Genomic DNA, 115,343 nt, shown 5'->3' on the forward strand with positions numbered 1-115,343 from the left:
GCCTCCTTTCCTCGTTAATGTCGCTTCATCCATTGTGGCGGGCTTTGATATACTTCAATGATAGGTTTGAAAAAACTTACAAACAATCCTGCGTCATTTACATTTAAGGCTGCTTCATTATCTGTTTTATGAAAATACTATCATTTCAAAATTTTTCGGAATTACGAAATTGACTCAAACGGCATGCAATTTAGGCAGCTTCATTTCCACTATTGTTCCAACCTCCAGCTTGCTGCGCACGGTCAGCCCATACGGCTCGCCAAATGCCAGACGGATGCGCTGATTGACGTTTCGAAGTCCAATATGCTCATTTTCTTGCAAATGCTCGCGATCAAAGCTGTCATTTAGTGCTTGTACTACCGAACGGGGGATGCCGATCCCATTATCCCGAACACGCACAATAATATGATCTTTATGAGAAAACACGCGTATCGTTATAAGGCCATGATGCGTGCTCTGCTTAATTCCGTAATAAATTGCATTTTCTACAAGCGGCTGGAGAACAAGCTTAACAATTTTGCAATCCATTAGACGCTCTTCCACGTTATATTCAAAGCTGAATTTATCCTTGTAGCGAAGCTTCTGCAGCTCGACATAGAGACTGACATGCTCCAGCTCCTTCCGTATCGGAACAAGATCATCCTTTGTCTCCAGTGTGAGACGAAGCAATGTCGATAGCGATAAAATCATTTGAGTCGCTTCATTTTTACCGCTCGACAGCCGCATAACCTTCCAATTGATAGATTCCAGCGTATTGTATAAAAAATGGGGATTAATTTGCGCTTGCAAGGCAATGGCCTGAGCTTTGCGCAGCAGCTCATATTTCTCCTTCAGCTGCGCCTCGGCATTTTGCTTTTGATGATAGGAGGCCGTCAAATTGCGCAGTATAAACTCTGTCTCATTCCTTTTCTTATCTTCAAGCTTGCCTAACAGCATAAACGGATTTTCTTTGTTTTCAATCAAGGATAAGATTTGACGAATAGGACTATAGCTTCTTACAGCTATGATGAAGGCAAGTACAATGGAAGCCAGCACGCTTACAATAAGCAAAATAATAGTCAAATCTATTACTCTGGCCTGTTCGGAATGGTATCTTTCCAAGGAATTTACCGAAACATATTTCCAATTGCCAATCGTTTGGGATGGCAGCTGGGCGATAACCTGGCTGTAGCCGTCCTGCTTGATCATATAAGTTTCCAAATCTTGCTGCAGCAGCTCATGAAGCATCGGGTCTGCTTCCAGCAGCGATTGGTTCAGCAGCCCAGAGTCAGGGCTGTAAACGAGACGCTCCTCCTGGTTCAATAAATAAATACTGCGCTTCTCCGCACTGCTTAACAGTGCGTTTAAGCTATCCAGATTCATATTGATAGATACACTGCCGCTATTTTCCGAACGGTTGCGAAAAGCCGAAGCATCGTTAATAAAGCTTAGAAGCGAGCTCTGGCCATCCTCCGTCGCCGCTGCAAGCCAATAGTGGGAAGAAGCAGAGCTTCCGCCTTGCATATTGGGCTGCCAATTATAATAAGCATCGGTCTGGGCTGTGCCGGAGCTGGCCATTAGCAAATAATCATTCAGCTCTGAATAAATAAATATAGAGTCAATATAGGAGCTGGTCAGCTTCACGGTTTGCAGCATTTGCTGAATGCGCAAAATCGTTTGCGCATCGTTGTAGCTAAGCGGGGAAGACAATTTTTTACTCAAAAAAAGCAGAACATCAGGGTCTGCTTTCATTCGAACAGACAGCTGCTCAGCATCAGACAAAATCAGATCCATAGATGCGCGAATACCGGCCAGCTCATTTTGCGCGGAGCGCTCGATTTCTGCGCGCATATCGGCATCGTTATGTGAATAGACAAAAACGCTGATTCCCACCATTGGGACGTTAATCAGCGTCATAATAAGTATAAAATTGCGCAGCAATATACTGTTGAATTTGTAATGACGAATGTAGCGCCAAACATTAATAGGTATCGTTTTCATAGCTGATTCCTGTATTCAGAAGGAGTTAGCCCTGTCTGCCGCTTAAATAATTTATGGAAATACTTTGTATTTCTATACCCTACCAAAAATCCGATTTCGTAAATTTTGTATTTGGGATCCTTCAAATAGTCCATCGCCTTTCTCATGCGAATATCTGTGCAATAATCAGAGTAAGTTTGTCCCGTCTCTTGTTTAAACAGCCTGCTGAAATAAACCGGATTCAGTCCTACATGGTTTGCTACCTCGCCTAACGAATGATCCGTTTCGAAATGCTCATCAATAAACTGCTTTGCCTGCCGAATAATGATGCGATCATCCGTATAGGTTTTGACCCCTTCCTCTTCGGCATCCTTTTCTGCTTCGCTCAGCTCAGAGATACGATTGCAGGCTTCAATAAGCTCCAGCATAGTGGCATATAATTCGAATTGCTCGAGCCGGGCTGACAAGCTCAGCAATGCGGACAAAGAGTTTTGTATTTGTAAAAAATACTGCTCCGCCTTTTTTTGAAACTGTTCATTTGTCATTTCGCACAGCGCAATTCCAATGATAAAAAATTGCCTCTCCGCTGCATGTACGCAAATATAGGAAATTTGCTCGCGCTCTTTCGTAATGGCGAGTGTAATAGATTGATAAATATCTGATTTTATTTTAACTGGACCGCTGGACATATCTGACCATTCTGCTTGCATCAAGCAGCATCTGCTGTTTACAGAGTCGACTAACAAGCCAGTTTGCTTCAATTTGCTATGCAATTCCTCTGTATTTCTTATTTTAGATCCGTTTTGCAGCAGATTGGAAAAAAACTGCTCCATGAGCAGTGGTCTAAGCGTTTTGACATGTTGGTTTTGTTGGTATTGCTGTTCGCGTTCCCTTTTTTCTTGATCTAATTCCTCACCAATTTTATTAAATACAAGCGCTACCTCTTCCAAATCCGTAGGCTTAAGCAAATAGTGGGAAACATTATAGCGAATAGCTGCCCTGGCAAGATCAAATTCTTGAAAACCGCTTAAAATAACGACCTTTGTATTCAGCTTTTGGTTATAGACGTATTGAGCCAAATCTATGCCGCTGACATAAGTCATCTTAATATCCGTTAAAATAACGTCTACCTGATGGTCCTTTAAATAACGGATCGCATCTTGCCCGTCCTGAAGCTTCTCGATTACCATAAAACCAAGACTTGACCAGTCTACTAAATCAGATAAGCCTTCTCTTATTTCTTCCTCATCATCTACGATCATCAGCCTATACATGTTTAATCCCCCCAAGCAGTAATTGCTGGCGCCGTTTGAAAACGTTGTCAAATTACATTTTATTATAATTGTGCCACGCCTACGGCAACAATCCAACTATTTTTACATTTAGGGCGGTAAATTTTACTTTTGATTGTCATTTTTAAAAACAAAAGGACAAGCACTGCTGATTGCAGATACTTGTCCTTTTATCTATATGGCTTTACGACGTCTATTCAACAACAGTCCATGCTCCCGCCAGTTGCGGTAAGATCGTTAACATTATTTTATAATCCGCTGCACTGAAAGGCTGGCGCGGCACTTGGGAGGTAGCAGGAATAATGAATGTCACGCCGCCATTATTTGGCCGAAGCTCTGCATTTTTAATAAAGCTGTCCAGCTGCAGTACCGTACCGTCACTTTTCTTTTTAATTTCTCCCGAAACTCGAAAACCATTTAATGCCCCTTTGCTTATTTCATCCAACGTATATGGCGAATTGATTTGAGGAATGACGAAGCGCAAGCCATCGGATCCTGTGCCGCCATAGGAAACAGTTTGATCCAGCGGTGAACTGAAAGAAAGCTCGTTCCAATAACGCGGATAGTGGACAAATAGATCAAAATCATACGTATCCCGTTTATATTCCGCTAAAGGAACGTCCTGCATAGGCTCTATTACGATTGTAATCGTATCGCTGTTTCGATCCTCATTATTTAAAATGAGTGTGTCCAATGGAAGCACGGACTGATTCTTTTTATTTATAATGCTGCCGCTAATTCGCATCCCTCTTAACATCCCCTCCGTTACAGCTCGCGGAAATTCCGAACGAGGAACGACTAGACGGATTTCATTATTCAAAGCGTTCATCCCGGCAAAGTTGACAGCTACAGGATTAGGCACATTCTCTATTACATACGATGCAGGTACTGAAACGGACAATTGTATCGAATAATCTGCGTACTCAGCCAAAGGCACCGTTAATGTAGGCTTAATGTGGAAAGTCAACAGGCCTTCCATGCTTCCCGCACCTGCTTGAACCTCAACAATTTCACTGCGCAGCTGTTTTACAGTCCCGTCTATTTCGCTTGTTAATGAGCCAGACACCTTTTTTCCTTCAAATGCTTCATTCCATTGACTCGATTGTGGAGTAATCGGAAAGAAGTCCTCTACTGGAACCGTGAACTTAAGCAGGCCATTGCTAATACCGCTCTGTTGTACCCAAGAATTCATCTCCACTGTCGCTTCCGGCTGTACAGTCCCATTTTCGATTACAATTCCCGGATTTGTAAAAGCGGACGGCTTTAATTGTCCTCCGCCCAGCCCTTCAAGGCTGCCGTTTTTAGTTGCAGTCAGTTCATATTCAAATGGTGTAGCAGGATTATCCACCTTAATAAGAAACTCATAAGGATACTCAGTTTTTTCTTGTATAAATGTCTGCTCGCCAAGCTTGTAATGAATCGTCAACTTACTTGTAGAAGTGCTCAGATCGGATACATACACATACGCATAATAATGATCAGGAGCAACCTGGATAACATGCCCTTTTCCTCTGTCGTGCTGGGCGGTTGTCTCTTCCAAATCATTGGATATAGCATAGCTGCCGTTTGCAAAAATCGGCGCCTGCACATTAGCAATTTGATGCAGCAAAAGCGATTTGATGCCCTTAGCTGGAATTTCTATCGTAAATTCACCATTCACGATATTTATAGTGCTCATGCTGCCATCCGCATCATATAAGTCAGCTGTACCGGTATAATTAGGGACAGTTTTCTCACCGAGCTTAATGGTCGTGTTAATTGCTGCGTTTCCTTCATTCATAAACGCAAGACCCAGCACACCGTCTTTTCTGGCCGCAATATAGTCAATTCCCGGAGAATCAGGCATAACAATCCCCCGATCCAGCCATAGCCACATATCATTTTCATTATAGAAGGTGCCCGGCGCGAATCCGTACTGATTACTTGTAAAATAAGCATATCCAGATTGATACAATGATGGAAAAGAAATATGCTGCTCTGATTTCACCCATGCGCTATTGATTAAGAAATCTTCCAGCATACTTATAAAAACAGGCAAATGGTGCCAATAAATTGAAGTGTAATCAGGACCCGTATAAGGATAATTCTCTTTCATCTGATGAAATATAATACGATCCTGATAGTAGCCTGCATAATTGCCGAAACGGCCAATCATCGCATTTCGAGCCATCGTATAGAAGAAAGGATCATCCGCATACACAGAAAGCTTCGACAGCATGCCAGCCCAATTGTTCATCGTGACAACATTGCCATGGCCTGGCGTTACCGTATGCTCCGTTCCCATGCCAACCCTGCCGCCCAGCCAGCCTGGCGCTGTTTCAGTAACGAGCGGAACGCCCAGCTCCTGAGGGGACTTTGCTTCCCCGTCAATATTGCCAAGCCGCCATTGCTGATCCCCATGCCACCAGAATGTAGAGTTTTCTGCCCGCAAAAGACGCGGTCCTGTCTTTTCTTGCGTTACGGTATAATCCGTTTCTGCATAATTACTATGATAGCCTGTCATCCAAAGCCCGGTAAGCAGCAGCTGGGCATTTTGCTGCGCACCCGCCAAATACTTTTCTTCTCCCGTTGCCTCATAGGCTGCCATCAGGGTCGCGACCATAGGTATATAGTCGCCGTAAACAAAATTGCTAATAAATCTTTTTTCGCGATTGCTGCCTGTATTCGGGTTGTTCGATAAATATTGATCAGCCAACACCAGCAATTTATCCATATACTGTTCATCGGCTGTATACTTGTACATCATAGCCTGATCGGCAATACCTGAAAAGTTAGCTTTGGCCGATGCATGATGCAGTGCATAATCAAGCAGAAATGGCATGCGGCCTTGCGTCATTTCGTATAGTCCTCCATACACATGCGCCGGATATTTTTCGATTGGACCGCCTATAGGTGTAGGCAATACATCTGAATAGGACGCCCCTCCTTTGCTATCAGTTTTTTTGAAATGATAGTTTTGTCTGCTCAGCATAAAAGCAAGCGTCGGAATAGCACGTTTATCCAATATCTCCTCGTCCTCTGTCAACAAATAACGCTGCAGCGCTGACATGCTGTTGGACAATGTGGTCATATCGCGCTCTTCCATATTGTAGTGGGCCATGCTGTCAGAATCCCAACCGCCGTAATCATCATCCATCATCAAATCAGTTGCATTATAAATAGCTTCATTTAAGGAATGAAAATAGTTGGTGCGCAAATCTTTTACTTGATACAAGTCCTCGCTAATATGTCGGAAGGTATTATACCACGAGTCTCGCTCATGAATAATCCGGTAAGAAACTGAATAATCGTCCCCCGCTTCAAACAAGCTGTGCTCCGTGCCGAACATAGGCGCTGTGAACTGCGGCCTTACTTCGCCGTTAGGTCCGCGCAGCACCAGTCCAAAGGTTGACGTATCCGGATAGGCAAAGTCCTGGGGAACGGAAGACGGGTCCATCACAATGCCTGCCGTCATTTCATTTCCTTGAAAACGTTCATTGCCAGCAGCGAAATGCAGCGTCGCCATTGGCGTCAACAAATAAGCTTCCGGAATAGTAGAAGCCTGGTCAGGAACTGTCTTTTTCACATACAGCAAAGGAGCTGTGACCGTTTCATAATCCTCATACGCTGTCTCGTTACCGTTATAGAACATAAACGAGTAAGCCCCATTTTCCGTAAAATGAGCATCCAAGGTTACTTTAGGCTCATAGCTGAGATCGTCAAAAGCAAATTGAACGGACAGCTCTGCTTCCGTATTGGAAAAGCTAAGATTGATTTGATTATCGCTTACTTTTTCAAATCCGCTAGGAATAAACCATACGGGATAGCCCGAGCGGAAGAAATCGTTCACTACAGAATGAATTGTAGTTCCATTGACATTCAGCGACTGCTTGAACTGTGCAAATTCTCCCAGCTGCCCTGCCAATTCACTGTGAGCGGCCGACATCATTAAAAAGCCAAGCTCCTCTGTTTTAGCTTTTACTAATTGCCATTGCCCCTCAGCTTTAATGTAAATTTCGTTTTGCACCAAATCGCCATGCTCGCCTTCTCCGCGGAAAAACACGATTTTAACCTTTTCATTTTCAATGGAGGCCGATTCTAATGCTTGTACCTCTTCCTTAGCCCAGTCAGGAAAAGCAGCGCTTGGCAGAAAGGCAAACGGATCCTCCGGCTCTGCAAGCTGTTTAAGCTCTTCCAGATCTTCCGGCGGAACCAGATTCAAATCCTTAGTCAAGAAAAAGCCTTCGCAGCGGGCAAAATATGCCGATGTATCATGCAGCGTCAATTCATGCATTCCGCTGCCAAGATTGAAGGTTCCGGCTTCTGTCCAGCGGAACCCTTCTTGGCCATGGGTGCCGAATGTCTTATTAACAAGATCACCATCCACCCCTACATGAAACGTGCGAGTACCTGGCTGATTCGTCGCATAATCACGATCCCGAACCCATAGCTTATAGTTGCCTGCGGATTGTATATTAACTACAGCAACGGCTGGTTCTCCGCCGCTTCCTTCAGACTCGCCAGGTGCCGAGCTTGAGCGCCCAGTCAAATGCTCGCCAGTCAATGTCCAAGAGCCAAAAGACGTAAAATTTCTAGGAATCAAATAATAGTGCTGCTTCTCAGCCTCGCCACCATTGGAGTTTGCCGCAACCCATATTTCTCCCCTCTGAAGCAATAACGGAGATAAAAACAAGACTGCAGCTAACAAAAGCACTACACTTTTTTTCACAATTGATCTCCCCTGTCAAAGATTAAGTCAGGCTTTTTGAAGACCTTGAAACCGCTTGCAAGTTACAAGACGCGTTGCTGTTCTAAATGGCTTACACTGCTGTGTTAAAAATTTGATGGTTTTTTGTGTCGGTCTCTAAAAGCCTGCATTATTATCCTAGTGATGATTCAGTTTTCATACAACCCTGCTATGTTTACTTTTAGGGTGCCTTAGTTAGCTTATACAAGGATAAACGGCTTCGTATGGCACAACACCCCCTATAATCAACTGCCATAATTGCCTAACGGTTGCCAGAGAGGCTATTTCGATTATTTCAGCTCATTTGAGATTTTAACGGTTGTCACGAGCGCTATTGTACCCTTTCCCGAGCAAAATCAGTGCTTTTTCGAGAATTAAGCGCAACAGCAACCGTTAGAAAATTTAAAATGCCATTTTTTCACGATTAGCGTTTGTGGCAACCCTTAGAAGTTCATCAATAAAAAAAACATTGTGCTAGCCGCAGATCATCTCGATCTTGGCAGCCAGCACAATGCTCTTCATTACATTAAGTATTGGATTGGCGCTTTTCCTTCAGCCACTTGGGAGCGCCTTTATTTTTGCCTTCCTTCTTTTTCTTCTCCTTCTGCTGCGCTTTCGTCAGCGGCTTGGGAGCCGATTGCGAGCTAGTCTTATAGCTGCTGTCTGCCCTCTTATCGCCTTTGCTGCTCTTGCTAGATGAAACCGCGGCTTTCCCGGCTCCACTTTTAGCGCCTGCCCGTTTGCTGCTTGCCTCATAATCCGCTGCTGCAGTGCTTCTGCCGTCACGGTTGGAGGCTTGCTCAGCCGGCCTGCTTCTGGCAATTCCGCTACTTTTCTCTGCTGCTTGCGAAGCAGCAGCTTTGCTGGTTCTGTTAGGTGCAGCCGGCTTTCTCATTTCCTCTTGCATTTGCTCCGGTGTAATCAGCCTGCCTTTATACATCACGTATTCCTTCAGATCTATTCCGAGCTGATTGCGGAATTTCTTCATAATAAACAGCTCTTGAGGCATAACAATCGAAATAACTGTTCCCAGGCGGCCCATTCTGCCTGTCCGGCCTGCACGATGCACATAGTGATCAGCGTCGATTGCCGGTTCAAGCTGCAAGACGAGCGGCAAGCTTTCAATATCGAGGCCTCTTGCAGCTACATCTGTCGCCAGCAAGAGATGGCAGCGCCCTTCCCTGAATCTGGCCAAGGTAGCAGAACGCCTTTGTTTATCAGCATCTCCGTACAGCGACTCAACCAAAAAACCCTCGTAACGCAGCTTAGATTCCCAATTTGCAACCTGATCCGTATCATTTAAAAACAAAAGTGCCTGTTTAGGCTTCAGCAAGCGAAGCAGCCTTCTGGCTGTATCTGTTTTATCACGGCGCTCGCTGACGATATAAATATTGTCTATCGTTTCTGAAACCCGATGCTCAGGCGCAACGATAATACGCTCCGGCTCTCTCATCCAGCGCTGCTCAAACCTCGCCATCTGATCCGGATAAGTAGCTGAGAAAAAGGCGATTTGACGCTCGCGCCCCATATTGAACAGTACTTCCTCTAAATCCTTCGTAGATCCCAGCTGAAAGACCTGGTCAGCTTCGTCGATAACTACGCTTTTCACCTCGCTGAGCTTAAGCTTACGGGCTTTGACCAGCTCGGCAATCCGGCCAGGTGTACCGATAATAAGCTGCGGGCGCAGCTTAAGCTTCTCAATTTGGCGCTTAAGCGCAGCTCCGCCGATTAGCTGCTGCACTTTAATGCCGAGCGGCTCGCCATATGCTTCTGCCACTCTCACAAGCTGCATCGCCAGCTCTTGCGTCGGCGCTAGTATGACGCCTTGAATCGCGCTTGAAGCAGGGTCAATCGCTTGCAGCAGCGGAAGCAGAAAAGCGATTGTTTTACCTGTTCCCGTTTGCGAGCGGGCTGAAACATCCTTGCCGGCAAGCAATACGGGTATCGTAAGCTCCTGCACTTTGGTCGGCGTCACGATTTCAGCTTGCAGCAGGGCATGATTAAGCGGATCGCTTATGCCTAATTGCAGCCAAGTTTTTTCATTGCTAATGCTCATCTTATATTCCTCACTTAATCATCGCTATTTTTGATTGAACAAGCGGCCTGCAAGACGGTCGGCAAGCCTCGGGAATAATCCGTAGATTTTAATTCCAATTGCTGCAAGCAGCGGAAGATCAAGCTCAGCTCTGCCGCTGTTCATAACGGAAACGACGCGGCTTGCCACTTTATCTGTTTTCATCATAAACCATTGTACATTTTTTACATAACTGCCCTCAGGATCCGCCAGTTCAAAAAATTGTGTATCGATCGGGCCGGGATTAATAGCGGATACTTTTATGCCGCCTCCCTTCAGCTCCATGCGCAGCGCATTAGTAAAACCAAGGACAGCATGCTTGGAGGCCGAATACGCCGTTGATTTGGCGGAACCGATCTTGCCCGCCATCGACGCGATATTAATAATATGGCCGCTTCCTTGCAAGCGCATGTAGGGAACTATTATTTTGGTGCATCTGACAATTCCCAAATAATTTGTATCCATCATCTGAGCAAAGCCTTCTACAGGCATGTCCTCAAGTGATAAAAATTGACCATAGCCCGCATTGTTAAGTAATATATCAATTCGGCCATATCTTAGTATAACCGCAGTTACCACCTGCTCAATCTGCTGCATATCCGTTACATCCAGCTGAAAGATAGCATATTCGCCGTCAAGTAAAGCTGCAGCGCGCTCCAGCCGCTCACTGTGACGCCCTGTCAGAATAACGATGGCGCCTTGCCGGGAAGCTTGCAAAGCAACTGCTGCTCCTAATCCGCTGGATGCGCCTGTAATAAATACGACCTTATCCTTTAGCATCTATAATCACCCAAATTACAGTTTACTTGATTATCGCGCAAGATGAAACTACTTCATTGTGTTTTTGCACGGGCTTTCTAAGTTTATCAAAAAAAAACAGACTCCAGCGGAGTCCAGGGGAATCTGTTTTTTATGAAGCTATAACGACTTGAATATCAAGGCTGCCGATGCCATCAATAATGAGCGGTATTGTTAAAGCTTTCTTCGCATGAATGCCTGCGCTTAATGCTGATTGCATGACGGTAGGCGGCGTAATATCTACTTGCACACCTTTGTTGTATAGCAGCGTGCTCGCATTTCCGCTAATCATATTCCCTAATTCGGAAATAGCGCTCCTAACCATCTCGTCAATTTCTGAAAGTGCATAACCGCCCATCATGACAGAAACAAGCTGGAGAGCTACCTTATCGCTTAGCCCAAATACAATATCTCCTTGCATCTGTCCATTCAAACCAATTTGAATCCAGGTATAGTTCTCTACAAATTTAATATCCTTTATTGCTAAAGGACCTGCAGATGGCTTTACCTGAACAACCTGTTCAATAACATCCGTAGCAGCCTCAAGAAATGGGTTAATATATTCTGCCTTCATAAAAGAAGTTTCGCTCCTTTTCGACAAAATTCGCCGCGATTCAGTTCTAGTTCTATTATACTTTATACCTTGGTCCTAGTATACTACTTTGTTCATATATATGTTTATTTACTAGTTCTTTACTCACGGGCGAATCCGTCTAAAGCAGCTAGGATATTTTACTTACTGTCTCGCTTCTTCTATATCGCAGCCTTAAAAACCGGATAGCTTCATAGATTTTCTCTTTATTCGTTTGATCAAGCTCGCTCTCTTTCCCGCCATATACCTGCTGCAGCACAGGCTTTAAATATCTGTCCCCTACAGAGGCGATCGCTTCAATAATTGCCTCCTGCTCCTCCTTAGGCACAGTATGCAGCTCCTGCTCGATAAGCGGCTCGACGCTGTAGCCTTCCTCCTCGATTTGCTCAAGACGCACTACAATTTCCCTGCGTGACAAAGACAGCTGCTGCTCCAGCTCATTCATTTTTCCACCGGCATGGATGATTTCCAATATCATTCGTTTCTGCTGCTGTTTGATCAGCTCGGACTTGTATTTTTGCTCCTTCTGCTTGAACTGCCAGCGCTCCAGCTCGCCATAATCAAGCTGCTGCTCCACCCAGTCCAAAGGGAAGCTTAACTGGCGCTCAACCTCTCGCGTAATCGCCAGTATCTCCTCGCCGTAGGCTGTTTGTTTTCCGCGTCCCCAGCCGGGCAGCTGCAGCATTTCCTCCTCAGTATGCGGAACGAAGCAGCTGATCAGGCGGAGCATTCGGTTGTTTGCGATTAAATAAGCTGACTTGCGGTCGGTTACAGCGCGTTTTCGGCGCCAATCCCTGAGCTCTCCGTAGAGCTTCTCATCACTGTGCTGCTCTGCGTAATACTGCAGCATATCATTTGTTTTGCTAGCCGATGGCCGTGCTGCATCCTCCAGCTGGCCTTTAATAACCGGCATATAGCCATCTGCCATTCGGCTTGCTGCGCCGTGACGCAAAGCTGCCAGCATCTCATCCCAGAATACGCCTGCGTACCAGCTTTCAGGCACGGCTTCCGGTTCCCCCAATTCTAGCCACTGTACATGCCAGGTTCCATCCTGCTCGCCGATCGAAAGCTGTGCGCTGCGAAGCAGCTCGCTGCCTTTCTGTTCAAATGTGTTCAAAAAAACAATTCTCATCCTAATCTCTCCTTTGTCGTTCATAATTGTTGCCTGTCATAAAATACGGCCCCAAGCGAGCTTGACGCTGCAAACAAAACTAACAGAAGCGGTCCGTTATTACAGGTGTTTTCAAGGCAGCATCCAACAACAAAAAAAAGCACCTCCACTGCAGTTATGCAGTGGAGGTGCTTCCCCCGTATCACTTCTATTAGCTTTGTTGTACTAATCATATCATAGCTTAAGCAGGATCACAAGTATATGACCAGCACTCATTCATGTATAATAAAGTAAAATAGATTGGAGGTTAACCTATGCTTTTATCCGATTATGACTTTATGTCAGATACTACTGAGCAGACTACTACACGTTTTGTAACGTTTATTACCCCTGCGTTAAACCGGTTCGACCTTGCTATTATGACAACAGAACGCTTTTATGGCAAGAAGCTGATTACTAACCTGCAATCTGGCATTACTGCTATTATTGGGCCGGATGATTTGGCTGAGGAAGGTTATTTGGAGCGCGCCTATAAGCTGAATGAGGAAGAAGCAGCTGAACTTAGCCAATTTCTGTACTTAGTAGTAGGTACTGTGAATTTTACAGAGTAAGCTGGGTACACTATAGTTGAAATTTACTAAATAGTGTAGGAGGGGTTTGCTATAGACCGCAACAAAGAAACTGATCGCGATCCTGTCGAAATCGAGAACAGTGTTGAGTCGCAGCTTAGCTCTTATATACCCGAGGAGTTTCCAGAAGGGTCCTATAGCTCAAGCGCTGAGAGCAGCAAGCATTACGCAATGAATAAGCAGCTGCGCAAAGCATTTCCTGAAGTGCAGGACGAGCCTTAATTCATAAACAATTTTGACAAAAGCAGCCCCCTACCGCAATTTTAAATGGCAGGGGGCTGCTTATACTATACGGCAGCTGGATTTAAATCAAGCTCATCCTCTTCATCTTTATTAAACGATTCGCGATCGAACTCTCCTTCGGAATTTGCAACGAGCAGCGCAGTAACCGTTGTTCCTGTTGCATTCACAGCAGTACGGCCCATATCAATTAACGCTTCCACTGCGACAACGAGCGCAATACCTTCAAGCGGCAAGCCGACAGCTGTCAATACAACCGTTGTTGAAATGGAAGCTGGTCCAGGCACGCCAGCCACTCCGATAGAAGAAATCATGCTTACAAGCACAATAATAATGTAATCCGTAACGCTAAGAGTAACACCATATACCTGAGCAACGAACACGGCTACAATAGCAGGCCATATACCGCCGCAGCCATTAAAGTTCATCGTAGCACCTAGCGGGGCGACGAAGCTTGCAATCTTCGGTGAAACACGCAAGCGCTTCGTAATGACTTCAAGATTAATCGGTAAAGTTGCAAAACTGCTGCGCGTTGTGAACGCAACTGCAATTGTAGGATAAGCCTTGCGGAAAAATTTAAATGGATTTACTTTAGCAACAAACGTTACGAGTCCGCCAAATACGATTATAAAATGAACGATAAGTGCAATATAAGTTACAGCAATCAGCATCGCAAGCGGCTCCATCGTCTCCCAGCCATATCTGGCTGCCATAACTGCAATAAGCGCATATACACCGTACGGAGTAAAGCGAAGTACGAATTTAACAACCTGATGCAAAATATCAGTAGCTGATTGAATGAATGCCTTGAAAGGCTGAACAGCTTCCGGCTTTTTCGCTCCGACCTTGACCGTCGCAACCGCTATAAACAAGGCGAAAATAAGAATGGGAACAACCTTGCCTTGAGCAGCATCATTAATCGGATTTGATGGCACCTGATCTAGAATTACTTTGAAGAAGCTCGGTATTTCTCTAGCTGTAAATTCGCCAGTTGTTGAAACCTCAAAGCCTGCAGACGGGCTAATTATTGCTGCCACTATTAAACCGATAATCGCAGCAACTGCAGTCGTACCAAGAAACCATCCGATCGTTTTAACACTTAACTTTCTTAAAAACGAAATATTCGTAATCGAGATGACACTGTTAATGACTAGAACAAATACTAATGGAATAACAATCATTCGAATCAGATTAATATAAATGGAGCCAATTGTCCCTACACCTTCCGTGTCGAGCTTGAAAATGTTAAATAAAATACCTGCTCCTAATCCAAACCCTAAAGCAAGCAACACGCGCGTGCCGAAGCCCACCCTTTTCTTTGCCATGAAATGCAATACGCCAATGAGCACTAATGTGACGAGCAAAGAAATCCAATTTGATTCTAACGCTGATAACAGGTTATTATCCATCGTGTCTCAAACCCTCCATTAATTATAATATAAAAACAATAATTCACATCTTTTTACTTGGATATAAAAATAATAACGACTTCAGACCTAATTGTCAATCGTTATTTTTATTATCGTTATATGCTTGTTTTGTTTTAAATATGCCAATTTTACAAATAGTGCAATGTTATTTCGCTGCGAACGCCGACTCTTGCATTTATTCCTGCTTGTCCAAGCCCTTTGGATATATAGTAGGCCCCCTGCTTCGAACGGTGCAAACCTTTGTAAATACCTGACGCTGCCAATTTCCCTTTAGGTTTAATCGAAAAGAGAAACGGAATATTAAATTGTTTGCCGTGAAAATGGCCTGCCATCAAATATTGATACGGGCGATCGATTGCAAGCACGGCATTAGGATCATGCGTCATTACAACAATCGGCTTTTCCTGTAGCGGCACTTCAGCAAATGCAGCAGGGATATCGCTGTGCTTGGAGCAGTAGTCATCAATGCCTACCAAATAGAATGAGCCCAGATCGACAGATTGATTGCGCAGCACATGTATGTGGTGAAGCGATAGTATAGTTAAAAGCGGCTGCAGGTCGGGCAGACGATAATCGTGATTGCCAAGCACAGCATAGGCCGGAACTTGACATGCTGCAATTTCTTCCAAATATTGATCAAGCAGCGGCAAGGATCGAACATCGCTGGTAAAATCCCCTGTCAGCAAAATATAGTCCGGTTTGCTTGAGGCAATAATCGCCTTCAATTGGGCTGCAGGTATACGGAGCTTATCAACATGGACATCGCTTATTTGCATAATCATGCTGTTAAGCCCAATCCGATTTTCAATTTTCTCTACTTTAAGCCACTTTGTAGGCAAAATAAATAGGACATATATAAAAACCGCCAAGAAGGCGGCTGCAATAAGAAATATATACAAAGCTGGTCCTTCCCCCTCGCAAATACGAATAAGTCAAGAGTATCACAACTAATAGTACGTAAACAATTGATACAGTATAAGTTTTTCACGTGACAAAAACATAATAAAGTTTATAACGATCAGCTCACAAGCCGCTCGCTCCCAATCATATCTTTGGCATAATTGTTCTATTAATTGCCCAATCGCTACTGGCTTGTCAATCGCCTGCCAAATCCGGCTTCCAATTATGCTGAAGCTGTAGCTCCGCTGGTTGTCTACATCAACCAACACGATAAACTCACCTTTAGTATTAGTAATTAAATTATCCTTAACAGAAATAATGAGCTGCATTGGTAAAAGGTCCGGCAAAGGGATATGCTTATCTAATCGTTCTGCATGCGCTGGCGTTATTTGCGTTCTCATAAGCCCTCCACCTTCATTCTTCGCTCATCATCATCTATAATTCTACATGATTTACTTCATCTCGTGCCATATCATCGTATATTTGCAAAAACGGTCTTAATTGTCGAATCGTTGCAAACTGTTATTTTTTTTGCCTGCAACTGCTTGTCCGGTAAAAAAGTTTGTATATATTTGAAAATAAAACGATTCGAGACGGGCTTGACTCATTCAATATTTGCTCGGTAGAAGGCTGTAAAAAGCTCAATAAACCATAGCATTTATGTCGAAAAGTAAGAACGGATTGAATACGGCTGTTTGGGGACTGATGCGTAGTATCTAGTGTAAGCTGGTTAAGCATGTCATGCGCAAGCCAGTTTGCTTTGCTAGAATGTATAATAAGTTTAATATCTTCATGAGGCGGGATAGAAATAAGCTGCGCCAAAAAAATGATGGTGGCTCCTCCGGCATTGCAAAGCCTGTATTTGCGCAGCAATTCAATAAGCAAAGGCCAATTAATAGATTGGTGCAGCAGTTTTTTCATATCGACAAGCATGCTGGCAATCGTCCAGTTATGTATAATGCCATTAAGCATAATATAAATGAATAAATCTTCGCGGCTCAAGGCTGCAGAAAACCAGCCCTCGCTTCCCCCGCTCCTTCTGCGCTGCCACAGCTGCTCAAAGCCGTATTCACGAATCGGCAAAGGACTCAATCTCCATTGAATAATAACAATCTGCTGCAGCTGCGGGTGAAAATAAGCGAGTCTGTACGACCTGAGCTGGCGGGAGCTCGCTGTTTTGGGCAGCTCAAGCTGTTCGTATCCGAGCTGCATTAATATGTTATTTACTTGAAGCAGATGCTCCTTTTCCACTAAATAGACGAGCTGGCTGGAGGTTTGAAAAAAAATATCAGATTGCCAGTCCTTAACGACAACCGGACCTTGCAAATAGACGCTCCTTATTTGCAGCTTTGCGAAGCCAGCGTTTATTCTGGCCTGCTCCTTTTTGCGCATACTGGCAGCTGCTAAAAACTGCTTATATTTCTGCTCAATTAATGCGAACAAAGCATCAGACACTAACTTAGGCTTCATCGAGTTCATAATATGATACAAATAAGGAACCAAATCATGCTGCTCTACAAGCTCCGCCAATGAGCTGTAATCTACCTGCTGCAGCAATTCATAATATTCGCAATCAAACTCCGAGTGAATGCTAGTTTCAATCCAGGCAAGCAGCAGTTGCATTTCGGCAGACATATGTTTTTTCGTTAATGTAATAATATTGTTCATATAACTCCCCTCGCTTCAGCTAGCAAATAACGAACCAGAATGAATCGACTTCGCTTTCCTTATTCGGAACAAGGCTTCATTAAGCTTCTAGGAGTATGGCATGCAGCTTTTTGTCGTTCTATATAAAGAACACATCATCAGATTATCAAAACCGCTATAATATGTCAATTAACAGATCAGCTATGTTAATATAGCTGTAGAATACTATAATTAGCAGCGCATTGAAAGGAGCTTTTTATGCAGAGTATTGTCATTATTGGAGCTGGCGGCCATGCTAAAGCTGTTATTCATACGATAGAAAGAGAAGGCAAGTATCATATAGCAGGCTTGCTAGATGCTAATAAGGAGCCCGGCTCGCTCGTGTATGGCTATGCCATATTAGGAGATGACACCTGGCTTGAGCAAAATGCTATTCGTGCCGGAATAATCGCTATCGGAGATAATGCTGTACGGGCTGCAGTAAGCGCAGACCTTAAATCCGATTACCCCGATTTCCAATTCATTACGGCGATCGACCCTGCCGCAATTATAGCAAGAGGCGCCGAAATCGGCGCAGGAACTGTCGTCATGGCAGGCGCCATCATCGGAAGCGATGCTGTCGTCGGGGAGCATTGTATCTTTTATGGCCATACGTGCGTAGAGCATGATTCCGTATTGGAATCTTTCGTCAGTCTCGCTCCAAAAGCCACGGCAGGTGGACAGGTACGTATAGGCGCTTGTACCGCAATTGGAATAGGCGCAACCATTATACATATGGCTACGATCGGAGAGCACACGGTTATTGGCGCCGGCGCAACTGTCGTCCGCTCCATTCCAGCATTATGTGTAGCCTATGGCACACCGGCAAGCGCCAAGCGAAGCCGGAGTGCAGGCGATAAATATTTATAGCTTACAAGCGCGCAGCCTCTTTCTCTACTATTTGCTGCAAATATGCGAGCAGCTCGGATCGAAGCTCAGGACGCTGCATTGCAAAATCAATTGTCGTTCGAATAAAGCCCAGCTTTTCTCCAACGTCATAGCGCTGGCCCTCGAACTCATATGCGAATACCGATTCTGTCGCATTTAGTGCTGCTATAGCATCCGTAAGCTGAATTTCACCGCCTGAGCCAGGCGGTTGATTTTCCAATATAGCGAATATTTCTGGCGTAAGAATATAACGACCCATTATCGCAATTTGTGAAGGAGCGGCTTCATAGCTCGGCTTCTCCACTAAATGGTGGACAAGATGAATGCGATTGTCCAGCATGGAGCCATCAATGATGCCATATCGCGATACTTCATGAGGCGCAACCTGCTGCACGCCAATGATAGATGAGTGCCGCATTTCAAATTGCTCGATCATTTGCCTTAAGCAAGGCTTTTCAGCAGCTATAATATCATCGCCCAGCAGTACTGCAAAGGGCTCATTGCCAATAAATTTGCGGGCGCACCAAATAGCGTGACCGAGTCCGCGCGGCTCCTTTTGGCGGATATAATGAATATCAACCATCTCTGAGGATTTGCGCACCTCCTGCAATAGCTCAAACTTATTGGCTTGCTCCAGCTTATTTTCCAGTTCCCAATAGTTGTCAAAATGGTCCTCAATTGCCCGTTTGCCTTTGCCAGTCACAATAATAATATCTTCAATTCCTGATTCAATCGCCTCTTCTACAATGTATTGAATGGTTGGCTTATCAACGATAGGCAGCATTTCCTTAGGCATTGCTTTTGTTGCAGGCAAAAACCTTGTGCCTAAGCCTGCAGCAGGAATAATGGCCTTTCTTACCTTCATTCTTCTTTCACTCTCCCTTTTCAATACAGGTGCGATGACAGCATTATAACTAATATTGGATTGTATTACCATGATATATTTTTAATACTTCTCCGCTTTAAATGATAAGTAAAAGTGACTAATCCAATACTATTGACGGCTTGGTCGCCAATGCCTCCTTCCTTGCGCTTCTCCAGGAGCGTTTTGCTCCGCTGCAATCTATTCATATGCTGCAACAGCTCGTCAAAGAATCTAACAGGCTCTGCATTGCTGTTGCAGAATAGAAGAAGATCGCCGACCGCCTTCATATGAATACGCAGGCAGGAGAGACGATCTTCTTTCACTTTTACCCTATCAGCTTCAATAAGCTGTTAAATTCAAGCTCTTCAAATTTACTTTCCACATTCGCGCGATTATAGGACCAAACGCATTCCTCCAGCTGAATGGCAACCGGCACCTCGCAGCAAATCGTTGCCAGTTCTCTGGAAAGATGCAGCATGTCTAAATCAGCTTCTATCTTCTTGCGGACCGAAGCTGACAGCTGCTCCAAATTAACAAGCAGCTGGTCGATAGAGCCATGCTCCTGCACAAGCTTGATAGCTGTTTTTTCGCCAATACCGCGAACACCAGGGTAATTATCGCTTGAATCACCCATCAAGCCCTTTACGTCTATAATTTGCGCGGCTGACAGCTGTCTTTCCTCCAATAAGGATTGAGGTGTATAAACCTGATAATTGCCAATGCCCTTCTTCATAATAGCGATTGAAACATGATCGTCCACCAGCTGCAGCAAGTCGTGATCGCCTGTAACGGCGATTACTTCAGCATGCCCTTTAAATGCCGCCGCAAGCGTGCCGATGCAATCGTCGGCCTCATAATTGTCTACGCCTATATTAGGCACATTGAAGCTGGAAACCACTTCTTTAACGAGATCAAATTGCGGTATCAAATCCTCTGGTGCGGAGGGACGGTTAGCTTTATAGCCGTCAAATTGCGTCGTTCGAAACGTCGTGCTTCCCATATCCCAGCAGCATACAACATGGGTAGGCTGAAACGTTTCTACAGCATTAATAAAATACCGGACAAAGCCATGTACCGCGTTAACGGGCACACCGGCACTCGTCCTGCGAATATGTCCTGTAAAGGATGTTGCAAAATAAGCACGGAACAATATGGCCATTCCATCAATTAACAGTAGTCTATCCTTTTTCTCCAATTCTGGCTCATCTCCCTTACAATCATTATAACGTAAAATATGCTTTGCAGGGCTAGCAGCTTTCTCCCCGAATAAACTTGCCGATTCGGCTTGCAGCTTCCAGCAGCTTTTCTTCACTTTCGACGAGCGCTATACGAACATAGCCTTCGCCTGCAGATCCAAAAGCCGCTCCAGGAATAACCACAACACCCGTTCGCTTAATCATTTCCTGCGTAATAGTTCTTGAGTCCCAGTCGCCTTCAATTTCCCATTGCATTTCAGGCAGCGGCGCCCATACAAACATCGTTGCTTTCGGCTTCTCCATATACCAGCCTTCAGCACGAAGCGCTTCAATAAAAATATCACGCCTTCTCTCATACAGCAAACCGGCCTTCTGCCAGTTTTCATCTGCCATCGCTTCCTGCAGCGCTGCAACAGCCGCCTCCTGAACAGGATCAAATACGCCGTAATCAATATTCGCTTTAAGCTCTCGCAAAGCGCTTACTGCCTCTGTGTTGCCAGCTAAAAAGCCGATTCGGCAGCCAGCCATATTGAAGCTTTTGGACATGGAATGGAATTCAACCGCCTGCTCGCATGCTCCTTCCACCTGCAAAATGCTGGGCGGATTATAACCGTCAAAGCCCATTTCAGAATAGGCAAGATCATGTACTACAAGAACGTTATACTGCTTCGCTTTTTGCAGCAGCCGCTCAAAAAAAGCAAGATTAGCTACAGCAGATAACGGGTTATTCGGATAATTTAGCAAAATAAATTTAGCCCGTTTCCAATCCTGCTCAGGTATGCTATCCAAATCCGGCAAATAATCGTTTTCCTTGCGCAAGGGCATTAGTATGGCCTCTACCCCAGCCAATGCGAGCGAGGCCGCATAAATCGGATAGCCGGGATCAGGCAGCAGCGCAGCATCTCCGGAATCGCATATAGCCATCGCCAAATGTGCAAGTCCATCCTGCGAGCCCAGTAAAGTAACGAGCTCCTGCTCTGGATCTATCGTCACATCAAAGCGGTGCTTCATCCAATCCGCCGCAGCTTGACGGAAAGGCATGCCGCTTTTTATAACAGGATAGGCGTAGCTGTCCTCTCTCAGTGCAGCGTTGCTCAGTACTTGGCGCACATGGCTCGTTGGCGGCTGGTCAGGACTGCCTATGCCCAAATCTATCATGTCCTTGCCATTTGCTGCAGCTGCACGCTTCCAGTCTGCAACTTCAGCAAAAATAGATGAGCCTAGCTGTGAAAGCCGATTCGATCTCCAGCTTTTTTCCTTCCCCCATTGTTTGCTCATTTCGCTCCCCAAACCTGTTCATAATTTTCTTCTTTATAGCCGACTGTAACTTTAGTCCCATCCGTCACAATCGGTCTCTTAAGCAGCATGCCGTGCTGTGAAAGCAGCTCCAGCTTCTCCTCCTCGCTCATTAACGGCAGCTTGTCCTTTAAACCAAGCTCCCGATACACCTCGCCGGATGTATTAAACCACTTTTTCATATCAAGACCGCTTAACGCAATAAGCTCCTTTAGCTCTGAAGCTGTAGGCGTCTGTTCCACAATATGGCGGAAAGCAACCTCATTTCCTTTGGCCTCCAGCGATTTCACAGCAGCACGGCATGTGCTGCACTTTGGATACTGTATAATGGTTACTTTACCAGACATGAATAGCTCCACTCCATTTCTTAACTTGCATTTCTATATCAACGTATTCTATTCGTTACATTAAGTAGCTTTTCAAGCTGTGCCAGCTCTGTCGGCAATGGCGCTGTCCACTCCATATACTGCTTCGTAATCGGATGAGTAAAGCCCAGCTGCTCAGCATGCAGCGATTGCCTCCCCGCCGTTTCCTCCCATAGCCGATTGCCGGCCTCCATGAGACCGTACAGCTTATCGCCGATTAATGGACAGCCAATATGCTTCATATGCACACGAATTTGATGAGTTCGGCCTGTTTCCAGCTTTAGGCGGACAGAGGAGGCTAGGGAACACCCGTCAGTGTATACAGCCGACACCTGATAATGAGTAACTGACGGATAGCCTTTCCCTGGCGGCGTTACGACGCGAAGATGCGGGTTGATCTCATCTCGGTCAATTGGCGCCTCGATTGTGCCAAGCCTGCTGGCCGGCTCGCCATATACAAAGGCCCGATATTGCTTATTCACCAATCCTGCTTGCAATTGTTCAGAAAGCTGCTGATGAACGTATGAGGTTTTCGCGATTGCAACCACTCCCGACGTTTCCTCATCAAGCCGATGGATCGGACGAAAACGCACCTTTTCCCCTCTCTGCTGCCAATGATAGACGACCCCATTGGCAAGTGTTCCGGTATAATGACCATGGGTAGGATGGACAATAATACCTGCGGGCTTGTTAATAATAAGCAAATCGTCATCCTCGAATAATATTTCCAAAGACATTGGCTGCGGGAGTATGTCATCCGACTCTTCCCTCAGCATTCTTAACTTGATAATGTCCCCTTCCGCAACTAGCGCTGTCGTATATACACGCTGTTCGTTAACGGTTAGTCCATGCTCGGTGAGCTTTACCTGTGATAATAGCTTTCGCGAAACGCCCAGCCTGCGCTCCAATACCGTTCGTACCTGCTTGCCTGCATCTTCCTTGCCGACTTCTGCAACTAAAGGCTTGTAATAAAACTGATCTATCATTTATTCTTCTTCAGCCTGAACACATCGGCGCTCCGTTCATACGCGATATCCTCTTCACCAAGCCTTGCATTGGCAATTCTCGCTGCTGCAAAGAAAAAATCAGATAGACGGTTTAAATATTTGATAACGTCTGCGGACACCCCATGCTCGGCGGCAGCCGTTACGGCGCGGCGCTCTGCCCTGCGGCACACTGTTCTGCAAATATGAAGCTGGGAGGATGGCACACTTCCTCCAGGCAAAATAAATTTTGTAATCTCTGAAGCTTCATCAGTAAGCTGATCTATCCATAGCTCCAATCTGTCAACCGATTCAGCTGCTAGCTTGGAAGGAGCGCCTTCTACTGCATAGGCAAGATCTGTTCCGCAATCAAACAGCTCGTGCTGAACGACATGCAGCATACCTGCAAGATCCTGCAAAGAGTCATGCTGCTTCAGCAGTGCATGGGCTTGTCCTGTAAAGCTGTTCAGCTCATCAATTGTGCCATATGCCTCGACTCTGCTGTCATCCTTGCGGGTTCTGCCGCCAATTAATGAGGTTTGCCCTTTGTCTCCGCCTTTCGTATAAAGCTTCATGGATGTCCTTCCTTCCTGAAAACTTATTCATTTCCTATGTTAAATGAGTCAAGATTGACTTCAAGCACGAACAATTGCTGTTAAACAAACAGCAGGCCGGATGTATAGTCCGAACCTGCTGCTTCGACTTGAACTAGCCTTGCTTTAATTTATGCACAAATGAACCGATACGATCCAACGCCTCTACCAGCTGATTGACAGAGGTTGCATATGAGCAGCGTAAATGCCCTTCGCCGCCTAGGCCAAAAACATTGCCCGGTACTGTAGCTACGTTGGCATCCTCTAGCAGACGCTGAGCAAATTGCTCGCTATCGAGTCCGGTTGAAGCGATAGAAGGAAAAGCATAGAAGGCTCCTTCCGGCTCATGGCACTCAAGACCGATTTCACGGAAGCCGTTAACGACCAGCCTTCTTCTTTGATTATAGGACTCCATCATGCGGTCCTTTTCTTCCATTCCGTTTCTTAGTGCTTCAAGCGCAGCATACTGCCCAATAATCGGGGCGCACATTACGGTATATTGGTGAATTTTGAGCATCGCTGCAATAATATCCGGATGACCGCAAGTATATCCCATGCGCCAGCCTGTCATAGCAAAAGCTTTTGAAAATCCGCTGACTAGTATTGTACGATCCTTCATGCCAGGCATTGCAGCAAAGCTTACATGCTTTATGCCATAAGTCAGCTCTGCATAAATTTCATCGGAAATAACGATTAGGTCGTTCTCTTCGACAATTTTAGCAATCGGCAACCAATCCTCATATGTCATAATGCCGCCTGTCGGATTGCTAGGATAACTTAATATAAGTATTTTGGAGCGAGGTGTGATCGCAGCCTGCAGCTGTTCTGCCTTCAGCTTGAAATTGTCTTCTGCAAATGTCTCAATACCGACAGCTTTGCCACCGCTTAGAGAAGTAATCGGTGAGTATGAAATATAGCTGGGCTCAGGAATAAGAATTTCATCCCCCGGCTGAATCAGCGCGCGCAGTGCGAGATCAATCGCCTCGCTTCCGCCGATTGTAACGATCATCTCGTTGGCAGGATTGTATTCCAATTGAAAAGCATCGTTCAAATATTGGCCGATCTGCTCTCTTAGCTCCGGCATGCCCGCATTGGATGTATATTGCGTTTTTCCCTTTTCCAGCGCATAAACAGCTGCCTCGCGCACATTCCAGGGCGTTACGAAATCAGGCTCTCCAACGCCTAGCGTAATGACATCCTTACGTGTGCTCACCAAATCGAAAAAGCGCCGAATGCCGGATGGCTTCATATCTCTTACCAGCGGAGACAAATAGTCAGCCATCGAATTACGCTGTCTCGTTGAGAGCAATTGTTGCGTCTCATTGTTCATCTTCACCATCATCCTTTATTTTACGGCGATACCATTAAGCGCTGGTCACCTTCACGCTCTTCGAAAATGATGCCGTCCTGTTTATATTTTTTTAATATGAAAAATGTTTTGGTCGATAATACTGCTTCAAGCGGCGAAAGCTTATTGGATACGAAAGAAGCTACTTCTTTCAAGCTTTTTCCTTCTACTTCGACAAGCAGATCATAGGCCCCCGACATTAAATAAACGGATTTCACTTCAGGATATAAATAAATGCGTTCCGCAATGCCTTCAAAGCCGCGGCCGCGCTCAGGCGTAATTTGCACTTCGATTAGAGCAGTAACCTTATCATCATCAACCTTGCTCCAATTTACAACTGTCGCATATTTCACAATAATATGATCGCTTTCCAAGGCGGCTATCGCTTCCTTCACGGCTTCGGCCGTCTCGCCTAACATCGTCGCTATAAGCTCAGCGTCCCTACGGGCATCTTCTTTCAACAGCTCTAATACTTTTAACTGTAATTCGTTCATTCTAAAACTCCTTCCAGCTCGCCAATGGTTATAAAGGATATTTTACAATGAATCTGTATTTCCTGCAAAGATTATTACTGAATCATTCCAATTAGCGATTAATTATTTTGGCATTTGCTCGTAATATATGCAGGATTGAGCTAAATGCCTCCTAAATGCTTCATTTTTCATTAAAAAAAGCTATCCGGTGGCGGATAGCCTTTTTCATCATTCCTTGCTTTTTTTATTGCATGTAATTCGTTTGTGTTTGAGCTCCATTATTTTGCATCATAGCTCCGCTTGCTTGGTTCAAATGCTGCGTAATCCAATTATTCGTATTTTGCTGCGTTGTCTTGTAGGATTGAATTTGCTTATCCACCTCTTGCTTAAGAGCAGATGCGGGAGCAGCATACATATTCAGATTGGACATCGTTGTGTACAACTGGCCTTGCATCGTTAATGTGCTGTTAAGCATATCCGTAAACAATTGACGAATTACAGGACAATTCGATTCTGTTGCTGCGGTAGCATATTCACGCACTACCCGTTTCAAATCGGATAATACCGCTGATGCCAAGTCTTCCTCAGAAAGTATAGATACTGAACCCTGGTTCATTTATTTTATCCTCCTTGTTATTGTGGTTGGGCAGGCGCCATTTGCTGATGCTGCTCCAGGCACTGCAGCAGCTTGCTGTAATGATCCTGATGAGTTTGCACCATTTGCTGGCATAAGCTTTTAAGCTCTTGTTGAGTTGTGGCATTTACAATGCTTGTGCATTGCTTCATTAATAAATCTTCATTACTCATGCAATCGATAACATATTCCAATTCTTTTGATGTGATCGCGTTCACAGTCATTTCCTCCTCAGCTTTATTGAAAACATACGGAACTACCTTTGTATTATGTTCTATGCCGTTTTATTTATGTGGAATTAATCCATCCAATTCAAAACACTTGATGTTCACTTATACTTTCTTATATTTAAAAAAATATCGCATTATCCACCAGCTAATTATAGGAACAGCGCCAACTGCGAACAACAGCCACGTAATCGCTGTTGCTGAATCATTAATTGCCATTACTGCGAAATAAGCTGCCAGGCCAGTAACTCTTCCAATCATAAGCGCTGCTTCGCGGAGTACGACATATTCTTCCCTTTCCTGTACACTTTTTTCATTTTGCCCAATCATATCAAATACTTTAGACGTCATCGGGATGGAATACAATGGCATGAACAGCGATACTCCGATGCCAAATATAAGCAAGCGATTAAATGAAAGCTCCCAAAACAACGGAATAATAACGACAGTAGTCATTACTGCGCCAATAAACATTGCAGTACTGCGATACTTCTCCTTCATCCATCTGCCTGCTGCCCAAAAGCTGATAAAAGCGACAAATGAGGTAACGAGCGCATAAAAACCGACCTTGCTTTCATCAGATGTTGCCGTATACACCGTCAAGCCTACCAGAAACATGAATACACCTTCGCGGACGCCTTGAGCAGCAATAGCCGGAAACAATCTTCTCCAGTCATTTCCTTTTTGCTTTAGCTGCTGCCACCCATGCGTCCAATTATAAACACCTTTAGGCGGTCTTTTTTCGAGCCAAAAGCTCAAAATTGCACCTGCAATAAAAATAATAAGTGATACCGTAAATATAAATCGGTACCCCGCTTCTCCCTTTAGCGTCGTAATCAAAAAACCGGACAGCCAGGGAGCGATGATGCCAGCGCCTGATCCTAATAGTCCAGCCCAGCCATTATAACGATCCCGGTTTTCCGGTGATGTAATTTCAAAATATATAACATTAAATGCAAGCCAAAAAAAACCTAGCGCGATACCCTGCAAAGTGCCCAGCACAAAAATATAGTGCACAGCTTGATCGCCAAGCCACAATACGACACAATAAAATACACCGCATAACGCCATGCCAAGCCGCAGCACATTCATTTTGTTTTTTTGCTTCACCCATTTGCCCGCGATCCAAAAAGTAAAGCCGCCGCAAATATATTGCAGCAGCGTAAAAAAACCTATTACCATATAGGATTCGCTGGATTTCCACAAGTAAACGGGGATAAAGGTGCCTGATAGAGCGGTAGCAGTGACAAACATTGCTTGTACAGCTAACAACAGTATAGATTGTTTATCGAGTATTTTATTAGCCAAAACGCTTCCTCCTGACCAAGGATAAACGGCATCTCGCCCTAGAGAAGCAGGCACGTTTACCAATGAACTATAAGAACTGGTATTAGGAGACAACCTATACGTTCTTATATTTGAAAAATACGTTTTGTACTATTCCCTAAACGTCAAGGCACCATTCGACAAATTCTACACTTTAAAGATTTTCTGCAGAAAGCTTTTGAATCAATTTCAGTCTTTCTTCGGCTGCCAGCTGAGAAGACGTATGGAAGCAAGAAGGACATACATACCATATAATTTTGAATGGACTGCCTAATACACTGTCCTTTAATACAGGTGAAACAGTCGGCTCATAATCAGCACCGCCGCCAATTGACTGCCTGCCCGCTTCAATCATATATTCACGGCAGTGCGGACATTCGGGAACATCCTCCTGCTCATCGACAACGCGCTGAACGTTATGATCCATAGCAAGCGAATGACGATTGCCGCTTCTGAATCCATTATCCGACGTCCACTCATTTGCGCTGCTTGTAGACAACTCATCCTCATCCCATAAATCTTCATCTGTGAGCTGCTGCTGTTTTTTAGCTTCTTCTTCCTCATGCTCCAGATCATTGTCATCGTCTGGTTCATCTGTTAACGGCATTGTGCGGTAGTTGCCGAGCTCATTATCGCAATGCGGGCAAAAATCTTCCGGGCCCAATTCCTCATCCCAAATAATTTCTGATGAGCACCAGGGGCAAATTGTTTGTTCTTCCATATGTAATTTCCCTTTCTAGTCGATTAATTGTTCATTAAATAAATAATTCCGAATACAAAAAATAAAATAGCTACAATTAACAAGGTTACCCATAAATATTTCATAATAGCCTCCTGGATGCAAGCCAAATATTAATTGACAGTTGCCCCAATAACAAATGATATTGAAACTGAAATTATCATCGCTATAAAACCTACAGCGCGGTTATCCTTGGCAATTTCCTCATCAATATGGAAAAAAGGCATCAGAAATTCAAATAAAAAATAAGCGAGCAACAGGATGACAAACCCAAACGCAGCCCAAATAAGGCTTACATAAATAGAGTCATTCGCCGCAATCGAGAAGCGGAAAATGTTGCAGACTCCGAACATTTTCCCTCCTGTTGCCATCGCTACCGCCAAGTTCCCTTTTTTGATCTCAGCCCAGCATTTGTATTTGGTTACCATCTCAAAACAAGCAAGAAACACAATGACCGCAAGAACCGTTACGGACACGTAAAGAAAAGAAGAAGCATACTGATTGTTCAACAGCTTATCAATGATCCCGCTTCTATCCATCTAAAGTCCTCCATTTCAGCAAGCTGTTTATTTCAGCTCGACAACTGTAACGCCGACGCCACCTTCGTTAAAGGCTCCATTGCGGTAGCTTTTAACGTGGCTATGCCTGCGCAAATATTGCTGGATGCCGGTGCGCAGTACGCCTGTGCCTTTCCCATGAATAAGATGCACCAGGCCCAAACCTGACAAAAAGGCTTCATCGAGAAATCTGTCTACTTCCATAATTGCTTCTTCCAAATTTTCACCGCGCAAATCCAGCTCCAGCTTAACATCGTCATCCTTCGTACGCTTCAAGCTGGCAGCCTGCTTCTGCGGCTGCTTGACCGGCGCTGACTGCAGCAGCTCCAAATCGGCAATAGCTACCTTCATTCTCATAATCCCAAGCTGAACTGTCGCTTCGTTGCCATGAAGCTCAACAACAGAACCTTTTTGGTTCAGGCTGATCACCTTCACATCATCCCCTGCTTGAATGGCCGCCGATTTTTTATGGCCGCTTGGCTTGGCGGACAACGCATTAATTGTCGCCGGCTCAGCCTCATCCAGCTTTCGCTTCGCTTCGATCAGCTTGTGCTCTTTGACGGAAGCGCCTTCCTCAAGTGCAAGTTGACGAAGCTCGGCAATAATTTGCTCGGACTCTCGCCTTGCCTTTTTAACGATTTGTGCCGCTTCCTCCTGTGCCTTGACGAGCAGTTTTTCCTTTTGCTCCTCAAAGCGCCTTTTATCCTCTTCATGTTTTGAGCGAAGCTGCTGCACCTCCTGACGCAGCGCCTCTGCCTCGATGCGTTCATGCTCAGCTGTAATCCGGTTTTGCTCCAGAGAGGCAATCATTGATTCTACCCTCATATCCTCCTCGCTGACTTCACCGCGGGCACGATTAATAATATCATGCTGCAAGCCCAAGCGCTCTGCAATTGCAAATGCGTTGCTTCGGCCGGGGACACCAACGAGCAACCGATAGGTCGGGCTTAAGGAAGCGAGGTCAAATTCCATACTGGCATTAATAACGCCTTTGCGATTATAGGCATAAGCTTTAAGCTCGCTATAATGGGTCGTTGCAATAATGCGGCATTCCTTGGCATGAATATGCTCCAGTATAGCAATAGCTAGCGCAGACCCTTCAGCCGGATCTGTTCCTGCTCCAAGCTCATCGACTAGCACGAGGCTTTTGGACGTCATTTGATTCAAGATCCGGATAATATTAGTCATATGGCTGGAAAAGGTGCTCAAGCTTTGTTCTATACTCTGCTCATCGCCGATATCTGCATAAATCGCATCAAACACACATAATTGGCTGCCTTCCTCGGCTGGCACGAATAAGCCCGACATCGCCATTAAGCTGAGCAGTCCGACTGTTTTTAAAGTAACGGTTTTACCGCCAGTATTCGGACCGGTGACGACGATTGTAGAAAAGGAATTGCCAAGCTCTATATCAAGCGGCACAACCTTATGGATATCAATTAACGGATGACGTCCGCGGCGCAGCTTAATAAAGCCTCTGTCGTTCATTCGCGGCTGAATAGCTTTCATACGATGTGCAAGCGCTGCCTTTGCAAAAGCAAAATCAAGCTGTGCCAGCAGCTGCATATCAATGAGCAAATCCTCTTCGCATTCTGCTGCCTGCGCTGTCAGCATTTGCAATATTTTTTCAATCTCGCGTTCTTCGTTTGCCTTGAGCTCGCGCAGCCTGTTATTCATCGCTACAATAGCTTCCGGCTCAATAAACAGCGTGGCGCCCGATCCTGACTGATCGTGAACGATTCCGCCAAAGCTGGACCGGTATTCCTGCTTGACCGGAATAACAAAGCGATTGTTGCGCAGCGTTATAATTGCATCCTGCAGCATCTTCTGAACAGACGTGGAGCGAATCATCGATTCCAGCTTTTCTCTAATGCGGCCTTCGCCGGCTCTTAACTCACGCCGTATTGCTGCCAGCGCAGGACTGGCAGAATCCATTACCTCTGCTTGCTCGTCTATACAAGCATATATTGCATCCTCAAGCTGCTTGTTTTCACTAATCTGCTCCGCCAGGCCGTTTAACAATGGCAGCGGATGATCAGCATTTATATTTATAATATGACGCTTCACACGTCTTCCGCCGCGCGAGGTGTCGGCAATTTCAAGCAGCTCTGCTGCTGACAGCATTCCGCCAATCCTTGCTCTATGCAAGGATGCTTCTATATTTGTTATGCCTCCAAAAGGAGCACTGCCCTTCAAGCGGTCAGCCGCATAGGCTTCATCGGTAGCTTGCAGCATTCGCTTTACATCCTCGAGCGAGGACGAAGGCGCCAGATGCTGCACAAGCTGTTTGCCTAATATAGTCGCGGCATGCGCTTCTAATCGATTGATGATTTTGGGGTACTCCATCGTTGACAATATTTTTGAATCCACTAAAAAAACACTCCCCTCGTCTTTTATTATAGCCGATCAATCACGCTGATGCACGACATCTCATAAAGCAAGAAGAAAAACATAATGATTGTCCTGTTCTTAAAGCTGTAATTTTTCAGCGGCCTACATATTATGCTTCAAAAAAGGACATGATAGTGATGTTTAAACTTTATGCATGGACATAATTGAACAAAACAAGGAGGAACTGCAATGAATTTCTTAGGACATGTTGTACGCTTTGTCGTCGCTGCATTAGTACTTATGCTCGTTGGAATGATTGTACCTCAATTTAGCGTAGGCGGATTTTGGAGCGCGTTTTTCCTTGCGCTTGTAATTGCTGCTTTCGGCTGGATTATTGAAGGTATTTTCGGCAAGAAGGTTACTCCCTTCGGCAGAGGCATCGTTGGCTTCCTGACAAGCGCGTTAGTTATATGGCTCGCTCAATTTATCGTTGGCGGCGTAACGGTTACGTGGCTAGGCGCTATTCTTGCCGCACTTGTAATCGGCATTATCGACCTCTTTATACCGGTCAGCACTCCGTATGAAGCAGGCAGAAAAAATGATGCTCGTTCATAAGAGCAATCAACGGAACGTAACAAGCCCTTGTGGTCGCCTCGCGATCATTAAGGGCTTTTCCTTGTTTATTCAAGGATTATTCATAAGTTTGTCATAAGGCTGTCACTCATTTCCACGTTATCTATAGGTAATATCATTTACAATATAAAAGTAAAGATACTACCTTAGATAGGAAGGGGATTTTAATAATGAAAAAGTGGGCTTCATTAGTAGCGGTTGCATTGTCTTTAGTTCTTGTGCTTGCTGCCTGCGGATCAAATGATAAGGGCGGAAACTCCGACAACGGATCAACTCCAAGCAATAGCGCAGCACCAAGTGAAAACACAGCTGCAGAGGGCGGAGTTACAATTGTTGCTTCCAACTGGAAATTTGACAAAGCTGAGTACAAAATTAAAGCTGGCGAAAGCATCGATATGACAGTCGATTCTGCTGAAGGCATTCATGGCATCAAAATTTTGAAAACAGATGTGAACATCGAAAATAAGCAAACTGTTGCTGTTAAAATCGATGAGCCTGGAACATACGACATTATTTGCAACATTCCGTGCGGCGCAGGCCATGCTAAAATGAAAGCAAAATTAGTTGTTGAAGCTTAATCGCTTAAATAAATCCATAACAGCCGGTAGTACAGCTTAAACTGTACGCCGGCTTTTTTGTATTTATGTACAAATGAATCATTGTATAACGTTTGGTTATTCTAATGAAAAGCAGGAAAGGAGCAAGCAAAATGGGCAGAAGAAGAAAATATGTCGTCCCCGGTGCAGAGCAAAGCATGCAGGCCTTCAAGGCAGAGGTAATGAAGAAAGAAGGGTATAGCGTCAACCCAAACAATCCTGACGAGGTCAAATTTGAAATAGCCAATGAATTAGGCATAACTTTAAAACCTCGGGATAACGGAGATCTATCTACGGAGGAAGCAGGACATATCGGCGGAAAAATTGGCGGATCAATGGTGCGGGAATTAATCCGCATGGCACAGGATCGCTTGTCGAATCAAAAATAACGAATAAGGGACGGCCCTGCAATAGCAGATGCCGTCCCTTATTTCTTTTTCTTGATCGATGTTAAGATTTTACTGCTTGATCCAGCTCACTTAGCTTTAACCGCACCATATAGGGCGCTCGCTTACCCTGCATCCGGTTCGTGGTAGCTAACTAAGTACATTTTGTACATCTAGGTTCTCTTTTTTCGCCGAACAAACGATTCTAAATGGATTCAAGTATCCAGTTTCGTTGAATTACCCTATATTTTTCGAATTGTGCCAAACTAGATGTAGTTTTTCCCTCTAGAATTAGAAATCAGGCCGTTGAAAAACGCTAACGGAACTGAGAAACGCTATTGTACGGAAATCAGCTTATTCTAAAATCTAAAGGAACTGAGAAACCTTATTTACTCAAAATCTCTAGCTAAACGGGAAAAAGATCATCTATAGCGCTCCACAGTTCCGTTACAATTTTAAAACAGCTTTTTATTGCTTAATAGAGCCTCTCAGTTCCGTTACAATCTAAACAGATCCTCCCATTTATGCAAGCCAGCTCTTCATCGTTTTCTAACTTTGCTCTATCAATTCAATCCATTCATTATATTCCGTCTGCAGCTTGGAATACTCACTGCGCAGCTTTTGATGCTGCTGCTCCAGTTCCTGAGAAGACTGCTTAAGCTGTTCATATTGCTGCTTCATCTGATTATATTCCTCGAGCATCTGTTCATGCTTATGCTGTGCATCATTGTGCTGATTCATAGCCTCCTCAAGCTTGGCCGAGGCGGCAGCCGCAACTTCCAGTTGACCTGTCGCAAGACGCTCTCTGGCTGCAGTTATTTCTAATATTTCTACCAGCTCCTGCTCCTTCTGCTTCTGCTCTTGCAGCTGTCGCTGCGCTTCCTCAGCTTGTTGCTGGGCTTCATATAACCACTGCTCTGTTGCTGCGGCCTGCTGCTGAGCCTCCGCGAGCTGGCGCTCGGCTAAAGCTGATTTGCGCTGTGCCTCGGCCAGCTGCTTCTCCATTGCTTCGGATTGCTGCTGTACCTTAGCCAGCTGACGTTCAGAGGTCGTTGCCAGCTGCTTGAATTCTGACAGCTCATTCTCATTCTTTTCAGCCCGGTCGCGCGCTTCCAGCAGCTGACGCTCGAGCGCTTCAAATTGCTCCTGAGCTCGCAGCAATTGCTGCTTGCTTGCATCGGCAAGCTTGCCTGCCTCCTCAGCCTGCCGTGCGCTTAGTTCGGCTGCTTGCTCCGCTTCGGCGAAAGCAAGCTGCTGCTGCTCCGCTTCCTTTTGCTGATCATCAAGCAGCGCTTTGATTTCGTCGGCTTCCTGCTGTGCAGCAACTAGCGACTTGGCCATCAGGTCATTTTGCTCTAATGCCTTTCTCAGCTCAAGCTCCTTCTCTTCTGTATGCTGCAAAGCATCAAGCAGCTCCAGTTCGGCTGCTTCCGCCTGCTGCTTCACATCCATCAATTGATTTTTCAGCTGCTCATACTCGCGTTCCCATTCATCAGATTTCTCGGCCAGCTTAGCTTCCAACTGCTGCTGCAAATCCTGCTGCTGCTCATCCAAGCGCGCTTGCAGCTGCTCAGCAAGCCTTTTCTTCTCCGCCTGCAGCTCAAGCTCGAGTTCCTTTTGACTTTCATGCAAGAGTCGTTCTTCATCAATCGCAGCCTGCAGCCTTTGTTTCAATTCCTCCAGCTGTTCTTGTGCAAATTCCAGCTCCGTGCGGCTGCTATCCGCCTCCTGCTGCAGCCTTGTGCTGGCCGTTCTCCAGTTTTCCTCCTGCTCAAGCGCTTGAATCAAATGCTCATCCGCAACCTCAAGACGCTGCTCAAAAGCAGCCTTTTCTTTATTCCATTCAGCCTGCAATCGGTTTAGACGCTCCTGCAGCTCTGCTGCTTCGCGTTCCCGCTCCTCCGCCAACTGTTCGCGCAGCTCCGCTAATTTGCGCTCCCGCTCATTTACTAGCTCTTCTTTAACTTCCGACAATTCTCGCTCCCGCTCCTTAGCAAGAGCATCACGCACTTCCATCAGCTCGCGCTGACGCTCATGAGCAAGCTCCTCGCGAGTTTTTGCAACCTCGCGCTCCTTCTCCCGAGCCAGCTCTTCACGCACGGCTGCGATTTCACGCTCATGCTCTTTTGCCAGCTCATCCAGCACTTCAGCAATTTCACGGGCGTTATCACCAGCCATCGACTCACGCACTTCCGCTGCTTTGCGCTCACTCTCACGTACCAGCTCATCCCGCATACTTGCCATAGCTTGCTCATGCTCTCTTGCCAGCTCATCCCGCACACTTGCCACTTCTTGCTCATGCTCTCTCGCCAGCTCGTCCCGCACACTTGCTACTTCTTGCTTATGCTCTCTTGCCAGCCCTTCCCGTACGCTTGCCACAGCTTGCTCATGCTCTCTTGCCAGCCCTTCCCGTACGCTTGCCACAGCTTGCTCATGCTCTTTTGCCAGCTGTTCGCGTACTATCGCTATTTCTAGCTCGCGTTCCTCGGCCAGCTCTTTGCGCATCTGCGCCAGCCCCTGCTGCTTATCTTTTATCAGCTTAGCAAGCTGCTCATCATATTCTTCCTTGGCGATCGCCAGCGCAAGCTCATTTTCTTGCGCATACTGCTCCTTCAATGCCGCTTGAGCTTCCTCCGCTTGCTGACGCCTCGCTATATCACGCTGCTTCAGCTCGCTAAGCTGCCGCTCATATTCAGCAATGCTGGCTGTCTTCTCGGCTTCCAGCTGTGTCAGCAGCTCCAGCGTCTGCTCAACCTCGCCTTGCAAAGCTGCGAGCTCTCCGGAATGCTTCTCCTGTAATGAAGCGACACTCTGCGTATGCTTACTGCTTAATTGCTCGATTTGCTGCTGGTGCTCTGCGCGCACGTTAGCGAGCTGCTCCTCTAGTTCTCCCTGAAGCTTTGCAAGCTCTTCATTGGCCGTCAATAATTGAGCCGAATGCTCCTCTTTCAAAGACAGAACAGCTTGCTCATGCTTTTCGGTCAATTGCTGCAAACGCTCATCCTGCTCGGCTTCGATGCGGGCAACATTGCCGGCATGGCTTACTTTAAGCGCAGCCTCTAATTCATCAAATTCTTTGCTTTTAATAGCCAGCTGCTCAATTTTGTCTGCTTCAAGCTCTGCAAGCAATGCCAGCATTCTGTCTATTTCCGCTTGCTTCGCCTCCAGCTCGCTGTCCTTGCTGCTTGTCAGCTCCTGCAGCATACTCTCATAGGCATCAGCAGCGCTAGCCTGCTCTGTAGCAAACCGGGTTTGCTCAGCTACAAGCTCTTCTTCAAGCCTGGCCAAATCAGCGCGAAGCGCTTCAATCTGTTTATCTTTATCTGCTTTCAGCATTTGTACGGATGACTCATGCTGATTATGTAATCTTGATATTGCAGCTTCGAATTTCTTCTTTTCCTCCGCCAGCCGTTCCTCGCTGGCAGCCTGTAGCGCGGCATTTTCTGTCGCCTTTTCGGCTTCTACTTGAGTCAGCAATGCTAATGCCTGCTCCAGCTCAGCAGCCATTTTTTCTCTCTCTGCCGCAGCTGCAAGCTTCAGCTCTTCTATTTGCTGCTCGAATTGGCCTGTCAGCTGCTCGGCCTGATCAGCGCGATCTTGCTCCAGCTTCGCAATATCCGTCTCAAAACGGCTTTTCATTTGAACTAATGCAGTTTTCTTCTCAAGCTCCAGCTCTTCCTTCAGCTGCTCCAGCGCAGCTATATGCTGCTCTGCCAGCTGCAGCTGGCGCTTTTGCTCCTCTCCCCATTTGGCTGTCCATGCTTCCAGCTGCGGCTGCAGCTCTGATCGAACATCGGCAGCCGTCTGCTTGACTCTTTCTTCTGCCTCCTGCCGCACCGCCTCGAGAACAAGCTTTAGATCAGCTAATTGCGCGCGCTCCTGCTCCAAAATCTTACGCACCTCATGCAGCTTGACCTCTTCCTCCTGCAAACGGGTAACGTCTCGGCGCAGTCGAAATGATTCCTCTGTAATTTGAACGGCTGATAAAACAGCCAATTTGTTCATATCTAGACTTGGAAAGCTTTTTGCCAGTTTTTTCATAGACTCATCTATAGAGCTGGCTACACGCTTCATATACTCGACATTGGAATGCCCCTTTAGTTTATATTGAATGCCATATATATCAACGGTTACAACAATTTGTTCCGAATCCATACTCTTACCCTCCGTCAGAATGTTCTATTCATTCGCGATTATGCGGATTAATGCTCACAAGGAATAATAGCTCGCCAGTCTTTAAGACAGGCATGTTACCAGTAAATAGAAAAACAATAAAAGCTCTGAAAACCAAAGATAAACGGCTCCGCTGTCCTTTGGACAGCCGCGTTTACCGATGAAATATAAGAACAGATATGAATCAATTACTTAATTGGAATATTAATTAAGAAATTGATTAAGGTTACAAAAACTTATACTTTCTTATATTACAAAAAAAGCAATTCTTGCAATTAAGCGGCTCCTGCGCCTAAAAAACATGGGTAAACGGCTTATAAAAAATATAAAAAAGCCGTACCGAAGTTCACTAGGAACTAATTCGATACGGCTTAAGAAGTTTCCTGCTTATTTTCTCAATTGAGCTGCAAAAGTTTGCTCCAATTGTTGGATAACCTGTCCGTGAAGCTCCGTTACTTCCTCATCTGTTAAAGTACGCTCCTGATGTCTGTAAACTAGCGCAATAGCGACGCTTTTTTTGCCTGCGCCGAGGCGGTCTCCCGTGTACACATCAAACACATGAGCGCTTTCCAGCAGCGCGCCTGCTTGAGCCTGCGCAAGCCCGATGAGTTCCGCAGAGCTGACTGCATCATCAACAACAACTGCGATATCTCTTTGAATAGCCGGATAACGAGGCAGCGTACGATATACAATTTCATCGCCTGCCAGCTCATATATTTGCTCCAAGTCTATTTCAAGCACATACGTATCTGCCAAATCCTCTGCAAGCTGCAATGCAGGATGCAATTGTCCTACGTAACCAATCGTAACCGGCCCGCCGGCAGTTTGCAGCAATACAGCTGCCGTTCTGCCTGGATGGAAGTGCTCTGGCTGTGCTTGCGCATAGCTGATCTTATCCTGCAAGCCCAATACAGAAGCAACTGTTTCAATGATACCTTTCGCATCATAAAAATCTACCGCCGAAGCTTTGCTGTTCCATTGCGGCTGCTGACGATTGCCAGTAAGCAGCGCTGCAAAGCGATGCTTTTCAACTGGAAGTCCAGTAAGCGTTTCTTCATTAGTATGATAGACGCTGCCGATCTCGTATAGCAGAGCAGATTCGTTTTTGCGGTTGCGGTTATAAGCAGCGGTCTCAATCAGCTGAGCTACAAGTGTCGTTCTTAGCACGCTTCGCTCCTCACTCATTGGCATTGCCAGCTTAACAGGCTTTGTCTGTTCCGCCAGCTGCGGGAACAGCTCCGTGCGCGCAGGAGAAGTAAAGGAATAGCTGATGACTTCGAATAATCCGGCATCCGACAACCGCTTGCGCAGCTCTCTGCGCACAGCCTGCGGCTTCGTTAACACGCCAGGGATAACTTCACCGTAAATTGGCGTTGTCGGAATATTGTCATAGCCGTATAAACGCGCTATTTCCTCAATAATATCCACACTGCGAGTAATATCTCCGCGCCGCGACGGCACAGTAATTTCAAATTGCTCCGCACCGCTAAGCTTATAATCAAATTGAAGCTTGCTTAAAATCGCTTCAACCTCTGCTGCCTGCAGCGCTGTTCCCAAGTAGCTGTTTACTTGAGGCAATTGAACAATAACCGTTTTGAGCTGCAGCTCGCCGGCTTTGTCTTCAACGATTCCGCTGTTTACCGTGCCGCCTGCAAGCTCAGCGATTAAAGCAGCCGCACGATCGAGAGCAGCAATTACATTGCCGGCGTCTGCTTCCTTCTCAAAGCGGATGCTGGCTTCTGAGCGCAATCCTAGCTGACGTGAAGTTTTGCGAATAGAACTGCCTGCAAATTTTGCGGATTCCAGCAATATATTGCTCGTCGATTCCGTAACCTCTGTGCTCGCGCCGCCCATTACGCCTGCGAGGCCGATCGGGCCATTGTCATCGGCAATAAGCAGCATATGCGGCTCCAGCTTTCTCTCCTGGTCATCAAGCGTAACCAATGTCTCGCCTTCCTTGGCTAGACGCACATGAATCCGTCCGCCGGGTATGCGGTCCGCATCAAATGCATGCAGCGGCTGTCCATATTCCAGCATAACGAAATTCGTAATATCGACTACATTATTGATCGGTCTTACTCCTGCAGCCATCAGCTTGCTCTTCAGCCATTGCGGCGACTCGCCAATTGCAATGCCGCTAATATATCGCGCTGCATAGTGGGAGCACTGCTCCTTGGCATCAATACGAACTGCGATATGATCAGCAGCACGGTCTGCGCCTTCTGCCACATTCGCTTGCGGAAGCTGTACGCTGCGCCCAGTAAGCGCGCCTACTTCGTAAGCAACCCCCAGCATGCTAAGGCAATCAGAGCGGTTTGGCGTCAAATCCAGCTCAAGCACTTCGTCATTCATCGCCAGCACATCAACAATCGGCGTTCCAAGCGGCGTATGTTCCGGCAGCACCAAGATGCCTTCCTGCTGCTCCTTCGGCAGCAGCTTGTCGTTTAAGCCAAGCTCCTTGGCCGAGCAAATCATCCCCTGCGACTCAACGCCGCGCAGCTTGGCTCGTTTAATTTTGAAATCGCCAGGAAGTTTAGCGCCGACAATAGCGACAGGCACCTTCTGGCCAGCATCCACATTGGGAGCTCCGCATACAATTTGCAAAATCTCCTCAGTGCCGACATCCACCTTGCACACATTCAGCTTATCCGCATCAGGGTGCTTTTCCTTAGAAACGACATATCCGACAACTACATCAGATACACCTTTATTCAGCGGCTCAACGATATCGATCTCGATACCGCCTCTTGTCATTTGCTCAGCCAGCTCAGCAGCGCTTATTTGCTCCAAGCTAATATAATCAGACAGCCATTTATATGAAACCTTCATTGCTTTCAGTCCTCTCCTTTTCGTTACATTCGCGCAAACTGCTTCAGGAATCGCAAATCATTTGTGTAGAAATGTCTAATATCATCTATGCCGTATTTGAGCAAAGCAATACGCTCGATTCCCATGCCGAATGCGAAGCCTGTTACTACTTCCGGATCATAACCGCCCATTTCAAGCACGCGCGGATGAACCATGCCGCAGCCCAGTATTTCGATCCAGCCAGTATGCTTGCACATTCTGCAGCCATCGCCGCCGCACTGTGCACAGCTTACGTCTACCTCTGCGCTTGGCTCTGTGAACGGGAAGAAGCTTGGGCGAAGCCTGATTTTTGTTTGCGCGCCAAACATTTGTTGAGCAAACTGCAGCAATGTGCCTTTCAAATCGCTCATTCGTATATTTTTGCCAATGACAAGTCCTTCAATCTGGTTGAATTGGAAGGAATGCGTAGCATCATCATCGTCTCGGCGATACACCTTGCCAGGGCAAATGACGCGGATTGGCGTTGCGCCGTTATGCGATTGCATCGTTCTTATTTGAACCGGTGAGGTTTGCGTGCGCATTAATATTTCGTCAGTAATGTAGAAGGAATCCTGCATATCTCTCGCCGGGTGATCCTTCGGCAAATTCAGCGCTTCAAAGTTATAATAATCGGTCTCAACCTCAGGCCCTTCCGCAATCGTATAGCCCATGCCGATAAAAATATCTTCAATTTCCTGAGCAACCTTGTTGAGCGGATGAATCGCGCCTGTAGGCAGCTGCTTGCCGGGCAAGGTTACGTCAATCGTTTCCGCCATTAGGCGATGATTCGTTTCCGCTTGCTGAAAAGCTTCCTGCTTCTCATCTATAATCGTTTCAATAGCTGTGCGGACATCGTTAGCTACACCGCCGATAATAGGACGCTCTTCAGCACTAAGTCCGCCCATCCCGCGTAAAATTTCAGTTAATGCGCCTTTTTTGCCTAAGTATTTGACCCGCAAGTCATTAAGCTCCTGCGGATTATCCACAGCATTCAATTGCTCTAGTGCTTCCGAGCGGAGCTGCTCCAATCTTTCCTTCATTACTTTCGCCTCCATGCAAAATTAATAAAAAAAAGCCCTTTCTCCACAAAGGGACGAAAGGACCGTGTTACCACCCTAATTCAGATCAATAAAGCAGAAAAAACGAGCCTTATTAAATCTCTTGAGCCCGATAACGGCGGGAAACCGTGCTTGCCCTACTAGCGCTTCAGCTGCTTTAACGCCAGCCAATCCGTTCAGGTGCCTGCTCCAGAGTGAACTTCAACAGCCTGTTGTCACAAAAACGCTCGCAATCCATGGCGTTTTCTCCCTGTGTGAAAGTGCTGCTTACTCTTCTCTTTCTTAGCATTTGCTATTGTCCATTATAAGCAATAGACCTTCAGGTTGCAACTGTCAGACGCTATTTAGTCACAAAATTGAATCAAGGTTGCAATCGTTGAGGAGCTGCTTGTGTAATGTATATAATTGTCATAGGCCTGCTGAATATTATCCAGCTTATACACATCCGTAATTAAAGCTTGAATTGAAATTCTCTTTTCGGCAAGCAGACGAATATACTCGCCAATGTTACGCCCCTCTGTCCATCGTACAAAGCCGATCGGATAATCGATATTATCCTGCTCGTAGCTTGTGTCGTAGCGGCCAGGCCCGCCAGCTCTCGATATGAGCACCTGAGCTTCCTTGCCGAACATAAGCCCCCTAGTATACTCCGTTGATAAATCTCCGACAATTACAATTTTGCCGCGGTCCCGCAGCCAAGAGAAACTGCGGTTGATCAGCACTTCGCCTGGACCGCTTGCGCACAGTATAATAGCGTCCGCACCGTGCTTGCCGACGGCTGCCGTCAGCTGCGCTTCCATTTGCTCCTGCGAGCTGTAGAAATGCGGCAAGCCCCGCTCCCTTACCATTTTGGCACGTTCTTCGTTCAAATCATAACCCGTTGTGCGAAATGCAGCAGCATTTGCAATTTGAGCAATGATATTGCCCAAAATGCCTAAACCTACTACGACAGCCGATTCGCCGAATTTCAAATCCGCAACCCGCAGCGCGTGAATAGCAATTGCGCCAAGACCAGCAAATGCTGCCTCTTTAGGGTCTACATGATCAGGCACTATGGCTGTCAGATTGACCGGTACGCTTAGCCACTGCGCATGCTGAACGTACGGTGCGCCGTAGCAGGCTACGCGTTGGCCGATTTCCAGCTCACATACGCCCTCCCCCAGCTGCTCAACAATCCCGACCGCGCTATAGCCGATTTCAGCTATATGATCGGAATTTCGTCTTATAAAAATCATCTCTGTGCCAGGGCTGATGGCCGAATATTCAACCCTAATAAGTACGTGGCCAGGGCGCGGATGCGGCTTCTCCTTATCGATGATAAGAACCTTGCCATGCTGTACTGCTACTGCTTTCATTAAATAATCCTCCCCGTTATGCTCAGCTGTTGCACTGTTTTCTATATTCGCTTGGTGAAATGCCAAAATACTTTTTGAAGGTAGTAGTAAAAGTGGAGGAATTCAAATAGCCTGTTTTTTCTCCAATTTCCGCAATCGTCAAATTCGTATCCTTCAGCAGCTCTCTTGCATGTGAAAGCCTGACTTTATTCAAATATTCCACATAGTTAACACCAAATGTTCTTTTAAAGTAGCTCGAAAAATATTTAGGCGATGTTTCTGTAACTTCAGCGATATCGTCCAAATATAAATTTTCCATATAATGCAGCTCAATATATTGGGAAATAAATGAAGGATTCAGCTTATTAGCTGTTTCCTGCTTGCTTTGCTTTGCAACAAGCTTAGCCACTTTATACAGCTCCTGTTCAATAACTACGTAATTATTAGTAATTGTCAGGCTCTCAAGAAATTTCTGCTCAATTTGCAGCAGCTCCTGTGTGTCGTTAGGCAGACTGTCAACGTGCTTCAGCATCGAGTAAAACATCGATTTGGCCAGATGGATAAATTGATGATAATTAATGTTACGGTTGCGATTCTCTTCAATAATTTCGGAAATAACATCCTTGCTTTCCTTCAGTTTACCATTTAATAAAAAATTGGAAAGCTTTTCAATCTGCTCAAAAGGATTATATACCATCCACTGATAGCGGATCTTCTCAACATCAATAACATTCGCGTTTTCCCTTACATGGCGGAACTGCATATCCAGCTTTACATCGCCGAATGCTTTTTTGCAATTGTCCACCTCAGATAAATAATTGCGGCTTACACTGGCCCATAGCGTATAGTTAGAAAGTTCATTTTTTTCGAGCTGGCCCAAAATACGTGCAAGCTGTTTAATGAATGGCTCACGATCTGTAGGCTGGTCTAAGCCAATAACAGCCAAATAACGAAAATCTTTTTCATACACAACATCCATTGCCAGCTTATTGGCAGGTAAAGCTTGGGTAAGCATTTGGGCTATTGCATCTGCAGCAAGCTGACTCTCCTCGCTGCCTGGATTTTTTTCGACATGGATAGATATTACGAGAAAATGCTTTAACTTAAAGAAACCAGGTACGTACAGCTGCATTAAACCGTCATCTATAACCTTCTGGTCATATTCGTCGAAGCTGCGCAGCAATATCGTTCTTTGAATATGCTCATCCACCTCGGCAATCTGATTCCGATACTGCTCTACCTCATGCTGCATTTTTATAATACCGCTATGAATTTTCACAAAATCATTGCCTCGGCTATTGCTGGTGCCAAATTGCTTCAAAATATTTTTTATTGGCTTATTCAAATAAACGCTCAACAATATAGAAAGCATAATGGCACTTAAAATCGAAATGATCATAATGATCCGATTGGCTGATGTAACAGATTCGATATTTTGAAATTGATAAGGCAGCTTTTCGATATAAATATAACCGTTATAATCCGACTTAAATAGATGATACTCATAGTTTTCTTTGGTCACGCTTGCTTCTTTTGCCGCGCCCAAAAGCGCTTTATCAAACAGCTCTTGAATATTCCAGTCTGACCCCGTGTCCGCTATGACTCTGCGATCCTGGTCCAGCACGACAAGCGAGCTGCCTGGAATAAGCAGGTTTTGCTGCACGTCTTTCATAAAATCGGCTTCATTAATAAGCAATATAATATTTTTATTCGACATCTTTACTTTATTGCCGCCTGTTACGATCATGAGATTGCGCTTTCCTTGCTGCACATTCGTAGAAGTGGATATGGTGAACATTTCGCTAGGAAAAACACGCAATGAATTACGTGTTTTCATGTAGCTGCGCCAATAGCTGGCATTATATACATTATGCTTGTATTTCTCGTTAAACAAATGCGAGAAGCTGCTCGTTCCTCTTGAAGTGATCGCAAGATCAATATCATCATAAAAAACAATAGCTTCTTCTATATAATCTGTTGAATTAATCAGATTGGAAATTTGATCCTGCAAGCTATAAACGCGGCTCATATCGATCTGCGTGCTGTTTTCATACTCCATATTTTCAAACGGCATGCCATGAATGGTGTGAATCATATTGTAGATCGTCCGGAAATTATTATCGAAGGTTTGAATCATATTTTGGACAGCAAGCGTGTTCACCTGCGCCATTTTATCATAAATACCGGAAATGGAATTTCTATAGACGATATAGTTGGATACGGACATGATGGAGATCACTAATAAAAAAGCAAGCAGTACTTGAAAAATCCCTCTATTTGTAAAAAGCTGTTTCATCTCCGCGTCCTCCGTTTCTCTCATGCTGTGTATCCAACTATTCTACTCTATATCCATCACTTTAGCCCTTCTCTGAACCAAGCATGACCCCTTGCGCAAAATATTTTTGAGCAAATGGATAAATCATAAGCACTGGAATCATAGAAAGTACAATCGTAGCATTTTTCTTCGCCTGCGGCGCCAGCGCAGCGGCATCGACAAGTCCGGAATTATTGCCCTCGCTAAAAATAAGCATATCTCGAAGCACGACCTGCAGCGGGAACAGATGGCTGTCCTGCAAATAAATCATCGGGATAAAGAAGCTGTTCCAATGCCCCATAAAGTAAAAGAGCCCGATTGAAGCAAGCGCAGGCTTCGACAATGGAATAACGATATTGAACAAAATCCGAAATTCAGAAGCGCCATCAATAATGGCCGCTTCACGTACCTGCGAGGACATATTTTCGTAAAAGCTTTTCAAAATAATAAGCTCCATCGTCCAAATCGCATTTGGGATAACAAGCGCCCAAAACGTGTTATAAAGGCCCAGTTCTTTTACAATAAGAAAGTTGGGAATAATCCCCGGGTTTAAAAACATCGTAAGCACGATACCCATCATCCAATATTTTCTCCAAATAAAATCAGGTTTGGATAGCGGGTATGCTGCTATTGACGTAAACAGCAGGTTAATAAATGTGCCTAGTGCTGTATAGAACACCGTATTCAAATACGCTCTTGGAATTTTAACATCTTTCAGCACCTCTGCATAAGCTCCAAAGTTAATTCCCTTAGGCAGAAGCGTCACCTTTCCTTGCACAACTTGCGCAGTCTCACTCAAGGAAACGGACGTAATATACAAAAACGGATAAACCGTTATTGCAGCAATAGCTAGAAGTATAACTGTATTAATTAAAGAAAACAGGCTGAATCTTCTTTCTCCTACCATAGTCCTCGACCTCCAAGCCTTCTGCTAATTAGGTTAGCCGTTAGAAGCATGACCATTGCGATTAAAGCTTCAAACAAACCGACGGCGGACGCATAGCTATAGTTGGATTCCAACAACCCTTTGCGGTATACGAAGGTTGAAAATACATCCGCAACCTCATATGTTGGCGGCGTATAAAGAAGCAGAACTTTTTCATAGCCGATACGAATCATAGAGCCAGTTTTCAAAATAAACATAATTAGAATAGTCGGTAAAATGCTCGGAATCGTAATATACCACATACTGCGCAATCTTGTACTGCCATCAACCTTGGCTGCTTCGTATAAAGTCGGGCTTATGCCCGCGATAGCTGCCAAGTAAATAATGGCTTCATACCCCATCGTCGCCCAAATATCCGATGCTACATAAATAGTACGGAACCACTCTGGCATAATAAGAAAATAAATTTTTTCAAAGCCGAGCGCAGCAATCAGTTTATTGATAATACCGTTGCCTGGAGACAGAAAGTCAATAATCATACTGCTTATAATAACTACCGACAAAAATGACGGCAAATACGTTAACGTTTGTACAGACTTTTTGAACCATCTTGTGCGAACTTCGTTAATAAGAACTGCCAATATAATCGGAACTGGAAAGCCGAAAATTAGTGTAAATAATCCAAGCAGCAACGTATTTTTAAATAAAAGAAAGAAATCATTGCTGGAGAAAAACTTGACAAAATGCTTCAATCCAACCCATTCACTGCCTATTATGCCTTGAAAAACACTATAATCCTTGAATGCAATAATCAATCCGTATAGCGGTCCGTAGCGGAATAATAAGTAAAAAGCTATGCAGGGAATAAAGAGAATTAGAAGCTGCCGATCGCGTTTAATATGCTTCCACGTTTTTGCCAATCGACTGCTGGATGATTTTTTGCTTACCTCTACTGTAAATTCACTGTTGAGTTGCGGCAAGTCTCTTCCCTCCTGAAAGTATAAGGAATGGCACTCGGAAATGGTTCGTCTCCAAGTGCCAATCATTATGCTATGATTTGTACTTTAAGAGAAATAATGAAGCGCTTAGTTAGCAGCGTCATAACGCTTTTGAGCATTGTTGTAAATTTCTACAATTTTGTTAGCGCCAAGCTTTTCAGCGTTTTTAATCCACTCATTCCACTCTTTTTCACCGAATGATTTTTTAAGCACATAGTTCGCATTGAATGCATTCGACTCTTTTTCAATTGTAGACTGCAATTCAGCAATTGCACTCAGCTCATCCTCGCTGAAGTTCAGTACAGGATCAAGCACTTCAAATTTGTTGCCTGCAAGCATTTTGTCTTGTGCTTCCTGCTCTTTTTCAGTGAAGTTGTAGTAAACGCTTCGTCTGTCTGGAGCAAGATACATGCCTTCAAGCCATAGGCCGTAACGGTCCTCAAGCACTTTAATGTCTACAAGAGGCACATCTGTAAGCTCAGGGTAAACCGGTTTGCCGTTTGCATCGAAATTAAATGTTTCGCCTTCAACACCTAGCGTTACCAACGCAGCGCCTGATGGGCTTGTTAGGTAATCAAGCAATTTAAGCGCTACTTCTTTATTAGCATTGTTGGCTACAGTAATGCCCCACTCTGCATCAACCTTAGGAAGCGTACGGATATTGCCTGTAGGTCCAATTGGGTTAGCATAACGCAGGTTGTAATCAGGATTTTCGGAGCTGATCTGGTTGTAGAACAGATCCAAGCGGCCGATCCAATCCCAAGTTACAAATGATTTGCCGGAAGTCATTTTGGAAGTCCAGGAATCTGGTGTGTCTGTAATAAATTCAGGGTCAAGCAAGCCTTCGTCATACAGCTTTTTCATAAAATCAAGCATATCTTTATGTTCAGGCGTAGTTGCTGCGAATTTCCACTCTTTGGAGGACTCATCATAGTAGACTGGGTAAGCTGTACCGCCAATTCCCCATCCGTAAGCCAAGTCTCTGAAAATATATTCCTTTGTTTTAGAAGCCATTGGGTAAGAGTCTGGATACAGCTCTTTCAGCTGCTTCAACACTTGATAAAACTCTTCTGTGTTTGTCCACTCCTTGATGTTGTGCTTATCTAGAATATCTTTACGGAACATCAAGCCGTGGTTTACGTCACGGTTCATATTGTAGATCGGCCAAGTGTAGATATTGCCCTTTTCATCGCCGTAGGATTTGATTACCCAAGGGTTCTCATCTACGTACAGGCGCTTGAAGTTAGGCAGCTGATCCAAGTAATCATTGATCGCAACTACAGCATTTTGTTGTCCGATTTTGTTAAGCTCAGCACGCTTAAGACCGTGGAAAATGTCTGGAAGCTTGCCGGAAGCTACTGTCATTCTTAATTTATCTTGGTAAGTAGCAGATGAATACGCTTGAATGTCTAGTTTAATACCTGTGCGTTTTTCGATTTCTTTTACAATCATTTTGTCATTTACAGGGTTGTCGCTTACAAGCATCCATGTAAGAGTAGTAGGCTTGTCAACGATTGGAAGCTTGATACCGCCTGTGTCACCATACTGGTCGCTGTTATCTGTCTCTTCGACCTTATCGGATGGCTGGGCTGAAGGTGATGCTGGAGGTGTGGAGCTTGCTTTGCCTCCCTCTCCTTCATTGTTTTTCCCGCCGCATGCCGCCAGCATTGTAACCGCTAGCACAAGTACGAGCAAGACGCTGATGATCTTTCTTGACATGTCATTTCCTCCCTATTTGTATTCAATTATTTCGTCAGCCGGCCGTTCAGATCGGCTAATTCGAATTGTAGATTCCGCATCCAAAAACGTAAAGATAGCGTTTTCACAGGCTATTCTTTTTCGCCTCAAAAAGGGATGACATTCCGTGAAAAGCCAGCAGTATCAAGGGTTTAAAGCGTGTGGAATTTGCTAAACTAGTAGAAAACCATAATTATTATTTATTATTTTTCAGCTAATTACAGCTTACCTTGAAATAACAGCTCTGTCCTTGCAATATATGGATGATGCTGCTTTTTATATCGCATGCTCCATGCATCGTTTCGATTCTTAGAAGCAGCTTCTGCATCCATCATATTTCGGAAAGATAATCCTCGCAAACGTAAATTTTTTACAGTTGCGCAAAATTGAATCGAGCTGGTCACACGTTCCGCTATTCGGTAATAATTGAGACTTCTTCTGCGATTTATGGATCATTAACGGAACGACTGTCATTTTGCTGCCTCAAAACTGCGATTTTGGATGTAATAACGGAACGACTGACCAGCTGGTGAGTAATGTTTGACTCTAACGGTTGCTACAAAGGCTATTCTCGCTAAAATCGCATATTATATTTTCTAACGGTTACTATCGAGCTTAAATCCCCAATAAACTACTTATTTCTTCAGAAAAGGACGCAATAACCCTCAAGGCAACCGTTACAAGTTTAAATGAGCTAATTTCATCGAAATAGCGCAAGTGGCAACCGTTAGAAGCTAGACCTCTGGACTCCCATTATGCGAGGCACTTCTGCGAAATCGTTAGATATTGGGGCGTATCGGATTTCTGCTCATTAGTATTTTTCTGCGAACTGTTAGTTTTCAAAATGAGCTCATAATTAGCTGAGACTCGCACAGAAATCAAAAAAAGGATGCGCAATAGCATCCTTAGTATCCTTTTCTTATATAACATTCGTACTTCGGTGGTTAAACATTTCATTGAACCAACAGCGGCAACGCCAGTTCTATAGCTTATAGCCGCCAAGCTCGGCCAGCCGCTGCAGCGCAATTGCTGCGAGTAAAGCAGTTCCGTGCGCCAAGCAATCCTCATTCAAGTTATACTTCGGGTGATGAAGCCCGAATGCTTGATCAGCATTCTCGGCTGGACCGGCGCCGAGCCAGAAGAAACAGCCGGGAACCGATTGCAAATAAACTGAAAAATCTTCCCCCGCCAGCGTCGGTGCTGCTTCAACACGATTATTACGCCCAATAACTTCGTCGATGACAGTCTCCATATGCTCTAGCGGCTGCTCGTGATTAACCAGGACAGGTGTTTGCGAAATATATTTCAAATTTGCTTCGCAGCGATAGCTTGCTGCAATTTGCTTTACAATTCTTTCAATACGTTTATGCATCCCCGCCTGCACAGCTGGATCAAATGTTCTAATTGTGCCTGTCATCTCTGCATAATGAGGAATAACATTGTTGGCAATACCCGATTGTATACTGCCGATTGTAACGACAACTGGCTGAAACGGTGATATTTCTCTGCTTACAATCGTTTGGAGTCCCATAACGATAGCAGAGGCGGCTACTACGGGATCAATGCTTTGATCAGGTATAGCGCCATGTCCTCCCTTGCCCTCCAGTTTTATCTCGATCCGATCGACAGATCCCATTAAAGAACCGCTTCTTGTAGCAGCCATCCCAGCAGGCAGTGTCGGCAAATTGTGCAGTCCATAAATTTCGCTAACACCGTCAAGCGCTCCAGCAGCGATTAATGATTTGGCGCCTGCATTAATTTCTTCCGCCGCTTGAAACAGCAAGCGAATCGTACCTTTAAATGATTGCTTGGCAATAATCTTTGCCGCACCCAGCAGCATGGCAGTATGGCCATCATGGCCGCAAGCATGCATAACTCCTTTATTTTTTGAAGCAAAAGGAACCGCTGTCTCTTCTTCGATCGGCAGCGCGTCCATATCAGCGCGCAGCGCAATAACCGGACCAGCTTCCTCGCCTTTAAATTCAGCAATAAAACCGAACCCATCAGGATCGGTTTTAATGATTGCGCCGATTTGTTCGAGCTCTTGCTTTACTTTACGGGATGTTTCACTTTCCTGCAGGCTTAGCTCTGGAAACAAGTGCAGCTCGCGGCGAAATGCTACGAGCTCCTCCTGCATGGCCACCGCTTGCTGCTTTATAACGTCAAAAGACATACTATTGTATCTCCTTTCCATAAAGCCGCTTCATAATGGTTTTACCCGTTGGCGTCGCCGCCAATCCGCCTTTTGCCGTTTCTCTATATTTTTCTGGCATGGCGTTGCCTACATCACGCATCACATCAATGACCTCGTCAGAAGGGATCACGCTGCGTACGCCTGCCATCGCCATGTCCGAAGCTGTCATCGCGGTTACTGCTCCGAAGCCGTTTCGTACGATACATGGAATTTCCACGAGCCCGCCAACAGGATCACAAATTAATCCCAGCGAATTTTTAAGCGCCAGCCCAACAGCATGTATCGCCTGATTGACCGTACCGCCACGCAGCTCTGTCAATGCTCCCGCAGCCATGGCGATCGCTGAGCCAACTTCAGCCTGACAGCCTCCCTCGGCACCGGAAACGAAGGATTGATTGGCAATAACAAATCCGATCGCACCTGCGCTGAACAGTCCGGTTACCATATGCTCATCTGACCAGCCATAGCGCTGCTGCGCGCTTACAAAAACACCTGGGATAATGCCGCAGGAGCCAGCAGTAGGCGTTGCAATCACTCTTCCCATTGAAGCGTTCACTTCAGATACCGCCAGCGCATAAGCAAGTGCAGTGCTGGCTTCTTCACCAAGCGCTGTATTGCCGTTTGTTTTAAGCTCATGAACCCGCTTCGCATCTCCTCCGACAAGCCCGCTGCGGGAAGTTGTGTCTTCATTGATGCCTTTATGGACAGCTTCCTTCATCACTTCGTAATAATTGGCCATTTGCTTTATAATATCAGCCTTTTCCTTGCCCGATTCTGCTGCCTGTTCCATTATCATTAATTGGCCCATAGTCAGACTTTCTTCGGCACAAAGCTGCTCAAGCTGCCTTAAACTGGAAAATCTCATTCGATCCCCTCTTTTGCTGTCAGATCAATTAAGCGCACTTGCTGCACATTCGAAATAGACGCGATATCCTCTCTAATTGTTTGCGGTAATTGCCCATCGCATTCAATCACAGTTAATACAGCGCCGCTGCGAGATTTTCGGTCTACTTCCATAAATCCTATATTTGCGTTAGCTTCTTTCAGCTTGCTCGTTACGTCCGAAATGATGCCAGAGCGATCCTGATGAAAAATAATTAAGGTTGGATAGGCTGCAGTAAATTTAATATCGAAGTCATCGATTCCGATGACTTCGATATTTCCTCCGCCGATAGAGCAGCCTGTCATTTTAATGCTTTTGCCTTGCCGATATGCTGTAATGGAAGCTGTATTAGGATGAACCCCAGGCTTCACCGCTGTACTAAATGAGACTTCCATGCCAATTTCCTCGCTAATATTGAGCGATCTGCGCACACGGGGGTCGTCGGTATCAAAGTCTAGCAAGCCTGCAACTAATGCAAGATCAGTGCCATGCCCTTTATACGTATCAGCAAATGAGCCGTAAAGAACGATGTCTGCACGCTCCGGCAGCTCGCCCAGCAATTGCCTGGCGGTTCTTCCAAGCCTGACTGCGCCTGCAGTATGGGAGCTTGAAGGTCCAACCATGCTGGGACCGATAATGGAGAATACATCCTTGAACCTCATGTCCTAGCCTCCCAAATAATTAATCCTCAAGCCATTGCTGAAGATGTGCAGCCACAAATGAATCATCGTTCAAATGCGGGTAATCGCGGTAGACACGATCAATTTCTTCAGATTGTCCAGGCGACAGCTGCTCATGAGGATTCAAGCACCAAGTTCCCTTGAGCAAGCCTTGTCTGCGCAATACTTCATGTATGCCCGGAATACAGCCGCTGAATGCATGTGCTGGATCAAAGAAAGCAGCGTTGCAATCTGTTACCTCTATATTAGTCGTGAGCCATTTCGTTTCAATAGAGCCAAGCTGGCGGGCTTTTTTAATTTGCTCAAGCATTTCAACCGCCTTATTCGTCCACACTGCCCAATGGCCAAGCAGGCCGCCTACGATTCTTTTTTCGACAGCTGCTCCGTCTACTTGGAAGCGGTAGTTTGTGAACAGGTCGGCAACGATATTGTCGTCATTACCCGTGTAAAGCGCGATTTGATCTCTGCGGCTGGAGTTGCATACAGCGCGTACAACATCGATCGTTTGGTAACGGTTGAACGGCGCCATTTTGATCGCAACAACATTCTCAATATCGGCGAATCTCCGCCAGAAATCATAAGTGAAAATACGTCCTCCGACAGATGGCTGCAAATAGAAGCCAATAACCGGAATTTGCGCAGCTACTTGCTTCGTGCGTTCAAGAATAGCTTCCTCTGTCCAATCCGTTAGACCGCCCATGCTTAACAGGGCCGCATCATAGCCATGCTTAAGCGCAATCTTCACTTCATTAAGAGCCTGCTCAGTAGGGCCGCAAATGCCGGCTACCATAATAAACGGATGATCCAGCTTAGCCTTGGCGCGCTCCTCAGCTGCCATTCCAAGCACCGTCTCGAACAGATCATGCTCTTTGTCTCTAATTTCAAATTGTGTGGAATGCACGCCCACTGCGATTCCACCTGCGCCAGAAGCCAGATAATAACGACTCAGCGCTCTTTGATAGCGTTCATCCAGCTTGCGGTTTTCATCCAAGGCGAGCGGATGCGCCGGAATGACGATTCCGTCGTGCAGCGCTGCCAGCATTTCTGCAGAAAGTGTTGCTTGCATTAGAATTTCCCCTTTCTTTCTTGGAAGCCTGTCGGTTTATCCCAAGTTGCACCGTCGTTCTCAACCCACTCAGTAATCCAATCGATCATCTGCAGCAAGGATACTTCCGGATAGCCAAATATTTGATGAGACTTGGAAGCATTATTTAGCAATGCCAGCTCTGATTCCGTTCCTTCAAAAATCGCTTCCTTGCCCATACGCTTCGCAAACTGCTGTGCCGCCCAGCGGATCGACAATGTTTCCGGGCCTGTAATATTCATAAGCTCCGGCGGATTCGAGCAATGCGCCAGACAGCGCAGCGCCATGGAATTCGCATCTCCCTGCCAAATTACGTTGGCATGCCCCATTGCCAAATTAATAGGACGTCCTTCATGTACAGCTTTTGCAACCTCAAGCAATACGCCGTAACGCATATCGATCGCATAGTTCAAACGGTAAAATAGCATTGGCGTTTCATTTTTGCGGCCATGATATTCAAAAATTCTTTCGCGTCCAAGCGTCGACTGCGCATATTCACCAATCGGTTCAGGAGCTACAGATTCGTTCGCGCCGCCGCTGCCATAATTCATAAACGGATAAATATTGCCGGATGAAAAAACGACGATACGCGAGTTTTTAAATTTTTCCGCAACGCGGCCTGGCAAATACGTATTCATCGCCCAAGTAAAATGCTCGCGGCCAGTCGTGCCGAATTTATTGCCTGCCATATATATAATATTCGCTACCTCTGGCAGCGCATTCAATTCTTCATCGTTAAGCAAATCGCAAGTAATAGTTTCTACTCCAGCTGCTTCCAATTCATTTCTAGCTTCCTGGCTGGAAAAGCGTGAAACACCGATAACTCTTTTGTTCAAGCTGCCTTCACGTATAGCGTTAACTGCTAATCTTGCAAGGCTAGGACCCATCTTGCCGCCTACACCCAATATCATAATATCGCCTTCAACACCGGCCAAATCTTTAATAAGCGCTTCCGATGGCGTCGCCAGCTTCGCTTCTAGTTCTTCAACTGTTCTCATTTTCTATTTTCTCCTCCTTCAGCTTTCTTTCATTTCTATCATAACGATAGGACATATATAAAGACAAATCTTTAAATCGTCTTTAAATGGATGGAAAAAACTTCAACTTTTTTACAAGAAAGAACAGTTTGCTCTATTCGGGCAAACCTGCTGATTTATGCCAGGCGAGACAAACCATTTGCTAGTAGGGCAAGACGATTTTATTATTCGAGAAAAGAAAATCTGAATACTTGACGCGGTCTTCCGCGCGGCACCTTCTCCATCCCGGATATATCTACCAGTCCATTATCAATCCAAAGCTGCAATAAGCGATGACTGCTTCTCACCGTAATATTGAGCAATGCTGCAAGCTCATGAACTTTATATTCATACTTGCCGAATCGTGCCATATTAGCAAGCAGCTTGCTTAAATAAGCATTCGTCATTCCCGCTTCCTCGGCACGTTTAATAAGCTCCGCATCCGTCGGAGCAAGTACAGTTTGAACGGGATCTGCCATCTCCAGCGGACCGATCCATGTTAAATCCTCACGCACGATAAAGCATGCGTTGCCCCCGGCGTCCTTGGATTTGCGCAGCGCAGATCTCGCATTAGTGCCTGCCTCATTCGCGGAAGTGCCAAAGCCGACTCCAAAGCTAAGCGATAAGCCGTGCGCCTGGCTCGCTTCCTTGGCAAGCGGAATGTTTTTGTAGCCGCCTGTTTCGCGTTCAAAAATGCCGCGGGTTGTAAAAAACAAATACTCATCTCCGCCGAGCGTCGTCAAATATCCATCCAGCGATTCAACATAATCAAGCACCATGCGATGAATTTCCAGCTTCAGCTTCTGCACCTCATGCTCATTGCTGCGCTTCATCACAAGCTTGCCGAATTCATCCACGTTAATCATGCCGACAACGATTTGCGATTCCTTGCTGCGTCTTGATTCTGTCGACAAAAGCGCGCGCTCGAGCGCTACTGTCATGTCCTGCTCCGAAGGAATAAGCCACTGGCTGGCTACACCGGCTTCTGCAAGCTGGCGGACAACCTTCTCATCGCCGGAAATAGCGATCGTGCAAGCGCCTTTTTGCGCATGCTCGTAATGAAACTGAAACAGATGCTCGTGCGAATCATGCGCGGGGCCTTTATACACATAGACAGGCAATTGCTCCAAGCCCAGCTCCTTTAAAGCGCTCATCACCATAGATTTGGTCAATGTATCAACCGATATGCCGCCGGAGAGCTTGTTTGCCTGCAGGGCGTTGAACAATGTTCTGTACAATCCGGCACCCGTCAGCGGAACATAATGAACGGGAATCGCCAGCTGCAGCTTCTCTTTCACCTTGCGATGCGATTGCGCGCCAAATAGCAGCAGCACCTCCACCTCATCCTTCATTCGCTCTGCAATGACGAGCAGCTCTTCATCATTTTTGGCGTAGGCAGAAACAGGCGCAAATGTCGGAAATGCGATTATCGTCTTTAGCAGCTTATCGACGGCGTGCCTGGCTCCAATAATTCCTATTTTTATTTGCATGACAGCTCTCCCTCTTTCTAATATTCAGCTACAGTGTACTAAAGGATGAGCAAAAGAACAATAATGGATAAGGATAAACGGCTCCGCCGTCCTTTGGGACAGGCGCGTTTACCGATAAAATATAAGAACAGATATAAGGTTTCAAAAACGTATACTTTCTTATATTTTAATAAACTATGTTATACTTACTATAAGCTTTACTAATAGCTAGCTGCTTTTCTTACCACTTTTGCAAAAATCAATACTTAACAACAAGGGGGATTTTTCGCTTATGGCAAGTCAAACAGATGAAATCGTTCAGCAATCGCTTCAGGCTCTTATGGGAGACGCATCCTTTCTCCCCAACATGACGGGACACCACCGGGAACAGGCTTTTCAGTCCCTCGCAGCAATACTGTCTACGCCAAATAAAGTACATAAAGCGTTTTTGCGCATTCCGCTTGAAAATGGCGATTTGAAGCGTATTCCGGCCTATCGCATTCAACATAACGATACACTCGGCCCCTACAAGGGCGGCGTACGTTTTCACGAGTCGGTCAATGAGCAGGAAGTTACGAATCTGGCAGCGCTTATGACACTAAAAAACGCATTGCATGAAGTTCCTTTTGGCGGCGGTAAAGGCGGCATTATTATTAATCCTCGTCATTACACCGAGAAAGAGCTTAACTTAATTTGCAAAAAATATGTGCAATACTTTAACGACATACTCGGTCCTGATAAAGACATTCCCGCTCCTGATATGGGCAGCGGCGAGCGCGAGATGGACTGGATGATGTCCGAATATAAAAGCATTAATCCAGGCAAGCCCTATCTCGGCAGCTTTACTGGTAAAAGCATCATAAGCGGAGGTTCGCTCGGAAGAAGAGAGGCAACAGGCAAAGGCGTGTATTTTACTTTCCGCTATATGCTGCATGATTTTCTGAAGGATCAGCGTGATACACTTACGGCCTCGTCCGGTTCTTTTGCTTCCTCCCTGCTGCAGCTTGCCGATCGTCCGCGCCCTCTTACGATGGCCGTACAGGGCTTCGGCAATGTTGGCGCCGCTGCTGCGATGGAAGCTTACCGTTGTCCTTATATCAATGGCAAGGTAGTAGCAGTAAGCGACCGCAATGTGACATTGTACAGCGCAGAAGGGTTGCCGATTCCAACTCTGCTTGAGTATTCCTCGCGTCATATGGGTGATTTGCCGACTACGGCCGAGGAGCTGCAGGAGCTTGGTGTTTCAGCAGAAATACTTGATCGGGAAGCTGTGCTTTATTTGGATGTAGACGTATTGTTTTTGGCTGCACTACAGGATCAGCTGCACAAGGACAACGTCGATAAAGTCCAGGCTCGCTTAATCGTTGAAGGCGCGAACGCCCCGGTTACGGGTGAGGCGGATGAGGCGCTGGCGAGCAAAGGCACCATTATCATTCCGGATATTTTAGCCAATGCCGGCGGCGTTATCGTATCCTATTTCGAATGGCTGCAAGGCAGGGAGACGCAGTTTTATAGCGAAGAGGAAGTTTACAAGCTGCTATATGCCAAAATGCAAAAAACGATGAACAGCATACTGCCAGCTTTCTTCGCCAGCCAGTTGGCACTGCGCCAAAACTGCTTCAAGCATGCCGTCATGAAGCTGTCCACAGCGTTATATCGCCAAGGGAAGCTGTTCTAATTTACTGGCTACATTCGCATCAGACCTAGACCAAAGACCGTTTGCAGCGGTCTGAAGATGTCAGAAAAGCCCCGTTTCCCGGGCTTTATTTATAGCAGCCTGAAAAAAATCGCCTATCTCGCCTGTTTCTACAGGTGAAATAGGCGATTTTTTTTCTGCGGATAGAATCTTGTGCACCTGTGTAATGAACATGATTATTCATATACATTTAGCCGTTTGGACCTGGTGATGGTCGATTCTGTATGGTTTTTCATATACATTTGTGTTTTTCGGGGCTTTTCTGCGTAATGTATATGAAATTTCATATACATTGAGCTGTTTGGAGCTGGCGGCGGCCGATTATGTATGGTTTTTCATATACAATTGTGTTTTTCGGGGCTTTTCTGTGTAATGTATATGAAATTTCATATACATTGCATTGTGCTGTTTCAACGTGACGCCGACTGGATCTGTAAGAAAAACTACAGTTGGCGCAATGCACAAAATGCACTTAGCTACCACAATTGGCGCACAAAGACGGACACTTCCGCATCTCGGTTCCAAACTTGTTTAATCGATTTGTCTTAAATCAGCATTAAAGCGCACAGACATGTTCTGTGCGCTCTAAATGCCACGGTAGCTTCTGCAGCAATTTAATTACGTGTCTTTGATTGCATACTTTCTTTACTTGCGAACTACTACCTCTGGCGTAGTCAAGCGATCGTAAAATTCAACCGCTTTATCCTTGTCAGGCGAGTTGCGCAGCGCCATAGCAGAGCGCGGATGCTCGTCCAAAATACCTGTAATCATGTAAGGAATAATATAGCCCCACTCTTCTTTTTCACGAAGAGGAATCATAAATTTCTCGATCATATCCAGCACTGGACGTACATTGTACTTCGTATTTTTCAGCTCGGCTACTAGCAGCTCCGTATTGCAGTTGCCGGCAGCACGGCCCATGCCGTATACGGAAGCATCAAGCAGCTCTACTCCTTCTTCAGCAGCAATTAGCGTGTTCGCAAAGGCCAGCTGCATATTGTTATGAGCATGAACGCCTAAACGCTTATTAGGCAAATGCTCTTTAAATTTTCTAACAAGATAAGTCATGTCGCTTGGCTTCAAGCTGCCGTACGAGTCTACTACATAGACAACATCAACTACGCTATCAGCAATTTGCTGGAAAGCTTCTACTAGCTGGTTTTCCATAACGTTAGATAATGCCATTATGTTAAGCGTCGTCTCATAACCGCGATCATGGAACACCTGCACAAGCTCAAGCGCTTTATCAACATCTTGTATGTAGCAAGCTACACGAATAAGATCGATCATGCTTTCGCTGCGCGGCAAAATATCGCTCTCATCTACACGGCCGATATCTACAAGTGCAGACAGCTTCGTATTGCCTTTGTTAGGAATGACTTTTTTCAAGAAATCATCATTTAGAAAACGCCAAGGGCCTGCATCTTCCGCACCCTTCAAAAGCTTCGGCGAGTTTTTATAGCCAATCTCCATATAATCTACGCCAGCTTCATTCAGGCTATTGTACAAATGCTGAACAAACTCAACACTGAAGTCCCAATTATTGACGAGTCCTCCGTCACGAATTGTACAATCGACAATTTTACAATGATTAGTTTTCGATGACATGTAACTTAACTCCTTCGATCTGAACAAAAGTCCATTATTAAAGCCGTAAACGCTTGTAATCCATCATACTTGAAATAATGGCGGAACGCAAAGCAAAAAAAGTTAAACACTGGATGATAAAATATAGGAGATAAAAAGTAAGAAAAACATATACTTTCCTATATTTCAAGGATAAACGGCTTCGCCGTCCTTGGGCAAGCGCGTTTACCGGTCAATTATAAGAAAAGGAATAAGGTAGTAACGTATACTTTCTTATATTTTGAAACAGCTTCTTTAAGCTTGTTTATAGTACAATTACGGTAGGAGGTTGATACTTTGACTTTATTTTATGAGCAATTTGGCAATCCCGCCGATCCAATGTTCGTGTTTTTGCATGGTGGAGGCGTGAGCGGCTATATGTGGGAGGAACAGGTCAAGCACTTCAGCAAATCGTTTCACTGTATCGTTCCAGACTTGCCCGCACAAGGCAAAAGCCAGTCCGCAGAGCCGTTTTCTATAGCCGGAAGCGCGGCTGTCATTAATCGCTTGATCAAGCAGCTGGCTGGCGGAAAAACAGTCATTGTTACCGGTTTTTCGCTCGGTGCCCAGGTTTTAGTCGAAATGCTGGCGCAAGAGCCAAATCTTATCCACTATGCCATTATTAACAGCGCGCTCGTAAAGCCAATGCCTTCCGCCAAACTTTGGCTTAAGCCGATGCTTGCGTTAAGCTTGCCGCTTACTCGCAGCAAATTTTTTGCCAAGCTTCAAGCTAAAGAGCTGTACATACCATCTCATCAATTCGAGCTGTATTATCAAGAAAGCAAGCACACTCAGCTGAATAATCTGCTTAGCGTTATGCAGGAAAATATGAGCTTCAGCATTCCGAATGGATTTGAGAAGTCAACCGCAAAAATTCTTGTAACCGTAGGCATGCTCGAAAAAAAGATGATGCGGCAATCAGCCGAGGCGCTCGTTAAAAGCGGCAATGACTGCACTGGCATCATCTTTCCAAATATCGGCCACGGCATATCGCTAGCCAATCCGCAGCTATTCAACAGCACCATCGACCAATGGCTTGACCATAAGCCGCTTTCTCCTGAGCTTTTAGCTATTTGAGCACCGGCATGCTATGATCCTGTGGAACGGTAATGCTTGACGCCAAAGCGCCATATAAGCAAGCACGGAATTAAAAACAGCAGGCCTGCAAAAGGCAGCAGCAAAGCAAGCAGCTCGCTGCCTTCCTGCTTATCCAGTAAATACATAAGCGGCAAGTAGCTAACAGCGCCAAATGGGATGATAAAGGTAAACCATTTTGTCACCCACTTCTCATAAATATTTAGCGGATACTGCGCCATCTCTCGCCCCCCGTCGGTAAACACGTTAGCTACCTCCAGTCCCTGAATCGTCCAGAAGCAAAACGTTGCCATAATGATAAAAATACCCGCAAAAATAAATACGCCATTTACTACCATGCTGATGAGCGTTGCTATTTTAATAACACTCCAAGCAATGGGCAAGCCGCTCAGCGCCCATATCAATACAACTATGCTTTGCAGCAGGCGGCCAAATCTAGTGAATTCAAACTTCGAGCCCAGCACCTGTACAACCGTACCGCGCGGCCGTACAAGCAGCCGATCAAAGCCGCCGCCCGCAACGAGGCTGGAAAAGGCGTCGAAGCCGCGGCAGAAGCATTCTCCCAGCGAAAAAGCCAAATGAATAACCGCAAAGCATAATGCCACCTCATAGAAGCTCCAGCCCTGCAGCTGTCCAAAACGCTCAAATAGAAAATACATGCCGGCAAAAACAGTAAACGGAATAAAAAACTGGCCGATGCAAAGCAGCAGGAATGAGGTCCGATATTGCAGCTGCGATTTAAAATGAATGGCCAAATATTTAAAATATAAGTTCATTGCAGCTATCCTCCTTGTATAACGATTTGCTTAAGTGCTTTTTTCATGAGCATATAGCCAGCTGTTACAAGCAGGAGCAGCCAAACCAGCTGAATAGCTATGCCAAGCCACGCTTCCAGAACAGGGATATGCCCGGAGTACACGCGAAACGGGAAATCGGTTGTCCAGCGAAACGGTAAAAAATACGTTATTTCCCTCAGCCAGGCTGGCATAAGCGGAACCGGTATGACCAGACCCGCAAAAAATTCGCCGCCTACGGCAAACAGCAAAATCGAGCCGACCGGATTCAAGGTCCAAAATACAGAAATATAAATCAGCATCGAAATCGCTACAATGAGCAATAGCCCAGTAAACAACGCAATGATAAATACGAGCAGCTGCAAGGCTGAGGGCGGAAGAGTCATCCTGTAATGCGCCGGCAATACAAATACGATAAGCATAATGGGAATGCATCGGAGCAGTGCGCTCGCTATTCTTTGGGCAAGCAGCTTCATATACCATAATGGGTACAGATGTGCCGGACGGCAAAGCTCATATGCGATATTGCCGCTTGTAATTAGCTCGAACAACGCAGGATCACGGAACCAAAGCATGACAAATGACAAAAAAATCTGCTGCAGCCATATATAATTTACGAGCTCATTCCAGCTCATTGGCTGAGCTGCTGATGTACTGCTATAAAAGGCCGAAAAAATCATAATAAATATAAAGCCGAAAAATAGCTGTGTCGATAGCCCGGCGAGCGCAGCTGTGCGATATTGCAAACCATTTAAAAAGGTTAATCTCCAAACCGCCATATATTTATTCATATTTTATGTTCCTCATACAGCTTAATAATTAACTCATCGATCTGCTTGGCTTCAACGGCGACATCAACGACTTCAACCTTATCGGACAGCTGATTAATAAGCTGGGCCAGCGTTGCCTTCTCTGCGTTAAAGGCGTACATCGCGCGTTCCCTCGACCACATCAGCCGGCTAGCACCATTAAGATCAACCGGCTCCAAACTATCCGGCACTCTGTTGATAAAATCAACGGTTACTACTCGCTCTGAGCCGTAAGTATGACGCAGCCGCTCTAATGTCCCATCGTAAAGCAGCGTTCCTTTGCCGATCATTATAATACGATGAGCCAGCGCTTCAATATCGCTCATATCATGAGTCGTTAGAATGACGGTAACACCAGTCTCCTCATTGAGCTGTTTAATAAATGACCTGACGGCTAGCTTGCTGACAGCGTCAAGGCCGATCGTAGGTTCATCGAGAAATAAAATCCGCGGACTATGAAGCAAGGATGCCGCAATTTCGCAGCGCATCCGCTGCCCAAGGCTTAGCTGGCGGACTGGCGTATGAAGCAGCTCCGCAAGCCCCAAACGCTCTGTCAGCATCGTTAAATTACTGCGGTACATCGAGTGCGGAATACGATATATATCGCGCAGCAGCTCGAATGAATCAATAACCGGAACATCCCACCACAGCTGCGATCTCTGGCCAAAGACTGCCCCGATTTGCCCCACGTACTGCACCCTGTCCTGCCATGGCGTACAGCCCAAAATACTGCAGCTTCCACTGTCTGGAACCAATATGCCGCTCATCACTTTTATAGTCGTAGATTTTCCTGCCCCGTTAGGGCCGATATAACCGACAATTTCTCCTTCCTGCACCGTAAACGAAATATTTTTAAGCGCTTCTACTATTTTGTACTGCCGATGAAACAGCGCCTTGACTGCTTCCTTCATCCCTGCGGACCGCTGTGCGACTTTAAAACTTTTTGTAATTCCTTCCAGACGAATGACATTACTCATAAACTGCTCTCCTATCTCGTATTATGTGATACACTACTTTCATAACTTCTAAGGAATGGAGCATATTATTTTATGGCTGTTTCCAAGCAATTTCAGTTTGGCACTGCTTTCACGCAGCTGCTTCATTTTGGCTACCACCAAGCGATGAGCTGTATTTTTCCAGTCGCTATATTCGGCACCTTGGCAGTCTCCAAATGGATTGACCTGCCCTTTATCGCTCGCTATGATCTTATACTGCTCGTCCTGCTGGCTGTCCAGCTGCTCATGGTTATCAGCGGACTTGAAACGGTGGATGAGCTAAAGGTCATTTGCGTGTTTCATATCATCGGCCTTATGCTGGAACTGTACAAGGTGCATATGGGCTCCTGGGCTTATCCGGAACCGGCGCTAACCAAGCTGTATGGTGTCCCTTTGTATAGCGGCTTTATGTACGCTAGCGTTGCCAGCTTTATGTGCCAAGTATGGCGCAGATTAAAAATGGACATGACGGGCTGGCCGGGCTTAGTGATTGCCGGCTCACTGGGCGCTGCGATTTACTTCAATTTTTTTACGCATCATTTTATAGCGGATTTTCGTTGGTGGCTGACAGCGCTCGTATTTATCGTTTTTTGGAAAACAAAAATATACTATACGGTTAGACATAGAACTTACACTATGCCGCTTACGCTAGCTTTTTTACTGGTTGGCTTTTTCATTTGGCTGGCTGAAAATATTGCAACCTTTCTAGGTGCCTGGCAATATCCCGATCAGCAGGTCGTTTGGAAAATTGTTGGATTTGGTAAATTGAGCTCGTGGTTTCTGCTTGTTATCATTAGCGTAATCATCGTTGCCCAGCTTAAAGTAGTGAAAGCAAGTCGAAACAAGCAGCAGCCATAGGAAAGGACAACGCGTGCTGTAATACATGCAATTGTGTTGCGGTGAGGGCGAATGGAAACGCTGCATGTCCTTGCCTGAGGACGCCTTCGTTTCTCGGTGAAATATAAGAGGCAAATCTAAGCTGTAATCTTATTATTCTTATATTTTGGGTAAGTCGTAACGGACTTCAAATATTACCATAGTTGGTGCATGCTGTGCAATAGTTATTTTTAAATTGGGCAACGACAAAAAGGAGTGATGGGGAGGAATGTCGTCCTCCAAGTCCATTGGCAGATAAAGTTGATCCAGGGTATATTGAATATATAAAGAAACCGTTCCTTACGTAAATGGTGGGTCACACTTCCATTTTACCAAGAAACGGTTTCTTTTTTTCACAAAATGAAGAAGGGCCGTCCTAAGTCATTTATGACTTTTGGGACAGCCCCGTCTTCTATCCTTTTATCTTACAAGCCAGCCGCCATCAACAGCTAGAATATGGCCATTCATATAATCGGATGCCGCCGAAGCAAGGAACACGGCAGGACCGACCAAATCCTCAGAGGTTCCCCATCTGCCAGCAGGAATACGCTCGAGAATTGATTTGCTGCGAACAGGATCATTGCGCAGCGCTTCGGTGTTATCCGTGCTCATGTAGCCAGGTGCGATCGCGTTGATCTGAACGCCTTTGGAGGCCCACTCATTGGCAAGCGCCTTTGTAAGACCAGCTACGGCATGTTTGCTTGATGTATAGCCAGGAACCGTAATGCCGCCCTGGAAGGAGAGCATGGAAGCTACGTTAATAATTTTGCCAGAGCCTTGCTCAATCATGTGCTGGCCTGCCAGCTGGCAAAGCACGAATACAGAATTCAGATTAACATCAAGTACATCCTGCCAGTCCTCATAGCTATGCTTGTCCGCAGGCGTACGGCGAATGATCCCTGCATTGTTTACCAAAATATCAAGCTTGCCCAGCTCAGCAACTGTGCGTTCGATAATAACTGGAAGCTTGCTGCGGTCAGCTACATCTGTTTGTATCGTTATCGCTTTACGTCCAAGCTTAGTAATTTCGGATGCAGTCTGATCAGCAGGCGTGCTGTTGGTGACAAGCGCCACATCGGCTCCCGCCTTGGCTAGGCCAATCGCTATAGCTGCGCCAAGTCCGCGTCCTGCACCGGTTACAATGGCTGTTTTGCCAGTTAAATCAAATAAACTCATCGTTTCACGACCTTCCTTTATGTCGCCTTCCGTTTGCCTGCAGCGGAGCCAGCATCAGCTTTACTCCACTCGCTTCATATTTCGCTGCAACTTCAGGTTCGATATCTTCATCCGTTATAATCGTATCGATAGCAGCAAGCTCAGCATACGTAATAAGCGCGCCTTTATCGAATTTGCTATGATCAGCCAGGCAGTATACCTGCTTGGCGTTTTGAATATAAAGCTGTTTCAATTTCATTAATTTCTCAGTAAAAATGGTCAAGCCATATTCAAGATGTATGCCTGTTGTAGACAAAAACACCTTATGCACATTCAGCTTGGATATCCATTCCAAAGATTCCTCGCCAATAAGCAAATTATTTTGCCTGTAGCCGCCCGGCACAACAAGCCTTACCTGGTCCTTCATAGCCAGCTCGCGAATAATAAGCAAATCATTCGTCAGCACCGTTATTGGCGCATTGGGCAACAGCTTTGCCAGTTCAAGTGTCGAGCTTCCAGCATCAAGTGCAATAATGTCGTTGTCCGCAATGCAGGACAAAGCCAGAGCAGCTATAGCAGACTTCTCCTGGCTTTTTCGACTATTCGGAAATTGCAGAGGGAGAATGCTGTCTTCTCCCCCTTGATCTAGTACAGCACCGCCATGGGTCCGCTTGAGCAAGCCTTTCTCCTCAAGCTTTTCCAAATCTTCACGAATTGTTTTTTCCGTAACTTGAAACTGGTTGCTGAGCTCGGATACTTTGACTGCACCGTGCCTTTCAAGCTTCTCTATAATTTTTCGGTGACGTTCTGCAGCAAGCATCTTGCTCCTCCTCAAACCAGGCTTCTTTTATACATATATTACTTCAATTCGCTTGCTTGTACTACATCCATATCCGTAAATGTATAATTTTCCCCAGCCATGGACCAGCAGAACGTATAGTTGCTAGTGCCTACACCAGAGTGAATGGACCATGGAGGCGAAATAATTGCTTGCTCATTCGCTACAACCAAATGTCTTGTTTGTGAAGGCTCGCCCATCATATGGAATACGCGAGTATCTTCTTTCATGTCAAAGTACAAATAAGCTTCCATACGGCGGTCGTGAACATGGGAAGGCATTGTGTTCCAAACGCTTCCAGTTTGCAGGCTTGTAACGCCAAGCATCAGCTGGCAGCTTTGAATTCCGTCTGCATGAATATATTTGTACAAAATGCGCTCATTGGAAGTTTCTTGGGAACCCAGATGAGTCGGGTTAGCTTCTTCCATCGTCATTTTACGAGTTTCGATTTCTTTATGCGCAAGAGCGGAACAGAAGTAAAGCTTCGCTGGATTGGATTTGTCCTTGCTTGCAAGGGTAACCTGACGCTTGCCTTTACCTACATAAAGAACTTCAAGACGATCCAAATCATACGCTTCGCCCTCTACAGTAATAGTAGCTGGACCGCCGATGTTCAAAAATCCGATTTCACGGCGCTCAAGGAAGTATTCTGTTCTTAGTGCATCGCCTGCATCAAGCTCAATCGCTTTATTGACAGGAAGTGCTCCGCCTACAACCATACGGTCATAGTGCGTGTAAGTCATTTTCAATTGGTCCTCTACAAATACGCTTTCGATCAAAAATTCACTGCGCAGGCGCTCAGTATCATAAAGCTTTACATCAGTTGGGTTAGTAGTATGACGAATTTCCATGGATAAAATCCTCCTTAAAATGTATGAGAGCTGTTCGCTTGGAATGCTGCTCCACGTTTGTTATTGTTCGTAAAATACCATAACATACATTTTCGAACTTTAAAAGTACCTTTCGAACTTTTAGCTGAACATTAACCAAATTGTAAATATTTACATGCGTTTAACTTACTCCGAATTATTTACTTACCTAAATTAATAGTGATACTATTTAAGTTGCGTGTAATCGACTCTCATTATAGATTGCTATCTTTTTTTCATAATTTTTTACAAATTTTCAAACAACACTTTCCACATATCGCCAAAATTCTCTATTTGTTGTAAACTAGAGTGGACAGGATTTATGGTCAATAGGAGGTAACGTTATGAAACAATGCGCCTGCAAAGAAATGATAGAAAAGTTGAGAGAAATAATGGAGCTTACTTACGACGAGTACGAATCATTTACTAATCCGCATGTTCTGGCAGCCAGTCAGGAGCTTGACGATGCGCTCGTCAACTATAGAAAATGCCCTAACTTTGATTACTGCAACTCTCCTCATAAACCAATCGCACAAGAAAATTTCACGCCTTATATAACCATTAAACGAATTGCTGTATAATGCGGCCTAATGAATAACTTCTTCCTAATATCAGCTATTACTCCACAACGATCATAATCAGCACATATATTATGGTGAATTTAAATAACTTTCCTATACTCCTCTTACGCTGCAATCGCTGCATGAGAGGATTTTTATTTGTGCCCATTGAATTTTTATTAGTTTTATTGTATATTTATACAATTCCTTGAATAAATATATTTAGTGTTCCTATACGATAAAATGATGATTTGAAGGTGATCTAATGAATGAGTTGCAAAAAAAGTCCAATCTGCTCTATATAACAGAGCGCCCTTCTGTTACGATGCAAAAAGGAAAAGGCATGTATATTTGGGATACAAACGATAAGCGCTATCTCGATTTTTCAGGGGGCTGGGCCGTCAACAGCCTTGGCCATAGTCCGGACGCTGTGTCGCATGCGCTCATCTCGCAAGCGGATATGTTGATTCATGCAAGTCCAGCCTTTTACACCGAACCGCTGCTCAGCTATGCTGCCGCGCTTACTAAAGCAAGTGGAATGGATAAAGTTTTTTTCGCTTCCAGCGGCGCAGAGGCGAACGAAAGTGCCATAAAGCTGGCGCGCAAGCATGGCGCTGTTCATTTGAACGGGGCAAGCGACATTATTACGCTTACCAACAGCTTCCATGGCAGGACGCTGGCAACGATGTCTGCTACAGGCAAAGTGCACTGGCAGCAGCTTTTTGCACCCAAGGTAGATGGTTTCAAGCATGTAGAGGCCAATAATCTTGACGCATGCTTTGCGGCAGTCAATAACGAAACCTGCGCTATCATGGTAGAGCTTGTTCAAGGCGAAGGCGGTGTTCATGTGTTAAGTGAAGCCTTTATATATGGACTGCGTAAAATATGTGATGCATACGGCATTTTGCTTATATTCGATGAAATTCAAACGGGTATGGGGAGAACAGGAAAACTGTTTGCTCACGAGCACTACGGGATTAAGCCTGATATTATGACATTAGGAAAAGGAATAGGAGCAGGCTTTCCGCTGTCGGCTATGCTTACAATGAGCAAATACGATCTTTTTGAAGCTGGCGAGCAAGGCGGCACCTATTGCGGCTCTCCGCTCGCCTGCGCAGTAGGCGAAGCCGTTCTTAACGAGCTGCTTGAGAACAATTGGGCTCACAACGCTGCGGTTCAAGGCCAATATTTGCAGCAAGCCCTCGGCAAGCTGGCCACGCGCTATCCAATTTCTTCTGTACGTGGAAAAGGTCTGCTGCTCGCCTTTGATGTACCGCATGGCGATGCTGGCAAGCTCGTCTCCAGCTGCATGGAAAACGGCCTTATTATTAATTCGCCCAACCCTGCAACGATACGTCTCTCGCCTCCGTTAATCGTAAACCGAGAGCATATTGACGAAATGCTGCTCGTGCTTGAGCTCGCTTTCAGCAAGCTGTACACGATGGCTGCTCAACAAGGATAAGCGGCTCCGCCGTCCTTTGGACAGGCGCGTTTACCGCTGAAATATAAGAACAGATATAAGGCTACAAAAACTTATACTTTCTTAATAAAAAACAACGCTTGCCAGCATGCTCCTGCATGCGGCAAAGCGTTGTTTAACTTACAAAGCCGTTTATCCTTAGAAATCAAAATATTGTTTAGCATTGCGATACGAAATGTTTTGAACCATCTCCCCGAGCAGCTCTATATCATATGGGGCTTCGCCATTTTCCACCCATTCCCCCAGCAAATTGCACAATATACGGCGGAAATATTCATGTCTCGTATAAGAGAGGAAGCTGCGCGAATCCGTCAGCATGCCGACGAAGCGGCTAAGCAAGCCGATATTGGCAAGCGAATTCATCTGCTCAATCATGCCAAGCTTTGTGTCATTGAACCACCACGCTGAGCCCAACTGCATCTTACCGGCTACGCCGCCGCCTTGAAAGCTGCCAATTAATGAAGCTAGCACGTCGTTATCTTTAGCATTTAATGAATACACAATCGTCTTGGCAAGAGCGCTATCCTGCTCTAGCTTATCAAGCAAGCGCGCCAGCGGATAAGAGAGCGCATTGTCATGGATCGAATCAAAGCCGGTATCTGGACCAAGCGCTGCAAGCATTCTCGTATTGTTGCTTCTGGAAGCATTGATATGAAGCTGCATAACCCAGCCCAGCTCGGCATATAAGCGGCCCATAAACAGGAACGTGTACGTTTTGTACTTTTTCTCTTCCTCCAGCGTTACCTTATTCCCCTGAAGCGCTTTGGCAAATATTGCTGCTGCCTCTTCCTTTGTCGTATCGGCATAAGCAACATAGTCGAGAGCATGATCAGATACTTTGCAGCCTACCTCATGGAAAAAGCGGATACGTGCCTCAAGCGCACCTAGCAGCTCATCGTAGCTGCTAATCTCTTGGCTAGAGACAGCAGATAGCTTACCCACCCATTCACGGAATATCGGCGCATTAATTTCTAGCGCTTTGTCCGGCCGGAAGGAAGGCAGCACCAATACGTCAAAATCATCAAGCTTTTTTATAGCCATATGATATTCTAATGAATCTATCGGATCATCCGTCGTGCATATCACTTCCACACCGGACATTTTAATCAAATCGCGGGCTTTGAAATTTCCTGTAGCAAGCTTTGCGTTAACCTGCTCCCATATCGCAGGCGCATTCTTTTCATTAATAAGCTCGTATATGCCAAAAAAACGCTGCAGCTCCAGATGAGACCAATGATAAAGCGGATTGCCGAGTGTTTGAGGAACAGTCTTGGCCCAGGCAAGAAAGCGATCATAATCGGTAACGCCTTCTCCGCCTGTTACAAACCTTTCTTCTGCGCCGTTAGCGCGCATAGCTCGCCATTTGTAGTGATCGCCATACAGCCATGCCTCCGTAAGATTTGAAAAGCTGGCATTCTCATATATTTGCTGCGGGCTTAAATGGCAGTGATAATCAATAATAGGCATATCTTTTGCGTATTGATGATAAAGCTGCACTGCAACATCATTTGACAATAAAAAATTTTCATCCATAAACGGCTTCATAACATAATCCTCCTTGCGTTTTTTAGTTGTAAAATTTCACAAGGTCATCGATGCGCACTTCTCTGCCCGTCTGAATAGAGCGGTTGGCGGCAATGCCAGTCAATATAGAGCGGGCGCCGTCCACGTGATTTGCAGCGCGATTGAAGCGGTCCTCTGCCGGCTTGCCGAACAAATCATTGAGCAGCACAGGATCCCCTCCGCCATGTCCGCCTACGCCTTCCTCCACCTCTACTTCGTAAGGCGCTGCAAACATTGGGTACACTGTCATTGTTTTGCTTGTTAATGCTCCCTCAAGAGCCTTGTCGCCTCCCGAATTAACATAGGATTTTTCTATGATATTCATTTCGAGACGCCCTTTCGTGCCGTTAAATGCGATGCGATAGCCTTCCCATGGCAAATAAGCGTTCAAGGAATAAGTGAGTATCGCTTTATTTTTATATTTTACAAGAACACCCATCGTATCCTCAATATTAATGCCGTCGCCGAACACACTTTGGTCGCGGCGATAGCCGTCTTCATGCTCCGCATCATAATACATGGCTTTCAAATGCTCATTTTTATCCAAATGAAGCGCAAATGGATCCGTCTCGGCAATCGGGTTGCCTGTTGCCCGGTCATAAAATGCCGTAACTCCCCGCTCCTCTGCATTTTCTCTGCCATAAAATAATAAGTCTCCATAAGCAAAAACCGATTCCGGCTGCGAACCGATCCAAAAATTGACCAGATCAAAATGATGCGTAGATTTATGAACGAGCAAGCCGCCGCTATTGCGTTTGTTACGATGCCATCTGCGGAAATAATCAGCTCCATGCTCCGTATTCAATAGCCATTCAAAATGTACGGAAGTAACCTTGCCGATCGTCCCCTTCTCAATCAGCTCCCTTGCTTTCGTATGATGCGGCGCATAGCGGTAATTAAAGGTTACACGCACATTGCGCCCCGTACGCTCAACGGCATCCAATATATCCTGGCATTTCTCGTCATCGACCGTCATTGGCTTCTCGGTAATGACATCGCAGCCCAGCTCCATCGCACGAATGATGTACGTATGATGTGTTCTATCCATGCTGGTTACAATAACTGCATCCGGCTTTTCAACTTCAATCATGCGATCGAATTCATCTGATTTATAAGTATTTACAATATGATAATTATATTTTTGCTGTAAGATTTGATTAGCATAATCCATTCTTGTCTGGTTTATATCACAAAATGCTAACAGTTCAGAAGTTTCTTGAAATTCAGTTGCTATAGCTCCATAAAAAAATTCGGCGCGTCCGCCGCTGCCAACTAAAACATAACGTTTTTTAGCCATTACTCTTCCCCCTTGTTCATTTAACCATTATTTCTTAATCCACTTCATCATACCGCATACAAATGATATAATTCTTGTCATATCATGCTATCTTTTCCGAAAACCCCGCTTTTCTTGTCATTCACTTCAAAAGAAGGGAACAATAATATGCATACTGCAATTCAATATGTCAGATATGGCAGCCCTTATGAGCTTTTTGTAGAAAATGCGAAGCGTTCCGGCCCGTTTACAATGACCGACGAGCATTATCATCGCTACTATGAAATCTATTATTTGCATGCGGGCAATCGGCTTTACTTTATTCACGATCAAACCTATCCAGTCGAACAAGGTGATCTTGTATTTATAAACAAGCAGGTTCTGCACAAGACGCTTCAAGCTACGTCAGCTGCGCATGAAAGAACTATTATCCACTTCAACGAAGCGATTAGCGGTTCGCTATCGCAGCCGCTGCAGGAGCTTATGCTGCGACCTTTTAACCGCCATGGCTTTGTGCTTCGCCTGCCCTACCAGCAGCAGCTTGCAATCGATCAGCTTATTCGCAAAATGATTCATGAAATCGGGCAAAGGGAGCCCGGCTTTGAGCTCATCGCCAAGCTGGCTGTACAGGAGCTGCTCGTTACGACAGCGCGTAATTTGCAAGATTCACTGCTCGTGCCTGCGCAATCGGAAACGGCTATTCATGGCAAAATATTTGAGATCGTACGTCATATTAATCACCATTTTTCCGAACCTCTGCGTTTGAATGATCTGGCACAGCAATATTTTATAAGTCCCCACTATTTGAGCCGGATGTTCAAGACCGTGACCGGCTTTGCTTTTTCAGACTATATCGTATTAACCAGAATTAAAGAAGCACAGCGGCTTTTGCAGGAAACGGCTAAAAGTATATCTGATATTGCCATCCAGACCGGGTTTGACAACTTTTCACACTTCGGCAAAAGCTTCAAGCGCGTAACACAGCTATCTCCCAGAGAGTATCGCAAGAAAATGTCGTAATATTGTATAATAATAGTCGTCATATTGCAGTTAAAATGAGTAAAGAACTATGATACATTGTATGTGATGTCATTATATTATAGTTCAACTGACACCTGTCAGAAGGAGGCTTATCGTCGTGATTCGGATAGGAAAAATTAGTTATTGGCATGTTCATGCATGGGAGTACACGAATGAGGCATTGCATCATCCAGGAACGGAGATTACTGCCGTCTGGGACGAGCTGCCTGAACGCGGACGGGAAGCAGCCGGCAAATTGGGCGTCGCTTTTTATGAGTCGCTTGATGAAATGCTTAGCAGCGATCAGATTGATGCTGTCATCGTAGACGCTCCAACCTCTATGCATGCAGAGGTTATGATCGCAGCCGCCAAAGCCGGCAAGCATATTTTCACAGAAAAAGTTATTGCACCGACCTTACAGGAAGTTAATCAGATTTTGCAGCATGTAAAAGACAATAAAGTAAAATTGACCGTTTCTTTGCCAAGGCTTAATGACAGCTATACACTTGCGATTGAGCAGGTGCTTGAGCAGCAATTGCTTGGTCAAATAACACAGGTTAGAAGCAGGCTTTCGCATAATGGTGCAACAGCCGGCTGGCTGCCAGAGCATTTCTTCAATTTGCAGCAATGCGGCGGCGGCGCTTTGATTGACCTAGGCTGTCATCCCATGTATTTAACAAGGTTATTTATGAACGAGCTGCCATTATCGGTAACTGCACAATTCGGCTATGTAAGCGGCAAAGAGGTCGAGGATAATGCTGTCGCACTGCTGCAAGGCAGATCAGGTGCGCTTGGCATTGTTGAAGCAGGCTTTGTCAATGACCACTCTCCATTTGTGATTGAAGTGCATGGCACCAAGGGCACTCTTCTCTATAATCAATCTGATGACAAGCTGCTTCTGCGCAGCTCAGCAGAAGGCGGGAGCTGGCAAGAGCAGTGGACAGAGCTGCCTCTACCGAAAAAAAGAGAAAACGCCTTTTCTCAGTGGGTGCAGCACATAGAAAATGATACGGAAGCAGAGCATAACATCGCTCTCGCCGTAGACTTGACCAAATTGATGGAAGCAGCTATAATCTCCGCGAGAGAGCAGCGTGCAGTGGCAATTGCGGAACTAAAGTCTTAATGCGGCAATATAGCAATGGAGGCGCTATAGCATGAGTCTTTTTCAATACAAGGAAATGTACGAGCGCATGGATGCGCTGGAACGGCTGGATTTGACCTTTCATTGGGGCCCGTATGATATTAGGGTGCTCCACTGTCATCTGGTTCAGTTTAGTCCCGGCAAAATTATTAATTTTCACATGCATGCAGAGTATGAATTTCATTTTATACCAGGCGGAAAAGGCACCGTCATCCTAGAAGATACGCAGTATCCGCTTGGCCCCGGCATGTTTTACTTGACCGGTCCCAATGTGCTGCATTATCAGGAAGCCGACATGCGCGAGCCGATGGAAGAGCTATGCCTCCATATTGATATTGTTAAGCGTCCCGCCAGCAAGCAAAGCTCAGAGCCAATCAGCCGCAGCAGCGATTGGGAAGAGCTTGAGGCAGTTAACTGTATCGAGAAGCTTCAATCGCTCCCCACGCAGCCCGCTATGGACAAATATATGGCAATGAGCTGCTTCGTTGAAGCTTACCGTGCCGCACAGCACAGTTATATTGGCAGCTACACTACGATAAAACAGGCAATTATTCAAATATTGCTGCGCTCTGTTAGAGCATATGAGAAGCCTGAAGAGGATTTACTTTCTATTCCTACCCGCAATATGAAGCAATATCGCTATAAGCTGGCAATCGAATATATTCGTACTAATTATGCTCAGCAATTATCGATCGACGACGTTGCGCAAAATCTTCGCTTAAGCACAAGACAGCTGCAACGGCTGTTAAAAGAGATGGAGCCGACGCAATCCTTCAGCCAAATTGTAGAGGTTATCCGTTTATCCGCTGTATGCAAGCAGCTGTTGGCCAGCGATGCTTCCATCGAAGCCATCGCCCTTCAATGCGGATTTTCCAGCGGCAACTATTTGCATTCTGTTTTCAAACAAAAATATGGCATTACACCGGCGCAATACCGGTTAGAAAATCAGCCAAGGATAAACGGCTCCGCCGTCCTGCAATTGAACGAAGGAGGCGCGTTTACCGATGAAATATAGGAACAAGTATAAGGTGAAAACTTATACTTTCCTATATTTTTAAAAACAATTAATTGGAGGTCATACTATGTCCAAAATATATCGTGTTGCTATTATCGGCTGCGGAGGCATAGCTAATGGCAAGCATATGCCAAGCTTGAGCAAGCTTAGTAATGTTCAGATGGTTGCATTTTGCGATATCGTTGAAGAACGTGCTGAAGCAGCTGCTGCCAAATATGGCGCTGAAGGTGCCAGCGTATATACAGATTACAAAGAAGTGCTTAAGGACTCTTCAATTGATATCGTTCATGTATGTACGCCTAATGATTCCCATGCTGATATTTCCATTGCTGCGCTTGAGGCTGGCAAGCATGTGATGAGCGAGAAGCCTATGGCTAAGACGGCAGAGGATGCCAAGCGCATGATGGAAACTGCCAAGCGAACAGGCAAAAAATTGACCGTAGGCTACAACAACCGCTACAGACCAGACAGCCTTCACCTTAAAGAAATTTGCAATAGTGGCGAGCTTGGCGAAATTTATTTTGCAAAAGCCCATGCAATCAGACGCCGCGCTGTACCTACCTGGGGCGTATTTCTGGACGAAGAGAAGCAAGGCGGCGGACCGCTTATCGATATCGGTACGCATGCGCTTGATCTTACGCTTTGGATGATGGATAATTATAAGCCGAAGGTTGTGCTTGGCAAAGCCCATCATAAGCTTTCACAGCGTGAGAATGCTGCCAATGCCTGGGGCCCTTGGGACCCTAGCAAATTCACAGTAGAAGACTCTGCATTCGCGATGATTCAAATGGAAAACGGAGCGACAATTATGTTGGAATCCAGCTGGGCGCTTAATTCGCTTGAGGTGGATGAAGCGAAATGCTCGCTGTCCGGTACAGAAGGCGGAGCAGATATGCGCGGCGGACTGCGTATTAATGGCGAAGAGCATAGCCGCTTATATACAAAGGAAATTGATTTGAAAGCTGGCGGTGTGGCCTTCTACGCTGGTGCCAGCGAGTCTGATGCCGATATCGAGATGAGGCTTTGGATTAAAGCGATCGATGAAGACAGTGAGCCAATCGTTACGCCAGAGCAAGCTTATGTCGTGTCTCAAATTCTTGAAGCAATTTATGAATCCTCCAAAACAGGCAAGGCTATTTACTTGTCCTAGTATAAGAAACCCGATTTACCGATTGTTAGGTTTCGGAGTTTCAGAGTTCGGAGTTCGGAGTTCGGAGTTCGGAGTTCGGACCGTCAGGATACATCCTGACGGTCTTTTTATTGCCAAAAAAGGCTATTTCAATCGAAACACTTAAATCCAAATGCAGCATTTCGGGCTGCTGAAAAACCCTTTTTATCGTCGCGAAATGTGCCAACTAAAATAGGCGCCGACCGCTTCTGTATCTAACTAAGTACATTTTGTACATCTAGATTCTCTTTTTTCGCTGAACAAACGATTCTAAATGGATTTCATGTATCTAGTTTCGCTGAATTACCCTATATTTCACGAATTCTGCCAAACTAGATGTAGTTTTTCCCCTTAGATTCACAAAAAAGCAAAATTTATTAAAACTAAGTACAAGAAATGCAGCTATATCGCATGTGTGCCCATTCCATAAATCAGGGTTTGCCAGAGCGGAAAAAAAGAGCTAACGGCATCCACCGTCAACTCTTCCTCTTGAGAGATATTAGCCTTCTATACGTACAGCTTGCTTTTGAGCAATTAGAGATAATTCAGCCGCCTTGAACGCATGCTCCTGGGTCATAGCATGGTCCGTACCGTTTATCAAATCCAGAATCATCTCACCGAAGAATGGATAGCCCACTTTACCGCTCAGACTGATATGCTGCTCGCCCTCATGTGTAACAAGATACAGCTGATCACCTTGCTGCTCACGGCCAACATCAATATACTTGCGAAGCTCGATATAACCGTCTGTCCCCATAATAATGGTGCGGCCATCGCCCCATGTGCCAAGCCCGTTTGGCGTCAGCCAATCTACGCGAAAATAGCCGGTAGCTCCATTATTGCCCACAACTGTTATATCTCCGAAATCCTCGAGCTCAGGATACTGCTTATTATTATAGTTAGCGACTTTGCTGCCAGTAATAACAGCGTCTGTATTGCCCGTAAAGGTAAGGAACTGTTCCAGCTGGTGCGAGCCGATATCGCATAAAATACCGCCATACTTTTCCTTCTCGAAAAACCACTCCGGGCGCAATGGAGCGTTAAGCCGATGCGGACCAAGGCCAATTACTTGAACAACTCTCCCGATGACGCCCTGCTCAATAAGCTTGCCCGCATATACTGCGCTTTCTACATGAAGCCGTTCACTGTAGTAAACCATGTAGCGCTTGCCGGTTTCCGCATAAGCCGCTTTTGCTTCCTCGAGCTGCTCGAGTGTTGTGAAAGGTGCTTTATCTGTAAAATAATGCTTGCCGCTTCTCATCACTTTAACTCCTAGCGGACCGCGCTGGCTCGTTACAGCAGCAGCAGCAACAAGCTGAATTTCGTCATCCTGCAAAATCTGCTCCTCAGATTCAGCAACCGTTACCTGCGGGTATCTCGCCTTGAATGCTTCCACCTTCGACGGATCAGCATCATAAACCCACTTCAATTCAGCACCGGCTTCAATAAGCCCATTGCTCATGCCATAGATATGGCCATGATCAAGCCGCATTGCTGCAAACTTGAATTGTCCTGGCTCAACGACTTTACGAGCCGCCCCTTCCGGTGCGTAGTTCATACCATCCGCCTTGCTCATACCATAGCCTCCTTTTTCTTTTTAGAGGATTCTGCTATTTTTTGCTGCAAATAGTCGTAATAAAGCTCCTCGTCTATCGGCATATCCACCCATCCGTCTGTCCATGTCGACAGCAGCATCGCATTGGAAATCATTAGCCCTTTTATACCTTCTGCACCAGGGGCAATTAAAGCCTCGCCATGCAAAATCGCATTAACAAAGTTTTGAGTAATCCCTTTATGATCAGGATTTACACCTTCTACCGGCACCTCGCATTTCCAGCATTCCGGACTTCCAAAGCTGCCAGTAAATCGCTTATTGAATTCAGATTCAGGCTCACGCAAGCGCCAGAATGTAAGCTGGTTGTTTTCAATTACAATTTTGCCTCGGTCGCCAGAAATTTCAAAACGGTTCGTGCCCGGCGCTTCGCCAGTCGTTGTAACAAATACGCCAGTAGCGCCATTTTCGTACTCAACAAAAGCGGTAACATCGTCTTCTACTTCGATATTGCGATGCTTGCCAAAATAACAGAAGGCTCTTACTCTAGTAGGCATCATTCCGATCGTCCATTGCCATAGATCAAGCTGATGCGGGTCTTGATTGAGAAGCACGCCGCCGCCTTCTCCGGCCCAGGTTGCGCGCCAGCTTCCTGAATCATAATAGCTTTGCGATCTGTACCAGTTCGTAATAATCCAGTTTGTGCGCTTAATTTCACCCAGCTCGCCGCTGTCGATTATATCTTTTAGCTTGCGGTAAAGAGGATTTGTACGCTGATTGTACATCATGCTGAACACTACATTTGATTTCTCCCAAGCTTCATTCATTTCCCGCACCTGCTTCGTATACACGCCAGCAGGCTTTTCGCACAGCACATGCAACCCGCGCTCAAAGCAAGCAATACTCAGCTCCGGATGCGAATAATGAGGTGTTGCTATAAGCACAGCATCAATTTCCTTGCTGTCCATCATTTCATAAGGATCTGTATATCTGAGTACTGCTTCGCCCAGTTCTTGCTCGGCCCACTTCAAATTTTCAGGAATGGCATCGCAGACAGCTGCTAGAGTTACACCGGATACCTCGTCTTTTATCAAATATTTAATATGTCCTTTGCCCATATTGCCAACGCCAATGATGCCTAGTCGAACGTTCTGCATGCTTCAATCTCTCCTTTTAAGCACGATAATTTTACAATGTATACGTTTATCGTATCACGTGTAAGCGGACTCAACTTCATTGGCGTTTTCTAATAATCTCTTTTATTTAACTCTGGTTGATGTATAATTAAACTACTTAGACGGGGGGCTGAATCTTGGTGTCTAACTCATTGACTCATTTTCCTTTTACGATGGGAAGCTCTGTGAATTATAATCCAGTTTTGCACTATCATACTCACTCTCAATATGAAATCTATTACTTTCATGGCGGTAAAGCGAATTATATTATTAATGATCGTATTTACGTGCTGGAGCCAGGCGATCTTTTTCTATTGCATGGCATGACGATGCACAAAGCGCATGTCGATCCGGATACCGCCTATCATCGTACAACGATTCATTTTGATCCCTACTATTTCAAAAAATTTATTCAGCCGTCTTATACGCCAGATTTATTAATTCCTTTCCGAAAGCTTCATAATGTACGCTTGCAACTGCGCGGTGAAGAGAAGCTTGCTATGGAAGCCCGCTTATCCAGTATGCTGAAGCTGTATAAAGAGCAGACCGATTATTCCTTGCAGCGCTTTCAAGCTCAAATGCTCGATTTGATGATTGTTATTCATGAGCTCTGCCAAAAGCCGCTGCAGGATATTCCAGAATTCCCTTCAGCACGCGAAGAGCATGTGCAGCGCATTATTTCTTATATCGAGCAAAACTTTCAAGAGGAGCTTACTCTAGAGCTTATTCAGTCTGAGCTTCACCTGAGCAAGTACTATTTGGCCAAAACATTTAAAGAAATTACCGGAATGACTATTTTTTATTTTTTAATGCAGCGCAGAATATATGAAGCCAAGCTGATGCTAATTGAAGACGATATGCCGATCACAAATATCGGCTATGAGGTCGGCTTTAAGCATCCATCCCACTTCAGCAGGGCGTTCAAGCAGCATACGAATAAAACGCCTGAACAGTATCGCAAGGAGAACAAACGCGTACGCTCGTCCAACAAATCCTTGCCGGCAGAGCGTGCCATATTTGAGTCATTTCCTGGACATCATACGCCATAATTAGCCGGATCCGTAAATGTTCTGAGCGTTATACTTTATTATTACCAAGGATAAACAGCTCCGCCGTCCTTCGCTAAAACGAAGGAGGCGCGTTTACCGTTGAAATATAGGAACAGGTATAAGGTGAAAACTTATACTTTCCTATATTTAAAAAAAGGACTGTCTGCATCATCTCCATGATGCGGACAGTCCTTTTAAAATTTATTTATTAGCCTTGAAGAAGCAATTGCTCAGGATCCTCGAGCATTTCCTTCACAGCTACCAGGAAGCGAACTGCTTCGCTGCCATCAACGATACGATGGTCGTAGGACAATGCGATATACATCATCGGACGATTTTCCATACGCTCATCATCAATAGCGACAGGGCGAACTTGAATTTTGTGCATGCCCAGAATACCCACTTGTGGAGTGTTCAGGATTGGTGTGGATAGCAATGAGCCAAATACACCACCGTTAGTAATTGTGAAGCTGCCGCCTTGCAAATCGCTTAGTGCAAGCGTATTAGCACGAGCCTTCTTCGCAAGCTCTCCAATAGAACGTTCGATATCTGCAAATCCAAGACGATCTGCATCACGTACTACTGGAACAACCAAGCCTTCCTTCGCAGATACTGCAATACCAATATCATAGAATTTCTTCACTACGATATCTTCTCCGTCAATCTCTGCATTAAGAAGTGGGAACTGCTTCAAAGCGCCAACTACAGCTTTAGTAAAGAAGGACATAAATCCTAGATTTACATCGTTCTTTTCAAAGAAAGCTTGCTTGCGACGCTTGCGCAGGTCTAGAATAGCTGTCATATCTACTTCATTAAAAGTAGTAAGCATAGCTGCTGTACGCTGAGCCTCAACTAGTCGGTTAGCAATTGTTGCACGGCGGCGCGACATGCGCTTGCGCTCTACTGGCTTGGCGTCGTTGCTTGCGCTAGCTGCTGCTGGAGCTGCAGGCGCAGAAGCTGAAGCCGCTGGTGCCGGTGCTTGTACACCATGTGTACGAACATCATCCGGATAAATTCTGCCGATTTGATCCTTGCCTTGCACCTGGTTCAAATCAATGCCTTGCTCGCGAGCAAGCTTGCGGGCAGCTGGCGTAGCATTAACGGATGCTGCTGTTGATTGTACAGGCGCAGCAGCTGGTGCTGCTGCAGGGGCCGATACTGCCGCCGGAGCTGCAGTTTCAGCTGCTGAAGCCGGTGCCGCCGCCGGTGCTGGAGTTGCAGGCGCAGCAGCACCTGAACCAGCACCAATTGTACCGATTGCTTCACCTACAAGCACAACATCTCCGTCTTGCTTAGCAATGCTGGCAACAACGCCGCTGCTGTCAGCACTGATTTCAATATTTACTTTATCTGTTTCAAGCTCAAGAAGCACATCACCTTGATTAACGGTATCGCCTTCTTTGACAAACCATTTTGTAATCGTGCCTTCCGAGATCGATTCACCTAATTCTGGAACAATAATATCTGCCATGTCTGTCTACCCCCTAACCAAATTCGATTCGAATGGCTGGCCATTCAAAGCGGAAGAAATAATCGTCTGCTGTTCTACTGCATGAACCTCTTGATGGCCGCTTGCTGTACTTGAACGATCCGGACGGCCGATATAGCGAACCGGGATTTTCTCAGATACAAGCGCGCGAAGACGAGGCTCCATATAGCTCCATGAACCCATATTTTTAGGCTCTTCCTGTACCCAAACGATTTCTTCAAGCTTCGGAAACTGCTTAATAATACGATCGAGTTCAGCATGCGGGAGCGGATATAATTGCTCAACATGCGCTACACGCAGCCAGCCAAAATCCTCATCACTGCGCGAAGCGAGCGCTTCGTCAATATCGACTGTAATCTTACCTGTGCCAAGCAGCAGGCGTTTTACTTTATCTTTTGCAGCCTTCGATTCAGTCAAGCTGAATTGCGGCAATACCGGCTTGAAGCTGCCTTCACTAAACTCAACGCCGTGCGAAGCAACGCGCGGGTTGCGGATCAAGCTCTTTGGAGCCATAAGTACAAGCGGACGAACGTTCTCGCTCTTAAGCATAGCGGCTTGCTTGCGCAGCAAATGGAAATATTGCGCAGCAGTAGTCAAGTTCGCTACTGTCCAGTTATTGTCAGCTGACAGCTGCAAGAAACGCTCTAGACGCGCGCTGGAGTGCTCAGGCCCTTGGCCTTCGTAGCCGTGCGGAAGCAAGACGACAATACCTGATTTTTGCGACCATTTTGCACGGCCAGCAGAGATAAACTGGTCGAAAATTACTTGTGCAACGTTCGCAAAATCACCATATTGCGCTTCCCAGATTACAAAAGTTTCTGGCGCAAAAATATTGTATCCATATTCAAAGCCAAGCACCGCAGTTTCTGAAAGCGGGCTGTTGTATACAGCAAACGAAGCTTTCGCTTGAGGCAGTATATGCATTGGCGAAAATTTCTTGCCATTGACGGAGTCATTAAGCATAACATGACGATGAGCAAATGTACCTCGTTCGGAATCCTGACCGCTAAGTCTAATCGGAGTTCCATCCGCAAGAATCGATGCGAAGGCCAATGCTTCAGCATGCGCCCATTCTACTTTTTCGCCGTCGTTAAGCGCAGAAGCTCTGCGCTGCAAAATACGCTTCAGCTTCGGATATTCAGTGAAGCCTTCCGGACGATTAAGCAGCTCCAAATTCAGCTCGCGAAGCGTCTCAAGCGGCACTGCTGTCGATACATCCTCGGATACGATGAAGCTTGCATCCTCGCCATGATGCGGCACAGCCTTGCCTTCGTTGGACTTCAAGCTGTCGTAAGCTCCCTGCAATGTAGCTGCAGTACGCTGGCGCAGCTGCTCCACTTGAACCTCTGTCAGCGCCTTATGAGCTAACAGCTTATCGCCGTATATTGTAGCCACCGTAGGATGATCACGCACTTTAGAATACATTAGCGGCTGCGTTACATCCGGATCGTCCATTTCATTATGGCCATATCTGCGATAGCCTACCAAATCAATAACGAAGCCCTTGTTGTAGCGAATGCGATATTCGCATGCCAAACGGACAGCAGCAAGACATGCTTCCGGATCGTCTGCGTTAACGTGGACAATCGGAATATCAAAGCCTTTAGCCAAGTCAGAAGCATAGTGTGTGGAACGCGAATCTTCACTGTTAGTTGTAAAGCCTAGGCGGTTATTAGCAATAATATGCAGCGTTCCGCCATTGCGGTAGCCGTTCAGCTTGTTGAAGTTCAATGTTTCGGCAACGATGCCTTCACCGATAAATGCAGCATCACCATGCACGCAGATCGTTACTGCGCCGTTAGGATCCTGAACCGGGAAGCCTGCAGAGGATCTATCCTCTTGCGCTGCTCTTGTAAAGCCTTCAACAACCGGATTAACAAATTCAAGATGGCTAGGATTATTAGCAAGAATAACGTTTGTACGAACGGTCTCGCCTTCTTTTACAGCGCGGTCAGCACCAAGATGGTACTTCACGTCGCCAGTCCAGCCGTAGTTAATGCCCATCGAGCCTTCGGACGGCCCAAGCTCCTTGTTAGGAGAATGATGGAATTCAGAAAATATTTTTTCATACGGCTTGCCCAAAACATGCGTCAGCACGTTGAGGCGTCCGCGGTGAGCCATGCCGATCAGAATATGGTGCGCGCCATCATGGGCAACTGCGCGAACGATCTCGTCAAGAACCGGGACAAGCATGTCGACCCCTTCTATGGAGAATCGCTTTTGACCAACAAAGGTGCGATGAATGAAGCTTTCGAACTGCTCAACTTGCATTAAGCGCTCAAGCAATGCTTCTCTTTCTCTATTCGTAAGCGGAGCCGGGAATGTCGCAGATTCCGCTTGTTTATGAAGCCATGTACGTTCTTGCTCATCATGAATATGAGTAAACTCATAGGCTGCTGAGCGTGTATAAATTTTTCTCAGACGCTTTATCGCGTCCCATCCATTATTCAAGTCGCTTGGAGCGTTATCCCAAATAAGAGATGCCGGCATTGCTCTCAAGTCTTCTTCTGTAAGACCGAATGTTTCAGGTTCAAGCAAACCGGTATCCGCAGTTGGGCTTAGCTCGAGCGGATTAATGTCCGCAGCTAAATGGCCGTACCTGCGTATGTTCAGCATAAGCTGATGTGCGGCAACGACCTTCTTCAACATATTCGCGTCTAGCGATCCGCTCACTGAAGGAGCTGATGCTGCCGCTTGATTTGCGTTCTGTGCCGACGTGCTTGAAGCAGCGCCTTTAGCAGCAGACGTAATGGATGGCGGTGCTCCCCAAAGCTCAAATAGTTCTCGAACCGATGCTTCAACAGCAGACGGATCGGTCAGGTAAAGCTCATACTGCTCCTGCACATAACCAAGATTGGGACCATAGTAGTTTTTCCAAGGCGAATGATTGCGCTCTTCATTGAAGCTCATTGCAGAAAATTCCACCCTCTCTGTTCTTAACCATCCTATTATTTTCTTTGACGAATAAAATCATGCATCTTCGCCAAAACACTATGAAATACTTCATAAATATTTCATAATTAAATCATGCATAATGATATTGCATAATCTCTCTTTATTGTAGTACAATACGATGCTTGCTTCCATACTCTTATTGGCATCGGTTTCATCACTTTCTAGCATCAATCAGCTGCAAAATCCCCTTATTCCATCTCATAAATGCCGAAAATCGATCCGTTTTTCAATTTTTTCAATATCATTTCCATTTTATGTACATGATAACGTTTTAGCCTTTTGCTAGCATCGACAACTTTCTTTGTTTTCATAACTGGGAGCACCCTTTTTCCATTCTCTTTTTCGCATAGAAGTAGCAGTTTTGACCTAAGGATGAACGGCTTCGCCGTCCTTTGGACAGGGTGCGTTTACGATAAATGATAAGAAGAAGTTTATAGAAAAAACTTAATTTAAAAAAGCCCTTCGGCTGAAGGGCTTTTAAACGGATGCAAATCTATATGATGTTATTGAGCTTGTCGTTAAAGGTTGCAAAGAATAACAGTCCTGGAGCGGAGCTCGGTAAACCGTTCATTTTGTAACGAATCCTGAATACACTATTTCACATAAAATGTCCCTTTTGAAATTCTGACGCATCGTAGAGACGCTATCTGTGAACAAATGCTCATATGGGCAGCGTTTTATAGCGAATAAGTACGCTGTGATTCGTTACAAATTTAAAACATGCTTTTTTGGCATAATAGCGCTGCTGGCATTCGTTACAATTCCCAAACATTGAAACACCCTTTATTTTGCGAAATACGCCAATGCTTATTTGGGCTGCGTTTCCTCCATCAATAAGTTTGCTCAGATTCATTGCCAATCCAATAATGATGCGATTATACATTATACTTCCCAGTTTTGTTCTTGTAATTTAAGCAAAATACGTGCTGGGGCACAATAAATCAGCGCTTCGGTCGTCAAGATCGAGATCAAATCTTTGCCAGCAGCTCAACGAGCGTACGCACCATTACGCCGGTAGCTCCCTTCGGCTCCCAGCCGCGCGCCGTTTCAAGCCAGGCAGTGCCGCCAATATCGAGATGCACCCACGGCAGATTTTCAGCAAAATGCCCAATGAACAAGCCGCCCGTAATGGTGCCGGCATATCTTCCTCCGCTATTTTTCAAATCCGCAGCATCGCTTTTTATTAATTTCTTATACTCCGGGTAGGCTGGCAGCGGCCACACACGCTCTCCTGAACGTTTGGAAGCGGAAATGACGTCTACCAAAAATTGTTCGTCATTTGTAACTGCGCCAGTCGCTTCATAGCCGAGGGCAACCATTACTGCTCCGGTTAATGTCGCAACGTCAACAAGCCGGGTTGCGCCGCGCTGAATGGCCACTGTCAGTCCGTCTGCCAGCACGAGCCTGCCTTCCGCATCTGTATTCACAACCTCCACCGTATAGCCGCTTAACGTACGCAGCACATCGCCCGGCTTAAGCGCCCGGTCGGACGGCATATTTTCGGCGGCCGGAATAACAACAACGGCATTGACAGGAAATTGAAGCCTGGCGATTGCTTTAATTGCACCTAGAACTGCGGCGGCGCCCCCCATATCGGAAATCATCTCTTCCATGCCAGAGGCCGTTTTTAACGATATGCCGCCGGTATCAAAGGTAATGCCCTTGCCGACCAACCCCCATACTTCCTCGCTGTTAGGATCGCCGTTATAGTGAAGCACAATCATGCGAGGCGGATGGATGCTGCCCTGGCCAACGCCGAGCAAGCCGCCCATTCCCTGCTCTGCCGCTCCCCATTCGTCTATCACTTCAATATCAAGCTCATGCTCCTGCGCAATTTTTTCCGCTTCCAGCGCAAGCTGCTCAGGCGTAAGCTGATTGCCTGGCAAATTCGTAATATCCCGCGCATACGCTACCGCCTCAGCAATAATCTGCCCTCTTGCAACAGCTGCATCGAGGCGCAGCTTATGATACCAGGTCGGGTCGTTCTCCGACTCCCATTCGGGAGAAAGCACGACTGTCTCCAGCATGTAACGATCCTCCGGCGATTTTTTAATCGGCTGTCTCGTATGCAAGGCCAAAATAATCCCTTCCGTTACAGCCTGAGTTACATTGCTGCTGCTTTCAGCCGTAGCATCCGCGGAAAAAAGATTATCATGCAATACGACCTTGACACGCTTCGCTTTTATGTTTTTAAGCGCCCTCGCTGCTGCCGCTGCAGATTTTCTCCAGCTGTCCCCGCCTTCCTCTTGATCAACTCCAGCATATACGACATGCTTTACAGGCAGCAGGCCAAGCGTTGGCAAAGACATAATTTGCTCTGTTTTGCCTTCAAATTGTTTATTCGCATAGCTCTCTCTGAGCACATCATCCAACTGGCTTGCTACAATTTCAGATCTGGCATCCAGCTCCTGTACATCGACAAATCTGATAACAGCATCATATTGCAGCTCTTGCTCATCGCTTCTCAGCATAATTTCTATACTCATTTTTTTCATCCTCTCCAAACATTTTCACTCTAGCATGGCCTTCATTCCATCACAAACCTATTCATTACAAAGTATGTTTGAAAAAAGCTAATGCATTCTCATTATAAAAATAATAGTCGAGGAAATTACCCCGACTAAATTTTAATCCTTTACGTATGTAATGGCAAATAAATTGTAAATTCTGTTCCTACTCCTTCCGTGCTATTCACTCGGATATTTCCGCCATGATTGCGAATAATACGATAGCTTACTGAAAGCCCTAACCCAGTACCTGTTTGCTTTGTTGTAAAAAACGGATCAAACAGCTTGCTCATCGTTAATTTATCCATTCCGTAGCCATTATCTTTAATTGCAATTTCAACATATTTCCCATCACTGTTGACATAAATATTAATTTTTCCGCGGCGCCCGCTTTGCTCGCTGTTTACAGCGTCAAGCGAGTTTTTGATCATGTTTAGGATGACCTGCTTAAGCTGCTTCACATCAATAGACACATATAAGCCAGTAGCAAATTGATCAATTGAAATCTCACAGTTTTGCAAGAGCGCTTCACTTTCAATCAATATAGTAACATCTCTTAGAAGGCTCTCAATCGAAGTTTTTTGCTTCATAGGGGCGGACGGCTTGGAGGAATTCAAAAACTCGTTAATAATATCATTAGCCCGGTCAATCTCTGTTAAAATAATTCTAGCATATTCTTCCTTGCCTATCTCCAGCAGATAGGGGCGAAGCAGCTGAATAAATCCTCGAATGCTAGTAAGAGGATTGCGTATTTCATGGGCAATCGCAGCAGAAATTTTTCCGAGCATGGCGAGCTTTTCATTTTGAAAAGCACTTTGCTCAATTTGTCTGAATTCCGATACATCCTTGACGCTAATTAAAAAGCCGCCATCGAGCTGCTCTCCATACGTAATTGTGGCAAGCAGATGCTTCCCATCATTATACTGGAACTCATAGTACCGGTTTTTCTTTACCATCATCTCACGATAAATGCGTAATATCGCCCTCTTTGCCGACAAAGCCAAACTCTTATGTAATAAGATTTCCTTGATCGAACAGCCGATCAGCGTCTTTCTTGGAATGTCCAAATGTCTGGCCATTTGAACATTAATAAATGATAGGATGCCATCACTATCAAATAGAGCTATCCCACTATCCATATGCTGCAGAACATTTTCATATTTGTTTTTCACTTTCTCAGTGGATTGATTTGAACGAAACAATAATTCTCTCATTTCATTAAATCTCACATCTGACGCCGCGTCCACCTCCCCTGCAAGCTCGTAATTTTCTCCGCTCTCGCTTGCCGAATGAGATGTCTCCATCAACTCTGTCAAAAAAACAAATGATCGATTGTACAGTTCTACGATTTCCTTGGAATCAACATTAACAGCCAAAGTCTGAAGGCAATCCTCATGCACAGATAATATTTGTTCCGGATTTATGCCTCGCAGCTGCCTGCCTATTTCATTGGCCTGGATTAACGACGTTTCCTTTCCATAGCGGATATACTCGGCTAACGCCGGGAAATAACGCTTTCTTACGACCTGCATCAACCTCTCCTCCCCGGCAATGTTCGCGCTTATGGACAATAGTAGCATCTACATATTATGATAGAGTTCATTTACAAAGTATGTCAATCGGAGATAATGTCGAATAGAAACAATTTCTTTTATACATTTATTAGGCGTTAAATGACAATTTTCGCTAAAAAATAATATAATTTTACTCCTTTCGCCATCTATTTAATTAATATTTTCGTTACTTTACTATTAATTTATCACTTTTTGCTTATGGGACTTATCTTTTCGACAAGCTTCTTCATCTATAGTGCAGCTATATGATTATTTACCTAGAGCATAAAAGCGCAAAAAAAGTCAATCCTTTAACAGGATTAACTTTTTATGCCTTTAGTGTTTCTGCAGCAGCTTATTCCTTCTCGCATTCAATGCCCGCAGCCTTCTCTTAAGCATGTACTGCCAGCTGCTGTCCTCAATCTGATACGCAAACTGGAGCAGATCCAGCGCCATATCGATTTGACTTCGAACAACCTCCATTGCATCTTCATCTTCATGATTCACACAGTTTTCCAGCAGCTCTTCCTGCGATTGTTCTATATAATCGTTAAAATCCACTTCAACGGCCCCGTCGCCTTGCGCAAAATCCGCCAAAAGCTCGTAGTCCCCTTTCGCCAAATAATGGATGTCGACCCGTTGGCAAACTGGACAAAACAATACAGGAACATGATGAATATGCGTTTGAAGATGCTTTAATGTCCCTCTTGTGCCAAGCATGCTAGCACCGCAGCAAAAGCTCATCGAATAGCCTCCCCCGTGTTGTTTATTCCATCATATTCGTTTTGACTGCCGCACATTCCTTAATAGAACAAAAATCAGCTTGCTGAATAATGACAATGCTTAATTAGACAAAGATAATAATTGAAAAAAAGAAACGTACCCTTGGCTAAGCCAAAAATACGTTTCCTCTATATTAGTTATATTTGTAAAAGTTCGCTTCAACGATTATTTCTTCATTGCTGCTACGATCAAATCCCCCATAGCGGTCGTGCTGATCGCTTTGCTCTTATCAACGGCAATGTCCGTAGTACGGTGGCCTGCGTCAAGCACTTCTTTGACTGCATCCTCAATAGCCTGAGCTGCATCGTGGTAGCCAAATGTCAGTCTGAACATTAACGCTACGGAAAGGACAGTAGCGATTGGGTTGGAAATGCCTTTCCCAGCGATGTCGGGAGCGGAACCATGCACTGGCTCATACAAGCCAAAGCTTCCTTCGCCTAGAGATGCTGATGATAGCATGCCGATTGAACCAGTAAGCATTGCTGCTTCATCACTCAAAATATCCCCAAACATGTTTTCAGTTACGATAACATCGAAGCTGGACGGACGGCGCAGCAATTGCATTGCGCAGTTGTCCACAAGCACATGCTCCAGTTCAACTTCCGGATATTCAGCAGCAACACGCACAACGACTTCGCGCCATAGGCGGGATGTTTCAAGCACGTTAGCTTTATCTACAGAAGCAAGACGCTTGCCGCGTGTCATTGCAATATCGAAAGCTTGGCGTACGATACGCTCAACTTCTTTCACGTTGTATACACAAGTATCAACAGCTTCCTCTCCGTGAGCACCCTCGCGGCGGAACTTCTCGCCGAAGTAAATACCGCCAGTAAGCTCGCGAACAACGATCAAGTCTGTGCCTTCCAGCACCTCTGGTTTAAGAGTGGAAGCTTCCTTCAAGCAATCGAATACAGTAGCTGGACGAATATTGGAGAATAGGCCCAGCTCCTTGCGGATGCCTAGAAGACCTGTTTCAGGACGAAGCTCCTTGGAGTTGTTGTCCCATTTTGGTCCGCCTACTGCGCCAAGCAATACAGCGTCTGCGCCTTTGCACAGCTCCAGCGTTTCCTGCGGAAGCGGCGTGCCTTTCTCATCGATGGCGATACCGCCGAACAAGCCATGCTCAGTCTCAAATTGATAGCCGAAGAGCTCTTCTGTTTTTTTCATTACTTTTAAAGCTTCACCGACTACTTCTGGACCGATACCATCTCCGCCTAGAACGGCGATTTTTTTCACTTCTGACATATGTGTAAACACTCCTTGGTTTCATTCTGCATCTAGTATCATTTGTACCATAAATCTAGTAGGATTACAAAGATATAAAAACTATTTAGACTATAGCCTTAGCCTATAAAGCTGCCGCTGAATAATTGCCCTAAAGTAAAGGCAGCACACTCGGACCAATGCCCTCGTGCGCTGTCTTTTTTGATCTATTGCATCCGCTTAAAACAAGCAGGAACGAGCAGCTTATTACTTCTTGATCCAATGCATCAATTCGCGAAGCTGTTTACCAGTTTGCTCGATTGGGTGAGCTGCTTCGTTACGGCGAGTAGCTGTAAGCATAGCACGGCCCGATTGATTTTCCAAGATGAAGTCGCGAGCAAAACGGCCAGCTTGGATATCTTCCAATACGCGCTTCATTTCTTTTTTAGTTTCTTCAGTAACGATACGAGGACCAGTTACATAGTCGCCGTACTCAGCTGTATTGGAGATGGAATCACGCATTGTCGCAAGTCCGCCTTCATACATAAGGTCAACGATCAGCTTAAGCTCATGCAAGCACTCGAAGTAAGCCATCTCAGGAGCGTAGCCAGCTTCTACTAGAGTTTCAAAACCAGCTTTAACTAGCGCAGAAGCACCGCCGCAAAGTACAGCCTGCTCACCGAACAAGTCAGTTTCTGTTTCTTCCTTGAAGGAAGTTTCGATAACGCCCGCACGAGTACAGCCGATGCCTTTTGCATAAGCAAGACCGATTTCTTTTGCTTTGCCGCTAGCATCTTGATGGATAGCAATTAGTCCAGGAACACCGAATCCTTCTTCGTATGTGCGGCGAACCATATGTCCAGGGGACTTAGGTGCTACAAGGAATACGTCAGTTTCAGCATCAGCAACGATTTGGCCGAAGTGAACGTTGAAACCATGAGAGAACATAAGAGCTGCGCCTTTTTTCATGTTAGGAGCAATTTCTTCAGCATATACTTTTGCTTGAGTTTCATCTGGAAGCAAAATTTGAATGATATCAGCAAGCTTGGTAGCCTCACCAACGGAAAGCACTTCAAAACCGTCTTTTTTAGCAACTTCTGCTGATTTGCCCGGACGAAGGCCGATAACAACTTTTACGCCGCTATCGCGAAGGTTTTGCGCTTGCGCGTGGCCTTGGCTTCCATAACCGATTACTGCAATAGTTTTACCTTGAAGTACGCCTAGATCTGCGTCTTTTTCATAATACAATGTAGCTGACATAATAATAATTTCCTCCTTTAATTTAACCCTTTTGAGCGGGTGTTCAAAAGGACTATCGCTTGATCTTCCTCTTGAATACCCGCTCAAAGCGGGATATAGAACATTATAGCTTGCTTATAATAAAATTTCACTTCTATTAATTGCAGCGGCGATTTTATCTCGCATTGCCGCGGATCAATGCCGTTACGCCTGTACGTGAAAGCTCACGGATACCATATGGCTGCAGCAGCTCAATCATCGCGTCAATTTTACTTGTATCGCCGACGACTTGAACCATAAGCGAGTTAGTGCCGATATCAACTACCGCTGCGCGGAAAGTTTCCACCACTCCTAATATTTCAGGTCTTGCCGCAGGCTCGGCACTTACTTTAATAAGTGCCAGCTCGCGCGCAACCATTGGATTAGCGCTCAAATCGATTACCTTTATAACATCTATAAGCTTGTACAGCTGCTTCGTAACTTGCTCAAGCGTATGGTCATCTCCTTCTGTAACGATGACCATGCGCGACAAGCCAGGCTCTTCGCTGGCGCCCACAGTAATGCTCTCGATATTGAAGCCGCGGCGTCCGAACAAGCCAGCTACACGCTGCAATACGCCCGGCTGATCATTGACAATGACTGCGATCGTATTTTTCTTCATTCCGCATCCCCCATGATCATTTGGTCTATTGTGCTGCCTTGGGCAACCATTGGATATACGTTCTCATCTCTGCGGACTACGAATTCCACTACCGCCGGCCCCGGATGGCGAAGCGCTTCTTCCCAAGCCGTTCTTGCTTCCTCTTTGTTGGTAGCACGGAAGCCTTTAACGCCGTAGGCTTCAGCAAGCTTGACAAAATCCGGGCTTCCGGCAAGGTCAATATGACTGAAGCGATTTTCATGGATCAACTCCTGCCATTGACGAACCATGCCTAGCACCTGATTGTTCAAAATAACGACTTTAACCGGAATATTGTTAATCGCGCAAATCGCGAGCTCCTGCGCGCACATTTGCATACCGCCGTCACCATTAATAGAAACGACTACACGATCCGGATTAGCCATTTGTGCGCCGATCGCTGACGGGAAGCCAAAGCCCATTGTGCCAAGTCCGCCCGAGGTTACCCAGGAGCGCGGCTTATTGAACTTGTAATATTGAGCCGCCCACATTTGATGCTGACCGACATCTGTCGTTACGATAGCGTCACCGCCAGTTGTATCATGGATCATCTCCACCACCCATTGCGGTTTAAGCTCATCTTCGGAATCAATATAGCTGAATGGATACTGCGCTTTGGAAATTTGAATCTGCTCTCTCCACTCATCAGCCAGGTCAGCGCGCTTAGCCAATTTATTAACTTGCTGCAGCACCGTCTTAACATCGCCGACAATAGGAATGTCCGTTGGCACGTTTTTGCCGATTTCCGCAGGATCAATATCGATGTGAACGATTTTGGCCAGCGGAGCAAAGCCGGACAGCTTGCCTGTTACGCGGTCATCAAAACGAGCTCCGATGTTGATTAGCAAATCTGCTTTTTGTATAGATGTATTCGCTGTGTAGGTACCGTGCATGCCTGGCATGCCCAGCCACAAATCGTTGCCGCTCGGGAAGCCGCCCAAGCCGAGCAAGGTCGTTGTAATTGGAATTTGTGTTTTTGTAGCAAACTCAAGCAGCTCCTCATGCGCGCCGGAATATACAACGCCGCCTCCTGCAAGGATGAGTGGCCGTGAAGATTGCTCAATCGCTTTAATGAGCTTTTCAACCTGAAGCTTATTAGGCGATACAGTCGGATTATAACCGCGGATGTTAACATCATTGACAGGCTTGAACAGCGTTTTCGCCGCCGATACATCCTTCGGAATATCGATAAGCACCGGACCTTTGCGGCCCGTATTGGCAATATGGAAAGCTTCATGAATAACGCGCGGCAGATCCTCTACCTTGCGCACCAGATAGCTGTGCTTCGTAATCGGCATCGTAATGCCAGTAATGTCCGCTTCTTGGAAAGCATCGGATCCAATCAAATGCGACATGACATTCCCTGTAATAATAACCATTGGTACAGAATCCATATATGCCGTCGCAATACCCGTTACAAGATTTGTTGCACCTGGGCCAGATGTAGCGATACATACGCCTACCTTTCCGCTTGCGCGGGCATAGCCGTCAGCCGCATGGATAGCGCCTTGCTCATGTCTTGTAAGTACGTGATTGAAATCGGGATTACCGTGCATTGCATCGTAGATGTACAATACTGCACCGCCAGGATAACCAAATACACAATCCACACCTTCAAGCAGCAAACTGCGCAGCAATATCTCCGATCCAGATATTACTTCAGGCTTTGACATTTTTTCAATTAACTCTTCTTTCGACTTTAGCGTTACATCTTGCGTTGCCATCAGTCATCCTCCTCTCAAAGAAAAACAAAAAAACCTTCCATCCCTCAAGCTTCAATAATAAAGCTATGAGGGACGAAAGGTATGCTTCCGTGGTACCACCCAAATTCGTTACTCATCTCTCGACAAATAACCTCAGCAGGTTAGAACAAACATTATTGTTCTACCTATGGCACTTTAACGCTTGCCTTGCGATTTCCCCTAATACGCATAACTTGACATGAGATGCTTTTCAGGGAAACAGCTCCGAGGTGAGCTCGTAGAAAAGGGGTTTTGGCGATGGTTTCAGCTACTCCAGTCGCTCTCTGGTCAAAATTGCCCTTAACACTTCGTCCTCATCATTGCCGATTCACTATTGTCCACTTGCTAATAAGCAAGAGAGAATGTAATACTTTAGACCATTATATGCCGATAAAGAGCGTTCGTCAAGCTTTGCTTTGCGCTTTGCATGCTCTAATTTCTATTATATACATAATGCTCAAAATCATCCATGCCGTCAATACTTTTATAGCACGCCGTGCTTTTTTACAGGCTGGTCACAAGGATAAACGGCTCCGCCGCCCTTCGCATGAACGAAGGAGACGCGTTTACCGATGAAGTATAGGAACAGGTGTAAGGTGAAAACTTATACTTTTCTATATTTTTAAACACGCTGTTCTTCCCACTTAATCAAAATCCGCCGAAGCCGCCTTTAAAGCCGGGCCCCCCAAAGCAGCCCCCGCCGCAGCCCCCGCCGCAGCCGCCACAGCCAAAGCCTCCGCAACCACAGCCTGAGAAAGCCAATGCTCCGATCGCAACAATACTGAATAACGCAAGTGCAAAAATGAATTTCGTCTGTACGGTTTTGCCGCGTGATTTTTTAATCGGAGCCACATACATTGTGTTACCTTGTATTCGTATTAGCTTGCCTCGGACGACAGATCCGTCTTGGCGCACGGCGTAGATGGATTTTCCAATCAATTTGCGTACCTGCTTTTTTGATACCTTACGCATGCATAATCCCTCCTTTTCCGTTGTTCTTCAACGTATGTACAGGAAGGGACATTTGCTTGTATGTTTGTCCGCGCACCAGCAGGAAACAATAAAAAGGGCTGTCTAATCGTCAAAAATAACGAACAGACAGCCCTTATCACAGCCTAGCAATTAGGCATTAACTTTTTCTTTTGCAACATTAGCTAGCGAGTTGAACGCGCTAATATCGTTAACGGCAAGATCAGCAAGGATTTTGCGGTTAACTTCAACGCCTGCAAGGCGAAGGCCATGCATAAATTTGCTGTAAGACAATCCGTTAATGCGGGCAGCCGCATTGATACGAACGATCCAAAGTCTGCGGAAATCGCGCTTTTTGTTGCGGCGATCGCGGTATGCATACATCAAAGATTTGTTAACTTGCTCTTTAGCTGTTTTAAACAGGCGATGCTTCGAACCGAAGTAGCCTTTAGCTAATTTTAAAATTCTATTACGACGACGAGTGCGGACAAATCCGCCTTTAACTCTTGCCATGAAAGGAACCCTCCTGTAGGTTAATGTTACTTAACTGATTATTATTTCAAGTTAGATAGCTGTTGTTGAATGCGGCGAACGTCGCCAGCTGCCATCAAAGGCTGAGTTGCAAGAACACGCTTTTGGCGGCCAGACTTATGAGAAAGCAAGTGGTTTCTGTAAGCTTTATAGCGTTTCACTTTACCAGTACCGGTAATTTTGAAGCGGTCTTTCAGACTGCTATGAGTTTTCATCTTAGGCATCTCTCAGTGATCCTCCTTAAATTCTTCAAAAATTAGTTGCTGTTTTTTGGTGCCAAAATCATAATCATGCTCCGGCCTTCCAGCTTAGGAGCGCGCTCAACATTGCATATTTCGGCAACCTCTTTGGATAGACGCTCCAAGATGCGTTGACCGATTGCTGCATGAGTAATCTCGCGGCCGCGGAATCGCACTGAAGCTTTTACTTTATCGCCTTCATTAAGGAACTTGACTACATTACGGAATTTCGTCTGATAGTCATGCTCCTCGATATTCGCGCGGAACCAAACTTCCTTAACGTCAACAACCTTTTGGTTTTTACGTGCTTCCTTTTCTTTCTTCTGCTGTTCATAGCGGAACTTGCCATAATCCATAATACGACAAACCGGCGGTTTAGCTGTTGGAGCTACGTTTACAAGATCCAGGTTGGCATCAGCAGCCAGCTGAAGTGCTTCGCGAAGCGGCTTAATCCCAATTTGTTCCCCTTCTGCCCCTACAAGACGTACCTCTCTAGCTCGAATTTCATCATTGATTTGATGTTCTCTGCTAATCGTGTGACACCTCCAAATAGAATAGTTACGATACAAGGATAAACGACTCATCTTCCTTCGCTTGAACGAAGGAGGCGCGTTTACCGATGAATATAGGAACGGGTATAAAGTGACAACTTATACTTTCCTATATTTTTAACAAGCCTATACGGCTTAATGTTTGCAACAAGTAAGAACGTCCCTGTCGTCCATTGCCAAGGACGTGCGGTTGCTTGGACCATTCTAACATTCCTCAAGAGCATTAGAATTCAAAAAAGCGCGAGTTCACAAGAACCCGCGCTTAATAACCGTTAATTATTATGCCTTCCTGCCAAACCAAGCTTGATGCTCAAATGGCAAAGCATATATTGTGATCGATTATCGCTAACCAGACAGCTTAGCCGAAAGGTGAGAAGCGGGTGCTTCTGCTTGTGCGTATATCCTATTCAACTGTTGTACTGGATTAATGTATCACAGTTCAACATTGATTGTCAATGCTTTTACTTTATTTTATTCAGGTGCTATAGATTACTTGCTCTGTACCTCTTCAATTCGCAGAACGCGGGTATGCTGTGTGTGGCTCCACGTTTTATTGTTCTGGGTGAAAAAGGCATAAAGCGTAATCGGCCACCATGTTATCAGGAATACCGGCAGCGTCAGCAGATGGGCATACATCCTTTTCGATTTGACACTCTCCAGCTTCAAAGCAACCGGGAACTGCAGCACTGTCGCTATTACAGCAATTGCAACGAGCCACCATGGCAAATGCTCATAAATCGATTGAATGACGTTAGGCCCCGGAATGGCGATGTCTATCCACAGCCAAATTGTCAGCAGGAAGCCAAGTAAAGTATTATATACCGAAATAGTATATATAGCTGCGTCAAATTTCGTAATATTCCGCTCTTTAATACTTGCCCAGAGCAATGGAAAAAAATAATTCCGCGCTACATTGAAATGACCCTGCATCCAGCGAAGCCGCTGCTTGGCAGACGCGCGAAGCGACATCGGCTTCTCATCGTAAACCTTGGCATCATAATTAAGGACCGGATAGATGCCGCGCTGCACGCAGCGCATGGAAAATTCCAAATCCTCAACCAGACTGGTTGCGCCCCAACCCATTTCCTTCAGCAGCTTGGAATCAAAGCACATTCCCGTACCGCCCAAAAAATTGCTCATATTAAGGTTCTTACGGGAAAGCTGCCATAATCGGTTGCAATACCAGTACGTTATGGCGTATGCGGCTGTAATCCATGAATCTTCAGGATTTTTCGTATCCAAATAGCCTTGGATCACTTGCTTGCCCTCACATAAATCATCATTCATATGGCGCAAGAAATCCTGTGCAACCAAATTGTCTGCATCAAACATTACAACGGCATCATATTGCTTCGGCATGCTCCACAATTCTTTAAGCATCCATTCAATTGCATAGCCTTTGCCGCGCTGATTCGCATTCGTGCGCACACAAGCGTTCACGCCATGCTCTCTTGTTATTTCAGCAGTACGGTCTGTACAATTATCGCAAATAACGAAGATATCGTACAGTTTGTTTGGATAATCAAGCTTTTTTAAATTTTCGATCAATGCGCCGATAACCTGCTCTTCATTATGAGCTGCAACGAGCACAGCGAATGTTTTTTTAGGAGCATGCTTTTTCCGGCTTTTGTTTTTCATCAGTCCAAACATGGATAAGCCGAACTGATATACAGCAATAAAAACGAGTAACACTTGAAGCACTACAAAAATTACTGAAAAAATCATATGGCTCTGCCCCCTAGACCCTTTCTCTGTTTGCATCATCACTCCTTCAAGAAGGAGGCGGCAATTTTTTGTACAGAGATTTTTGTTATTGTTCCCCTTGTTTACATTTCCATCACAAAAAGAAGTTGTGATCAAATTTTCCACGCAAACGACTTCTTTGTCAAAATTGGAAATTGACTTGTTTTTGTTTTTTTTGGTTAGAAAAACGCTTGCATGGCTATAAAACAAAATGCATACCCCTATTTTCTTCTTCTCAGTCTTATTCTCAACCATTTCCTGTTTTTTTAGCACTATTATCCTAAAAAAATAGCGGAGTATGATAAATCTTTAATATTGTGCTTCTTTTCTATGTTTTTTAACAATAAGTTTATACTCAACTAACCAATGCTTGATACAATATAACCATGAAGCAGCAGAATGAAACACCTTTCTGCGCAAATGAAAAATTAATTTTATTTTATGGAAATGCATCTTAAAGGAGATGAGCGGAGCATGAACAAGTGGAGTGCTAGGATACAAGCGGGAGAACGAGGCTTATTTGCCGTTGCTCATCGTAGAAGCTCTAATCCATTCATCGATAGGTGGCTGCATTTCATCACACATGCAGGCGGAGCGACATTCACTTTATCCAGTTCATTGCTCTTAGCTTGGCTGGCCCAAGACAGCTGGAGACTTTCGGCATGGCATGCTTTCGCAGCCGTTGTGCTTAGCCATCTTCCTGTATTTATAATTAAACGGGTCTTCAAACGGCTCCGGCCTTATCAGGCGCTTGAGCAAGTGTATACGGTAAGCAAGCCGCTAAAAGACCCTTCCTTCCCATCTGGACACACGACTGCGATATTTGCCTGGCTGACTCCGTTCGTGCTGGGCAGTGGTGCCGCTTGGCCGCTTGTATGGCCGCTGGCGGCGCTGCTAGGTTTATCCGTTGCCTGGTCAAGAATTTACCTGGGTCTTCATTATCCGTCGGACGTTGCAATGGGCTGTATAATTGGGGTTGGCTCCGCGATCATCGTCGTACAGTTAAGCCTCCCTTTCCCGCTTTAATTGCATCGCTGTCACTTAAAAAAGGCTGACCTGCTGTAGTTGATCTACAGCAGGTCAGCCTTTTAATACTAAATGAGTAATAATTAATGAAATAATTGCCCTGATAATCGAACCTTTTTTCCTTTTTCTTCTAGACGAAGCACGATTTTATTTATTGTTTGCCTGGCTGTTTGGTCCCAAATATGCGCCTTTTCAAAATCCAGACATACTTTCCTGGATTCATCCGCAAAATCTATCCGCTCCAGTAAAGCATCGCTGGATACAAAAAACAGCTGCCCCTGCACGCGATAAATCAACTCATCCTTATGTTGTTCCTTATATACTTGCAATTGTGTGGCTGAGCGGTAAGCATACAGAAGCGCACTGACGATCACGCCGACCAATACGCCGATTGCCAAATTATGAGTTGCAACTACAATAGCAATCGTCAACAGCATAATAAAGGTATGGGCTGCCGGCTTCCTTCGAATTTGCACAAAATATTTCCAGTCGAAAATTTCCATACAAACCATGATCATAACGCCTACTAGTGCAGCAATTGGAATAATGTTCAAAATATCATCCAAAATAAATACAAGCAGCAGCAGCATCAAAGCCGCCACAAGCGTTGAAAGCCTTCCCCGGCCGCCTACTTTAATATTAATTGCCGATTCCGCAATCAATGCGCAGCCTGCCATTCCGCCAAAAAAGCCTGTTACCGTATTGGCGATGCCTTGCCCTCTCATTTCCTTATCCTTGCTCGTCTTTGTATCGGTCATTTCATCAATGATAGTTTGTGTAAGCAGTGTTTCAGAATAACCGACGATCGCCAGCGATAAAGCTGTAGGCAAAATAATCCATAGCGTCTCCCACGTATAAGGGATCATTGGAATATGGAAGAAAGGCACTGCGGGTTCGATCGTAGCCAAATCGCCTACCGTTTGCAAATTGCCGTTCATGAGCATCGCCGCAATCGTCATGAAAGCTACCGCTATAAGCGGTGACGGAACCGCTTTGAAAAACTTAGGAATAGTGTAGATGATGATCAATGTGCCGATGACCATCGCATACATAAGCCAGGATTGACCGTCAAAATAACGAAGCTGCGCAATAAACACCAAAATGGCCAGTGAATTAATAAATCCGGTGACGACAGAATGGGGTACGAAGCTCATCCAGCGTCCCATCTTAAGTACGCCCATTAAATATTGAAGAAGGCCTGTTAAAATCGTAGCTGCAAATAAATATTCAACGCCTTGCTGAGCGACTAGCGCCGTCATAAGCACCGCCATCGACCCAGCGGTGGTCGAAACCATGCCTGGCCTGCCGCCAAAAAACGAAATTAAAATCAAGATGGAAATAGAAGAAAATATGCTGATCATCGGATTCACGCCCGCGATGAAGGCAAACGCCAACGAATCTGGAATTAGCGCTAGGACAGTCGTAATGCCGGCTAATATATCGGCTCTCACATTCGAGAACCAGTTTTGCTGTATTCGGTCAAGCATCAAAAAGCTCCTTTATCTGTCTGTTATTACATAAGCTGCTTGCCCGGCATTGCAATAGCCAACCGATTCGCCAGCATAAGTAAATTCGCATAACTCATTTTTGTACTACAGCATTTCATTATAGCATTCTAGCAAAAAATATAAATATCCCAGCATTAAATTTTTATAGACTGCCGCTTCTCCAGTATCAATCGTAAGCATGCAAAAAGCCCTCCTTGCAGTAGAAGCATCCAGCTTTACTGCTAAGGAAAGGCTTTGAAATTTAACAAGTGCAGCTCCGAAACAGCTATGTGATACTAATTCTAAATTATCGGTATCTGATCTTATTTGGATACGAAAGGATTGCCAGCTTCCCAAAATCGATAGGGAAGATCCTTGGCCTCGCCGCTGTTCGGAATGCCGATTCTTGGTCCAGCCGCTATCTGCTCGACAGCTCTGCCGTCTGCAATATAGAGCGGGCGCTCACATAAACTCGAGCCGTAATCCGTCATATCGATGCCCAGCGCTTTCGTTAATTTCCCCGGTCCGCTGGTCAAGTTATGAAGCTTCATGCCGAGTCCGCGCCGTTCTTCCATCAGCTCGATGCCGATATACGGCTCCACCGCCCGGATCAGCACCCCTTCCGGCGTGCCTGCCGGCTGGCATACAATATTAAGCAGGCAATGCGTATGCATCGTATGCGTGTATGCATGCCCTGGCGGACCATAAAGCACCTCGGTTCTTGCCGTTCTGCGATTGCCAAAGGCATGTGCAGCCCGATCAGTTAAACCTTTATAAGCCTCAGTCTCGACGATCCAGCCTGCTGCTATCCCCTGCTCGGTTTCCTTCACAAGCAGCATGCCCAGCAAAGCTTTGGCCATTACTATTGTTTCTCTTTGAAAAAACTCCGCCTCCACTGGCTGCAGCTGCATCCATCTCACTCCCAGAAAATTTTATTTATTATAACATTCTGGGACAAGGATTGAAATTATGGAACGAATATGCGCTGCAGCAAAGCTGCCGCTTCAGCTCTTGTTGTTATGCCGTGAGGAACGAATTTATGCTCGGTGCGGCCGTTGATCAGCTTAAGAGTTGTTGCCGCTCTTACGTAGTCAAGCGCCCATTCGGATATTTCCGCTTCATCGCTAAAAGCCGTCAGCTTGCTGCCGTCAAGCTCTCCGCCAAAGTTGATAGCATATGCGCGCATTAATATAACAACCATTTCTTCTCTTTTTATGCTGCCATTTGGATCAAATTTAGCTTCGCTCTTTCCTTTAACAAGACCCGCCGCTACTGCCTTGGCTACAGCTTCTGCATACCAGTCGTCCTTCGATATATCGGTAAATGCCAATTCCGTTCTTTCTTCAAGCTTTAGTGCTCTTACAATTAAAGAAGTAAACTCTGCTCGGGTAATCGAGCGCTCTGGCGAGAAGGTCGACAGGCTCGTGCCTGTAATCATATGCTTTGCAGCCAGCAGCTCAATAGCCTCTTTTGCCCAATGCGACTCAGCTACATCAGTAAAAAACTTATTGTATTCCAGGAATGCATACTTGCTGAAATGGTAAATACTAGCGGAAAGTACGCCATTTTGCACGGTTCCGCCTATAAATTCTAAGCTGCCATTATCTTTGATATAATAAGCTCCAGCCCGCTTCGGATTCAAGCTTGAATCCAGCTTTACATGAATAGCAAGCGGCTCCTTGAACTGCGCCAGGCTTATGCTATTTCCATCTTTGGCAACCCAGGTAAGACTAAAATCATATATGCTGCCTGCTAGCGAAGCAGAGCTGAAGCGCGCCAGCTGTTCCATCAGTTTAGCAGCCGCATCCCCGGTCAGCTTAGCTATATTCAGCTCAATTAAACTGTCTGCCAGCTTTGTGCTATCTGCTTGCTGCAGCAATTGCTCCAGCACTGACGAAGGTATATCCAACATGAAATCCTCTCTTTGCAGCTGCAAGTGTTTCGAACCAAGCACCTCGGCTGCATTTACAGGCAAAATAATTTGATTGACAGATTCAGGAACGGCAATGAGCACTGCTTGATCGCCCGAAGCTTGCTGCAACGCTTTGCTGCTTATAACAAGCTGCTCCCCATTTACATTAATGCCAGACGTGTCTATCACGATAGGAGGACCGCCTATACTTGCAGCCTCAAGCGCCGCTATCTTCGCCTCGGCAGCAGCCAACACATTTAGATTCGTTATATCTTCTTCCAAGGCGCCTAATTCGATAGCTTCCACTACTTTCGCCCGTGCTGCAGCTACAGCCGCTTTATCTGACAGCTTGATTGCTGCAGGCAAAGCATCGATCGCTGCGATCGCTTGATCAATCGCCAGCTCAAGCTCAGTCGCTTCCCGCCAATTGATTTGGTATTTCAGCGAAGATTTTCCGTCGGGCGCAGTTACATGAATCTGAATACCACGATCAGCCTTGCGCCGGTCATCAACGCTGACTGTCGAGCCTGCTTGCGCCGGCGAAGCTTCAATAACGGCTGAGCCTAAAGTCTTCAGCTCATAATTCAAAATACCCGGCGAGAATCCTGTCATCGCTTTCCCGTCTACAGTTATGGAGGACAATGTTGCATCCGTTTGCGGAATCGCAATTTTGGATAAGCTGACCCCTGCATCCGGTGCGTAATAAATGCTTCCATCGATGCCAATCGTCATACTGTTCAAGAAATTGTCCACGATCACTTTATATTTCAATGTCTCTGGATCGATTGCAATAATTTTGCGCGACAGCGTCGTATACAGCATGCCGTCTGGCGCCCATCTCAGATGATATGGCATCCATTTGCTAGTATTATAAGTGCTTGGACGGATCACTTTGCTTTTTACAATTTCCATCGTAGACACATCCATAGCAAAAATCGTTCCTTCAACAGCGCCCCAAAGCAGTCCATCCGGACCGAAGGACAATTCACCAATCATTTTTGGCGTTTTATCAATGCCAGGAATATTCAAGGTTAGCTCTTTAATTTTTCGCTCGCCTTCCACATCCCAAACAAATAGTTTTGCTTCAGGCTCGGAAGGATCTATGCCTAGTCCTCCCCATACTGAGGTACCGCCATATAACAACCCATCCTTATAAGCGAGGCCAATAATGCTCTGGTTATTTACAACTTGATCGTATTGGGACCAGGTATCTGTTTGTTCCTCATATATAGCCAGCGCGCCTCCCAAAACTCCGTAATCCGGCACAGTGCCTACGAATAGCTTGTTATCGCCGGACGTAATGGCAAATGGGCGGTCCTGGTGCGAGATTTGATACTCCAGCTCCGGGTTTTTGTTAAGCTCGACCGGCTTTTTCGGATCAAAGCTGTACATGACAGCTGCAACATAAGTACCGTAATAAACTTTATCATTCAAAAAGCCGATTCCTTCCGGCTGGGCAAATGAAGATATATTCACATCGATTTGATTCGTAAAAGGATTATAAATGCTCATGCCGCGCTGATAACCGCCCATATACATTCTGCCGTCAATTCCCGTCTCAACGCCTTGAATGCGTACAGGCTGCGGATCAATCTCAAGCTCGATAAGGCTTACCCAATTATCAACAGGGTCATACAGCATGTATTCCCCATATTGCGTAACCATTGCAAGCACCAATTTCCCAGCCTTTTCGCCGCTTTTTGGCGTAATCCAGGACAGATCCTTGACACGCGTCGTATCCGGCAACGGAATCGAAAGTTGAATCTCGGTCGATTTCTTCGCCGCAATATCATATTTATATAGCTTTGTTAAATATTTATAGTAAATCAAATTCGGGTCTTCAGGATAAGGCTCCGAAATCATATTGCTGTATTGGAATTCACTATCAATCGTATTCGTATCCAAATCCAGCACGACCATGTTAATTGTACTTACAGATACGAACAACTTATTTCCAACTTTAAAGACATCAGCAATCGAATTTGTTTCTCCGCTGTGGCCTGGAATTTGGATTTCTGTTTTTTCACCTGTAACACGATCCACTTTAAATAATTGCACGGTCGTTCCAAGACCTGCGTAAATATACTGCTCATCTACAGCAATTCCGCGCACATATTGTTGGCCCAGCTGGACCGTTCCGTAGCTGCGGAACTTCTGGCTCGCGATATCATACTCAAACAGCTTTCCGTGCGTCTTACTGTTATAAGTGCCGCCGTAAATTTTGCCGTCTATTTCTTCAATATCCCACACCCAATTGTCAGCCGTGTTGTAGCCAAGGCTTTCCACCCGCTTCTCCGCCGGCAAATAGCGATACAGCTTGCCATCCCCTGTACCTGCAAAATAAACATTTTTATCTGAGCCGACTGTCATCGCCCACGTGGCCTCGGTATTCGGAATATCCTCTTTAAATTTCATAACTCCAGTTTCCCCGTCCAACACGTAAAAGGTTCCTGGCAAACCATTCGTCACGAAATATACTTCATTCTCGCCCTCGGCATTTGTCTGAACAGCCCCAGCTTGCCCTAAATTCACTTTAACCATGGGACCAAGATCTACTGGTGCGCCATAATTACGATCAAGGGGTTCTTCAGGAGGCAGCAGCGTAAAGGATAGATCATCGAAATATGCCTCCGTGTTGCTGACTCCGCCAGAATATAGCGCAATTTTGGCATATGCTGCTCCGGCCGGAACAGTAGAAAACATGCTCATTTCGGTCCACACTTTATTGCCGAGCGTTACAGCGCCAAACGAATCGGTTTTCGCATCCAATTGCGTACCTTGCGAAGAGTAATAGTATACTTCGCCTACAATATTGTGCGACTGCTCAATCACGTAGACATATGCCGATGAATAAAGTGAATACCCTTCCTTGACAGCAAATTTATCGCTCATAACACGCAATCCGTCTTGATCGGAAGCATCTTTGAAATACAGGCTTTGCGGCGCGCTGCGGTAAACTTCTGTACTTAACTCAAACTGTCCATTTGTGCCGCTTCCCAGCGTCCAGCCCGGGATGCCGCCATTGTCAAGCGGCAAGTCAAAGCTCGGGTTGTTCAGTTCAGTCGGAATTTCTTCCGGCGGCGCTGGCGAATCAATATTAACATTGAAATCATCTACATAAAGCTTCGTTATGCTGGGAAATCCGGAATACAACCCGACTTTTATATAGGCGGTATTAGCAGGGGCTGTACCTGAAACCTCCAGTAGCTTCCAATCTTTTACCGGCACGCTTCCTTTGCCGTAGTTTAGAAAGGCGATCGTTAATTCTTGATCCGCGTCATTATAGAAATGAATAGCAGGCTGAACGCCATGAGATTGGTGTGCGGAATCCAGTTTATACACATAAGCCGATGTTGTAACTGTATCCCCCGCTGAAACGGCTATCGGGTTGCTCAGAACGCGAAAATGACCCGTTCCAGGAACACCGGAAGAAGAAGGGCTACCTTCTGTTTTATCCCAAAAAAGCATGCTATAATTGCCATTTCTCTTTATATCGCTACTAAGTTCTATCGTTCCATTTGCTGCTGTTGCAGGATCTACGCTCCAGCCGGGAATTTTTCCTTCTTCAAGCTCCAGCTCAAAATTTGGATTCAACAATTGCGATGCGGGCGTCTCCGCGGCCGCGACATGTTTCGCTCCAAAAGGGAGCGCTCCCAAAATTAGAGTAAAACAAAGAGCGATAGCCGTCCAGCATGTTAATCGATTTTTCTTCATCTCGTCACTTCCTTTTTAATTATTAAATCACAAAATAAAATGTCGTTTGCCTCCTTCATACTTCAGTATAACTACTGTATCATATCTGTATCATATCTTTCATGATACATGACTTTAGTAAGCGCTGTCAACGCGGTTTTTAAAGGAATTTTGGACATTATAAACGTTATTACTTATAATGATGTAAATAATTAACTGTCGCATTACCCATTATGAAAGGAAGAATATCGTTGCAATCTAAACCCAGCCGTACTACATTTCGCGATCGTTTGGAAGAAATGGTTCATTCGCTGCGCACTGAAATCGTTACAGGAAAATGGCAAGGCGGCGATTTTCTCCCATCCATCCAGCAGCTTGGCAAACAATATGCATTGAGCATCAATTCTGTTCAAAAAGGGCTCGACCAGCTTGTCGCAGAATCGCTAATCGAACGTCTGCCCCGAATCGGCATCCGAATCAAGGAGCGAACGGAGCACGCCGTTATTACAATTACGATAGGCTACTATCCTTCGTTAAACAGTGACGCTGATTTTACAAGCTTAATCGAGCTCTTTCAAATCAAATACCCGCATATTCACGTACAAACTATACCGCTTCAATATGAGAATTATTATGAAACGACAAGCTATTACTTAAATAATGAAATTGTAGACGTACTTGCTATTAACCAAATCAATTTTCAACAATATGTCGAACAACATGATAATCTGGGTGAAATCTTTGAGCCAATATCAGCAGCTTCAAGCATCTATCCCTACTTGCCTTCCCTGTTCCAGCAAAACAATCAGCTTTATGCTCAGCCGTTCATCTTTTCGCCGGTCATTTTATGTTATAACAAAAAACAGCTGCAGGAGCAGCAGATGCCAGAGCCTTCTCACGATTGGACGTGGGCGCAATTTATGGTTTTTATCCATGAGCTTGAAAGAAAAGACCCTACAAAGCTTGCTTTCTACTTTTATCCTGCTACAAACAATAGATGGCCTATCTTTTTACTGCAAAGCGGCATAAATTTCCAGAATGACAAGAGCGAGAGAGCAGATTTCTCAGATTCTGCCGTTATAGACAGCATTCAGACCTGCTACGATCTGATTCATCGCCATAATCTGTTCTCTAATCTGCTGATGTCTGAAAATGATATAAATGTGGAGCAGCTGTTCGCTGAACAGAAGGTATCCATTATGATGACGACCTATTTTAACTTAAATAAGACGCAGCATATTGATTTCCCGTTTGATATCGCTCCGCTGCCCTATGTTCACACGCCGCGCACCTTGCTCCTCTCGATTGGATTTGCGGCAAACCGCAAGTCCAAACAGAAGGAAGCAGCCAAAGCTTTTATTAGTTTTATGGCCTCTTACGAGGCTATGCTCCATGTACGTCAGCGTACCTACAGCATTCCCGCGCATATGCAGGCCGCAGAGTGGGAGGGCGAGGAACGAGCCTACCGGCCGCAGCAGTTTGAACTGTACCGGCAAATCAGCCATACATTTGCTTCTTTATCCGACCTGCATTTAAAGCAGGATGAAAGCAAGCAGCTGTTAAATATAATGAACAGGTATTGGATGGGGATTGAGGAGAAAGAAACGCTGATCGCGCGATTAAAAAACGATTTAGGCGTTTATTGATGCATGATAAAAAAGGCAAACGTACAAAACTTATATAAAAAAGCTCTGTCGCATAAAAGCTGCTTTCCAGCACTTTTTACGAACAGAGCTTTTTTCGGTTGTAATTTCTTTTAAAAAGCCACGGATGAATTAACCATTTACAACTTCCCCACCATTAATATGCATCACTTGACCCGACACGAAGCTGGAGTCGTCACAACCTAAATACACATAGGCTGCAGCCAGCTCATGCGGCTGTCCTGCCCGCTTCATCGGCGTATCGGACCCAAAAGTAGTGACAGCCTGCGCGTCGAAGGAGGCAGGAATAAGCGGTGTCCAGATCGGACCAGGCGCCACTCCGTTTACTCTGATGCCGGCTCCGGCCAAATTTGCTGCCAGCGCTCTAGTAAAGGATACTACAGCACCCTTCGTAGAGGAATAGTCAATTAACGTTGGACTGCCCCGGTAAGCAGTTATAGAAGCTGTATTAATAATAGCAGCCCCTTGCTTCAAATGCGGCAAAGCAGCTTGAGTCAAAAAGAACATCGCAAATACATTTGTTTGAAAAGTTTTCGTTAATTGCACAGCTGTTATATCCTCCAGCTTTTGCTGAACATGCTGCTCTGCAGCGTTATTGACTACAATATCCAGCTTGCCGAATCTGTCGACGGCCTGCTTTATAGCTTGATTGCAAAAGGCCTGATCGCCCACATCGCCGGCGAGCAATAAGCATTGCCCTCCAAGCTGGACAATCGCTGCCTCCGTCTGTTTGGCATCCTCATGCTCGTTCAAATAAACAATGCATAGCGAGGCACCCTCCTTGGCGTAAGCAATGGCGACAGCGCGCCCTATGCCGCTGTCTCCTCCAGTAATAATCGCTACTTTGCCTGAAAGCTTTTCTGCAGCTTTGTAGCTTGCAGATTCGTAGACAGGCAGCGGATTCATTTGCGCCTCAATGCCGGGCTGCTGGTTTTGATGCTGCGGCGGAAATTGGGGCTGTTGAGCTTGAGAATTAGTCATAAAATCACTCCTTCTTACCTATATACCCCTACTATTTCCCAGTTAAACGACTATTACTCCTTGCACAAAAAGCTGAATGGTGCAGCTTGCTTTTGAACAATCATTTCTATTAATCAACATTATCGCTATTTCCTAAAGCTCCGCGACAATAAAAAGCCTATGAGCTGCTCTGACCGATCCAGGCTGCTCATAGGCGATATAAAACCGATTGCTATTTATTTGATAATGCCAAAATAAGTGCGAAGCGCATCCTTATACTCTTCTTCCGTGCTTGGCGTAAACGTGTCAACACCTTGGTCGGTGAAAATTCGAAATTGATCGCCGGCGATCGTATTGCGTCCTTCCCTGGTTCGTACAGCTGCCATTTTAACCTGGGTAAAGATGGAATCTGGCGCATGCTCACACCAATAAGATGCCATATAATAGTCCTTCGCTAATTGAGGCTCTTCGGTAAAAGAATAAATGCGGCTCCACTGCCCGTGATTCAGCTCGCACAATACCCAGCCAAAGTATGCGTCCCGCTCCAAACGATAGCATTCATCTCCTTGCTGGCATTCTTTTAGCTCCTCCATTAACACTGGCGTTCGGGGAACAATGCCACCTACGCCTACATCGCATAAGTACTTTTCATCATTCAATTCCACCATAATGACATGATGACGGCGCTTCGGCGGCGTATTCGGCTCGTCCCGCCAAAAACGGGCGAACAAATCCGTTACCTTATAGCCAAGCTCTCGAAGCAGCCAGCCGAATAAGGCGTTCAGCTCAAAGCAGTAGCCCCCGCGTCTGCGCACAACGATTTTGTCATATAAGTCCGAAATTTCAAGGGAAAGCGGAACGCCATCCAAAATATCCAGATTCTCGTATGGCACCGTATGAAGATGGCAATCTTGAAGCGCAAATAAAGTCGTTTCACTTCCGTCTAATGGACCCGAATAACCAATTCTTTGCAAATAAGCATCAATCTGAGGAGTAGGCTTACCTTTTTGTTCATTCATCGCATTATCTCCTTTGATTATGGCACGGCAATGGCTGCCTTTCCCACAGCTAACCAGATGTGCTTTGCTTTTTTTAATTGTTACAAAGGTCAGTGCTTGTCCTTTTCCTCGCGGTGCTTGCGCAGCGCTTCTGCCCCGATTACAGCCTCCAGACGGTAAATCGGCATGCCTTGCTCCATAAATTTCATTTCGTATTCTGTAAAAACAAGATCCTCACGCGGACCGTCTTTATGCAGATGCAAAGAAATATTTCGCAGCACAAGCTCCAAATCAGTAAACGAGTTAAGTGAAAACTCAAACAAAGACATCGAATCGGTTTTGAAATGGATTTCTCCACGATCATTAAGAATTTGTATATATTTTTTCAAAAAGTTTTGATGCGTCAGCCTGCGTCTTGCATGCTTGCTCTTTGGCCAAGGATCGCTAAAGTTCAAATGAATGCGCTCCAGTTCACCGGGCTCGAACATCGTTTCGATATGTTCAATATTAGCACGCAGCAGCGCTAGATTTCGAGCTTCAGAAATGCCAGCCTCCTCGCGTAAAGTACGGGCCTTTTCGCTTGCGCGGCGAAGCAGCTCATCGTATATATCTACACCGATAAAATTAATATCCGGATGATTTACGCTCATTTGTGCAATAAATCTGCCTTTGCCCATGCCAAGCTCTACATAAATCGGATTGTCGTTGCCGAAAAACTCGCGCCATCTTCCTTTGTACGCACTACCGTCGAGCACGACCAGTTCCGGTTGACTTTCCAGACTTTCTACTATACCTTTTCTACCTCTTAAACGCATACTGTTTTATTCCTCCAATTAAGATAACACTTAAGCATTCATTATAATGGCTTTCGTATAACTATTCTAGTTCTTTTCATTGTGCCTAACTACGTATCTTTTGTAAAGTTAATTTTAACCTTTATAATTTCAAAAAGAGCCGCTGCACATGGCAGCGACTCGCTTCATAAATCTTATATCAAAAGCTTTCCATACGTAAATCATGATTCTGCAGCATGCTTGGAAATGTCTTCAATGGCCATCTGCAGCTTCTTGCGTGCAGAGCGCTCGATCGAGCGATCCTCTTGAAACCTGACACCAGTTAACGCCATAAGCTCCTTCTTCGTGAGCTGGATTGTTATTTGTTCCTCGCCATTAGGCACCTTAACGTAATTACCCATAGAGCATCACCTCATCCATTCATTCATATATAGATTGGAATTCGCGACTAGTAATTGGAGAGAGCTGCGAGAACTAATATTGCATTAATATACTGATATTATAGCATATGATGTAAGGGTTTTCAATTTGCCTGCCGATTCAAAAAAAAAATTTCGCCGCTGCAACACCACGTTTCCAATAGCATTTATACATAATTTTCGTTAAAATATATTAGGTTGGAAGTGATTATAGAAAGGTGAATCTACGCCTCATGATTAATTTGGACGCTCCTATGCAGCCAAGCCTGTGGGGAGATAAAAGATTTCATACATGGAACTACGAAATGCGCGAGCAATTCGGCCAAAAAATATTCAAGGTCATGCTCGATGCCGGATTTACCTGTCCGAATCGGGACGGCTCCATCGCCAAAGGCGGCTGTACGTTTTGCAGCGCTCGAGGCTCAGGCGATTTTGCCGGCAGCAGACGGGATGATCTGGTCACTCAGTTCAATACGATACGCGACAGGCAGCATCAAAAATGGCCCAAAGCTCAATATATCGGCTATTTTCAGGCCTATACCAATACGTATGCTCCCGTTGAGGAACTGCGTGAATATTTTGAAGTCATTCTCGAGCAGCCCGGAGTAGTCGGCTTGTCAATAGCTACGCGCCCTGATTGCCTGCCTGACGATGTCGTTGATTATTTGACCGAGCTGAATGAACGTACCTACCTATGGATAGAGATGGGGCTGCAAACGATCCACGAATCGACTTCTGATTTAATTAATCGCGCCCATGATACAGCTAGCTATGAGGACGCTGTGCGTCGTCTGCGCGAGCGTAACATACGCGTATGCACGCATATTATTTACGGCTTGCCGCAAGAGACGCATGACATGATGCTCGAAACAGGACGCGCGGTGGCGCAGATGGATGTGCAGGGCATTAAAATTCACTTGCTACATCTTATGCGCAAGACGCCTATGGTGCGCCAGTACGAAGCAGGCTTGCTGCGCTTTCTGGAGCAGGATGAGTACATTAAGCTCATTATTGACACGCTTGAAATTTTGCCGCCACATATGATTGTGCACCGCTTGACTGGCGATGCGCCTCGAGATTTGCTGATCGGCCCGATGTGGAGCATGAAAAAATGGGAAGTGCTCAACAGCATAGACGCTGAACTGAAGCGGCGCGATACTTGGCAAGGCAAGCTGTGGGCACCGCCTGCGCAAACATAAACGTATAGCACGAATTAAAGGAGACTTGCAATGGGCTTTTTATCTGTACTCAGCACTGCGCATAAATGGATTGCAGAGCGCGCAGGTTCAGGTGATATTGTAATTGACGCTACCGCAGGCGGCGGAGTAGATACACTCGCGCTCGCGCAGCTTGTCGGCGCAAACGGCACGGTTTATGCGTTCGATATTCAACAGGAGGCGCTCGATCGCACAGCCAAACGGCTGGAGCCTTTTATTGAACAGCAGCACATTACCCGCCCGAAGCTTGTGCTTGACAGCCATTCCAGCATGGCTGATTATATTCCTCATATAGAGCATGGCAAAATTGCCGCTATCATGTTTAATTTAGGCTATTTGCCTGGCGGCAATGAAACCGTCATTACCGAGCCTGCAAGTACGATTGCTGCGCTGCAAGCTTCTCTGCAGCTGCTGCGCCGCGGCGGCATTATTACATGCATGCTTTACCCCGGCCATGAAGGCGGCCTTGAGGAAGCGCAGGCGGTTGAAAGCTGGGCTGCTGCACTGCCTACCGATCAAGCGCAGGCAGTCATTTACCGCCAGCTGCAGCGGGCCAATTCCCCTTATCTAATTGCAATTGAACGACGCAACGCATAGCTTAGTGGAATACGAGCTAGCTTGCAGCTAATTTTCTTAATGATTGAACTAATTCAACTTACTACTTAATTATGTAAAAGGAGCGAATTTCCATGACGATTAAACCTTATCCTTTGCAATTTAAAGCTGTAATGAAAGAAAGAATATGGGGCGGAAAAGCACTGGAGCGTTTTGGGCTGGAGCTGCCGGACGGCGCTATTGGCGAAGGCTGGATGATCAGCGACCACCCTAACGGTATTACTACCGTAGCCAACGGACCGCTCGCAGGCCAAGGACTGGATCAAATTCGCGAAGCCTACGGCAAGGAATGGTTTGGCAGAAGCGGCTTTTCAGAAAAAAACAGCCGCTTCCCTCTGCTCATCAAGCTGCTCGATTGCAATGATGATCTATCTATCCAAGTACATCCGAATGATCACTATGAGCAATTGCCAGCAGGCGAGCTTGGCAAAACAGAAATGTGGTATGTGCTGGACGCCAAGCCAGGCGCTCGCATCATATATGGCCTAAAGGAAAGTATAGACCGCGCCGCATTGGAGCAAGCAATTGCCAACGGAAGCATAACCGATGTGATGAACATCGTGCCAGTTGAGGCTGGTGATGCATTTTATATCCCGGCAGGCACGGTACATGCACTTTGCTCGGGTGTCGTAGTAGCTGAAATTCAACAAAATTCGGACACAACATACCGCCTTTACGACTACAATCGCCCGGGGCTTGACGGACAGCTGCGCGAGCTGCATATTGAAGACTCGCTCAATGTTATCGCCTACAATGGTGCGGGAGCGGCTCGCATGAAGACGGCTGCTGCCCAGCCGAATAATTGGCTGACCATTGCAGCTTCCCCTTACTTTTCCGTAGATAAAGGTGTTGTCGAGGCGGCTTGGACTTTATCGACCCATGCTTCAAGCTGTGTCATCCTAATCGTAGCCGAGGGCAGCGGGCTGCTGCGCTGGCCAGACGGCGTTATTGCAGCCAACGCTGGAGATTGCTTCCTGCTGCCGGCTACGCTTGGGCAATATGAGCTGGATGGTCATATGACTGTACTGCGAAGTATTATTCCTGACGTAAAGTAGTTGCAATATAAATATATAACAGCCAGTTGGACAAATTAATGAGCCATTGCCTGCAAACAAAAACACGTTAGCGCATTACGCGCTAACGTGAGCTAGTTCAAAGTTTGCATAGTAAAATGGACGGAAAAAGGACCAATAACGGAACCAGTGTCCGCGTAACAACAAAAATAGTGTTTAGGGTAAATAGCGGAACGAGTGACCGCCAAATAAACGCAAACGTTAGCTGAGCCCCCATCAGTGTTTGAAGTCGACAACTATCTGGACAGACGATCCGCTATTGCGCCGAAATCCCCTCATATGCTCATTAAAAGTGACACACGTTCCGCTATTGCACGAAAACTACCTAGAAATGGGCGGAAAAAGGGCCGATAACGGAACCAGTGTCCGCGAAACAACAAAAATAGTGTTTTTAAGGGCAAATAGCGGAACGAGTGACCGACAAATACTAACAAACGTTCGCTGAGCCCCACTGAATTTGAAGTTAACAACTATCTGGACACACGATCCGCTATTGCTATTTTGAGGTGGTGCCGACCAATTGTATATGAATTTTCATATACAATTGTGTTTTTCGGGGCATTTCAGCGTGATGTGTATGAAATTTCATATACATTGAGCCGTTTGGAGGTGACGCAGACCGATTCTGTATGAATTTTCATATACAATTGTGTTTTTTGGGGCATTTCAGCGTGATGTGTATGAAATTTCATATACATTGAGCCGTTGACCAGCACACTTTTGTAAAGGACAGGCTGCTACCATCATGTTTGAGGTTATCCATCATGAATCAGCAGCCTTTTTCTTTCATTAAACAGATGCCGGCTCAAGCATCTTCATAAAATAAGAAGGCTTGCCTTCCTGTTCCAGCGCGTACAATACGATCAGCAGCGTATTTTTCTGTTTATCAATTTCGCCCCGCTCCAGCAAAGCCGATAAATCAAATGGCATTCTTTCAATGACTGCATGCTTTTGAAGCTGCTTTTCATTCAACTGCAAGCCGGCAAACTCAGGAGATACCTGCTCAGGGAATTGTGCAAGCTCCTTCATATATTGGCTCCACTGCGACTTCTCCATTACATATGACCACCAAGCTTTGCGCGGCTTATACTTGTGGTTCAAGAAATAATCCAGCTGCATGAGGCCCAGCGCCGCATCCGCATCAAAGCGTGCTGCCGCCTGCGGCAGCAAACGTTCAGGCGCAAACATAGGAGTTTCCTCATTAATTGCTGCAAGCCCATCAGTCTCTTGCGGCAAGGTTTGCAAAAACAGCCATAGACGAGAGAATAAATCTTCCAGCTGGTGGCCGATTTTTTGCCACCCCTGGCTCTCCCAGTAATCGCCGAAAAGCTGGAAGAAGTCAAAAGGAGAATCGAATACTTGGTTGACTAAATAGTGAAGCGTATGATCCATCCGATGTGCGTTCCAATATTTCTCCAGCACGTCCTCAACCCGTTTTATACGAACGATATCACTAAACGGCATTAAGTCATTGCCAAGCATTTCATAGGGCGCTTGATCCATGTACACATAGCCCCACTTGTCTGCGTCTTTGCGCAGCCCCGTACCGCGCAGCATTTTTAAAAAGCCAAGCTGCAGCTCCTCAGGGCGAAGGGCAAACACATCGTTGAACGTGCCGCGGAACGTATCGTAGTTCTCAAGAGGCAAGCCGGCGATTAGATCCAAATGCTGATCTATTTTCCCCGAATCTCTTACCTTTGTAACCGTACGCACCAGCTTGTTCCAATTTTGCCTTCTCTGCACAGCCAGATTGGTAGGGTCATTCGTCGATTGAACACCTATTTCGAAACGGAAAATGCCCGGAGGCGCATGCTCTGCCAAATAATCAAGCACCTCTGGCCGCATAATATCTGCCGTAATCTCAAACTGAAATACACAGCCTTGATGATTTTCAATTAAAAATTTAAACATTTCGAGCGCATAGTCGCGCTTAATGTTAAACGTTCTATCCACAAACTTAATAAGCTTCGCGCCATTTTCAATCAAATACAACAGATCGGCCTT

95 protein-coding genes and 1 other annotated feature (1 of these 96 running past the window's edge) are annotated in these 115,343 nt (G+C 45.5%); of the genes, 20 read left to right on the plus strand and 75 right to left on the minus strand.

Features of this window, described 5'->3' with window-relative positions; all coding sequences use genetic code 11:
• Positions 1-174: 174 nt before the first annotated feature.
• The 7 genes from V1L65_RS00750 to V1L65_RS00780 form a co-directional block, all read right to left on the minus strand.
• Entirely contained in the window at positions 175-1,980 is a 1,806-nt protein-coding gene (locus V1L65_RS00750) for a sensor histidine kinase (protein ID WP_331697130.1), read from the minus strand.
• Positions 1,977-3,233, minus strand: coding sequence for a response regulator transcription factor (locus tag V1L65_RS00755; RefSeq protein WP_331697131.1), 1,257 nt, complete (start codon positions 3,231-3,233; stop codon positions 1,977-1,979). The genes V1L65_RS00750 and V1L65_RS00755 overlap by 4 nt, the downstream gene beginning before the upstream one ends.
• A gap of 211 nt (positions 3,234-3,444) precedes the next feature.
• Positions 3,445-7,959 carry a hypothetical protein gene (locus V1L65_RS00760; protein WP_331697132.1) on the minus strand — a complete coding sequence of 1,505 codons (4,515 nt, stop codon included), beginning with the start codon at positions 7,957-7,959 and terminating at the stop codon, positions 3,445-3,447.
• 544 nt (positions 7,960-8,503) lie between these two features.
• On the minus strand, positions 8,504-10,033 hold the full coding sequence (locus V1L65_RS00765) for a DEAD/DEAH box helicase (RefSeq protein WP_331697133.1): 1,530 nt from the start codon (positions 10,031-10,033) through the stop codon (positions 8,504-8,506).
• Between the two features lie 24 nt (positions 10,034-10,057).
• Complete coding sequence (locus V1L65_RS00770) at positions 10,058-10,831, minus strand: SDR family NAD(P)-dependent oxidoreductase (protein WP_331697134.1); 774 nt, start codon at positions 10,829-10,831, stop codon at positions 10,058-10,060.
• 130 nt (positions 10,832-10,961) lie between these two features.
• Complete coding sequence (locus V1L65_RS00775; protein ID WP_331697135.1) at positions 10,962-11,423, minus strand: chemotaxis protein CheX; 462 nt, start codon at positions 11,421-11,423, stop codon at positions 10,962-10,964.
• 148 nt (positions 11,424-11,571) lie between these two features.
• Positions 11,572-12,573: an HRDC domain-containing protein gene (locus V1L65_RS00780; RefSeq protein ID WP_331697136.1), complete on the minus strand. Its 1,002-nt coding sequence runs from the start codon at positions 12,571-12,573 to the stop codon at positions 11,572-11,574.
• 293 nt (positions 12,574-12,866) lie between these two features.
• On the opposite strand from V1L65_RS00780, the gene V1L65_RS00785 reads away from it, so the two are divergent.
• Positions 12,867-13,163: a DUF3055 domain-containing protein gene (locus V1L65_RS00785; RefSeq protein WP_331697137.1), complete on the plus strand. Its 297-nt coding sequence runs from the start codon at positions 12,867-12,869 to the stop codon at positions 13,161-13,163.
• Positions 13,164-13,468: 305 nt separating this feature from the next.
• On the opposite strand, the gene V1L65_RS00790 is transcribed toward V1L65_RS00785, so the two are convergent.
• The 4 genes from V1L65_RS00790 to V1L65_RS00805 all read right to left on the minus strand — a co-directional run bounded on the left by V1L65_RS00790 (position 13,469) and on the right by V1L65_RS00805 (position 17,419).
• Positions 13,469-14,830 carry a dicarboxylate/amino acid:cation symporter gene (locus V1L65_RS00790; protein WP_331697138.1) on the minus strand — a complete coding sequence of 454 codons (1,362 nt, stop codon included), beginning with the start codon at positions 14,828-14,830 and terminating at the stop codon, positions 13,469-13,471.
• Between the two features lie 149 nt (positions 14,831-14,979).
• Positions 14,980-15,750, minus strand: coding sequence for a metallophosphoesterase (locus tag V1L65_RS00795; protein ID WP_331697139.1), 771 nt, complete (start codon positions 15,748-15,750; stop codon positions 14,980-14,982).
• A gap of 48 nt (positions 15,751-15,798) precedes the next feature.
• Complete coding sequence (locus tag V1L65_RS00800; protein ID WP_331697140.1) at positions 15,799-16,152, minus strand: PqqD family peptide modification chaperone; 354 nt, start codon at positions 16,150-16,152, stop codon at positions 15,799-15,801.
• Between the two features lie 121 nt (positions 16,153-16,273).
• Positions 16,274-17,419 (minus strand): nucleotidyltransferase family protein, encoded by a 1,146-nt coding sequence (locus V1L65_RS00805; RefSeq protein ID WP_331697141.1) that lies wholly within the window; start codon positions 17,417-17,419, stop codon positions 16,274-16,276.
• 237 nt (positions 17,420-17,656) lie between these two features.
• Here V1L65_RS00805 and V1L65_RS00810 point away from each other — a divergent pair, with 237 nt between their 5' ends.
• A complete protein-coding gene (locus V1L65_RS00810; RefSeq protein ID WP_331697142.1) occupies positions 17,657-18,307 on the plus strand; it encodes an acetyltransferase in 651 nt (216 codons plus the stop codon).
• Position 18,308: 1 nt separating this feature from the next.
• Here the strand turns inward: V1L65_RS00810 and galU are convergent, their stop codons facing one another.
• From galU to V1L65_RS00885, 15 genes are all read right to left on the minus strand, one after another.
• Positions 18,309-19,190 (minus strand): UTP--glucose-1-phosphate uridylyltransferase GalU, encoded by an 882-nt coding sequence (gene galU / locus V1L65_RS00815; RefSeq protein ID WP_331697143.1) that lies wholly within the window; start codon positions 19,188-19,190, stop codon positions 18,309-18,311.
• A gap of 65 nt (positions 19,191-19,255) precedes the next feature.
• A complete protein-coding gene (locus V1L65_RS00820) occupies positions 19,256-19,513 on the minus strand; it encodes a hypothetical protein (RefSeq protein WP_331697144.1) in 258 nt (85 codons plus the stop codon).
• A 2-nt stretch (positions 19,514-19,515) separates the two neighbouring features.
• Positions 19,516-20,385 carry a 5'-3' exonuclease gene (locus V1L65_RS00825; RefSeq protein ID WP_331697328.1) on the minus strand — a complete coding sequence of 290 codons (870 nt, stop codon included), beginning with the start codon at positions 20,383-20,385 and terminating at the stop codon, positions 19,516-19,518.
• Between the two features lie 52 nt (positions 20,386-20,437).
• Positions 20,438-21,664, minus strand: coding sequence for an aminotransferase class I/II-fold pyridoxal phosphate-dependent enzyme (locus tag V1L65_RS00830; protein WP_331697145.1), 1,227 nt, complete (start codon positions 21,662-21,664; stop codon positions 20,438-20,440).
• On the minus strand, positions 21,661-22,029 hold the full coding sequence (locus V1L65_RS00835; RefSeq protein WP_331697146.1) for an arsenate reductase family protein: 369 nt from the start codon (positions 22,027-22,029) through the stop codon (positions 21,661-21,663). The genes V1L65_RS00830 and V1L65_RS00835 overlap by 4 nt, the downstream gene beginning before the upstream one ends.
• A gap of 38 nt (positions 22,030-22,067) precedes the next feature.
• Complete coding sequence (locus V1L65_RS00840) at positions 22,068-23,033, minus strand: RluA family pseudouridine synthase (protein ID WP_331697147.1); 966 nt, start codon at positions 23,031-23,033, stop codon at positions 22,068-22,070.
• Positions 23,030-23,605, minus strand: coding sequence for a cob(I)yrinic acid a,c-diamide adenosyltransferase (locus V1L65_RS00845; RefSeq protein WP_331697148.1), 576 nt, complete (start codon positions 23,603-23,605; stop codon positions 23,030-23,032). The genes V1L65_RS00840 and V1L65_RS00845 overlap by 4 nt, the downstream gene beginning before the upstream one ends.
• A 133-nt stretch (positions 23,606-23,738) precedes the next feature.
• Positions 23,739-24,953 carry an aminotransferase class I/II-fold pyridoxal phosphate-dependent enzyme gene (locus V1L65_RS00850; RefSeq protein ID WP_331697149.1) on the minus strand — a complete coding sequence of 405 codons (1,215 nt, stop codon included), beginning with the start codon at positions 24,951-24,953 and terminating at the stop codon, positions 23,739-23,741.
• A 20-nt stretch (positions 24,954-24,973) separates the two neighbouring features.
• Positions 24,974-25,465, minus strand: coding sequence for an Lrp/AsnC family transcriptional regulator (locus V1L65_RS00855; RefSeq protein ID WP_331697150.1), 492 nt, complete (start codon positions 25,463-25,465; stop codon positions 24,974-24,976).
• Positions 25,466-25,688: 223 nt separating this feature from the next.
• On the minus strand, positions 25,689-26,060 hold the full coding sequence (locus tag V1L65_RS00860; RefSeq protein WP_331697151.1) for a spore coat protein: 372 nt from the start codon (positions 26,058-26,060) through the stop codon (positions 25,689-25,691).
• A gap of 17 nt (positions 26,061-26,077) precedes the next feature.
• Positions 26,078-26,296: a hypothetical protein gene (locus tag V1L65_RS00865; RefSeq protein ID WP_331697152.1), complete on the minus strand. Its 219-nt coding sequence runs from the start codon at positions 26,294-26,296 to the stop codon at positions 26,078-26,080.
• Positions 26,297-26,410: 114 nt separating this feature from the next.
• Complete coding sequence (locus V1L65_RS00870; protein WP_331697153.1) at positions 26,411-27,613, minus strand: MFS transporter; 1,203 nt, start codon at positions 27,611-27,613, stop codon at positions 26,411-26,413.
• 172 nt (positions 27,614-27,785) lie between these two features.
• Complete coding sequence (locus V1L65_RS00875) at positions 27,786-28,352, minus strand: hypothetical protein (protein ID WP_331697154.1); 567 nt, start codon at positions 28,350-28,352, stop codon at positions 27,786-27,788.
• Between the two features lie 131 nt (positions 28,353-28,483).
• Positions 28,484-28,909: a DUF350 domain-containing protein gene (locus tag V1L65_RS00880; RefSeq protein WP_331697155.1), complete on the minus strand. Its 426-nt coding sequence runs from the start codon at positions 28,907-28,909 to the stop codon at positions 28,484-28,486.
• A 27-nt stretch (positions 28,910-28,936) separates the two neighbouring features.
• Positions 28,937-31,297: an endonuclease MutS2 gene (locus V1L65_RS00885; protein WP_331697156.1), complete on the minus strand. Its 2,361-nt coding sequence runs from the start codon at positions 31,295-31,297 to the stop codon at positions 28,937-28,939.
• Between the two features lie 210 nt (positions 31,298-31,507).
• Here V1L65_RS00885 and V1L65_RS00890 point away from each other — a divergent pair, with 210 nt between their 5' ends.
• The 3 genes from V1L65_RS00890 to V1L65_RS00900 all read left to right on the plus strand — a co-directional run bounded on the left by V1L65_RS00890 (position 31,508) and on the right by V1L65_RS00900 (position 32,876).
• The gene (locus tag V1L65_RS00890; RefSeq protein ID WP_331697157.1) at positions 31,508-31,873 is read left to right on the plus strand and encodes a phage holin family protein; all 366 of its coding nucleotides are present in this window, start codon (positions 31,508-31,510) and stop codon (positions 31,871-31,873) included.
• 188 nt (positions 31,874-32,061) lie between these two features.
• Complete coding sequence (locus V1L65_RS00895) at positions 32,062-32,469, plus strand: cytochrome C oxidase subunit II (RefSeq protein ID WP_331697158.1); 408 nt, start codon at positions 32,062-32,064, stop codon at positions 32,467-32,469.
• 131 nt (positions 32,470-32,600) lie between these two features.
• Positions 32,601-32,876 carry an alpha/beta-type small acid-soluble spore protein gene (locus V1L65_RS00900; RefSeq protein ID WP_331697159.1) on the plus strand — a complete coding sequence of 92 codons (276 nt, stop codon included), beginning with the start codon at positions 32,601-32,603 and terminating at the stop codon, positions 32,874-32,876.
• 546 nt (positions 32,877-33,422) lie between these two features.
• Here the strand turns inward: V1L65_RS00900 and zapA are convergent.
• The 14 genes from zapA to V1L65_RS00970 all read right to left on the minus strand — a co-directional run bounded on the left by zapA (position 33,423) and on the right by V1L65_RS00970 (position 55,567).
• Complete coding sequence (gene zapA, locus V1L65_RS00905; protein WP_331697160.1) at positions 33,423-37,028, minus strand: cell division protein ZapA; 3,606 nt, start codon at positions 37,026-37,028, stop codon at positions 33,423-33,425.
• 405 nt (positions 37,029-37,433) lie between these two features.
• Complete coding sequence (pheT, locus tag V1L65_RS00910) at positions 37,434-39,875, minus strand: phenylalanine--tRNA ligase subunit beta (RefSeq protein ID WP_331697162.1); 2,442 nt, start codon at positions 39,873-39,875, stop codon at positions 37,434-37,436.
• A gap of 23 nt (positions 39,876-39,898) precedes the next feature.
• On the minus strand, positions 39,899-40,933 hold the full coding sequence (pheS, locus tag V1L65_RS00915; RefSeq protein ID WP_331697163.1) for a phenylalanine--tRNA ligase subunit alpha: 1,035 nt from the start codon (positions 40,931-40,933) through the stop codon (positions 39,899-39,901).
• Positions 40,934-41,295: 362 nt separating this feature from the next.
• Positions 41,296-42,306 carry a zinc-dependent alcohol dehydrogenase gene (locus V1L65_RS00920; protein WP_331697164.1) on the minus strand — a complete coding sequence of 337 codons (1,011 nt, stop codon included), beginning with the start codon at positions 42,304-42,306 and terminating at the stop codon, positions 41,296-41,298.
• Positions 42,307-42,328: 22 nt separating this feature from the next.
• The gene (locus tag V1L65_RS00925; RefSeq protein ID WP_331697165.1) at positions 42,329-44,581 is read right to left on the minus strand and encodes a helix-turn-helix transcriptional regulator; all 2,253 of its coding nucleotides are present in this window, start codon (positions 44,579-44,581) and stop codon (positions 42,329-42,331) included.
• 61 nt (positions 44,582-44,642) lie between these two features.
• Positions 44,643-45,506, minus strand: coding sequence for a carbohydrate ABC transporter permease (locus tag V1L65_RS00930; RefSeq protein WP_331697166.1), 864 nt, complete (start codon positions 45,504-45,506; stop codon positions 44,643-44,645).
• On the minus strand, positions 45,500-46,405 hold the full coding sequence (locus tag V1L65_RS00935; protein ID WP_331697329.1) for an ABC transporter permease: 906 nt from the start codon (positions 46,403-46,405) through the stop codon (positions 45,500-45,502). The genes V1L65_RS00930 and V1L65_RS00935 overlap by 7 nt, the downstream gene beginning before the upstream one ends.
• Positions 46,406-46,570: 165 nt before the next feature.
• Entirely contained in the window at positions 46,571-48,202 is a 1,632-nt protein-coding gene (locus tag V1L65_RS00940; RefSeq protein ID WP_331697167.1) for an extracellular solute-binding protein, read from the minus strand.
• A gap of 1,000 nt (positions 48,203-49,202) precedes the next feature.
• Complete coding sequence (locus V1L65_RS00945; RefSeq protein WP_331697168.1) at positions 49,203-50,393, minus strand: M20 metallopeptidase family protein; 1,191 nt, start codon at positions 50,391-50,393, stop codon at positions 49,203-49,205.
• Between the two features lies 1 nt (position 50,394).
• Entirely contained in the window at positions 50,395-51,279 is an 885-nt protein-coding gene (sdaAA, locus tag V1L65_RS00950; protein WP_331697169.1) for an L-serine ammonia-lyase, iron-sulfur-dependent, subunit alpha, read from the minus strand.
• Positions 51,276-51,959, minus strand: a complete 684-nt coding sequence (sdaAB, locus tag V1L65_RS00955) for an L-serine ammonia-lyase, iron-sulfur-dependent subunit beta (protein WP_331697170.1) — start codon at positions 51,957-51,959, stop codon at positions 51,276-51,278. The genes sdaAA and sdaAB overlap by 4 nt, the downstream gene beginning before the upstream one ends.
• A gap of 19 nt (positions 51,960-51,978) precedes the next feature.
• A complete protein-coding gene (locus V1L65_RS00960; RefSeq protein ID WP_331697171.1) occupies positions 51,979-53,043 on the minus strand; it encodes a dihydrodipicolinate synthase family protein in 1,065 nt (354 codons plus the stop codon).
• Entirely contained in the window at positions 53,043-54,059 is a 1,017-nt protein-coding gene (locus V1L65_RS00965; RefSeq protein WP_331697172.1) for an NAD-dependent epimerase/dehydratase family protein, read from the minus strand. The genes V1L65_RS00960 and V1L65_RS00965 overlap by 1 nt, the downstream gene beginning before the upstream one ends.
• Before the next feature lie 203 nt (positions 54,060-54,262).
• Positions 54,263-55,567: a hypothetical protein gene (locus V1L65_RS00970; protein WP_331697173.1), complete on the minus strand. Its 1,305-nt coding sequence runs from the start codon at positions 55,565-55,567 to the stop codon at positions 54,263-54,265.
• 271 nt (positions 55,568-55,838) lie between these two features.
• Between V1L65_RS00970 and V1L65_RS00975 the strand changes: the two genes are divergently transcribed.
• A complete protein-coding gene (locus tag V1L65_RS00975; RefSeq protein WP_331697174.1) occupies positions 55,839-57,224 on the plus strand; it encodes a Glu/Leu/Phe/Val family dehydrogenase in 1,386 nt (461 codons plus the stop codon).
• A gap of 663 nt (positions 57,225-57,887) precedes the next feature.
• Here the strand turns inward: V1L65_RS00975 and V1L65_RS00980 are convergent.
• The gene (locus V1L65_RS00980) at positions 57,888-58,850 is read right to left on the minus strand and encodes an aldolase catalytic domain-containing protein (protein WP_331697175.1); all 963 of its coding nucleotides are present in this window, start codon (positions 58,848-58,850) and stop codon (positions 57,888-57,890) included.
• 315 nt (positions 58,851-59,165) lie between these two features.
• Between V1L65_RS00980 and V1L65_RS00985 the strand changes: the two genes are divergently transcribed.
• Positions 59,166-59,945 (plus strand): alpha/beta fold hydrolase, encoded by a 780-nt coding sequence (locus V1L65_RS00985; protein WP_331697176.1) that lies wholly within the window; start codon positions 59,166-59,168, stop codon positions 59,943-59,945.
• 11 nt (positions 59,946-59,956) lie between these two features.
• Here the strand turns inward: V1L65_RS00985 and V1L65_RS00990 are convergent, their stop codons facing one another.
• From V1L65_RS00990 to V1L65_RS01000, 3 genes are read right to left on the minus strand one after another with little or no spacing between them, the layout of a single operon-like run.
• Positions 59,957-60,739, minus strand: a complete 783-nt coding sequence (locus V1L65_RS00990; protein ID WP_331697177.1) for an ABC transporter permease — start codon at positions 60,737-60,739, stop codon at positions 59,957-59,959.
• Positions 60,740-60,744: 5 nt separating this feature from the next.
• The gene (locus tag V1L65_RS00995) at positions 60,745-61,548 is read right to left on the minus strand and encodes an ABC transporter permease (RefSeq protein WP_331697178.1); all 804 of its coding nucleotides are present in this window, start codon (positions 61,546-61,548) and stop codon (positions 60,745-60,747) included.
• The gene (locus V1L65_RS01000) at positions 61,545-62,543 is read right to left on the minus strand and encodes an ABC transporter ATP-binding protein (protein WP_331697179.1); all 999 of its coding nucleotides are present in this window, start codon (positions 62,541-62,543) and stop codon (positions 61,545-61,547) included. Before V1L65_RS01000 ends, V1L65_RS00995 begins: the two co-directional genes overlap by 4 nt.
• A 72-nt stretch (positions 62,544-62,615) precedes the next feature.
• On the opposite strand from V1L65_RS01000, the gene V1L65_RS01005 reads away from it, so the two are divergent.
• Positions 62,616-63,419: a DUF817 domain-containing protein gene (locus V1L65_RS01005; RefSeq protein ID WP_331697180.1), complete on the plus strand. Its 804-nt coding sequence runs from the start codon at positions 62,616-62,618 to the stop codon at positions 63,417-63,419.
• 438 nt (positions 63,420-63,857) lie between these two features.
• Here V1L65_RS01005 and kduD read toward each other — a convergent pair whose 3' ends face one another.
• Genes kduD through kduI form a run of 3 tightly spaced genes read right to left on the minus strand, consistent with a single transcriptional unit; the run spans position 63,858 to position 66,281 of the window.
• Positions 63,858-64,613 (minus strand): 2-dehydro-3-deoxy-D-gluconate 5-dehydrogenase KduD, encoded by a 756-nt coding sequence (gene kduD / locus V1L65_RS01010; RefSeq protein WP_331697181.1) that lies wholly within the window; start codon positions 64,611-64,613, stop codon positions 63,858-63,860.
• Positions 64,614-64,617: 4 nt separating this feature from the next.
• On the minus strand, positions 64,618-65,412 hold the full coding sequence (locus tag V1L65_RS01015; RefSeq protein ID WP_331697182.1) for a DeoR/GlpR family DNA-binding transcription regulator: 795 nt from the start codon (positions 65,410-65,412) through the stop codon (positions 64,618-64,620).
• Between the two features lie 38 nt (positions 65,413-65,450).
• Positions 65,451-66,281, minus strand: coding sequence for a 5-dehydro-4-deoxy-D-glucuronate isomerase (gene kduI, locus V1L65_RS01020; protein WP_331697183.1), 831 nt, complete (start codon positions 66,279-66,281; stop codon positions 65,451-65,453).
• A 362-nt stretch (positions 66,282-66,643) separates the two neighbouring features.
• Between kduI and V1L65_RS01025 the strand changes: the two genes are divergently transcribed.
• Both V1L65_RS01025 and V1L65_RS01030 read left to right on the plus strand, forming a co-directional pair.
• The gene (locus V1L65_RS01025) at positions 66,644-66,880 is read left to right on the plus strand and encodes an aspartyl-phosphate phosphatase Spo0E family protein (RefSeq protein ID WP_331697184.1); all 237 of its coding nucleotides are present in this window, start codon (positions 66,644-66,646) and stop codon (positions 66,878-66,880) included.
• Between the two features lie 244 nt (positions 66,881-67,124).
• Entirely contained in the window at positions 67,125-68,321 is a 1,197-nt protein-coding gene (locus V1L65_RS01030; RefSeq protein WP_331697185.1) for an aspartate aminotransferase family protein, read from the plus strand.
• 156 nt (positions 68,322-68,477) lie between these two features.
• On the opposite strand, the gene uxaC is transcribed toward V1L65_RS01030, so the two are convergent.
• Together uxaC and V1L65_RS01040 are read right to left on the minus strand one after the other, a co-directional pair.
• Positions 68,478-69,884: a glucuronate isomerase gene (gene uxaC, locus V1L65_RS01035; protein ID WP_331697186.1), complete on the minus strand. Its 1,407-nt coding sequence runs from the start codon at positions 69,882-69,884 to the stop codon at positions 68,478-68,480.
• A 22-nt stretch (positions 69,885-69,906) separates the two neighbouring features.
• Positions 69,907-71,199, minus strand: a complete 1,293-nt coding sequence (locus V1L65_RS01040) for a Gfo/Idh/MocA family protein (RefSeq protein ID WP_331697187.1) — start codon at positions 71,197-71,199, stop codon at positions 69,907-69,909.
• Between the two features lie 147 nt (positions 71,200-71,346).
• Here V1L65_RS01040 and V1L65_RS01045 point away from each other — a divergent pair, with 147 nt between their 5' ends.
• The 4 genes from V1L65_RS01045 (at position 71,347) to V1L65_RS01060 (ending at position 75,504) form a co-directional block, all read left to right on the plus strand.
• Positions 71,347-72,198, plus strand: a complete 852-nt coding sequence (locus tag V1L65_RS01045; protein WP_331697188.1) for an AraC family transcriptional regulator — start codon at positions 71,347-71,349, stop codon at positions 72,196-72,198.
• Positions 72,199-72,316: 118 nt separating this feature from the next.
• The gene (locus V1L65_RS01050; RefSeq protein WP_331697189.1) at positions 72,317-73,321 is read left to right on the plus strand and encodes a Gfo/Idh/MocA family protein; all 1,005 of its coding nucleotides are present in this window, start codon (positions 72,317-72,319) and stop codon (positions 73,319-73,321) included.
• A gap of 31 nt (positions 73,322-73,352) precedes the next feature.
• A complete protein-coding gene (locus tag V1L65_RS01055) occupies positions 73,353-74,354 on the plus strand; it encodes an AraC family transcriptional regulator (RefSeq protein ID WP_331697190.1) in 1,002 nt (333 codons plus the stop codon).
• 67 nt (positions 74,355-74,421) lie between these two features.
• Positions 74,422-75,504, plus strand: a complete 1,083-nt coding sequence (locus V1L65_RS01060; protein ID WP_331697191.1) for a Gfo/Idh/MocA family protein — start codon at positions 74,422-74,424, stop codon at positions 75,502-75,504.
• A 517-nt stretch (positions 75,505-76,021) separates the two neighbouring features.
• Here the strand turns inward: V1L65_RS01060 and V1L65_RS01065 are convergent.
• Complete coding sequence (locus V1L65_RS01065; protein WP_331697192.1) at positions 76,022-77,098, minus strand: Gfo/Idh/MocA family protein; 1,077 nt, start codon at positions 77,096-77,098, stop codon at positions 76,022-76,024.
• Complete coding sequence (locus V1L65_RS01070; protein WP_331697193.1) at positions 77,095-78,231, minus strand: Gfo/Idh/MocA family protein; 1,137 nt, start codon at positions 78,229-78,231, stop codon at positions 77,095-77,097. The genes V1L65_RS01065 and V1L65_RS01070 overlap by 4 nt, the downstream gene beginning before the upstream one ends.
• 158 nt (positions 78,232-78,389) lie before the next feature.
• Here V1L65_RS01070 and V1L65_RS01075 point away from each other — a divergent pair, with 158 nt between their 5' ends.
• Positions 78,390-79,298: a helix-turn-helix transcriptional regulator gene (locus V1L65_RS01075; protein WP_331697194.1), complete on the plus strand. Its 909-nt coding sequence runs from the start codon at positions 78,390-78,392 to the stop codon at positions 79,296-79,298.
• 208 nt (positions 79,299-79,506) lie between these two features.
• Here the strand turns inward: V1L65_RS01075 and odhB are convergent, their stop codons facing one another.
• The 16 genes from odhB to V1L65_RS01155 form a co-directional block, all read right to left on the minus strand.
• Positions 79,507-80,769 (minus strand): 2-oxoglutarate dehydrogenase complex dihydrolipoyllysine-residue succinyltransferase, encoded by a 1,263-nt coding sequence (gene odhB, locus V1L65_RS01080; protein ID WP_331697195.1) that lies wholly within the window; start codon positions 80,767-80,769, stop codon positions 79,507-79,509.
• 6 nt (positions 80,770-80,775) lie between these two features.
• A complete protein-coding gene (locus tag V1L65_RS01085) occupies positions 80,776-83,697 on the minus strand; it encodes a 2-oxoglutarate dehydrogenase E1 component (protein WP_331697196.1) in 2,922 nt (973 codons plus the stop codon).
• A 93-nt stretch (positions 83,698-83,790) separates the two neighbouring features.
• Positions 83,791-83,913 (minus strand): hypothetical protein, encoded by a 123-nt coding sequence (locus V1L65_RS01090; protein ID WP_331697197.1) that lies wholly within the window; start codon positions 83,911-83,913, stop codon positions 83,791-83,793.
• Between the two features lie 17 nt (positions 83,914-83,930).
• Complete coding sequence (locus tag V1L65_RS01095) at positions 83,931-84,053, minus strand: hypothetical protein (RefSeq protein ID WP_331697198.1); 123 nt, start codon at positions 84,051-84,053, stop codon at positions 83,931-83,933.
• Positions 84,054-84,710: 657 nt separating this feature from the next.
• A complete protein-coding gene (locus V1L65_RS01100) occupies positions 84,711-86,228 on the minus strand; it encodes a leucyl aminopeptidase (RefSeq protein ID WP_331697199.1) in 1,518 nt (505 codons plus the stop codon).
• A 149-nt stretch (positions 86,229-86,377) separates the two neighbouring features.
• Complete coding sequence (locus tag V1L65_RS01105) at positions 86,378-87,781, minus strand: ATP-binding protein (RefSeq protein WP_331697200.1); 1,404 nt, start codon at positions 87,779-87,781, stop codon at positions 86,378-86,380.
• Between the two features lie 357 nt (positions 87,782-88,138).
• The gene (locus V1L65_RS01110) at positions 88,139-88,546 is read right to left on the minus strand and encodes a hypothetical protein (protein WP_331697201.1); all 408 of its coding nucleotides are present in this window, start codon (positions 88,544-88,546) and stop codon (positions 88,139-88,141) included.
• Positions 88,547-88,750: 204 nt separating this feature from the next.
• Positions 88,751-89,830 carry a 3-isopropylmalate dehydrogenase gene (gene leuB, locus V1L65_RS01115; RefSeq protein ID WP_331697202.1) on the minus strand — a complete coding sequence of 360 codons (1,080 nt, stop codon included), beginning with the start codon at positions 89,828-89,830 and terminating at the stop codon, positions 88,751-88,753.
• A 225-nt stretch (positions 89,831-90,055) separates the two neighbouring features.
• Positions 90,056-91,048 carry a ketol-acid reductoisomerase gene (gene ilvC, locus V1L65_RS01120; protein ID WP_331697203.1) on the minus strand — a complete coding sequence of 331 codons (993 nt, stop codon included), beginning with the start codon at positions 91,046-91,048 and terminating at the stop codon, positions 90,056-90,058.
• A gap of 154 nt (positions 91,049-91,202) precedes the next feature.
• On the minus strand, positions 91,203-91,688 hold the full coding sequence (ilvN, locus tag V1L65_RS01125) for an acetolactate synthase small subunit (RefSeq protein ID WP_331697204.1): 486 nt from the start codon (positions 91,686-91,688) through the stop codon (positions 91,203-91,205).
• The gene (ilvB, locus tag V1L65_RS01130; protein ID WP_331697205.1) at positions 91,685-93,430 is read right to left on the minus strand and encodes a biosynthetic-type acetolactate synthase large subunit; all 1,746 of its coding nucleotides are present in this window, start codon (positions 93,428-93,430) and stop codon (positions 91,685-91,687) included. Before ilvB ends, ilvN begins: the two co-directional genes overlap by 4 nt.
• Positions 93,431-94,096: 666 nt before the next feature.
• Positions 94,097-94,420 carry a hypothetical protein gene (locus tag V1L65_RS01135; RefSeq protein WP_331697206.1) on the minus strand — a complete coding sequence of 108 codons (324 nt, stop codon included), beginning with the start codon at positions 94,418-94,420 and terminating at the stop codon, positions 94,097-94,099.
• 150 nt (positions 94,421-94,570) lie between these two features.
• Positions 94,571-94,930: a 50S ribosomal protein L20 gene (gene rplT / locus V1L65_RS01140; protein ID WP_331697207.1), complete on the minus strand. Its 360-nt coding sequence runs from the start codon at positions 94,928-94,930 to the stop codon at positions 94,571-94,573.
• Positions 94,931-94,971: 41 nt separating this feature from the next.
• Positions 94,972-95,172, minus strand: a complete 201-nt coding sequence (gene rpmI / locus V1L65_RS01145; RefSeq protein ID WP_331697208.1) for a 50S ribosomal protein L35 — start codon at positions 95,170-95,172, stop codon at positions 94,972-94,974.
• Positions 95,173-95,204: 32 nt separating this feature from the next.
• Positions 95,205-95,771 carry a translation initiation factor IF-3 gene (infC, locus tag V1L65_RS01150; RefSeq protein ID WP_331697209.1) on the minus strand — a complete coding sequence of 189 codons (567 nt, stop codon included), beginning with the start codon at positions 95,769-95,771 and terminating at the stop codon, positions 95,205-95,207.
• Between the two features lie 193 nt (positions 95,772-95,964).
• Positions 95,965-96,136: a sequence feature (ribosomal protein L20 leader region), on the minus strand.
• 91 nt (positions 96,137-96,227) lie between these two features.
• A complete protein-coding gene (locus tag V1L65_RS01155; protein ID WP_331697330.1) occupies positions 96,228-97,460 on the minus strand; it encodes a glycosyltransferase family 2 protein in 1,233 nt (410 codons plus the stop codon).
• 495 nt (positions 97,461-97,955) lie between these two features.
• On the opposite strand from V1L65_RS01155, the gene V1L65_RS01160 reads away from it, so the two are divergent.
• Positions 97,956-98,507, plus strand: a complete 552-nt coding sequence (locus V1L65_RS01160) for a phosphatase PAP2 family protein (protein WP_331697210.1) — start codon at positions 97,956-97,958, stop codon at positions 98,505-98,507.
• Positions 98,508-98,590: 83 nt separating this feature from the next.
• Here V1L65_RS01160 and V1L65_RS01165 read toward each other — a convergent pair whose 3' ends face one another.
• From V1L65_RS01165 to V1L65_RS01175, 3 genes are all read right to left on the minus strand, one after another.
• Positions 98,591-99,994, minus strand: a complete 1,404-nt coding sequence (locus V1L65_RS01165) for a SulP family inorganic anion transporter (protein WP_331697211.1) — start codon at positions 99,992-99,994, stop codon at positions 98,591-98,593.
• Between the two features lie 323 nt (positions 99,995-100,317).
• A complete protein-coding gene (locus V1L65_RS01170) occupies positions 100,318-100,905 on the minus strand; it encodes a DNA-3-methyladenine glycosylase (protein WP_331697212.1) in 588 nt (195 codons plus the stop codon).
• A 56-nt stretch (positions 100,906-100,961) separates the two neighbouring features.
• Positions 100,962-105,620, minus strand: a complete 4,659-nt coding sequence (locus tag V1L65_RS01175; RefSeq protein WP_331697213.1) for an S-layer homology domain-containing protein — start codon at positions 105,618-105,620, stop codon at positions 100,962-100,964.
• A gap of 230 nt (positions 105,621-105,850) precedes the next feature.
• Between V1L65_RS01175 and V1L65_RS01180 the strand changes: the two genes are divergently transcribed.
• Complete coding sequence (locus V1L65_RS01180; protein WP_331697214.1) at positions 105,851-107,245, plus strand: extracellular solute-binding protein; 1,395 nt, start codon at positions 105,851-105,853, stop codon at positions 107,243-107,245.
• A gap of 129 nt (positions 107,246-107,374) precedes the next feature.
• On the opposite strand, the gene V1L65_RS01185 is transcribed toward V1L65_RS01180, so the two are convergent.
• The 4 genes from V1L65_RS01185 to V1L65_RS01200 all read right to left on the minus strand — a co-directional run bounded on the left by V1L65_RS01185 (position 107,375) and on the right by V1L65_RS01200 (position 110,416).
• Positions 107,375-108,244, minus strand: coding sequence for an SDR family oxidoreductase (locus tag V1L65_RS01185; RefSeq protein WP_331697215.1), 870 nt, complete (start codon positions 108,242-108,244; stop codon positions 107,375-107,377).
• 215 nt (positions 108,245-108,459) lie between these two features.
• Complete coding sequence (locus V1L65_RS01190) at positions 108,460-109,242, minus strand: arylamine N-acetyltransferase family protein (protein ID WP_331697216.1); 783 nt, start codon at positions 109,240-109,242, stop codon at positions 108,460-108,462.
• 89 nt (positions 109,243-109,331) lie between these two features.
• Positions 109,332-110,036, minus strand: coding sequence for a tRNA (guanosine(46)-N7)-methyltransferase TrmB (gene trmB, locus V1L65_RS01195; protein ID WP_331697217.1), 705 nt, complete (start codon positions 110,034-110,036; stop codon positions 109,332-109,334).
• A 200-nt stretch (positions 110,037-110,236) separates the two neighbouring features.
• Entirely contained in the window at positions 110,237-110,416 is a 180-nt protein-coding gene (locus V1L65_RS01200) for a hypothetical protein (protein ID WP_331697218.1), read from the minus strand.
• Positions 110,417-110,667: 251 nt separating this feature from the next.
• Between V1L65_RS01200 and V1L65_RS01205 the strand changes: the two genes are divergently transcribed.
• The 3 genes from V1L65_RS01205 to V1L65_RS01215 all read left to right on the plus strand — a co-directional run bounded on the left by V1L65_RS01205 (position 110,668) and on the right by V1L65_RS01215 (position 113,321).
• Entirely contained in the window at positions 110,668-111,633 is a 966-nt protein-coding gene (locus V1L65_RS01205) for a TIGR01212 family radical SAM protein (RefSeq protein WP_331697219.1), read from the plus strand.
• A gap of 30 nt (positions 111,634-111,663) precedes the next feature.
• Complete coding sequence (locus V1L65_RS01210; RefSeq protein ID WP_331697220.1) at positions 111,664-112,248, plus strand: class I SAM-dependent methyltransferase; 585 nt, start codon at positions 111,664-111,666, stop codon at positions 112,246-112,248.
• Positions 112,249-112,340: 92 nt separating this feature from the next.
• Positions 112,341-113,321 (plus strand): type I phosphomannose isomerase catalytic subunit, encoded by a 981-nt coding sequence (locus V1L65_RS01215; protein ID WP_331697221.1) that lies wholly within the window; start codon positions 112,341-112,343, stop codon positions 113,319-113,321.
• Between the two features lie 807 nt (positions 113,322-114,128).
• Here the strand turns inward: V1L65_RS01215 and V1L65_RS01220 are convergent.
• Positions 114,129-115,343, minus strand: partial view of a B12-binding domain-containing radical SAM protein gene (locus tag V1L65_RS01220; protein ID WP_331697222.1) — the 3' portion only. 639 nt of this gene lie beyond the right edge of the window; 1,215 of the gene's 1,854 nt are visible here — the last part of the coding sequence; its start codon lies beyond the right edge, outside the window; its stop codon occupies positions 114,129-114,131.

The sequence above is a fragment of the Paenibacillus sp. IITD108 genome, from assembly GCF_036541265.1.
Taxonomy (GTDB): Bacteria; Bacillota; Bacilli; order Paenibacillales; family Paenibacillaceae; genus Pristimantibacillus.

What these genes read in the sequence shown, in the direction of transcription:
- V1L65_RS00900 (WP_331697159.1), top strand. Translation starts at nt 32,601, where the DNA reads ATGGGCAGAAGAAGAAAATATGTCGTCCCCGGTGCAGAGCAAAGCATG.
- kduI (WP_331697183.1), bottom strand. Translation starts at nt 66,281, where the DNA reads ATGGAAATTCGTCATACTACTAACCCAACTGATGTAAAGCTTTATGAT.
- V1L65_RS01015 (WP_331697182.1), bottom strand. Translation starts at nt 65,412, where the DNA reads ATGCTTGCTGCAGAACGTCACCGAAAAATTATAGAGAAGCTTGAAAGG.
- V1L65_RS01205 (WP_331697219.1), top strand. Translation starts at nt 110,668, where the DNA reads ATGATTAATTTGGACGCTCCTATGCAGCCAAGCCTGTGGGGAGATAAA.
- V1L65_RS01070 (WP_331697193.1), bottom strand. Translation starts at nt 78,231, where the DNA reads ATGCAGAACGTTCGACTAGGCATCATTGGCGTTGGCAATATGGGCAAA.
- V1L65_RS00835 (WP_331697146.1), bottom strand. Translation starts at nt 22,029, where the DNA reads ATGTCTGGTAAAGTAACCATTATACAGTATCCAAAGTGCAGCACATGC.
- V1L65_RS01170 (WP_331697212.1), bottom strand. Translation starts at nt 100,905, where the DNA reads ATGCAGCTGCAGCCAGTGGAGGCGGAGTTTTTTCAAAGAGAAACAATA.
- V1L65_RS01055 (WP_331697190.1), top strand. Translation starts at nt 73,353, where the DNA reads ATGAGTCTTTTTCAATACAAGGAAATGTACGAGCGCATGGATGCGCTG.
- V1L65_RS00810 (WP_331697142.1), top strand. Translation starts at nt 17,657, where the DNA reads ATGCAGAGTATTGTCATTATTGGAGCTGGCGGCCATGCTAAAGCTGTT.
- V1L65_RS00995 (WP_331697178.1), bottom strand. Translation starts at nt 61,548, where the DNA reads ATGAATAAATATATGGCGGTTTGGAGATTAACCTTTTTAAATGGTTTG.
- V1L65_RS00780 (WP_331697136.1), bottom strand. Translation starts at nt 12,573, where the DNA reads ATGAGAATTGTTTTTTTGAACACATTTGAACAGAAAGGCAGCGAGCTG.
- V1L65_RS01105 (WP_331697200.1), bottom strand. Translation starts at nt 87,781, where the DNA reads ATGCAGGTCGTAAGAAAGCGTTATTTCCCGGCGTTAGCCGAGTATATC.
- V1L65_RS00785 (WP_331697137.1), top strand. Translation starts at nt 12,867, where the DNA reads ATGCTTTTATCCGATTATGACTTTATGTCAGATACTACTGAGCAGACT.
- V1L65_RS01135 (WP_331697206.1), bottom strand. Translation starts at nt 94,420, where the DNA reads ATGCGTAAGGTATCAAAAAAGCAGGTACGCAAATTGATTGGAAAATCC.
- V1L65_RS00925 (WP_331697165.1), bottom strand. Translation starts at nt 44,581, where the DNA reads ATGAAACAGCTTTTTACAAATAGAGGGATTTTTCAAGTACTGCTTGCT.
- rplT (WP_331697207.1), bottom strand. Translation starts at nt 94,930, where the DNA reads ATGGCAAGAGTTAAAGGCGGATTTGTCCGCACTCGTCGTCGTAATAGA.
- V1L65_RS00855 (WP_331697150.1), bottom strand. Translation starts at nt 25,465, where the DNA reads ATGAACGAATTACAGTTAAAAGTATTAGAGCTGTTGAAAGAAGATGCC.
- V1L65_RS00920 (WP_331697164.1), bottom strand. Translation starts at nt 42,306, where the DNA reads ATGAAAGCAGTAGCAGTACAGCATGGCAAGGTTCTTATCATCGATAAG.
- V1L65_RS01110 (WP_331697201.1), bottom strand. Translation starts at nt 88,546, where the DNA reads ATGAGCTTTTGCTGCGGTGCTAGCATGCTTGGCACAAGAGGGACATTA.
- V1L65_RS00850 (WP_331697149.1), bottom strand. Translation starts at nt 24,953, where the DNA reads ATGAACAATGAGACGCAACAATTGCTCTCAACGAGACAGCGTAATTCG.
- V1L65_RS00975 (WP_331697174.1), top strand. Translation starts at nt 55,839, where the DNA reads ATGGCAAGTCAAACAGATGAAATCGTTCAGCAATCGCTTCAGGCTCTT.
- V1L65_RS01095 (WP_331697198.1), bottom strand. Translation starts at nt 84,053, where the DNA reads ATGAAAACAAAGAAAGTTGTCGATGCTAGCAAAAGGCTAAAACGTTAT.
- V1L65_RS01210 (WP_331697220.1), top strand. Translation starts at nt 111,664, where the DNA reads ATGGGCTTTTTATCTGTACTCAGCACTGCGCATAAATGGATTGCAGAG.
- sdaAB (WP_331697170.1), bottom strand. Translation starts at nt 51,959, where the DNA reads ATGAGGTTCAAGGATGTATTCTCCATTATCGGTCCCAGCATGGTTGGA.
- V1L65_RS01045 (WP_331697188.1), top strand. Translation starts at nt 71,347, where the DNA reads ATGCATACTGCAATTCAATATGTCAGATATGGCAGCCCTTATGAGCTT.
- V1L65_RS00965 (WP_331697172.1), bottom strand. Translation starts at nt 54,059, where the DNA reads ATGAGAACAGTTGAAGAACTAGAAGCGAAGCTGGCGACGCCATCGGAA.
- V1L65_RS00960 (WP_331697171.1), bottom strand. Translation starts at nt 53,043, where the DNA reads ATGCAAGCAACACTTTCTGCAGAAATGCTGGCAGCGCTGCACGACGGA.
- ilvN (WP_331697204.1), bottom strand. Translation starts at nt 91,688, where the DNA reads ATGAAGAAAAATACGATCGCAGTCATTGTCAATGATCAGCCGGGCGTA.
- sdaAA (WP_331697169.1), bottom strand. Translation starts at nt 51,279, where the DNA reads ATGAGATTTTCCAGTTTAAGGCAGCTTGAGCAGCTTTGTGCCGAAGAA.
- V1L65_RS01190 (WP_331697216.1), bottom strand. Translation starts at nt 109,242, where the DNA reads ATGAATGAACAAAAAGGTAAGCCTACTCCTCAGATTGATGCTTATTTG.
- V1L65_RS00945 (WP_331697168.1), bottom strand. Translation starts at nt 50,393, where the DNA reads ATGTCTTTTGACGTTATAAAGCAGCAAGCGGTGGCCATGCAGGAGGAG.
- V1L65_RS00750 (WP_331697130.1), bottom strand. Translation starts at nt 1,980, where the DNA reads ATGAAAACGATACCTATTAATGTTTGGCGCTACATTCGTCATTACAAA.
- V1L65_RS00790 (WP_331697138.1), bottom strand. Translation starts at nt 14,830, where the DNA reads ATGGATAATAACCTGTTATCAGCGTTAGAATCAAATTGGATTTCTTTG.
- V1L65_RS01065 (WP_331697192.1), bottom strand. Translation starts at nt 77,098, where the DNA reads ATGAGCAAGGCGGATGGTATGAACTACGCACCGGAAGGGGCGGCTCGT.
- V1L65_RS01025 (WP_331697184.1), top strand. Translation starts at nt 66,644, where the DNA reads ATGAAACAATGCGCCTGCAAAGAAATGATAGAAAAGTTGAGAGAAATA.
- V1L65_RS00755 (WP_331697131.1), bottom strand. Translation starts at nt 3,233, where the DNA reads ATGTATAGGCTGATGATCGTAGATGATGAGGAAGAAATAAGAGAAGGC.
- galU (WP_331697143.1), bottom strand. Translation starts at nt 19,190, where the DNA reads ATGAAGGTAAGAAAGGCCATTATTCCTGCTGCAGGCTTAGGCACAAGG.
- V1L65_RS00880 (WP_331697155.1), bottom strand. Translation starts at nt 28,909, where the DNA reads ATGGATAGAAGCGGGATCATTGATAAGCTGTTGAACAATCAGTATGCT.
- V1L65_RS00830 (WP_331697145.1), bottom strand. Translation starts at nt 21,664, where the DNA reads ATGAGCAAACAATGGGGGAAGGAAAAAAGCTGGAGATCGAATCGGCTT.
- V1L65_RS00875 (WP_331697154.1), bottom strand. Translation starts at nt 28,352, where the DNA reads ATGGAAGAACAAACAATTTGCCCCTGGTGCTCATCAGAAATTATTTGG.
- V1L65_RS00930 (WP_331697166.1), bottom strand. Translation starts at nt 45,506, where the DNA reads ATGGTAGGAGAAAGAAGATTCAGCCTGTTTTCTTTAATTAATACAGTT.
- V1L65_RS00970 (WP_331697173.1), bottom strand. Translation starts at nt 55,567, where the DNA reads ATGCAAATAAAAATAGGAATTATTGGAGCCAGGCACGCCGTCGATAAG.
- V1L65_RS01175 (WP_331697213.1), bottom strand. Translation starts at nt 105,620, where the DNA reads ATGAAGAAAAATCGATTAACATGCTGGACGGCTATCGCTCTTTGTTTT.
- V1L65_RS00895 (WP_331697158.1), top strand. Translation starts at nt 32,062, where the DNA reads ATGAAAAAGTGGGCTTCATTAGTAGCGGTTGCATTGTCTTTAGTTCTT.
- V1L65_RS00765 (WP_331697133.1), bottom strand. Translation starts at nt 10,033, where the DNA reads ATGAGCATTAGCAATGAAAAAACTTGGCTGCAATTAGGCATAAGCGAT.
- V1L65_RS00770 (WP_331697134.1), bottom strand. Translation starts at nt 10,831, where the DNA reads ATGCTAAAGGATAAGGTCGTATTTATTACAGGCGCATCCAGCGGATTA.
- V1L65_RS01100 (WP_331697199.1), bottom strand. Translation starts at nt 86,228, where the DNA reads ATGAGTATAGAAATTATGCTGAGAAGCGATGAGCAAGAGCTGCAATAT.
- V1L65_RS01040 (WP_331697187.1), bottom strand. Translation starts at nt 71,199, where the DNA reads ATGGCTAAAAAACGTTATGTTTTAGTTGGCAGCGGCGGACGCGCCGAA.
- V1L65_RS00845 (WP_331697148.1), bottom strand. Translation starts at nt 23,605, where the DNA reads ATGAAGCTTTATACGAAAGGCGGAGACAAAGGGCAAACCTCATTAATT.
- pheT (WP_331697162.1), bottom strand. Translation starts at nt 39,875, where the DNA reads ATGAAGGTTTCATATAAATGGCTGTCTGATTATATTAGCTTGGAGCAA.
- V1L65_RS00840 (WP_331697147.1), bottom strand. Translation starts at nt 23,033, where the DNA reads ATGATAGATCAGTTTTATTACAAGCCTTTAGTTGCAGAAGTCGGCAAG.
- leuB (WP_331697202.1), bottom strand. Translation starts at nt 89,830, where the DNA reads ATGTCAGAAGTGAAAAAAATCGCCGTTCTAGGCGGAGATGGTATCGGT.
- pheS (WP_331697163.1), bottom strand. Translation starts at nt 40,933, where the DNA reads ATGAAGGAAAGATTGGAGCAGCTCCGCTCGGAAGCACTAGAGCAATTG.
- V1L65_RS00940 (WP_331697167.1), bottom strand. Translation starts at nt 48,202, where the DNA reads ATGTCAAGAAAGATCATCAGCGTCTTGCTCGTACTTGTGCTAGCGGTT.
- V1L65_RS01165 (WP_331697211.1), bottom strand. Translation starts at nt 99,994, where the DNA reads ATGCTTGACCGAATACAGCAAAACTGGTTCTCGAATGTGAGAGCCGAT.
- V1L65_RS01200 (WP_331697218.1), bottom strand. Translation starts at nt 110,416, where the DNA reads ATGGGTAATTACGTTAAGGTGCCTAATGGCGAGGAACAAATAACAATC.
- V1L65_RS00800 (WP_331697140.1), bottom strand. Translation starts at nt 16,152, where the DNA reads ATGAGAACGCAAATAACGCCAGCGCATGCAGAACGATTAGATAAGCAT.
- odhB (WP_331697195.1), bottom strand. Translation starts at nt 80,769, where the DNA reads ATGGCAGATATTATTGTTCCAGAATTAGGTGAATCGATCTCGGAAGGC.
- V1L65_RS01085 (WP_331697196.1), bottom strand. Translation starts at nt 83,697, where the DNA reads ATGAGCTTCAATGAAGAGCGCAATCATTCGCCTTGGAAAAACTACTAT.
- kduD (WP_331697181.1), bottom strand. Translation starts at nt 64,613, where the DNA reads ATGAGTTTATTTGATTTAACTGGCAAAACAGCCATTGTAACCGGTGCA.
- V1L65_RS00860 (WP_331697151.1), bottom strand. Translation starts at nt 26,060, where the DNA reads ATGAACCAGGGTTCAGTATCTATACTTTCTGAGGAAGACTTGGCATCA.
- V1L65_RS01000 (WP_331697179.1), bottom strand. Translation starts at nt 62,543, where the DNA reads ATGAGTAATGTCATTCGTCTGGAAGGAATTACAAAAAGTTTTAAAGTC.
- V1L65_RS00805 (WP_331697141.1), bottom strand. Translation starts at nt 17,419, where the DNA reads ATGAACAATATTATTACATTAACGAAAAAACATATGTCTGCCGAAATG.
- uxaC (WP_331697186.1), bottom strand. Translation starts at nt 69,884, where the DNA reads ATGAAGCCGTTTATGGATGAAAATTTTTTATTGTCAAATGATGTTGCA.
- V1L65_RS00775 (WP_331697135.1), bottom strand. Translation starts at nt 11,423, where the DNA reads ATGAAGGCAGAATATATTAACCCATTTCTTGAGGCTGCTACGGATGTT.
- V1L65_RS00890 (WP_331697157.1), top strand. Translation starts at nt 31,508, where the DNA reads ATGAATTTCTTAGGACATGTTGTACGCTTTGTCGTCGCTGCATTAGTA.
- rpmI (WP_331697208.1), bottom strand. Translation starts at nt 95,172, where the DNA reads ATGCCTAAGATGAAAACTCATAGCAGTCTGAAAGACCGCTTCAAAATT.
- V1L65_RS01215 (WP_331697221.1), top strand. Translation starts at nt 112,341, where the DNA reads ATGACGATTAAACCTTATCCTTTGCAATTTAAAGCTGTAATGAAAGAA.
- V1L65_RS00980 (WP_331697175.1), bottom strand. Translation starts at nt 58,850, where the DNA reads ATGTCATCGAAAACTAATCATTGTAAAATTGTCGATTGTACAATTCGT.
- V1L65_RS01005 (WP_331697180.1), top strand. Translation starts at nt 62,616, where the DNA reads ATGGCTGTTTCCAAGCAATTTCAGTTTGGCACTGCTTTCACGCAGCTG.
- ilvC (WP_331697203.1), bottom strand. Translation starts at nt 91,048, where the DNA reads ATGTCAGCTACATTGTATTATGAAAAAGACGCAGATCTAGGCGTACTT.
- V1L65_RS01030 (WP_331697185.1), top strand. Translation starts at nt 67,125, where the DNA reads ATGAATGAGTTGCAAAAAAAGTCCAATCTGCTCTATATAACAGAGCGC.
- ilvB (WP_331697205.1), bottom strand. Translation starts at nt 93,430, where the DNA reads ATGGCAACGCAAGATGTAACGCTAAAGTCGAAAGAAGAGTTAATTGAA.
- V1L65_RS00990 (WP_331697177.1), bottom strand. Translation starts at nt 60,739, where the DNA reads ATGAACTTATATTTTAAATATTTGGCCATTCATTTTAAATCGCAGCTG.
- V1L65_RS01060 (WP_331697191.1), top strand. Translation starts at nt 74,422, where the DNA reads ATGTCCAAAATATATCGTGTTGCTATTATCGGCTGCGGAGGCATAGCT.
- V1L65_RS01160 (WP_331697210.1), top strand. Translation starts at nt 97,956, where the DNA reads ATGAACAAGTGGAGTGCTAGGATACAAGCGGGAGAACGAGGCTTATTT.
- infC (WP_331697209.1), bottom strand. Translation starts at nt 95,771, where the DNA reads ATGAGTCGTTTATCCTTGTATCGTAACTATTCTATTTGGAGGTGTCAC.
- trmB (WP_331697217.1), bottom strand. Translation starts at nt 110,036, where the DNA reads ATGCGTTTAAGAGGTAGAAAAGGTATAGTAGAAAGTCTGGAAAGTCAA.
- V1L65_RS01185 (WP_331697215.1), bottom strand. Translation starts at nt 108,244, where the DNA reads ATGACTAATTCTCAAGCTCAACAGCCCCAATTTCCGCCGCAGCATCAA.
- zapA (WP_331697160.1), bottom strand. Translation starts at nt 37,028, where the DNA reads ATGGATTCGGAACAAATTGTTGTAACCGTTGATATATATGGCATTCAA.